This window comes from Sphingobium yanoikuyae (assembly GCF_013001025.1).
Taxonomy (GTDB): Bacteria; Pseudomonadota; Alphaproteobacteria; order Sphingomonadales; family Sphingomonadaceae; genus Sphingobium; species Sphingobium yanoikuyae_A.
This window is the reverse complement of sequence record NZ_CP053021.1, coordinates 1,290,644-1,403,819: the sequence shown is the minus strand read 5'-3', so window position 1 is coordinate 1,403,819 and position 113,176 is coordinate 1,290,644. Positions and strand designations below refer to the sequence as shown.

109 protein-coding genes and 2 tRNA genes (2 of these 111 cut by a window edge) are annotated in these 113,176 nt (G+C 64.0%); 73 read left to right on the top strand and 38 right to left on the bottom strand.

What is annotated here, in order from left to right:
• Positions 1-612: the 5' portion of a cytochrome-c peroxidase gene (locus HH800_RS07265; RefSeq protein WP_069338386.1), read on the bottom strand. Its footprint begins 375 nt before the window's first position; the window shows 612 of its 987 coding nt (coding positions 1-612); the start codon lies at positions 610-612; the stop codon falls past the left edge of the window.
• Positions 609-1,136 (bottom strand): hypothetical protein, encoded by a 528-nt coding sequence (locus tag HH800_RS07260; protein ID WP_069338385.1) that lies wholly within the window; start codon positions 1,134-1,136, stop codon positions 609-611. Before HH800_RS07260 ends, HH800_RS07265 begins: the two co-directional genes overlap by 4 nt.
• Positions 1,137-1,211: 75 nt before the next feature.
• Here HH800_RS07260 and HH800_RS07255 point away from each other — a divergent pair, with 75 nt between their 5' ends.
• From HH800_RS07255 to HH800_RS07170, 18 genes are all read left to right on the top strand, one after another.
• Positions 1,212-3,359 carry a TonB-dependent receptor plug domain-containing protein gene (locus HH800_RS07255; RefSeq protein ID WP_169860650.1) on the top strand — a complete coding sequence of 716 codons (2,148 nt, stop codon included), beginning with the start codon at positions 1,212-1,214 and terminating at the stop codon, positions 3,357-3,359.
• A gap of 55 nt (positions 3,360-3,414) precedes the next feature.
• Complete coding sequence (locus HH800_RS07250; RefSeq protein WP_235682040.1) at positions 3,415-3,687, top strand: hypothetical protein; 273 nt, start codon at positions 3,415-3,417, stop codon at positions 3,685-3,687.
• Positions 3,688-3,973: 286 nt separating this feature from the next.
• Positions 3,974-5,365, top strand: a complete 1,392-nt coding sequence (locus HH800_RS07245; RefSeq protein ID WP_004212431.1) for a sugar transferase — start codon at positions 3,974-3,976, stop codon at positions 5,363-5,365.
• 168 nt (positions 5,366-5,533) lie between these two features.
• Positions 5,534-5,743 carry a hypothetical protein gene (locus HH800_RS07240; protein ID WP_069338383.1) on the top strand — a complete coding sequence of 70 codons (210 nt, stop codon included), beginning with the start codon at positions 5,534-5,536 and terminating at the stop codon, positions 5,741-5,743.
• Positions 5,744-6,004: 261 nt separating this feature from the next.
• On the top strand, positions 6,005-7,162 hold the full coding sequence (locus tag HH800_RS07235; RefSeq protein WP_169860649.1) for a hypothetical protein: 1,158 nt from the start codon (positions 6,005-6,007) through the stop codon (positions 7,160-7,162).
• Positions 7,163-7,181: 19 nt separating this feature from the next.
• Positions 7,182-8,030, top strand: a complete 849-nt coding sequence (locus HH800_RS07230) for a polysaccharide biosynthesis/export family protein (protein WP_169860648.1) — start codon at positions 7,182-7,184, stop codon at positions 8,028-8,030.
• 5 nt (positions 8,031-8,035) lie between these two features.
• Positions 8,036-9,448 (top strand): AAA family ATPase, encoded by a 1,413-nt coding sequence (locus HH800_RS07225; protein ID WP_169863264.1) that lies wholly within the window; start codon positions 8,036-8,038, stop codon positions 9,446-9,448.
• Complete coding sequence (locus HH800_RS07220) at positions 9,445-10,800, top strand: GNVR domain-containing protein (protein WP_017499212.1); 1,356 nt, start codon at positions 9,445-9,447, stop codon at positions 10,798-10,800. Before HH800_RS07225 ends, HH800_RS07220 begins: the two co-directional genes overlap by 4 nt.
• Positions 10,797-11,702: a hypothetical protein gene (locus HH800_RS07215; protein ID WP_004212423.1), complete on the top strand. Its 906-nt coding sequence runs from the start codon at positions 10,797-10,799 to the stop codon at positions 11,700-11,702. Before HH800_RS07220 ends, HH800_RS07215 begins: the two co-directional genes overlap by 4 nt.
• Complete coding sequence (locus HH800_RS07210) at positions 11,699-12,505, top strand: WecB/TagA/CpsF family glycosyltransferase (RefSeq protein WP_037506998.1); 807 nt, start codon at positions 11,699-11,701, stop codon at positions 12,503-12,505. Before HH800_RS07215 ends, HH800_RS07210 begins: the two co-directional genes overlap by 4 nt.
• Positions 12,498-13,772, top strand: a complete 1,275-nt coding sequence (locus HH800_RS07205) for a polysaccharide biosynthesis protein (protein ID WP_169860647.1) — start codon at positions 12,498-12,500, stop codon at positions 13,770-13,772. The genes HH800_RS07210 and HH800_RS07205 overlap by 8 nt, the downstream gene beginning before the upstream one ends.
• 3 nt (positions 13,773-13,775) lie before the next feature.
• On the top strand, positions 13,776-15,158 hold the full coding sequence (locus HH800_RS07200; protein ID WP_097382949.1) for an O-antigen ligase family protein: 1,383 nt from the start codon (positions 13,776-13,778) through the stop codon (positions 15,156-15,158).
• Positions 15,151-16,080: a glycosyltransferase family 2 protein gene (locus HH800_RS07195; protein WP_048936567.1), complete on the top strand. Its 930-nt coding sequence runs from the start codon at positions 15,151-15,153 to the stop codon at positions 16,078-16,080. The genes HH800_RS07200 and HH800_RS07195 overlap by 8 nt, the downstream gene beginning before the upstream one ends.
• Entirely contained in the window at positions 16,077-17,018 is a 942-nt protein-coding gene (locus tag HH800_RS07190; RefSeq protein ID WP_037507003.1) for a glycosyltransferase family 2 protein, read from the top strand. The genes HH800_RS07195 and HH800_RS07190 overlap by 4 nt, the downstream gene beginning before the upstream one ends.
• Positions 17,018-17,983 (top strand): glycosyltransferase family 2 protein, encoded by a 966-nt coding sequence (locus HH800_RS07185; RefSeq protein WP_169860646.1) that lies wholly within the window; start codon positions 17,018-17,020, stop codon positions 17,981-17,983. The genes HH800_RS07190 and HH800_RS07185 overlap by 1 nt, the downstream gene beginning before the upstream one ends.
• Positions 17,980-19,101 (top strand): endo-1,4-beta-xylanase, encoded by a 1,122-nt coding sequence (locus HH800_RS07180; RefSeq protein WP_169860645.1) that lies wholly within the window; start codon positions 17,980-17,982, stop codon positions 19,099-19,101. The genes HH800_RS07185 and HH800_RS07180 overlap by 4 nt, the downstream gene beginning before the upstream one ends.
• The gene (locus HH800_RS07175; protein WP_169860644.1) at positions 19,098-20,183 is read left to right on the top strand and encodes an acyltransferase family protein; all 1,086 of its coding nucleotides are present in this window, start codon (positions 19,098-19,100) and stop codon (positions 20,181-20,183) included. Before HH800_RS07180 ends, HH800_RS07175 begins: the two co-directional genes overlap by 4 nt.
• Positions 20,183-21,118, top strand: coding sequence for a glycosyltransferase family 2 protein (locus tag HH800_RS07170; RefSeq protein ID WP_010339069.1), 936 nt, complete (start codon positions 20,183-20,185; stop codon positions 21,116-21,118). Before HH800_RS07175 ends, HH800_RS07170 begins: the two co-directional genes overlap by 1 nt.
• Here the strand turns inward: HH800_RS07170 and HH800_RS07165 are convergent.
• From HH800_RS07165 to epsC, 4 genes are all read right to left on the bottom strand, one after another.
• A complete protein-coding gene (locus tag HH800_RS07165) occupies positions 21,103-22,497 on the bottom strand; it encodes a family 16 glycosylhydrolase (RefSeq protein ID WP_374550818.1) in 1,395 nt (464 codons plus the stop codon). The genes HH800_RS07170 and HH800_RS07165 overlap by 16 nt on opposite strands.
• Positions 22,498-22,611: 114 nt before the next feature.
• A complete protein-coding gene (locus HH800_RS07160) occupies positions 22,612-23,955 on the bottom strand; it encodes a UDP-glucose dehydrogenase family protein (protein WP_004212408.1) in 1,344 nt (447 codons plus the stop codon).
• 321 nt (positions 23,956-24,276) lie between these two features.
• The gene (locus tag HH800_RS07155; RefSeq protein WP_004212406.1) at positions 24,277-24,624 is read right to left on the bottom strand and encodes a DUF2794 domain-containing protein; all 348 of its coding nucleotides are present in this window, start codon (positions 24,622-24,624) and stop codon (positions 24,277-24,279) included.
• A complete protein-coding gene (epsC, locus tag HH800_RS07150) occupies positions 24,624-25,340 on the bottom strand; it encodes a serine O-acetyltransferase EpsC (RefSeq protein ID WP_004212405.1) in 717 nt (238 codons plus the stop codon). The genes HH800_RS07155 and epsC overlap by 1 nt, the downstream gene beginning before the upstream one ends.
• A 188-nt stretch (positions 25,341-25,528) precedes the next feature.
• Here epsC and HH800_RS07145 point away from each other — a divergent pair, with 188 nt between their 5' ends.
• Together HH800_RS07145 and HH800_RS07140 are read left to right on the top strand one after the other, a co-directional pair.
• Complete coding sequence (locus tag HH800_RS07145; RefSeq protein ID WP_004212403.1) at positions 25,529-26,302, top strand: sulfite exporter TauE/SafE family protein; 774 nt, start codon at positions 25,529-25,531, stop codon at positions 26,300-26,302.
• A 39-nt stretch (positions 26,303-26,341) separates the two neighbouring features.
• A complete protein-coding gene (locus HH800_RS07140; protein ID WP_004212401.1) occupies positions 26,342-27,271 on the top strand; it encodes a hydrogen peroxide-inducible genes activator in 930 nt (309 codons plus the stop codon).
• A gap of 4 nt (positions 27,272-27,275) precedes the next feature.
• Here HH800_RS07140 and HH800_RS07135 read toward each other — a convergent pair whose 3' ends face one another.
• From HH800_RS07135 to pgsA, 3 genes are read right to left on the bottom strand one after another with little or no spacing between them, the layout of a single operon-like run.
• Positions 27,276-27,719, bottom strand: coding sequence for a molybdenum cofactor biosynthesis protein MoaE (locus HH800_RS07135; protein ID WP_004212400.1), 444 nt, complete (start codon positions 27,717-27,719; stop codon positions 27,276-27,278).
• On the bottom strand, positions 27,716-27,976 hold the full coding sequence (gene moaD, locus HH800_RS07130; protein WP_169860643.1) for a molybdopterin converting factor subunit 1: 261 nt from the start codon (positions 27,974-27,976) through the stop codon (positions 27,716-27,718). Before moaD ends, HH800_RS07135 begins: the two co-directional genes overlap by 4 nt.
• 5 nt (positions 27,977-27,981) lie before the next feature.
• Positions 27,982-28,545: a CDP-diacylglycerol--glycerol-3-phosphate 3-phosphatidyltransferase gene (gene pgsA, locus HH800_RS07125; protein WP_004212395.1), complete on the bottom strand. Its 564-nt coding sequence runs from the start codon at positions 28,543-28,545 to the stop codon at positions 27,982-27,984.
• A 131-nt stretch (positions 28,546-28,676) separates the two neighbouring features.
• On the opposite strand from pgsA, the gene HH800_RS07120 reads away from it, so the two are divergent.
• Positions 28,677-29,996 (top strand): MFS transporter, encoded by a 1,320-nt coding sequence (locus tag HH800_RS07120; protein ID WP_097382938.1) that lies wholly within the window; start codon positions 28,677-28,679, stop codon positions 29,994-29,996.
• Here HH800_RS07120 and HH800_RS07115 read toward each other — a convergent pair.
• A complete protein-coding gene (locus HH800_RS07115) occupies positions 29,993-30,202 on the bottom strand; it encodes a hypothetical protein (protein ID WP_004212393.1) in 210 nt (69 codons plus the stop codon). The two genes, HH800_RS07120 and HH800_RS07115, sit on opposite strands and share 4 nt — an antisense overlap.
• Before the next feature lie 107 nt (positions 30,203-30,309).
• On the opposite strand from HH800_RS07115, the gene HH800_RS07110 reads away from it, so the two are divergent.
• Positions 30,310-32,385, top strand: a complete 2,076-nt coding sequence (locus tag HH800_RS07110; protein ID WP_169860642.1) for a transglycosylase domain-containing protein — start codon at positions 30,310-30,312, stop codon at positions 32,383-32,385.
• A 170-nt stretch (positions 32,386-32,555) separates the two neighbouring features.
• Positions 32,556-34,274 carry an ATP-binding protein gene (locus HH800_RS07105; protein WP_169860641.1) on the top strand — a complete coding sequence of 573 codons (1,719 nt, stop codon included), beginning with the start codon at positions 32,556-32,558 and terminating at the stop codon, positions 34,272-34,274.
• On the opposite strand, the gene HH800_RS07100 is transcribed toward HH800_RS07105, so the two are convergent.
• From HH800_RS07100 to HH800_RS07090, 3 genes are all read right to left on the bottom strand, one after another.
• The gene (locus HH800_RS07100; RefSeq protein ID WP_169860640.1) at positions 34,271-35,443 is read right to left on the bottom strand and encodes an NAD(P)/FAD-dependent oxidoreductase; all 1,173 of its coding nucleotides are present in this window, start codon (positions 35,441-35,443) and stop codon (positions 34,271-34,273) included. The genes HH800_RS07105 and HH800_RS07100 overlap by 4 nt on opposite strands.
• Positions 35,443-35,898 (bottom strand): YaiI/YqxD family protein, encoded by a 456-nt coding sequence (locus tag HH800_RS07095; protein ID WP_169860639.1) that lies wholly within the window; start codon positions 35,896-35,898, stop codon positions 35,443-35,445. Before HH800_RS07095 ends, HH800_RS07100 begins: the two co-directional genes overlap by 1 nt.
• Before the next feature lie 98 nt (positions 35,899-35,996).
• Positions 35,997-36,983, bottom strand: a complete 987-nt coding sequence (locus HH800_RS07090) for an aldo/keto reductase (RefSeq protein WP_169860638.1) — start codon at positions 36,981-36,983, stop codon at positions 35,997-35,999.
• A gap of 99 nt (positions 36,984-37,082) precedes the next feature.
• Here HH800_RS07090 and HH800_RS07085 point away from each other — a divergent pair, with 99 nt between their 5' ends.
• From HH800_RS07085 to HH800_RS07035, 11 genes are all read left to right on the top strand, one after another.
• Positions 37,083-37,979, top strand: a complete 897-nt coding sequence (locus tag HH800_RS07085) for a LysR family transcriptional regulator (protein WP_169860637.1) — start codon at positions 37,083-37,085, stop codon at positions 37,977-37,979.
• Positions 37,980-38,030: 51 nt separating this feature from the next.
• A complete protein-coding gene (locus tag HH800_RS07080; protein ID WP_125987815.1) occupies positions 38,031-38,453 on the top strand; it encodes an iron-sulfur cluster assembly scaffold protein in 423 nt (140 codons plus the stop codon).
• Positions 38,453-40,255: a cation:proton antiporter gene (locus HH800_RS07075; RefSeq protein WP_004212381.1), complete on the top strand. Its 1,803-nt coding sequence runs from the start codon at positions 38,453-38,455 to the stop codon at positions 40,253-40,255. Before HH800_RS07080 ends, HH800_RS07075 begins: the two co-directional genes overlap by 1 nt.
• Positions 40,252-40,581, top strand: a complete 330-nt coding sequence (locus HH800_RS07070) for a DUF423 domain-containing protein (RefSeq protein WP_125987811.1) — start codon at positions 40,252-40,254, stop codon at positions 40,579-40,581. Before HH800_RS07075 ends, HH800_RS07070 begins: the two co-directional genes overlap by 4 nt.
• 44 nt (positions 40,582-40,625) lie before the next feature.
• Positions 40,626-41,093 (top strand): Fur family transcriptional regulator, encoded by a 468-nt coding sequence (locus tag HH800_RS07065; protein ID WP_017499240.1) that lies wholly within the window; start codon positions 40,626-40,628, stop codon positions 41,091-41,093.
• Positions 41,094-41,103: 10 nt separating this feature from the next.
• A complete protein-coding gene (gene pnuC, locus HH800_RS07060) occupies positions 41,104-41,673 on the top strand; it encodes a nicotinamide riboside transporter PnuC (RefSeq protein ID WP_169860636.1) in 570 nt (189 codons plus the stop codon).
• Complete coding sequence (locus tag HH800_RS07055; protein ID WP_169860635.1) at positions 41,670-42,692, top strand: AAA family ATPase; 1,023 nt, start codon at positions 41,670-41,672, stop codon at positions 42,690-42,692. Before pnuC ends, HH800_RS07055 begins: the two co-directional genes overlap by 4 nt.
• Positions 42,693-42,702: 10 nt before the next feature.
• Positions 42,703-44,622 (top strand): 1-deoxy-D-xylulose-5-phosphate synthase, encoded by a 1,920-nt coding sequence (gene dxs / locus HH800_RS07050; protein ID WP_169860634.1) that lies wholly within the window; start codon positions 42,703-42,705, stop codon positions 44,620-44,622.
• Between the two features lie 72 nt (positions 44,623-44,694).
• Positions 44,695-46,182, top strand: a complete 1,488-nt coding sequence (locus HH800_RS07045) for a DUF4403 family protein (RefSeq protein WP_206379198.1) — start codon at positions 44,695-44,697, stop codon at positions 46,180-46,182.
• 64 nt (positions 46,183-46,246) lie between these two features.
• Positions 46,247-46,702 (top strand): SRPBCC family protein, encoded by a 456-nt coding sequence (locus HH800_RS07040; protein WP_169860633.1) that lies wholly within the window; start codon positions 46,247-46,249, stop codon positions 46,700-46,702.
• A complete protein-coding gene (locus HH800_RS07035; RefSeq protein ID WP_169860632.1) occupies positions 46,689-47,021 on the top strand; it encodes an ArsR/SmtB family transcription factor in 333 nt (110 codons plus the stop codon). Before HH800_RS07040 ends, HH800_RS07035 begins: the two co-directional genes overlap by 14 nt.
• A 1-nt stretch (position 47,022) precedes the next feature.
• On the opposite strand, the gene HH800_RS07030 is transcribed toward HH800_RS07035, so the two are convergent.
• The 8 genes from HH800_RS07030 to gpmA form a co-directional block, all read right to left on the bottom strand.
• Positions 47,023-47,457, bottom strand: coding sequence for a DUF3035 domain-containing protein (locus HH800_RS07030; RefSeq protein WP_004212371.1), 435 nt, complete (start codon positions 47,455-47,457; stop codon positions 47,023-47,025).
• Positions 47,457-47,969 (bottom strand): signal peptidase II, encoded by a 513-nt coding sequence (lspA, locus tag HH800_RS07025; protein WP_004212370.1) that lies wholly within the window; start codon positions 47,967-47,969, stop codon positions 47,457-47,459. The genes HH800_RS07030 and lspA overlap by 1 nt, the downstream gene beginning before the upstream one ends.
• Complete coding sequence (ileS, locus tag HH800_RS07020) at positions 47,966-50,848, bottom strand: isoleucine--tRNA ligase (RefSeq protein ID WP_169860631.1); 2,883 nt, start codon at positions 50,846-50,848, stop codon at positions 47,966-47,968. The genes lspA and ileS overlap by 4 nt, the downstream gene beginning before the upstream one ends.
• A 151-nt stretch (positions 50,849-50,999) precedes the next feature.
• Positions 51,000-51,926 (bottom strand): bifunctional riboflavin kinase/FAD synthetase, encoded by a 927-nt coding sequence (locus HH800_RS07015; RefSeq protein WP_169860630.1) that lies wholly within the window; start codon positions 51,924-51,926, stop codon positions 51,000-51,002.
• Positions 51,927-52,063: 137 nt separating this feature from the next.
• Positions 52,064-52,558 carry a dihydrofolate reductase gene (locus HH800_RS07010; protein ID WP_169860629.1) on the bottom strand — a complete coding sequence of 165 codons (495 nt, stop codon included), beginning with the start codon at positions 52,556-52,558 and terminating at the stop codon, positions 52,064-52,066.
• A gap of 127 nt (positions 52,559-52,685) precedes the next feature.
• On the bottom strand, positions 52,686-53,756 hold the full coding sequence (locus HH800_RS07005) for a 5-(carboxyamino)imidazole ribonucleotide synthase (RefSeq protein ID WP_037507035.1): 1,071 nt from the start codon (positions 53,754-53,756) through the stop codon (positions 52,686-52,688).
• Positions 53,757-53,764: 8 nt separating this feature from the next.
• Positions 53,765-54,253 (bottom strand): 5-(carboxyamino)imidazole ribonucleotide mutase, encoded by a 489-nt coding sequence (purE, locus tag HH800_RS07000; protein WP_169860628.1) that lies wholly within the window; start codon positions 54,251-54,253, stop codon positions 53,765-53,767.
• A gap of 201 nt (positions 54,254-54,454) precedes the next feature.
• Complete coding sequence (gene gpmA, locus HH800_RS06995) at positions 54,455-55,141, bottom strand: 2,3-diphosphoglycerate-dependent phosphoglycerate mutase (protein WP_017499252.1); 687 nt, start codon at positions 55,139-55,141, stop codon at positions 54,455-54,457.
• Positions 55,142-55,295: 154 nt separating this feature from the next.
• Between gpmA and sppA the strand changes: the two genes are divergently transcribed.
• Together sppA and HH800_RS06985 are read left to right on the top strand one after the other, a co-directional pair.
• Positions 55,296-57,179, top strand: coding sequence for a signal peptide peptidase SppA (gene sppA, locus HH800_RS06990; protein ID WP_169860627.1), 1,884 nt, complete (start codon positions 55,296-55,298; stop codon positions 57,177-57,179).
• Positions 57,180-57,306: 127 nt separating this feature from the next.
• Complete coding sequence (locus tag HH800_RS06985) at positions 57,307-57,699, top strand: hypothetical protein (protein WP_169860626.1); 393 nt, start codon at positions 57,307-57,309, stop codon at positions 57,697-57,699.
• Positions 57,700-57,816: 117 nt separating this feature from the next.
• Here the strand turns inward: HH800_RS06985 and HH800_RS06980 are convergent, their stop codons facing one another.
• Both HH800_RS06980 and HH800_RS06975 read right to left on the bottom strand, forming a co-directional pair.
• On the bottom strand, positions 57,817-58,116 hold the full coding sequence (locus HH800_RS06980) for a hypothetical protein (protein WP_169860625.1): 300 nt from the start codon (positions 58,114-58,116) through the stop codon (positions 57,817-57,819).
• 28 nt (positions 58,117-58,144) lie between these two features.
• A complete protein-coding gene (locus tag HH800_RS06975; protein ID WP_169863262.1) occupies positions 58,145-58,543 on the bottom strand; it encodes a lysozyme in 399 nt (132 codons plus the stop codon).
• A gap of 97 nt (positions 58,544-58,640) precedes the next feature.
• On the opposite strand from HH800_RS06975, the gene HH800_RS29470 reads away from it, so the two are divergent.
• Together HH800_RS29470 and HH800_RS06965 are read left to right on the top strand one after the other, a co-directional pair.
• Positions 58,641-59,024, top strand: a complete 384-nt coding sequence (locus HH800_RS29470; protein WP_318276686.1) for an excalibur calcium-binding domain-containing protein — start codon at positions 58,641-58,643, stop codon at positions 59,022-59,024.
• Between the two features lie 223 nt (positions 59,025-59,247).
• Entirely contained in the window at positions 59,248-60,273 is a 1,026-nt protein-coding gene (locus HH800_RS06965) for a hypothetical protein (RefSeq protein ID WP_169860624.1), read from the top strand.
• A 76-nt stretch (positions 60,274-60,349) separates the two neighbouring features.
• On the opposite strand, the gene HH800_RS06960 is transcribed toward HH800_RS06965, so the two are convergent.
• Genes HH800_RS06960 through HH800_RS06945 form a run of 4 tightly spaced genes read right to left on the bottom strand, consistent with a single transcriptional unit; the run spans position 60,350 to position 67,019 of the window.
• Positions 60,350-60,535, bottom strand: a complete 186-nt coding sequence (locus HH800_RS06960; RefSeq protein ID WP_125987771.1) for a hypothetical protein — start codon at positions 60,533-60,535, stop codon at positions 60,350-60,352.
• Positions 60,532-60,690, bottom strand: a complete 159-nt coding sequence (locus tag HH800_RS06955; RefSeq protein WP_159366393.1) for a hypothetical protein — start codon at positions 60,688-60,690, stop codon at positions 60,532-60,534. The genes HH800_RS06960 and HH800_RS06955 overlap by 4 nt, the downstream gene beginning before the upstream one ends.
• A 33-nt stretch (positions 60,691-60,723) precedes the next feature.
• On the bottom strand, positions 60,724-64,536 hold the full coding sequence (locus HH800_RS06950) for a hypothetical protein (protein WP_169860623.1): 3,813 nt from the start codon (positions 64,534-64,536) through the stop codon (positions 60,724-60,726).
• A gap of 14 nt (positions 64,537-64,550) precedes the next feature.
• On the bottom strand, positions 64,551-67,019 hold the full coding sequence (locus HH800_RS06945) for a gp53-like domain-containing protein (protein ID WP_169860622.1): 2,469 nt from the start codon (positions 67,017-67,019) through the stop codon (positions 64,551-64,553).
• Between the two features lie 207 nt (positions 67,020-67,226).
• Between HH800_RS06945 and HH800_RS06940 the strand changes: the two genes are divergently transcribed.
• Positions 67,227-67,937 (top strand): hypothetical protein, encoded by a 711-nt coding sequence (locus HH800_RS06940; RefSeq protein WP_169860621.1) that lies wholly within the window; start codon positions 67,227-67,229, stop codon positions 67,935-67,937.
• On the opposite strand, the gene HH800_RS06935 is transcribed toward HH800_RS06940, so the two are convergent.
• From HH800_RS06935 to HH800_RS06920, 4 genes are all read right to left on the bottom strand, one after another.
• Positions 67,938-68,708 carry a hypothetical protein gene (locus HH800_RS06935; RefSeq protein WP_169860620.1) on the bottom strand — a complete coding sequence of 257 codons (771 nt, stop codon included), beginning with the start codon at positions 68,706-68,708 and terminating at the stop codon, positions 67,938-67,940.
• Complete coding sequence (locus tag HH800_RS06930) at positions 68,705-69,058, bottom strand: hypothetical protein (RefSeq protein WP_169860619.1); 354 nt, start codon at positions 69,056-69,058, stop codon at positions 68,705-68,707. Before HH800_RS06930 ends, HH800_RS06935 begins: the two co-directional genes overlap by 4 nt.
• 8 nt (positions 69,059-69,066) lie before the next feature.
• Positions 69,067-71,301 (bottom strand): hypothetical protein, encoded by a 2,235-nt coding sequence (locus tag HH800_RS06925; protein ID WP_169860618.1) that lies wholly within the window; start codon positions 71,299-71,301, stop codon positions 69,067-69,069.
• 104 nt (positions 71,302-71,405) lie between these two features.
• Positions 71,406-72,296, bottom strand: a complete 891-nt coding sequence (locus HH800_RS06920) for a DNA N-6-adenine-methyltransferase (RefSeq protein WP_169860617.1) — start codon at positions 72,294-72,296, stop codon at positions 71,406-71,408.
• A 359-nt stretch (positions 72,297-72,655) separates the two neighbouring features.
• Between HH800_RS06920 and HH800_RS06915 the strand changes: the two genes are divergently transcribed.
• From HH800_RS06915 to HH800_RS06855, 13 genes are all read left to right on the top strand, one after another.
• Complete coding sequence (locus HH800_RS06915) at positions 72,656-72,844, top strand: hypothetical protein (RefSeq protein WP_169860616.1); 189 nt, start codon at positions 72,656-72,658, stop codon at positions 72,842-72,844.
• 596 nt (positions 72,845-73,440) lie between these two features.
• The gene (locus HH800_RS06910; protein WP_169860615.1) at positions 73,441-74,493 is read left to right on the top strand and encodes a bifunctional DNA primase/polymerase; all 1,053 of its coding nucleotides are present in this window, start codon (positions 73,441-73,443) and stop codon (positions 74,491-74,493) included.
• Complete coding sequence (locus tag HH800_RS06905; protein WP_169860614.1) at positions 74,490-76,067, top strand: primase-helicase family protein; 1,578 nt, start codon at positions 74,490-74,492, stop codon at positions 76,065-76,067. Before HH800_RS06910 ends, HH800_RS06905 begins: the two co-directional genes overlap by 4 nt.
• Before the next feature lie 93 nt (positions 76,068-76,160).
• The gene (locus HH800_RS06900; protein ID WP_169860613.1) at positions 76,161-76,583 is read left to right on the top strand and encodes a hypothetical protein; all 423 of its coding nucleotides are present in this window, start codon (positions 76,161-76,163) and stop codon (positions 76,581-76,583) included.
• 227 nt (positions 76,584-76,810) lie between these two features.
• Positions 76,811-76,957: a hypothetical protein gene (locus HH800_RS06895; protein ID WP_169860612.1), complete on the top strand. Its 147-nt coding sequence runs from the start codon at positions 76,811-76,813 to the stop codon at positions 76,955-76,957.
• Between the two features lie 80 nt (positions 76,958-77,037).
• On the top strand, positions 77,038-77,340 hold the full coding sequence (locus HH800_RS06890) for a hypothetical protein (protein ID WP_169860611.1): 303 nt from the start codon (positions 77,038-77,040) through the stop codon (positions 77,338-77,340).
• Positions 77,337-78,014 (top strand): hypothetical protein, encoded by a 678-nt coding sequence (locus HH800_RS06885; protein WP_169860610.1) that lies wholly within the window; start codon positions 77,337-77,339, stop codon positions 78,012-78,014. Before HH800_RS06890 ends, HH800_RS06885 begins: the two co-directional genes overlap by 4 nt.
• Positions 78,011-78,481 carry a hypothetical protein gene (locus HH800_RS06880; protein WP_169860609.1) on the top strand — a complete coding sequence of 157 codons (471 nt, stop codon included), beginning with the start codon at positions 78,011-78,013 and terminating at the stop codon, positions 78,479-78,481. The genes HH800_RS06885 and HH800_RS06880 overlap by 4 nt, the downstream gene beginning before the upstream one ends.
• 32 nt (positions 78,482-78,513) lie before the next feature.
• A complete protein-coding gene (locus HH800_RS06875; RefSeq protein WP_169860608.1) occupies positions 78,514-78,882 on the top strand; it encodes a hypothetical protein in 369 nt (122 codons plus the stop codon).
• Positions 78,879-79,106 carry a hypothetical protein gene (locus tag HH800_RS06870; RefSeq protein ID WP_169860607.1) on the top strand — a complete coding sequence of 76 codons (228 nt, stop codon included), beginning with the start codon at positions 78,879-78,881 and terminating at the stop codon, positions 79,104-79,106. Before HH800_RS06875 ends, HH800_RS06870 begins: the two co-directional genes overlap by 4 nt.
• 369 nt (positions 79,107-79,475) lie before the next feature.
• Positions 79,476-79,880: a hypothetical protein gene (locus HH800_RS06865; protein ID WP_169860606.1), complete on the top strand. Its 405-nt coding sequence runs from the start codon at positions 79,476-79,478 to the stop codon at positions 79,878-79,880.
• Complete coding sequence (locus HH800_RS06860; RefSeq protein ID WP_169860605.1) at positions 79,877-80,284, top strand: hypothetical protein; 408 nt, start codon at positions 79,877-79,879, stop codon at positions 80,282-80,284. Before HH800_RS06865 ends, HH800_RS06860 begins: the two co-directional genes overlap by 4 nt.
• Positions 80,285-80,392: 108 nt before the next feature.
• Positions 80,393-80,911: a hypothetical protein gene (locus tag HH800_RS06855; RefSeq protein WP_169860604.1), complete on the top strand. Its 519-nt coding sequence runs from the start codon at positions 80,393-80,395 to the stop codon at positions 80,909-80,911.
• A gap of 44 nt (positions 80,912-80,955) precedes the next feature.
• Here HH800_RS06855 and HH800_RS06850 read toward each other — a convergent pair whose 3' ends face one another.
• Positions 80,956-82,659, bottom strand: a complete 1,704-nt coding sequence (locus tag HH800_RS06850; RefSeq protein WP_169860603.1) for a recombinase family protein — start codon at positions 82,657-82,659, stop codon at positions 80,956-80,958.
• 11 nt (positions 82,660-82,670) lie between these two features.
• Positions 82,671-84,485 carry a DNA mismatch repair endonuclease MutL gene (gene mutL / locus HH800_RS06845; RefSeq protein ID WP_169860602.1) on the bottom strand — a complete coding sequence of 605 codons (1,815 nt, stop codon included), beginning with the start codon at positions 84,483-84,485 and terminating at the stop codon, positions 82,671-82,673.
• 134 nt (positions 84,486-84,619) lie between these two features.
• On the opposite strand from mutL, the gene HH800_RS06840 reads away from it, so the two are divergent.
• The 7 genes from HH800_RS06840 (at position 84,620) to HH800_RS06810 (ending at position 90,668) form a co-directional block, all read left to right on the top strand.
• Positions 84,620-85,666 (top strand): rod shape-determining protein, encoded by a 1,047-nt coding sequence (locus HH800_RS06840; RefSeq protein ID WP_169860601.1) that lies wholly within the window; start codon positions 84,620-84,622, stop codon positions 85,664-85,666.
• Positions 85,667-85,683: 17 nt separating this feature from the next.
• Positions 85,684-86,604 (top strand): rod shape-determining protein MreC, encoded by a 921-nt coding sequence (gene mreC / locus HH800_RS06835; RefSeq protein ID WP_004212358.1) that lies wholly within the window; start codon positions 85,684-85,686, stop codon positions 86,602-86,604.
• Positions 86,601-87,128, top strand: a complete 528-nt coding sequence (gene mreD / locus HH800_RS06830; protein WP_169860600.1) for a rod shape-determining protein MreD — start codon at positions 86,601-86,603, stop codon at positions 87,126-87,128. Before mreC ends, mreD begins: the two co-directional genes overlap by 4 nt.
• Positions 87,125-89,224: a penicillin-binding protein 2 gene (gene mrdA, locus HH800_RS06825; protein WP_169860599.1), complete on the top strand. Its 2,100-nt coding sequence runs from the start codon at positions 87,125-87,127 to the stop codon at positions 89,222-89,224. Before mreD ends, mrdA begins: the two co-directional genes overlap by 4 nt.
• Positions 89,224-90,336, top strand: a complete 1,113-nt coding sequence (gene rodA / locus HH800_RS06820) for a rod shape-determining protein RodA (protein ID WP_017499258.1) — start codon at positions 89,224-89,226, stop codon at positions 90,334-90,336. The genes mrdA and rodA overlap by 1 nt, the downstream gene beginning before the upstream one ends.
• A 121-nt stretch (positions 90,337-90,457) precedes the next feature.
• A tRNA-Lys gene (locus HH800_RS06815) sits at positions 90,458-90,533 on the top strand.
• A 59-nt stretch (positions 90,534-90,592) separates the two neighbouring features.
• Positions 90,593-90,668, top strand: a tRNA-Lys gene (locus HH800_RS06810).
• A gap of 178 nt (positions 90,669-90,846) precedes the next feature.
• Here HH800_RS06810 and HH800_RS06805 read toward each other — a convergent pair.
• Positions 90,847-93,852 carry a TonB-dependent receptor domain-containing protein gene (locus HH800_RS06805; RefSeq protein WP_169860598.1) on the bottom strand — a complete coding sequence of 1,002 codons (3,006 nt, stop codon included), beginning with the start codon at positions 93,850-93,852 and terminating at the stop codon, positions 90,847-90,849.
• A 364-nt stretch (positions 93,853-94,216) separates the two neighbouring features.
• Between HH800_RS06805 and HH800_RS06800 the strand changes: the two genes are divergently transcribed.
• Together HH800_RS06800 and HH800_RS06795 are read left to right on the top strand one after the other, a co-directional pair.
• A complete protein-coding gene (locus HH800_RS06800; RefSeq protein WP_235682038.1) occupies positions 94,217-95,599 on the top strand; it encodes an MFS transporter in 1,383 nt (460 codons plus the stop codon).
• A gap of 26 nt (positions 95,600-95,625) precedes the next feature.
• The gene (locus HH800_RS06795; RefSeq protein WP_169860597.1) at positions 95,626-97,101 is read left to right on the top strand and encodes an aldehyde dehydrogenase family protein; all 1,476 of its coding nucleotides are present in this window, start codon (positions 95,626-95,628) and stop codon (positions 97,099-97,101) included.
• A 22-nt stretch (positions 97,102-97,123) separates the two neighbouring features.
• Here HH800_RS06795 and HH800_RS06790 read toward each other — a convergent pair whose 3' ends face one another.
• From HH800_RS06790 to HH800_RS06780, 3 genes are read right to left on the bottom strand one after another with little or no spacing between them, the layout of a single operon-like run.
• Positions 97,124-98,530, bottom strand: coding sequence for a M20/M25/M40 family metallo-hydrolase (locus HH800_RS06790; RefSeq protein ID WP_169860596.1), 1,407 nt, complete (start codon positions 98,528-98,530; stop codon positions 97,124-97,126).
• Positions 98,527-98,718, bottom strand: coding sequence for a ferredoxin (locus HH800_RS06785; protein WP_097382918.1), 192 nt, complete (start codon positions 98,716-98,718; stop codon positions 98,527-98,529). The genes HH800_RS06790 and HH800_RS06785 overlap by 4 nt, the downstream gene beginning before the upstream one ends.
• Positions 98,715-99,956 carry a cytochrome P450 gene (locus HH800_RS06780; RefSeq protein ID WP_048936597.1) on the bottom strand — a complete coding sequence of 414 codons (1,242 nt, stop codon included), beginning with the start codon at positions 99,954-99,956 and terminating at the stop codon, positions 98,715-98,717. Before HH800_RS06780 ends, HH800_RS06785 begins: the two co-directional genes overlap by 4 nt.
• Positions 99,957-100,326: 370 nt before the next feature.
• On the opposite strand from HH800_RS06780, the gene HH800_RS06775 reads away from it, so the two are divergent.
• From HH800_RS06775 to HH800_RS06745, 7 genes are read left to right on the top strand one after another with little or no spacing between them, the layout of a single operon-like run.
• Entirely contained in the window at positions 100,327-101,508 is a 1,182-nt protein-coding gene (locus tag HH800_RS06775) for an acyl-CoA dehydrogenase family protein (RefSeq protein ID WP_169860595.1), read from the top strand.
• A gap of 46 nt (positions 101,509-101,554) precedes the next feature.
• Entirely contained in the window at positions 101,555-102,706 is a 1,152-nt protein-coding gene (locus HH800_RS06770; protein WP_169860594.1) for an acyl-CoA dehydrogenase family protein, read from the top strand.
• Positions 102,707-102,713: 7 nt separating this feature from the next.
• The gene (locus HH800_RS06765; protein ID WP_169860593.1) at positions 102,714-103,733 is read left to right on the top strand and encodes an NADP-dependent oxidoreductase; all 1,020 of its coding nucleotides are present in this window, start codon (positions 102,714-102,716) and stop codon (positions 103,731-103,733) included.
• A gap of 10 nt (positions 103,734-103,743) precedes the next feature.
• Positions 103,744-104,952 carry a CoA transferase gene (locus HH800_RS06760; RefSeq protein ID WP_169860592.1) on the top strand — a complete coding sequence of 403 codons (1,209 nt, stop codon included), beginning with the start codon at positions 103,744-103,746 and terminating at the stop codon, positions 104,950-104,952.
• Positions 104,949-105,773: an FAS1-like dehydratase domain-containing protein gene (locus HH800_RS06755; protein ID WP_169860591.1), complete on the top strand. Its 825-nt coding sequence runs from the start codon at positions 104,949-104,951 to the stop codon at positions 105,771-105,773. Before HH800_RS06760 ends, HH800_RS06755 begins: the two co-directional genes overlap by 4 nt.
• A gap of 13 nt (positions 105,774-105,786) precedes the next feature.
• Positions 105,787-106,941, top strand: coding sequence for an acyl-CoA dehydrogenase family protein (locus HH800_RS06750; RefSeq protein ID WP_169860590.1), 1,155 nt, complete (start codon positions 105,787-105,789; stop codon positions 106,939-106,941).
• Between the two features lie 28 nt (positions 106,942-106,969).
• The gene (locus HH800_RS06745; protein ID WP_169860589.1) at positions 106,970-108,169 is read left to right on the top strand and encodes an acetyl-CoA C-acetyltransferase; all 1,200 of its coding nucleotides are present in this window, start codon (positions 106,970-106,972) and stop codon (positions 108,167-108,169) included.
• A gap of 66 nt (positions 108,170-108,235) precedes the next feature.
• On the opposite strand, the gene HH800_RS06740 is transcribed toward HH800_RS06745, so the two are convergent.
• A complete protein-coding gene (locus HH800_RS06740) occupies positions 108,236-109,132 on the bottom strand; it encodes a DMT family transporter (RefSeq protein ID WP_169860588.1) in 897 nt (298 codons plus the stop codon).
• A gap of 107 nt (positions 109,133-109,239) precedes the next feature.
• On the opposite strand from HH800_RS06740, the gene HH800_RS06735 reads away from it, so the two are divergent.
• From HH800_RS06735 to HH800_RS06715, 5 genes are all read left to right on the top strand, one after another.
• The gene (locus HH800_RS06735) at positions 109,240-109,626 is read left to right on the top strand and encodes a c-type cytochrome (protein WP_169860587.1); all 387 of its coding nucleotides are present in this window, start codon (positions 109,240-109,242) and stop codon (positions 109,624-109,626) included.
• 132 nt (positions 109,627-109,758) lie between these two features.
• A complete protein-coding gene (locus HH800_RS06730) occupies positions 109,759-111,012 on the top strand; it encodes a CaiB/BaiF CoA transferase family protein (RefSeq protein WP_169860586.1) in 1,254 nt (417 codons plus the stop codon).
• Positions 111,009-111,791, top strand: coding sequence for an SDR family NAD(P)-dependent oxidoreductase (locus HH800_RS06725; protein ID WP_004212325.1), 783 nt, complete (start codon positions 111,009-111,011; stop codon positions 111,789-111,791). The genes HH800_RS06730 and HH800_RS06725 overlap by 4 nt, the downstream gene beginning before the upstream one ends.
• 12 nt (positions 111,792-111,803) lie before the next feature.
• Complete coding sequence (locus HH800_RS06720) at positions 111,804-112,670, top strand: enoyl-CoA hydratase (protein ID WP_007707227.1); 867 nt, start codon at positions 111,804-111,806, stop codon at positions 112,668-112,670.
• Positions 112,667-113,176, top strand: partial view of an acyl-CoA dehydrogenase family protein gene (locus HH800_RS06715; protein ID WP_169860585.1) — the start only. It continues 1,173 nt past the right edge of the window; 510 of the gene's 1,683 nt are visible here — the first part of the coding sequence; its start codon is at positions 112,667-112,669; the stop codon falls past the right edge of the window. Before HH800_RS06720 ends, HH800_RS06715 begins: the two co-directional genes overlap by 4 nt.

The following is a 113,176-nucleotide window of genomic DNA, read 5'->3' as shown; positions in this document are numbered from 1 at the left end:
CGACATCGACAGGGCATCAGCCTGCCCCCGTCGATCGCGATCATAAGGGCTGTCACGCGAAATCAGCGTGCGTTCGAACGCCGCCAGCGCCGCCGACACCGTCGCGATGTCTATCCGGCCGCGACGGTCCGGGAAAGCGCGCGCGAACATCCGGCGATAGCAGGCATCGGCGCCCAGCCGACGCGGGAGTTCCGCCTCCAGCCCCTTCATCCCCATTTCGACGGGATGCTCGCCAAGTAGCGGCACGGCGACCTGCGCCTCCAGGCTGGTGATCGCCGGATCGGCCATGGTGAGGCGCGGCAACCAGGCGACATTGGCCAGGCCCGGCACATTGCGCAGCCCCGGATCGCCATGGACGCCAGGCCGCGTGCGATTGCCGTCGGCAAAGCCGCGATGCTGTTCATGGCACCCGGCACAGCTCAACGTGCCATTGGCCGACAGGTCGGCGTCATAGAAAAGACGGCGGCCAAGCTCGACCTTCGCCGCACTCATTGCGTTACCGACCGGGCTTGGGGGCGGTGCTTCGCCCAAGGGCAAGTTCCAATGCCATGGCCGCCCTGCCCCGATCAGCAGCAGCGTCGCGAGCAATAGCAACCAGCGCGCCGGCTTCACGGCAGGCGGGTCACCAGCACCGTCATCTGCGGATCGCCATTGGCCGCGAGTTGCAGGATATAGTCGCCTGGTTCCAGGCTGTAATCGACCATCTTGCGGATGCCGGTGCAATCGGGGCCATGGCCATGCGCGGTCGAGGTCGCGGCGGTGCCGTCCTTCACCACATCGACCCAGGCGCCACTGCTCAGCGCCACTCGCCAGGTGCCGGGCTGATCGACGGTGAAATGGACGATGCCACCGAAGCTGACACTGCCGCCCGGCTTGGCCGGGCGAAGCGGATAGCTGATCCTGGACGTCGGCAGCAGGGTCAGCGCCACGGCCTGCCCGGCTTTCAGCTTGACCTTGCTGGCTCCCTTGGCATCCGCCGCCGCCTGCATCGGCTGCGGCGCGCGCCACGATGCCATCTCCGCCGGCGGATCGGCCGGGGCAGCGCAGGCCGGCATGCCCGACATTTGCGCGAAGGCCGATGCCGGCACCAAAGCCGCGCACAGGGCCGGAAACAGCAGGAACAGGGGCTGACGCACGGGCTTCCCTCCCGAAGGCAAAACTATATACCGCGGGATATAGCGAGTCGAACGACCAAGAATAGGGGGATTTTCATGCGACAGACCATGATGCGCATTTTGCTGGCCAGCGCCTGCTGCTGGACCGCGACGGCAGCGGCGCAGGGCGCGCCCGACGCGACCGGCGACAGCGATCGCTTCTCGCTCGGCCAGATCATCGTCACCGCCCCCCGCACCAGCGGGATCGAGATTGACGGCAGCACCCTGTCCTCCGACGCCATCTACAGCTTCAACCGCACCTCGCTCGACGATGCGGTCAACCTCATGCCCGGCGTGTCCGCCGGGAACAGCGGCGGCACCCGCAACGAGCGACTGGTTTTCGTGCGTGGCTTCGACCGGTTCCAGGTGCCACTCTCGATCGATGGCATCCGTGTCTATCTGCCCGCCGACAACCGGCTCGATTATGGCCGCTTCCTGACCACCGACATTGCCGAGGTCCAGGTGGCCAAGGGCTATGCCTCCGTGCTGGACGGACCCGGCGCCATGGGCGGCGCGATCAACCTGGTGACCAGCAAGCCGACCAAGGCGCTCGACATCGACCTGCGCGGGCAGGTCAGCTTCGACAATGACATGGACTATGCCGGCTATACCACATCGGCCAAGGTCGGCACCCGGCACGACCTCTGGTATGCACAGGCCAGCTATGCCCGCAGCTTTACCGATCATTGGGATCTGCCCAATGGTTTCACGCCGCGCGTGCCCACGCTGGAAGATGGCGGCGCGCGGGACTTTTCGCGGGCGGAGGACTGGCGGGTCAATGCTAAGGTCGGCTTCACTCCCAATGCCACCGACGAATATGCGCTGAGCTATACCCATCAGGAAGGATCGAAGGGCGCGCCGCTGCATATCAGCGACACGGTCACCACGGCCCGTTTCTGGGACTGGCCGTCCTGGGACATCACCAGCGTCTATTTCCTGTCGACCACGGCGCTGGGCGACCGCGCGACGCTCAAGACCCGCGCCTATTATAACCAGTTCGATTCGATGCTCCGTTCCTTCAACGACCGGACGCAGACCACGCAGAGTCGCCCCTACGCCTTTGACAGCCCCTATGAGGACAAGGCGTGGGGCGGATCGGCCCAGCTCGATTTCACCGCGACCGATGCGGACACACTCCGCCTCGCCTTCCATTATCGCCATGATGAGCATGTCGAGTTCCAGACCAGCTTTTCGACGGCCGGCGTCGCCACCACGGAGCCGAAACAGACCCAGAGCGAGGCCACCTATTCCATCGCGCTGGAAAATGAGCTGGCGCTGAGCCCCACGCTCCGTTTCACCCTGGGTGGCAGCTATGACTGGCGCAACCTGGAACGGGCCGAGGAATATGGCGCCCCGCTCGGCACGTCGGGCACGCCATCGGTCATCTACAATTATCCGCGCAGGGACGCCGACACCTGGAACGCGCAAGGCCGGTTCGACTGGCAGGCGAGCGATGCGCTGTCGCTCCACGCCAGCCTGTCATCGCGTGCCCGCTTCCCGACCATCTTTGAACGGTTCAGCCAGCGCTTCAACACCGCCATCCCCAACCCCGACCTGAAGGCGGAACGGGCGACCAATGCGGAGATCGGCGGCAGCTGGAGCCAGGGATCCATCCGCCTGGAAGGCGCGCTCTTCTACAGTTGGGTGCGGGACGCGATCTTCAGCGTGCCGACGCCGGCCTATCCCTGCACCGCATCGACCACGCCGCCCGCCGTGCCGACCACGGGCTGCGCCCTCACCAACCTCAGCCAGAGCCGCAATGTCGGCAAGGGCGAATATTATGGCATCGAACTGTCGGCGTCGGCGACGCTGCTGCCGGGGCTGGACGCGGGCATCAACTATACCGGCATCAAGCGCGACCTGACCGATCCGTCCAACGCGCGCTTTCGTCCGACCGGCGTGCCCACGCACAAGGGCTTTGCCTATCTCGACTGGGCGCCGGTCGAAAGGTTGCACATCGTTCCGAGCGTCGATCTGGCGTCGAACCGCTGGACCCTGTTCACCGCAACCCCGGCGTCGCAGCCAGCCCGCTATTACCGCACCGGCGCCTATGTGAATGCCAGCCTGCGCGTCGATCTGGCGCTGACCGAGCAGATTGACCTCAGCATTGGCGGGCGCAATCTGTTCGATGACTATTACACGCTGACGGATGGTTTTCCCGAACCGGGACGCACCGTCTATGCATCGGCGCGTTTCCGCTATTGAACCGAACGCGGCCGGGCAGGGATAATGGTTTATCTTTGCCCGGCCGCAGGTTATCGTGATCCGCGGTCGCTATTCTCGCATCGCATCGGGAATGATGATGGTCGATCTGTTTCCGCCACCACAGGATCGCAATGCCGGACACGAGAGCGCCCGGTCGGCGCCACGGCATGATCCCGTCCCGCAGCATGGCGAGGATGCGGATGGCCCCAAAATCTGGCCTTTCCCCCATCATCTGGCCGAAACCGGCGTGCAGTTCCTGTCACGCTGGGCCGGCCCCGTGGCCCTCGTCGGCGCGCTGCTTCTGATCGGCTGGTGGCTGTTTCGCTGAGCGATTTGATTCGACGTCGTTTCCATCAGGCCGACAAGGCCTCTCACCGCGCCTGATCGATTTTCCCTGCGACAGAACGAAGGGGCGGCAGGATGAAAAATGCGCGCTCAACGGATCGTCGGAAATGTGCGTCCGAATATCCCTCCCCCAATTGTAACAACCGAGCAACTATGTCCTGCTGCTACGCAACATAAATCAAAGGCAGCGGATGTCCTGGGGAAAGATCGCCACCGTCTGACGACGGGCGGGCGGACCATGACGTCACGACGCATTTAAAGGGTTGCCGATGTCCAAAATAGATCTGGCGATTGCAGGAACCCCCAGTCGCCAGCCCGCCACCGCCGCTTTCCAGCGGAACGCGCGCCTGTGGCTGAGCCTGGTTCTGCTGCTTGCAGACATGATGGCCCTGGCCGCAGGGTTCGTCATCGGCCTGCGCGTGGCGGGTATTCCAATCCTGTCGATGGAGGTCTGGCAACCGCTCGCCGGCGGGATATTGGTCTATGGCACCATCGCCTTTCACAACCAGGCCTACAACCCGCGCTGCCTGACCAGCATGACGGCGTCATGCCGCAGTGCAGTAATGGCCTTCGCCGGAACCCTGCTGATCTTCCTGCTGGTCGTCTTCTCGCTGAAGGTCACCGACAATTTCTCGCGCCTGGGCATCAGCACTGGCCTGTTCTTCAGCGGCGCGCTGATCGTGATGCAGCGGGTGCTGGTCGTCCGCGCCGTTCGTCGCCATTTCGCCGAAGGCCTGTTCGCCCAGCTGCTGATCATCGACGACGGCCTGATCCCCGACGATGTGAACGGCATGACGATCGTGGACGCACCGACGCTCGGCCTGCGCGCCGATCTGGACGATCCCTATATGCTGCATCGCCTTGGCATGCTGCTGCGCGATTTCGATCGCGTGGTCATTTCCTGCCCGCTGGAGCGCAAGGCCGACTGGGCGCAGATGCTCAAGGGCGGCAATATCCTGGGCGAGATCATCGTGCCGGAACTCGACCCGATGGCGCCGCTCGCGGTGCAGAGCCATCGCGGCGTGTCGACGCTGGTGGTCGCCCGCGGTCCGCTCAACCTTGCCAATCGCGCCAAGAAGCGGCTGCTCGACATCATCCTGACCGTGCCGGTGCTGATCGCGCTGGCGCCGCTGATGATCGCGGTGGCCGTCGCCATCCGGCTGGACTCGCCGGGCCCGGTCTTCTTCCGCCAGGAACGGATCGGCCGCGGCAACCGCCTGTTCCACATCCTCAAGTTCCGCAGCATGCGGGTGGAACAGTGCGACACCGCCGGCGCCACCTCGACCCAGCGCGACGATAACCGCATCACCCGCGTCGGCCGCTTCATCCGCAGCACCAGCATCGACGAGCTGCCCCAGCTGCTCAACGTGCTGCTCGGCGAGATGAGCCTGGTCGGCCCGCGCCCCCATGCGCTGGGCTCGACCGCCGAAGACCAGCTGTTCTGGCAGGTCGACCGTCAATATTGGCATCGCCATGCGCTCAAGCCCGGCATCACCGGCCTGGCCCAGATCCGCGGCTTCCGCGGCGCGACCGAAACCCGGCGCGACATTCTGAACCGGGTCGAGGCGGATCTGGAATATCTGCACGGCTGGAGCCTGATGCGCGACATCGGCATCCTGGTCGGCACGGCCCGCGTGTTGGTTCACCGCAACGCCTATTGATCCCGCCTGCTGGTGAAGCTCCAATGTTTACAGGGGCTTTGACCAGGATTGAGGATTTTCCGCATCAGAAGCCGGCTTTTGCGATGAGCTGAGCCGGCTTTCATGCCGATGTAAACTATTTGTGAACCCTAAAATCCTATATTAACGACCGTTCATAAAGTTCCCAGGATGACGGTCGTGGCTGATGAATTGGCGGCAGTTGCCGCAACAAAAACCTCCTTTTCCGATGCGGGCATCGCCGTCCGCGATCTCCCCGATAACGGCCATGCGCTGTCGATCGCCGACCGCGCGGAAGGTCCGATTCAGTTTGTTTCGCGCTGGGCGGGCATCCTCGCCTTCTGCGCGGCAATCGGCGCGATCGCTTATCTGATCTTCTGATCGGGGCCAGTTTCCTTGCCCTCAGATTAACAGCCGGGATCGGCTGTTAACGGCTCCTTTCGTCGATGAAACGAGCCGTTGTTTTGGCGCGACAAGTCGCGTCCGGACCCGTGTGCATTACGTAAAAATACGATTAGCATGCCCCTTGTTGCTGCAATGCAATAAGGATTCATGCGTTTGGATAATGCCCATAACCCGTGTTTGCGGGCGCGCCTCTGTGCGCCCGCAGCAAATGATTTTGCATGGCCGCATGCGGCCGCCATGGCCGCTCTTGGCGGCGCAATGCTGTTCGCCGGCCTGCCCTCCACGGCGCAGGCCCAAGATGATGACAAGCGCATAGATACGCTCGGCCTGCACCTGACGGCCGGGCTCGATCTTCTCTATGATGACAATGTCTATCGCGTCGACGACCGGGTCGAAGACCCCACCGGCGACCTGATCGTTACACCCTCGATCGAGGCGACCTATGCCCATCCGATCGGGCGACACGACATCCAGATCCGGGCCAAGGCCGGCTATGACCAGTTCGTGTCGGAGACCCAGCGCAGCAAGCTGCGACTCGATGCGGAGGCCAGGGCGACGATTCGATTCGGAGCGACCTGCGGCATCACGCCGCGCGCCAGCTATCGCCAGCAGCGCGCCGATTATGGCGACATCAACGCCGCGACCGAAAATCTCCAGCGCTTCTCCACGCTGGGGGCCGACCTGTCGTGCGAGCGGCCAGGCTTCTTCCCGGTCGCCGGTTACCAGCATGACACGACGCGCAATGCCGACGATTTCGACTATGCCGACCAGGACAGCGACAGCTTCAAGGTCGGCCTGGGCTATAACAAGCCTAGCTTCGGCACGCTCACCACTTATTATGAGCGGACGGTCAGCGACCGGCGCACGCTGGGCATCAAGAACCGCATCAACGCCTATGGCCTGCGCTTCCAGCGGTCGGTGACGCCGATCACCCAGGTCGACGCCGACCTGCAATGGCTGGATGTCAGCAGCGATTCCGCTGCCGTCGGCAACTATAATGGCATGGGCTGGGATGTGCGGCTGTCGACCAGCATCATCCCGCGCGTGAAGCTGACCGCCTCCACCGCCCGCGACATCATGAATGACAGCCTGATCGCTAGCGGCTTCGCGATCCGTTCCAGTTATCGGATCGAGGGGGAGTTCGCGATCAGCGAGCTGACTTCGGCCGGCCTTTATGCCGACTGGCAGAGGCGCAAGTTCCGGCAGGATGCGGCGCTACGCCCCTTCTCGATCGAGGCGGACCGTAATCGCCAGTTCGGCGCGACGCTCAAGCGCAAGCTGACCGATCGCTTCGACCTCAGCCTCGACGCCCAGCATTACCGCCGCCGTACCGACACCGATGTCTCCAACTATAGCGGCACGCAGGTGACGCTCTCAGCCCTGCTGCGCTTTTGACCCGAAGGGAGCCTGACCCATGAGAATAGCGACACGCTTCCATATCCTTGCCGCCCTCCCCCTGCTGGCGGTGCCGACCTCATTGTCGGCCCAAACCCAAACGGCACAGGCGCCTGCCGGTGCCGCCGCAGCCGCGGCGGTTGCCGCCACGCCCGCGCGGCCGGCGGCGTCTGCCCCCGCCGGCTATCTGCTCGGTCCGGACGATCAGCTGAAGATCTCGATCTTCGGCCAGCCCGACCTGTCGACCGAAACCCGGATCAAGGCCGATGGCACGGTGCTGCTCGCGCTGGTCGGGCCGGTGGACGCGAAGGGCAAGACCACGTCCCAGCTCGCGTCCGACATCGCGGCGAGCTATGCCGGTGGCGGCTATCTGACCAAACCCTCGGTCAGCGTCGAGGTCAGCGACTATGTCAGTCGCTCGGTCACGGTGCTGGGCAATGTGCCCCAGGCCGGCAATTATCCGCTCGACCGCAACTATACCGTGGCGTCGATGCTGGCCAAGGCTGGCGGCGCGACCACGGCCGGCGCCAATGCCGTCATCCTGACCCCCGCCGATGGCAGCGGCGCCGTGCGCATCTCGCTCACCGACATGAGCGCGGGCGCCGGACGGCCGCTCCAGGCCGGCGACATCCTGTTCGTGCCGCCGGCCGAGAAGGTCTATGTCTATGGCCAGGTCCAGCAACCCGGCGCCTTCTCCTATGTCGCGGGCCAGACCTTCCGCCAGGCGCTTGCCCTGGCCGGTGGTCCGACCCTCGCCGGTTCGACCCGCAGCATCAAGGTGAAGCGCGGCGGCCAGGAGGTCCAGGCCAAGCTGGATGATCCGGTGAAGCCCGAAGACGTCCTCATCATCCGGGAGAAGCTGTTTTGACCGCGATGGAACATGATTTCGGCGCCCGCTCGGCGGGCACGCTCGACTGGCTCTGGTCCCTGCCGCGCCGACTGGCCGGCGGGTCCAGCCCCTCCGCCCGTGTCATCCCCGATCAGGCTCCGTTGCTGCTGGAGGAACCGGTCGCACCGAGCTTCCACCGGACGGCAGAGCCCGAACCGGCGCCCGACGACACCCCGCGACCGCTGGCGATGGGCGCGATGGCAACGCCGCTCAAGCCCATCAGCCTGCGCCGGGATTCGATCTACAGCGCGTTCAACACCGCCATGCCGGTGACCGACCGCCATGGCCTGGCAGGCCGCAACAACGAGTTGGAAAAGCTGGTCGAGGCGATCGTGGTCCAGCGCAAGCATGCGATCATCTTCGGCACGCGCGGATCGGGCAAGACCTCGCTTGCGCGCGTCTTCGGCGATCTGGCAGACGAGGCGGGCTGCGTTGCTCTCTATGGGTCGGCGAGCGGCGAGGCCGATTTCGACTCATTGTTCCGCCCCTTCCTGACCGAACTGCCGATGAGCGGCGCGGGCCAGGAACGGGCCCGCAAGCTCGCCACCGGTCCGCTGGACGTGAATGGCCTTGCCACCCTGCTGGTCGAGGAGGTGCGCCAGCGCTCCATCCTGATCCTCGACGAATATGACCGGGTCCGCTCCGACACCGCCAAGCAGGATGTCGCAACGCTGCTCAAGCTACTGACCGATATCCATTCGCCGGTGCAGGTGGTGCTGGTCGGCATCGCCGGCGATGTCGACGGCCTGATCGCCGCCCATCCCTCGCTTCGCCGCCATATCGCGCCCCAGCGGGTCAGCCCGATCGCCCGCCCCGAACTGGAACTGCTGCTGGCAAGCTGCGGCGAGAAGGCCGGACTGTCGATCACGCCGGAAGCCGTCGAGGCGCTGGCCGGCGCAGCAATGGGATCGCCCTATCATGCCCGGCTGTTCGGCATGCAGGCGGCGCTTGTGACCGAGGCCGGCGGCCGCGAGCAGGTGACCGCCAGCGATGTCGAACAGGGGCTGGCCAGCGCGCTGGACGACTGGGCGGAAATGAGCAGCGCCAGCCATGGCCTGTTCACCCGCGCCCTGCGTGACAGCGCATCCGGGCGCCGGATGATCGCGCTGGCCGGCATCGTCGCATCGCAGATGTCGGCAATTTCGCTGGAGCGGCTGCTGCGCGTCGGCAGCGACATATTGGGCGAATATCCGGGCATGGAGGCCGATGCCAGCGATGCGCTGGCCCGGTTGCAGCCAGCCCTTACGCCCACGCCGGGCGGTGAATTGTGGATGTTTGAAGATACGCTGGCGCCGCAATTCCTGCTGCTGATGGCCAAGCAGCCCGCGCCGCGCACGGTCGCGCCGACGCCGGCCGAGGAAATGCGCGCCATGCTCCGAGGAGTGGACGGACTATGACGATGAACCCCCTGGACCTTGCCGCCGCCGTCAAGGCGCGCTGGCGGGTCGCCGCGATGATCGGCGGCGCCCTGTTCCTGCTGATCGCGGTCGCGGCCTTCATGCAGTCGCGCCAATATATGGCGACGACCTCGCTGATGCTGGACCTGTCACAGACCGATCCGACCGACACGACCCAGAATCAGGGCCGGGTCGAGGTGGACTCGATCCTGGGCACCCAGACCGACATCATCCGCAGTGCCAAGGTGATCAATGCGGTCGCCAAGGAAGCGGGCTTCATCGACGCGCTGCCCGCGGACATGCCAGCCGATGCCCGCCTGCAACAGGCCGCCGCGCGCGTGCGCGCCGGGCTGCTGGTCACAACCGGCCGCCAGAGCAACGTGCTGCAAATCCAGTATCTCGATCCCGATCCGCAGGTCGCCGCCCGCGTCGCCAACCTCGCCGCACAGATCTACATGCGCGAGCAGGTGGAACTGCGCGCCTCGCCGGCACGCACCTCGGCCAAATGGTTCAACGAACAGACCGCCGACGTGCGCCGCCGCTATGAGGATGCGCAGAAGCGCCTGTCCGACTTCCAGCGCGCCCATGACATCATCGGCATCAACCGCATGGATCTTGAGGCCGAGAAGCTGAAGAACATGTCCTATCAGCTGACCCAAGCCCAGGCCGAAGCCGCCGCCGCGCGCGGCAAGGCCGGCGCCGGTTCGGTATCGGACATCGAAGGGTCGCTGATCGTCCAGAATTTGCAGGAACAGGTCGCTGCCCAATCGGCCAAGGTGCAGGAACTGGGCAAGACGCTTGGTCCGAACCATCCGACCATGGCCGCCGCCTCGGCGCAATTGTCCGAACTCCAGACCAAGCTTGGCGCCGCCCGCGCCAGCCAGGCCGGTGCCGTCAGCGCCAACAGCGTCGCCGCCAGCCGCCGCGAGGGCGACCTCAAGTCGAACATGGCCTCGCAGGAAGACCGCATGATCCGCATGTCCGACGTGCAGGACCAGCTGATGGTCATGCAGCGCGACGTCGATGCGGCCCGCCAGACCTATGACACGGTGCGCCAGCGCTTCAACGAAGCGGCGCTCAAGAGCCAGATCTCGCAGCCCAATGCCAGCCTGCTCGACGAGGCGACCGTGCCGCTGCTACCCGCCAAGCCGAACCTGCTGCTCTGGCTGGTGGGCGGCATCGCCCTTGGCCTGGTCGGCGGCATTGCGGCGGTCGTCCTGATCGAAATCGCCCAGCCCCGCGTCCGCTCCGCCGCCGGCGTGGCCCGAGCGACCGAGGTCGAAGTCATCACCGAATTGCTGCCTGCCCCCGCACGGGGCGGCTGGCTCCCCAAGCGACAGGAGGCCGCATGAGACTGCGTTCCACGGCTAGTGCCCATCCCCATCTGACCGCCGGCGCCACGACCGGCCTCAAACCCCGCGCCCGCGACACCAAGGATTTCGCGCAGCTCGCGGTCGAACATGGCTTCCTCGCCGAAACCGACATCGGCCGGATCGAAGCCCATGGCCATGCCGCCGGCCAGCCCTTCCAGCAGGCGGCGATCGACCTTGGCCTGCTCGATCCCGAAACGGCGGGCATCATCCTCGCCATGCAGGGCGGCTTCCCGCTGCTGGCGGCCGGCGACCAGCGCGTCGATCCGCTTGTGGTCAGCGCCTTCGACCCCGCGGATGCCTATGCCGCCAAGGTCCGCACCATCCGCGCCAAGATGCGCGCGGCGGCAAAGGACAGCGACGGCGCAGCCCTGCGCCTTGCCATCCTGTCGATCGACGCGGGTGACGAGGCAGCGATCCTTGCCGCCAATCTGGCCGTCGTGATGGCACAGATGGACGGGCAGACGATGCTGGTCGATGTCGATATCGACCGTCCCTCGCTCGATCGGCTGTTCCGCGTCGCCAACAAGGCGGGCCTGGCCGAACAATTGCTTGGCAGCGCCGCGCTGCTGCCCGCCGCGCGCACGGCGGTCGATGGCCTGTGGCTGATGACCGCCGGCCGGGCATCGGGCAGCGCATCCAGCCTGGTGACCAAGGGACCGCTGGCGGACACCGCCGCCGGCTGGGGCCTGCACGACACGTCGATGCTCTTCTACCTCGCCCAGCGGCGCGGCGAGCAGACGCCATTCGGCTCCATCCTCGCGGGCTTCGATGCCGTCACCATTGTCGCCCGGCGTGGCGAGACCGCGATCGCCGACATGCGCCGCGTGATCGACGATCTGGACCGTCATAATATCAGCATCGCAGGGAGCGTGATCGCATGAGCCTGGAGCAGGCCATTCCCCGTCAGCCGCTGCAACAGCCCGTGTCCACGCCGGAGGAGATCGCCCTGGTCGGCGGCATTCCGGTGTCGACCCTGTCGCTCGACGCGCTGATCGACCGGATGCTGGGCGAGGCGCCGCTGCGCCGCGCGCTCGACCAGCGCCCGCTGCTGATCTTCGACTGCAATGGTCAGGGCCTGTCGATGAACGCCACGGACAAGGGGTTTCGCGACAATCTGGCCCAGGCGGACCTGATCCATGCCGATGGCCAGATCGTCGTCGCCGCGTCGCGCTGGGTCGGCCAGCCGCCGATCGCCGATCGGTCGAGCACCACCGACATGTTCATCGACAGCCTGGTGCCCGCAGCGAAGGCGGGGGTCAGCTACTATCTGCTCGGCGGCGAGGAAAAGGTGAACGCCGCCTGCGCCGATCGGATCGTCGAGATGGCACCGGGCCTCACCGTCGCGGGGCGCCGCAACGGCTTCTGGAAGCCCGAGGAAGAGGATGCGGTGATCGACGCGATCAATGCGGCCGCGCCCGACGTCCTGTGGGTCGGCACCGGCAAGCCGCGCGAGCAGGCCTTTTGCGTGCGCAATCGCGACCGGATCAAGGCCGGCTGGATCGTCACCTGCGGCGGCCTGTTCAACTATATCACCGGCGATTATCCGCGCGCGCCGATGTGGATGCAGCGCAATGGCCTGGAATGGCTGCACCGCATGGGTACCCGGCCCAAGGAACTGGCCTGGCGCTATATCACCACCAATCCCCATGCCCTGTGGCTGATCTGGAAGCACCGCCATGGCTGAGGCGCAGGCGGCTTCCGGCCGTACCCAGCGCCTGGGCACCATCTTCGGCCGCTTCGGCCTCGCCAGCTTCTCCTCGGCGATCGTCTCGGTCAGCCATCTGCTGGTCCAGCTCTTCTCGATCCACCATCTCGCCACCACCGGCATCGGCGTGCTCGCCTTCCTGCTGGTCATCATCCAGTTCGGCTACAGCCTGTCCAACGCGCTGGTGTCGACACCCTATACGATCGCCGTCAATCAGGGCGAGGATGTCGATCGCGCGGCGCATGGCTTCTTCTTCCCGGTCAACCTGCTGCTGTCACTCAGCCAGGGGATGATCTGCGCCGCCATCGCCTGGACCACCGCCTCGCCGCAGGCCGCCCTGGTCTTCGGCCTCGCTGGCACATTGTCGCTGATCCGCTGGTTCGGCCGGTCCAACGCCTATGCCCATCATGCGCCGATGCAGGCGGCCCGATCCGACATCGCCTATGCCGCGACCATCCTCATCGGCCTGCTGGTCGCGATGCGCACCGGCGCGGACCTGACCGGCATCGGCACCATGCTCGTCGCCGCGAGCCTCGCTGGCCTGCTGCCCTTCGGCAGTCCCTATCTGCGCCGCCATGTCGCCATGTCGCCGCTGGCCGCCCTGCGCGCCTATCGCCCGGTGTGGAAGGAACAGTCGGCCTGGACCCTGGTCGGCGTGCTGTCGACCGAGGCGACGTCGAACGCGCACAGCTATGCCGTGACCCTGCTCGCGGGGCCGACCGCCTTCGCGCCGATCGCCGTTGGCATGCTGTTTTTCCGCCCGGTCAATGTCTGCATCACCGCCCTCACTCAGCTGGAACGCCCGCGCATGACCCGTGCCGTCGCGCGCGGCGATCATCAGGCCGCGATCCAGTCGGAACGCATCTTCATGGGCGCCCTTGTCTTCCTGTGGCTCGGCACCTGCGTCGTCGCGGCCGGCGCGCTCTATTTCTTCCCCGGCCTGATCCTCAAGCCCACGCTCGACCATCAGCTGGTGATCACTGCCGTGGCGCTCTGCGCCCTGCTCTCGCTGGTCCAGTGCGTGCAGACGCCGATGAGCGTCATGACCCAGGCACGCAAGGCCTTCCGTCCGCTCGCAGCCCAGAGCCTGCGCAGCTGCGGCGTCGGCATTGCCGCCGTTACGCTGCTCACCCTGCTGGTCGCGCCCGTCTTCTCGATCGCCGGCGTCGTGCTGTCGCAGCTCGTCATGATGCTCGGCATCTGGCAGCTCGACCGCAGCTGGCGCCGCATCCAAGCGGAGGGTTGAGCGATGGCAAGCACCCCCTGGCATCGTGACATTCCCGCGCCGGTCCTGACCCGGCCGGGCGTCGCCGCCATCAAGAAGACCGAAAGCGCCCGGCTAACCCTTGTCGCCCAGATCTTCTATTTCACCTTCCTGATGCTGGTCTTCATCGGCCAGCAGCCTTTCGCCTCGCGCACCCAGGATGAACTGGTCGCCATGGCGCAGGAAAATAACGGATCGGACCTGTTCAAGCAGGCGCTGTTCATCGGCTTTGCGATGCTGCTGACCGGCGTGCAGCTGATCCGCCGCTATCCGCCACGCTATCGCTTCACGCTCTGGCCGTTGGCCGTCATGCTTGCCTGGTTCTTCATCACCTGCAGTTGGGGCGTCGATCCGTTCGTATCGTTCAAGCGGGCGATGCAGCAGCTGATCGTGATCTACATCACCTTCAGCGCGCTCAGCCTGATCGGGCCCGAAAGGCTGCTCCAGGCACTGCGCTACGCCCTGATCCTGTCCCTCATCATCTGCTGGGTCTCGCTGCCCTTGACCTCGGCGGCGGTCCATCCGCCGACCGAGAGCGACAAGGCGCTGATCGGCGCCTGGCGCGGCTTCTTCTTCCACAAGAATATTGCCGGCGCGGTTATGGCGTTGACCTTCATGGTCGCGGCCAATGCCTGGGTCGATACCAAGAAATGGTATTATGCCCTCTTCTCGGTAATGGCCTTCGTTTTCGTGATCGGGACCAAGAGCAAGACCTCGCTCGCCTTGTCCTTCGCCATCCTGGGCGTCTGCGCCGTCTATCGGGCATTGAGCGATTCCACCCAGAAACGGGCGGTACTGCTGATCATGGTCGCGCTCGGCATGGTCGGGGTGCTGTGGCTCTATGTCGCTTTCCAGCCGGTGGTGGAGCGGATCTTCGCCGACCCCACCTCCTTCACCGGCCGCGTGTCCATCTGGGAAGTCGACCTTGCCTATCTCAAGGATCACCCCTTCCTGGGTGCGGGTTTCGGCGGCTTCTGGCAGGTCGGCGATCGCAGCCCCTCGCTCGATTATCTCAACCAGGCGTTTCAGACCCTGACCGCCCATTCGCATAATGGCTATCTGGAAATCCTGGTGACCACCGGACCGCTGGGCCTCATCATGTTGCTGCTCACCTTCCTGGCGCTGCCTGCCATCTGGTTCCTGACTGGGGCGACGCCGCAGAACCGGCCGATCATGGTGCCCTGCTTCGCGATCTGGGTCTTCGTTCTTTACCAGAATCTGCTGGAAACCTCGTTCTTCGACAAGGATCGGCAGGTCTGGGTGATCTTCCTGGCGGCCATCGCCGCCGCCCACGCCACCTACAAGGCGCGCCCGCTTCCGCAGTGGCGCCGCCGTTTTCTCGCCCGCCCGGAGGCTACCCATGGCTAATGTCGTCATCTGCATCGCGACCTGCAATCGCCCCCAGGGGCTGCGGCGCACGCTTGCCTCGCTCGCCGCGCTCGAAACCCGGCACCGGATCGATGTGCTGGTCGCCGACAATGACGCCAGGGAGCAGCAGGGGCTGGCCGTGGTGGAGGCGCTGGCGACGTCGGGCTATCGCTGGCCGATCGAGGCGCTGCTGGTGCGCGAACGTGGCATTCCCCTGGTCCGCAATGCGCTGGTCGAGGCGGCGCTTGCCCGGCCCGGCGTCACCCATGTGGCGATGATGGACGATGACGAGGCCGCCTGCCCCGGATGGATCGACGCGCTGGTGACGGCCGCCGATCGCTGGGACGCCGATGTCGTCGGCGGCGCGGTGCTGCGCGAGATGGACAGCCCGCTGCCCGCCTGGGCCTCGCGTCATCCGCTGCTCCAGCCCAAGCGGCGCGACAAGTCCGGCCCGGTCTCGCTGGTCGACAGCACCGCCAACGTGCTGATGTCCGCCAACGCATTGCGCCGCATCGGCGCCCGCCCGTTCGACGAGCGCATGGCGCTCACCGGCGGGTCGGACAAGCAGCTCTTCACCCGGATGCAGCGCGCCGGTTTCCGCTTCGCCTGGTCGGAGGAAGCGCTGGTCACTGAACTCATCCCGGCCAGCCGGGTTACCGCCAAATGGCTGCTGATGCGCGGCTATCGCGTCGGCATGACCGACATGATCGTCGCCCGCACCCATGGCGGCGCCCTTCGTGCGGCGCTCAGCGAAAGCCCCCGCATCGCGGTCGGCTTCCTGGTCGGCGCGGTCGGCCCCCTCACCACATTGGACCGCGGCAAGCGGGTGGAGCGCCTCGGCAAGCTCTATCGCGCCGCGGGCAAAATCGCCGGCCTCACCGGCGTCCATTATGAAGAGTATCGAAAGGTCCATGGCGCATGACCAACATCCCCTTCTTCTCCGTCGTCATCCCGCTCTACAACCGCGCCGACGTGGTCACCGACACGATCCGGTCGGTGCTGGCGCAGGACTGGACCGATTTCGAGATCGTCGTCGTCGATGATGGCTCGCATGACAATCCCGGCCCGGTGATCGAAGCGATCGGCGACCCGCGCCTGCGCTACATCCGCCAGGACAATGCCGGCGGTGGCGCGGCGCGCAATCGGGGCATCCTCGCCGCCGAGGGGCGCTATATCGCCTTCCTCGATTCCGACGACCTGTTCCTGCCCGGCAAGCTGTCGACCATGGCGGAAGCGCTGGCGGGCGACGGCGGCCGCACGGTTCTCTATTCGCGGATGAAAGTCGATCGAGGCGTCGATCGCTACTGGATCCGCCCCGACCGCGGCATTCGAGAAGACGAGGATGTCGGCGAATATCTCTTCTGCGCCAACCAGTTCATGCAGACCTCAACGATGGTCGTACCAACCCGGATGGCCCAGCAGGTGCTGTTCGACCCCGCGCTCAAGAAGGGGCAGGATCTCGACTTCTGCGTCCGACTTCAGGGCGCCGGTGCGCGCTTCCGGATGATCGAGCGCCCGCTCACCATCTGGCTGGACGCGACCGAGGTCGGCCGCACCTCCTATGTGCGCGGCTATGAAACCTCGCTCGACTGGCTCGATCGCTGCGGCCATATGCTGACCAACCGGGCGCGGCGCGGCTATCGTGCCACCGTGCTCGCCTATCATATGGCGCCGATCCGCCCGGTCGCGGCGATCCGCGACCTCGCCATCGGCCTGACCGCGGGCGGCGTGCCGCCACGGGTGATCGCGCGCCAGCTGCTGCGTTCCTACATGCCAAAGTCGCTCTATCGCTCGCTCGTCAACGGCTTCGTCCTGCGCTTCGGCAAGGCCGATGCCCTCAGTAGCGGCGCCCGTTCGTGATGGCGGCCTGGCAACCTCCGTCCGCGCTGCAGGAACAGGCCGCCTCGCCGCTCTTTTCCGTGGTCATCCCGACCTATCAGCGCCGCGACAAGGTGGTCGACGCGGTCCTGTCCGCGCTCGACCAGACGATCGCGCTGATCGAGGTGATCGTCGTGATCGACGGGTCGACCGACGACACCGAACAGGTGCTGGCCGGGATCGCAGACCCGCGCCTGCGTGTCATCGTCCAGCCCAATCGCGGCGCATCGGCCGCGCGCAACACCGGGATCGCGCAGGCGCGCGGGCGCTATATCGCCTTTCTCGACTGCGATGACCGCTTCCTGCCCCATCATCTCGCCGACCTGCTGCCCCTGCTGCAACAGCACGAGAATGTGGTCGCCTATGGCCAGGTGCTGGTCGATCGCGGCCAGGGCCGCAATTTCCTGAAGCCCCCGCGCGCGATCGCGACCGGCGAGACGATCGACCGCTATCTCATGTGCGATCGCGGCTTCATCCAGACCAGCAGCCTGGCGCTCAGTCGCGGCCTCGCCAACAAGGTCCGCTATCGCGAGGATGTGAAGTTCGGTGACGATACCGACTTTGCCGTTCGCCTGGCGCTGGCCGGCGGCCAGTTCCAGATGACCGCGCGGCCCGGCACGATCTGGGCCGACCGCGATGCCGAACATCGGCTGTCGGCGGTGCGCGGCAGCGTCGGCAGCCTCATCTGGCTGCGCGACCTGCGCCCCCATATCTCAGCCCGTGCCTTTTCCGCCTATATGGGCTGGCATGCGGCCAAGAGCATCTGGCCGACCAGCCGGTTTCAGGCGATGCGCTATTATGTCGGCGCCGTTCTGCGCGGCGCCTTCGGTCCTCGACTGGCCGCCACCGTGCTGATGCAGATCATCCTACCCGACCCGGTCTATCGCCGGATTTCCGACCGATGGATCGACATGGCCCAGATGGTGGGCGGGAGGCCGCGCCTGTGAAGCGTCGCGAATTTCTGGCCGGTGGCATGGCGCTGGCGGCGACGCTGCCTGCTGGCGTTGCGGCGGCCGCCATGCCGCCCGGCCTCGCCACCCATGCCCGTGCCAAGGGCCGCTATTTCGGCGCGGCGGTCAAGTCGCGCCAGTTGCGCGAGGATGCCGGCTTCACCCAGGCGGTGGCGCAAGAATGCAATATCCTGGTGCAGGAATATGAACTGAAGCGCGGCACGACCGAGCCCAAGCCGGGCCAATATGATTTCAGCGGTGCCGACCAGATCATCGATTTCGCCCAGAAGCATGACATGCGCGCACGCGGCCATGCGCTGGTCTGGTATGCCGCCCAGCCCAAATGGCTGGAGCCCGCGCTGAAGGCCGCCAGCGACCGCCAGCGCCAGACCCTGATGACGAGCTATATCACCACCGCCATGCCACGCTATGCCGGGCGCATCCAGGAATGGGACGTGGTGAACGAGGCGCTGGAACCCAATGACGGCCGCGCCGACGGGATGCGCGCCGACAGCATGTGGATGCAGGCGCTCGGCGAACATTATATCGACATCGCGTTCCACACCGCGCGCGAGACCGATCCCAGGGCGACCCTGTTCCTGACCGATTATGGCATCGAACATGACTCGCCCCGCTGCGAGCGCCGCCGGACCGCGATGCTGAAGCTGCTCGACCGGCTTAAAGCGCGCGATGTGCCGATCGACGCGATCGGCATCCAGGGTCATCTCAAACCCTATAAGGAGGGGTTCGACGAGCGCCGCTTCGCCGATTTCCTCGACCAGTTGCGCGGCTATGGCCTGAAGCTGGAGATTACCGAGTTCGACATTGCCGACATTGGCGGCCCACCCAACCCGGCCAAACGTGACAGCGAAGTTGCCAGTGTCGGCCGGGCCTTCATCGATGTCGCGCTGGACAATCCGGCAATGCAGGCCGTGCTCTGCTGGGGCCTGTCGGACCGCTATTCCTGGCTGTCCAACTACAAGGATTATAAATGGCCCGACGGCCAGCTGTCGCGCGGATTGCCGCTGGACGGTTCCCTGCGCCGCAAGCCGCTGTGGGACGCCATCGCCGCCGCCTTCGACGACGCGCCGCCGGCCGGGAGACATGCCGCATGAGAATTTCCTCGCTCACGGGCCTGCGCGGCATCGCCGCCGTTTCGGTCCTGCTCTACCATATTCCCCATGCGCCAGCCTTTCAGGCTTTCGCGATCCCGCTTTTCTCGCGCGCCTATCTGGCGGTCGATCTTTTCTTCATTCTCAGCGGCTTCGTCATTTCCTACGGCTATTATGACCGGCTGATGCACAATCTGGGGCGGTCCAGTTACATGGACTTCCTGATCAACCGCACCGCCCGCGTCTGGCCGCTGCACCTGATCGTGACGCTGGTGTTCATGGCCCGCATCCTGGTCAATGTGTCGGGGACACAGGCGATCCCGCTCGACCTGCCCAATATCCTCACCAACCTGCTGATGATCCAGAGCTGGGGATGGGGCACCCAGCCGATCGCCGGCAACAGCTGGTCGGTCAGCACGGAGGTCGCCGCCTATCTCCTCTACCCGCTGATCGCGATCATGGCCTTTTCCCGCTGGGCCTGGGCGCAACTGGCGCTGTGCGTCGGCATTCTGGTGCTGGTCGCCAGTTCCGGACGCGGCGCCAGCGGTCCGCTGGACGTCAACGATTATGACACAGTGCTGACGCTGCTGCGCTGCCTTGCCGGCTTTGCCCTGGGCGTCCTGACCTATCGCATCCGCGACATGGCGCTGACCCGCAACCTTCTCGCCGGCCCCGGCCGATTTGCCGCCATATGTGTCATCATCGCTGTCGCCCTGATGCTGCCCCGAGCCGCCGATGTGCTGGTCGTGTGCCTGATGCCCGCGCTGGTCCTCACCTGCTATTATGATGGCGCCGCCGCCCGCGCGGTGATGGCCAACCCGGTCAGCTATCATCTGGGCCTGATCAGCTACTCCATCTATCTGTGGCATCCGCTGGTGCGCGACATCATGGCCCGCGTCATGGGGATCGCCCATCGCCATGGCTTTGTCGGCCATGACTGGGTCTTCATCGCCGCCATGCTGATCGCGACCTGGCTGCTCTGCTGGGCCAGCTATCGCCTGATCGAGCTGCCGGGCCACAAGATCATCAAATGGCTGCAACGCGGCGGACGCGCCCGCCCGACCCCGGTCAAGGTTGCTGCCTGATGCCCGCCGCCCCGACCATCTGGATCGCCATCCCGACGTTCCGCCGGCCGGGCCAGTTGCGCCACCTGCTCGAAAGCCTGGCCGCCGTCGTGCCGCATGACGATGTCCAGTTGCTGGTCGCCGACAACGACCCCGTCGGGCAGGAAGGCGCGATGGTCGCGCACGAGATGCAGGATGATCCCGATTATCCTTTGCCGATCCGCATCCTGCATGTGCCAGAGCCCGGCCTTTGCTCGGTCCGCAACGCGATCGTCGCCACCGCACTGGCAGCTCCGGCAATGCAGTATCTGGCGATGATCGATGATGATGAATGGCCGCAGCCCGGCTGGCTCGACGCACTCCTCGCAGTTCGAGAGATGTGCGGCGCCGATGTGATCGGTGGTCCGGTCGACGCCCATTTCCTGCGCCCCCCGCCGCACTGGGCGCGCGAAGCGCTGGTATTCCGGGCCGAGGATCGGCCCTCGGGTGCAACCGACATGCTATGGGCCAGCAACAATCTGCTGCTCAGCCGCAAGGCGCTAGAGGCGCTGCCCGCCCCCTGGTTCGATCCGCGCTTCAATCGCAGCGGCGGCGAGGATCTGGATTACCTCACCCGCCTGCGCGATGCCGGCATCGGTTTCGGCTGGGCTGCAGATGCGCGCGTCAGCGAATGGGTGCCGCCCGAACGGGTCCGGCTCGGCTGGATACTGTCCCGCATGTGGCGGATCGGCTTTACCGAGACGCTGACCCGCCGGAAGCATCGGCCCGGCATCGTCGGCACCCTCACCCTGTTCGGGCGGACGTTGGCGGTGTTCGCGATGCGCACCGCCGGCCTCCTCGCCCTGTTACTGCCCGGCGCGCGACGGGTCGACATCGCCGGGCAGTGGATCAAATGCTGGGGCCGCCTCTATGCCCTGACGGGCCGGGGCAGCCGGGCTTATTATGGCGCGGAATAGACCTTGAAGCTGCGGATGGTCATGTCGCCGCTGCCATCGTCATAGGCACCCGTCGTCTTCACCGCGACATTCATCAGCGGATAGAAGCGGAAGCCCTTGAACGGGTTGACCGACTGGTAGGTTTCCTTGCCATCGACGAACCAGGTGATGTAGTCACGCTGGATATCGACCGCGAACTTGTGGAAGTCCTGCGAATAGCCCGACAGGCCATAGGCCTGTTCGGTCTGGATGACGATGCCACGCTGGTCATAGCGGGTGCTGTTGGCGCCGACATGGATCGTCTGGCCGACATGGCGATCGAAATCCCAATAGCTCTGATAGCCAAAGCCTTCATAGACATCGATTTCCGGCGGCCAGCCGCTGGTCGAGATCAGCCAGAAAGCGGGCCAGGAACCACGCCGATTGGGCATCTTCGCTTCCCACTCATATTGGCCATAGCCGATCTGCGAGGCGAGGAAGTTGCGGCCATCCAGGATCGACGCGCCATAATTATAGGTCACGCCCTGATAGCTGATCGGCGTCTTGAGCACCTGGCTGTGCAGCACCAGGCCCTTGTTGCTCCAGTAGACCGGCCCTTCGATCCCCGGATAGGTGGTGGTGTCGACATAGAGGCCGGTCTCGCCATTGCCGGTCTGCGCCCGGCCATGCGACAGGGTCGTGGCCCAACGGTCCCAGCCGCCATCGACAGACCGCTTGTGCGTGTCCTTGAGCAGTTCGAACTGCAGCGTGCCCGAGGCCGCGAAGGTCCGCGCTTCGCGGAAGGTGCCGGTCGCCTTCTCGGTCGCCGCGACATAGGCCTTGGCCGTGACGGTTGCCGTCGACTGCCCCTGCAATGCGCCCCAGGGCGCCTCGCGCAGCTTCACGCTGAACTGCTGGCCTTCGGTCGCGCTGATGACCGGCACTTCCACCGTCTGTTCCAGCGGATCGCCCGGCCGGAAGATGACGACGGTATCGACCGTCTTGTAGTTGGTGCCGGACGTGGCCTTCAGCGTGCCGGTGCCGTTCACCGTGGTGATCCGCGCGATCACCGTGTTGGGCGTCGCCCGATCGAGATAGACCGGGACATAGGCGGTGCTGCTGCCCGGCTTGTAGGTGGCGTTGCCGATCCAGAGCGTCGCCTTGCCCGGCAACACCGTGCCGTTGGCGAAGTCGAAGTCGGCAAAGCTGTTGCTGGTGCTGCTGGTCGTCGCCGTGCTGGTCGTCGTCGCACTGCTCGCACTGCTACTGGAGATGGTGACCGTGCCGCTATCGGCCGTGCTGGTCGATGAGCTGCTGGTCGTACTGGTTCCGCCCGACAGGATCGTGGCGGCGCCTGCCGCGAAGACAGACGTAATGATTGCTCCGGCTCCGATCATGGAGCCGGCCGATTTGCTGCGCATAATGCAACCCCCGTTTTGGTGTCCCTAAAGGGTCCGCCACGAGGGTTAACAATTGCTTCCAGACAAGCTCGCCTCGTCGCAAATCAGCCATTTTTGCGACGAGGCGAGGAACTTTTACTCGGCAGCTTCAACCAGCATTTCAGGCTCCGGCGCCATGCCACGGCCAACGCTGTCATAGATAAATCCAGCCGCTTCAGCGACTTCGGGCCGATAGATGTTGCGCAGGTCGACCAGGCCATTGCCGGCCATCACGCCGCGCAGGCGCGACAGGTCGAGCGCGCGCAGCGCGTCCCATTCGGTGACCAGCACGACGGCCGATGCCCCCTGCGCTGCGGCATAGGGATCGTGGAAGAAATCGACATTCTGCAGCAGCGGCTGGGCCGCCTCGATCCCTTCGGGGTCGAAGGCGCGGATCTGCGCGCCACCATCCTGCAGTGCCTGGATGATCGACAGCGACGGCGCATCACGCATATCGTCGGTATTGGGCTTGAAGGTCAGGCCCAGCACCGCAATCGTCTTGCCCCGCACCGATCCGTTGCACACGCCGATCACCTTGCGCGCCATGGCGCGCTTGCGGCTTTCGTTGATCGCGACGGTGGTTTCGATCAGGCGAATGGGCGCGCCGGAATCTTCCGCCGTCTTGACCAGTGCCAGCGTGTCCTTGGGGAAGCAGGAGCCACCATAGCCGGGGCCAGCATGAAGAAATTTTGAACCGATCCGGTTATCAAGGCCGATCCCACGCGCTACCTGTTGCACATCCGCGCCGACCCGTTCGCACAATTCGGCCATCTCGTTGATATAGGTGATCTTCATCGCCAGGAAGGCGTTGGCGGCGTATTTGATCAGTTCGCTGGTGCGACGACCGGTAAACAGCAGTGGCGCCTGGTTGAGATAGAGCGGGCGATAGACCTCTTCCATCACCGGGCGTGCGCGCTCGTCCTCGATGCCGACGACGATGCGATCCGGGCGCTTGAAATCCTCGATCGCGGCGCCCTCGCGCAGGAATTCGGGATTGGAGGCGACCGCGAATTGGGCGTCGGGATTGGTTTCGCGAATGATCCGTTCGACTTCGTCGCCGGTGCCGACCGGCACGGTCGACTTCGTAACCACAACGGTAAAGCCCTTGAGCGCCCCGGCAATCTCGCGCGCGGCATCATAGACATAGCTGAGGTCGGCATGGCCATCGCCCCGACGCGCCGGCGTACCGACCGCAATGAAGACGACATCGGCGTCTGCCACGGACGTTGCCAGATCGGTCGTGAAGCTCAACCGGCCCGCCTTGACGTTGCGCGCGATGAGATCGGCCAGGCCCGGCTCATAGATCGGCACGCCGCCTTCGCGCAACTTGGCGATCTTGCGCTCATCCTTGTCGACGCAGATGATTTCGTGGCCGAAATCCGCGAGGCAGGCGCCCGATACCAGACCAACATAACCAGATCCGGTCATCACGATCCGCATGACAATTCTCCTTGTCCAATGTGCAAGCTAATCGACAATATGCCCGCAACCGATCGCCCCGACCCGGACAGGACGCGACAGAGCGCTCCGGAAAATCCGGATGCGCGCACCTCTCGCCCTGACAAAGATCGAAGCCCCCGGCCTGTTCGGTCAGTTGCCGCGTCAGTGGAACCAGCCACCTGTTGACGCGATGCAGCATAAGTCGGGTCATGACGCTGTTGCAACGCGACTTGGCGCTACGCGGGCACATGTGGACGTGGGGCGAATGGAAAATGCGCCGAACTGCCGCAGCGCGCGGGCGCAATTAACCGGATCGGCGGATCAGTCCTCGACGATGCGCATCAATTTGCGTTCGACAGGCGCCAATATCCCCTGCAACTCCTGCCCGCGCTTGAGCACATGACCCGCTTCACCCACCAGCGCCCACATGCCCTGGCGGTTGCGCAACGCCGGCCGCTTCTCGATCCGATATTCAGGACGCTCGGCAGAACGCCGGAAAGCGGAGAAAATTGCCGCCTCACGCCCCAGGTCCATGGCATAGTCGCGCCAGTGTCCGGCAGCGACCATGCGGCCATAGAGATCCATGATCCGCTGCAATTCCAGGCGATCGAACCCGACCTGCCCCTGTTGCTGGCCGTTGGGTGCTGGGAACGGCGTCACATTGGACATCAGGCCCGGCCACGCTCCTTGAACAGGGCGACGTCATCGGCAGGCAGTTCGGGCGCCTGCTTCTGCGCCAGCAACTCGGCCAACCGCTTCTGCAACTGCTCCACTTCGCACTGCAGCAATTCCAGCTTCTGCTTTTCCGGATCGAAGCAATCGGAGCAGGGCGTGCCATAGGGCAGGAAGTCGCGCTGATAGGCGGTGACATCGACCAGCATCGCGCGCGCGGGAATGCCGACCATGGTCGCGGCCTCCGCCACATCCTTGGTCACCACCGCATTGGCGCCGACACGGGCACGGGCGCCGACACGGACCGGCCCCAGCACCTGCGCACCCGACCCCACGATCACGCCATTCTCCAGCGTCGGATGGCGCTTTCCGGCAATCCCGTTGGCGGGATCGGTCCCGCCCAGCGTCACATTCTGATAGAGGGTGACATCATCGCCAATCTCCGCCGTCTCGCCGATCACGGTGAAGCCATGATCGATGAAGAAGCGCTTGCCGATCTTCGCGCCGGGATGAATGTCATTGCCGGTCAGGAAGCGCGACAGATGATTGACCGCCCGCGCCAGGAAATAGAGCCGCGCGCGATAGAGACGATGCGCCACGCGATGGAAGGCCAGCGACCAGATACCGGGATAAAGCAGGATTTCCGCCCGCGATCGCGGCGCAGGGTCGCGCGACTTGACCGAATCCAGATAGGCGATGAGATTACGCAGCATCGAAACGTCCCTGAACGGACCCGCCCTGCTGGCGCGCCCCTTTTACCCTGTTGCCAGCAACATAGAGATTAAGCGGCAATTTTTCCAGAGCGCGCCCTAATTCGCCTTCCCGGCCCAAAACAGAAACTTGCTTGGCGCCTCAAGATATACCAATCATTGAGGTAGACAATTAGAACGAAGGTGATTGGATGATCGACACATTTATCGCCCATTTTGGCGAAATACTGCCCTTCATCCTGATCGGCTTCGGCGCGCAGATTATCGATGGCGCCCTCGGCATGGCCTATGGCGTGATTTCCAGCACCCTGTTGCTGGCCATGGGCGTGCCGCCCAGCCGTGCGTCCGCCAGCGTCCATGCCGCCGAAACCTTCACCACCGGCGTGTCCGCGATCAGCCATATCCTGCACCGCAATGTCGACTGGGGCCTGTTCGCCCGGCTCGTCATTCCCGGCGTGATCGGCGGCGTGGCCGGCGCCTACCTGCTCTCCAACATCGACGGCGCGATCATCAAGCCCTTCGTCCAGTTCTACCTGGCAGCGATCGGCATCTACCTGATCTGGCGCGGCTTCCATTTCCCCCCGCACAGCAAGAGCCCGAAATGGGTCGCGCCGCTGGGCCTGGTCGGCGGATTCATGGACGCGTCGGGCGGCGGCGGCTGGGGTCCGGTCGTGACATCCAACCTGCTGATCCAGGGATCGAGCCCGCGCCACACCATCGGCACGGTCAACAGCGTCGAATTCATTCTGACCCTGTCGATCAGCCTCACCTTCCTGTTCCATCTGGGCTGGGAAAGCTTCACCACCTACACGATCGGCCTGCTGATCGGCGGCGTGGTGGCAGCCCCCTTTGGCGCCATGCTGGCCCGCCATGTCGCGCCTAAAGTGCTGTTCGTGGCCGTCGGCATCATCCTGACCCTGACGTCGGCCTTCGGCATCGCCAAATATCTTGGTTATATCGGATAATTCGCTTATATTCGGATTTCTAATTCAGGAATCCGATAAATGTCGAACTACATGCCCACGCTCAAACAGCTGCAATATTTGGTTGCGCTGAAGGAACATGGCCATTTCGGCAAGGCAGCCGACAGCTGCTATGTGACCCAGTCCACCCTGTCTGCCGGCATCCGCGAACTGGAATCCCTGATCGGCGTCACGCTGGTCGAGCGAACGCGCCGCGTCGTGCGCTTCACGGCGCTGGGCGATCGCATCGTCGAAAAGGCGCACCGCGTCCTGCGCGAGGCGGAGGAGCTTGCCGCGATCGCCGAGGCGTCAGGCAAGCCGCTGACCGGCGAATTGCGGATGAGCGTCATCCCGACGATTGCGCCCTTCCTGCTACCCCGTCTGCTTCCCCGCCTGCGCGCCGACCGGCCGGAACTGAAACTCTATCTGCGCGAGGAAACGACCCAGGCGGCGATCGATTCGCTGCGCCATGGCAATGTCGACTGCGTGCTGATGGCCCTGCCCTATCCGACCGGCGAACTGGATAGCGAGATATTGTTCCAGGATCCGCTCTATGTCGCCTTCCCGCGCGACGATCCGACCAATCCGCCGGACTGGATCAAGCCGGACATGATCGACGAGAACAAGCTGCTGCTGCTGGAGGACGGGCATTGCCTGAAGGACCATGCGCTGGCCGCCTGCAATCGCCCCGACCTGCGCGCCAGCGCGACGATGATGGGCACCTCGCTCCACACGCTGATCCAGATGGTCGACAATGGCCTGGGCGTCACGATGCTGCCGGAAATGGCGCTGGCCGGCGGCATATTGGAACATACCAATATCACCGCACGCCCGCTGCAGTCCGATCATGCCTGGCGCGACATTGCCCTGGTCTGGCGCAAGAACAGCCCGCGCGAAAAGGAATTCCATCTGCTCGCCGAGATATTGCGCGACGCGGCGGACCATCCAGCAATCCGCGCCAACGCCGCCTGATCGATCAGCGATCCCAATCCTGCGCCTTGGCCTCATCCTCGGCGCGGGGCGCGACCCAGGCGCCTGCGCCATCGGCATAATGCGCCTTTTTCCAGAAGGGCGCGCGCGATTTCAGCCAGTCGATCAGGAAGGCGCAGCTTTCCAGCGCCGCCGCGCGATGCCGTGATGCCGTGCCGACGAACACGATCCGCTCGCCCGGCAGCAGCCGGCCATGGCGATGAATGATGGACAGTCCCAGCAGCGGCCAGCGCGCCATCGCCTCCTCCGCGATCCGTTCGGCCTGGCGCTGCGTCATCGCCGGATAATGTTCCAGTTCCAGCGCCACCAGCCCCTCTTCGCCGCGGACGATACCGGTGAAACTGGCCACCCCGCCGCCGCCCAGCGCTTCGAGCGCGGCAAGCTCGGCCGAAATATCGAAATCATCCGCCTGGATGGCGACCCGTTTCATCCACCCGTGACCGGCGGGAACAGCGCCAATTCCCGCGCCGTGCCGATTGCCTGATCGAAACCGACAAACTGCTGGTCCAGCGCCGCGCGCAACCGATCCGGATCGGCCAGCGCTTCGGCATAGCCACCGCCCTGCGCCGCCAGTCGCGCCACCAGTTCCGCTACAGTCTCATCCGGCGAAGCCAGTTCGACCCGCTCCTCATCGCGGCCAATGGCTTCGCGCACCCAGGCAAAATAGACGAGGGTCACAGTCGCCATGCCGGTCAATCCATATGCTTGATGCCAACGCGCAGATAATCCCAGCCGGTAATCAGCGTCAGGATCGCGGCGGCCCACAGGGTCAGGATGCCAACGCTCTGCACGAAGGGGAATTGCGGCACGGCGCCGGCCAGGATCAAGGCGCCCAGCGCGATCAACTGGAACGTCGTCTTCCACTTGGCGAGGCGCGACACCGGGACCGACACCTGAAGGCCGGCCAGAAATTCCCGCAGCCCCGACACGGCAATCTCGCGCAGCAGGATGATCATCGCGGCCGCGATATGGATGCCGGCGATGTCGCGCGTCGCGGCGAGCATCAGGATGACCGCGCCGACCATGATCTTGTCCGCGATCGGATCAAGGAACACGCCGAGCTTCGACACCGCACCCTGCGCACGGGCGAGGTAGCCGTCGAAATAGTCGGTGATGCCCATCAGGCAGTAGAGACCGAAGGCAAGGCCATAGCCCGTGGTCCAGCGCGCGCCCATCTCGCCGGGCCACAACAGGGCCACCAGCAAGGGCACGGTGATGATGCGCGAAAGCGTCAGCAAATTGGGCAGCGTCAGCATCAGGGCGACCTGCCACAGTCCCGCATCGGGCACAAGCGAAGGCAGCAAGAAGTGAACAGGAAATTGGACAGGCCCGCCTGCAGCGGCTAGACCGCCCCCCGGTCGTCCACAGCGAAAAGCCAAACGCACTCATGCAAGCCTCACTCAGGCTCCTCAAAAAGCGCCGTTTTCTGCCGCTTTTCATCACCCAGCTTCTCGGCGCCTTCAACGATAACCTGTTCAAGAACGCCATGGTGCTGTTCGTGGTGTATCAGGTCTATAATGACGAGCGGTCCGAAACCTGGTTCAGTGCGCTGGCCACCGGCATCTTCATCATTCCCTTCTTCCTGCTGTCCGCCCTGTCGGGCCAATTGGCCGATCAGCGCGACAAGGCCGTCATCATCCGCTGGGTGAAGGCAGCCGAAATCATCATCATGACGGTCGGCGCGACCGGCCTGGCGCTGATCTGGAGCGGCATTGCCGTCCATATCCTGGCGATCCCACTGCTGCTCGCCGCGCTGTTCGCGATGGGCATCCACTCCACCTTCTTCGGCCCGATCAAATATGCGATCCTGCCCCAACATCTGCACGATGACGAGGTTCTGGGCGGCACCGGGCTGGTGGAAGCCGGCACCTATATCGCGATCCTGGCCGGCACCATCCTCGCCGGCATCATCCCGATCGAGGCCGCGGCCATCGGCGTGGTGGTGACCGCCTTCATTGGCTATTTTGCCAGCCGGGCCGTGCCCCCTGCCCCATCGCTGCTCGCCAAGCAGCCGATCGACTTCCACGTCATCCGATCCTCGGTCGCGCTGGTGCGCGGCACGATGCATATTCCGCGCCTCTATCTGGCGATCATGTCGATCAGCTTCTTCTGGGCCGTGGGATCGGTGCTGTTCATCCAGTTCCCGCCGCTGGTGAAGAATGTCCTGACCGCGGACAAGTCGGTCGCCAGCCTGTTCCTGGCGATCTTCTCGATCGGCATCGCGATCGGATCGATCGCGATCAACCGGCTGCTCGCCGGCCATGTCTCGGCCAAATATGCACCCGCGTCGGTGATCGGCATGGGCTGCTGCATCATCGCCTTCCATGTGGTGTGTGACCTGTGGACGCCGGCGCCGGGCGGCCAGATGCTGCCGCTCGCCGGCTTCCTCGCCCATCCGATGGCGATCCCGCTGTCGCTCTGCCTGCTCGGCGTGGCGACCTTTGGCGGCATGTTCGTGGTGCCGCTCTACGCCTTCCTCACGACCACGGTCGAGAAGTGCGAAGCGGCGCGCACCGTGGCGGCCAATAATATCGTCAATTCCGGCGCCATGGTGGTCGGATCACTGATCGCGATCGGCCTGACCCTAGCCGGCCTGGAGGTGGTCTATCAGCTGCTGCTGGTGGCGGCGATGTGCCTGCCCTGCGCCTGGCTGGCCTGGCGGCTGCACAAGGCCTGTGACGGCCCGGCCTGCAGCGGCGAGCTTTAGAAGATGAAGCTGTAGAAAGCTGTGAAGAAGGCCGAGAAGCTCAGCACGAACAGCTTCCAGTCATTGTCGTCGGAGACGGCCACATCGCGGCGGCGACGCGCCTGCGACGACGCATCGTCCGTCAGCTGGAAAATGTGACGGGGCAGCCGCTGCCGAAAGGGGTGCCGGGCGGCTTCGTTGGTGAGGACGAGGACTCGGTTTCTCATAAGGATTGGTTAACGCGATATTTACCATTAGTTCCATGGCAAATTTCGTAAAATCCGGGATGTCCCGTCGCGGGACAGACTTGACCGTATCAACAACATAATACAGCATGGCCGTGCCGATGACCGAATTGCCCAACCCCGCCCCTACCGGCACGCCCGCCCCGGCTGCTGACGAAGCGCGCCCGTTCGGCGCCGGCCCGCCCAGCGCCTTTGCCCCGCCCACCCCGTGGAAGCGGCGGCTGCAGATTTTCGGCTGGATCGTGGCGGTGGGGCTGGCCCTGTTGATGCTGATCATCGCCTGGCTGGCGGTGACGGCGCCGATGTCGCGTTCGCTCCAGCCCATTGCCCCGCCCAGCATCAGCCTGATGTCGGCCGACGGCCATCTGGTCGCGCGGCGCGGCGCCATCATCGACAAGCCGGTGGAGGTGGCCAAGCTGCCCGCCCATGTCCCCCAGGCCTTCATGGCGATCGAGGATCGCCGCTTCTATGACCATTGGGGTGTCGATCCGCGCGGCATCGCCCGCGCCATGTGGCACAATATCTGGTCCGATGGATCATCGCAGGGCGGCAGCACCATCACCCAGCAGCTGGCCAAGGGCGTATTCCTGTCGAGCGATCGGACCATGGGCCGCAAGGCGCGCGAAGCGCTGATCGCCTTCTGGCTGGAGGCCTGGCTGACCAAGGACCAGATCCTCGAACGCTACCTCTCGAACGTCTATTTCGGCGACAATGTCTATGGCCTGCGCGCCGCCTCGCTCCATTATTTCGATCGTCAGCCCGAACGGCTGACCATATCCCAGGCCGCGATGCTGGCCGGCCTGCTGAAGGCGCCCTCGCGCCTTGCACCGACCAGCAACCTGAAGGGCGCGCGCGCCCGCGCCGCGCTGGTGACGCAGGCGATGGTCGAGGCCGGCTATATCAGCAAGGCCCAGCGCGATCAGCTCGCCCCGGCCCGCCTTGATGTGCGCGAGTCCCCGGATGCCACCAGCGGCACCTATTTTGCCGACTGGGTGCTGCCCGAAGCGCGCGACCGGGCGGGCGCCGTCTATGGCGCGCAGGAGGTGAAGACGACGCTCGACTGGCGCATCCAGCGCCTCGCCGAAGCCGCGATCCGGCGCGCGCCGCTGGGCGGGGCACAGGTGGCGCTGGTGGCGATGAAGCCCGACGGCAGCGTCGTCGCCATGATCGGCGGCAAGAATTACGAGAAGAGCAGCTTCAACCGCGCCGTGCAGGCGAAGCGCCAGCCCGGCTCCACCTTCAAGCTGTTCGTCTATCTCGCCGCGTTCCGCGCCGGCATGACGCCCGACGACATGATCGAGGATACGCCGATCACCACCGGCACCTATCGCCCGGCCAATCATGGCGGCAAATATCGCGGCCGCATCACGTTGCGCCAGGCCTTTGCCGCGTCGAGCAATGTGGCAGCCGTGCGCCTGACCCAGAAGGTCGGCGTCGACAATGTCATCAAGGTTGCCCGCGATCTGGGCGTTACCGCGCCGCTGACCGAGGATCTCAGCCTCGCGCTCGGCACGTCGGAAATCCCGCTGGTGGAACTGGCCGAGGCCTATGCGTCGGTGGCGGCCGGCGCCTATCCGGTGCTCGCCCATGGCCTGCCCCCCGAGGAACAGGGCTGGTTCGATCGCCTGATGAAGCGCCAGCGTCATTTCAGCGACGACCAGCTCGAAATGATCCGCGACCTCCTGTCGTCCGCCGCCAATCGCGGCACTGGCAGCGCCGCCGCGCTGCGCACCAGCACCTTTGGCAAGACCGGCACGACCCAGGATAGTCGCGACGCGATTTTCGTCGGCTATGCCGGCGGCCTGGTGACGGCAGTGTGGATCGGCAATGACGACAATGCCCCGCTGCCCGGCGGCGCGGCCGGCGGCGGTGTGCCAGCACGTATTTGGCGCAATTTCATGGCCGGCGCCATCAACGAGCCAGTCGAGAAGGTGCCCGAGGAAGAGCAAGATCCCGACCTGGTAAACGCCATCGCCAATGTCAGCGTCGAAACCGGCATCGGCAATGTCGGCGTCGGCATGGATCAGGGCGGAATGACCGTCACGATCGATGGCAACCAGCTTCGCATTCCGTCCGACCAGCCTTTGCCGCTGCCGCCGCAGGGCGTGCCCCCACCGCGGATCGCGCCGACCCAGCCCCAGGAAAATGAACCGCCGCAGCCATGACGGCGATTTCGACCCCCCGCATTTCATGGCTTCGCGCCCGCACGAACAAGCCGTAAAATTGCGTATATTATGTAATCATACCTAGTCTTAACCTACTGACAAATCTCCATTTCCCCTGCCCGTCTGATCGATGATATAGTGCGATTCCCTTCCACTTCAGAGGTCACACGATGAATGGAGCATATGGCCGGGAAGACCATTCGACTCAGAAGGCGCTCGCGGCCCGCTGGACCATAGCGGCCGAGGCCATGGAAGCCCTGGCCGGCGCGCGGTCCCTGGATGCGGTGGTCGCCGTCCTGCGCGCCTTCGCCCGCCGCGCCGTCGGCGCAGACGGTATCGCGGTCGTGCTGCGCGACGGCGACAAATGCCATTATATCGCCGAGGACGCCAAGGCGCCTTTATGGGCCGGGCAACGATTCCCGGCGGAAACCTGTGTGTCCGGCTGGGCGATGCTGAACCAGGAAACCGCGGTCATCGCCGACATATTCGACGATGTCCGGGTGCCGGTCGATGCCTATAGCCAGACCTTCGTCCGCAGCATGATCATGGTGCCGATCGGCCGGGTCGACCCGATCGCCGCCGTGGGCGCCTATTGGTCCGAACCGGCGATGCCGACCGACAATGAGATTTCGCTGCTCGAAGCGCTGGCACGGGCCGCGTCCACCGCACTCGAAAATGGCCGACTCTTCAGCGCACTCGAATCCCTGAACGATCATCTAGACCAGCGCGTGCGCGAACGCACGAGCGAACTGGAAAGCGCGCAGGACAAGCTGCGGCAAATCCAGAAGATGGACGTGCTGGGCCAGTTGACCGGGCATGTCGCGCATGACTTCAACAATCTGCTGACGCCGATCATCGGCGGGCTGGACCAGATCATCGCCGGTGGTCGATCCCCCGAAGCGGTCGCCCGTACCGCCAATATCGCGATGCAGGCGGCGGAAACCGCGCAGACGCTGGTCAAGCGGCTGCTGGCCTTCGGCCGTCGCCAGCCGTTGCAACCGACATCGGTCAATCTTTCCGAGACGCTGGAGAATATGCAGACCTTGCTGGTCAGCACGGTCGGCCCGCAGATCATTCTCCATGTCGATGCCGCGCCGGATGTGCCGCCGGTACGCGCCGATCGACATCAGCTGGAACTGGCCATCCTCAACCTGGTGGTCAACGCGCGCGACGCCATGCCGAACGGCGGCCAGGTCATCATTTCCGCCGAACGGTGCAAGAGCCGCCTCCCCGTGCCACTGATCCCCGGCCAATTTGTCTGCCTGCGCATCACCGACACCGGCATCGGCATGACCCCGGCGGTCCAGGCATCTGCAACCGAGCCCTTCTTCACGACCAAGCCGGTCGGTCATGGCACCGGGCTTGGCCTGTCCATGGCGCATGGCCTGGCCGGCCAGTTGGGCGGTGCGCTCGAAATCGTCAGCGAAGTGGGCCAGGGCACGGAAGTCCAGCTCTGGCTGCCGATCGAGAAGCAGAAGCCGGTGGCCGTGGTGGCGGATGGTGATGGCGGCGAGATCACAGCAACGCAAGGCAAGGTGCTGCTGATCGACGACAATGCCCTGGTCCGCCATGGCACGCGGGAAATGCTGACCGACCTTGGCTATGACGTGGTCGACATCGACAATGCCGAACTGGGACTCAGCATGATCGCCGCCGATTTCCGGCCCGACATCGTCGTCACCGACCATATCATGCCCGGCATGACCGGCGCCGAACTGGCGCTGCGGTTGCGCGTCGACCATCCCGAGATCGCGCTGCTCATCATATCGGGCTATGAAGGCGTCGACCTGATCGCCCCGGATATTCCGCGCCTTTCCAAGCCCTTCCGCCGCCAGCATCTTCAGGCCAGCATCGCGGCCGCGCAGGCGCAGACCGTGGGGCGTGCCTAGAGCGCCTGCCCCGCCGCCCAGCCGCTGGCCCAGGCCCATTGGAAATTATAGCCGCCGAGCCAGCCGGTGACGTCGACCGCCTCGCCAATGGCGTAGAGGCCCGGCACCTTGGCGGCTTCCATCGTCCGCGACGACAGGCCAGCGGTGGCGATGCCGCCGACCGTGACCTCCGCCTTGGCATAGCCTTCGGTGCCGGACGGTATGAAGGACCAGCCCGCCAGCCGCTCGCCAATCTGGCGCAGGGTCTTGTCGGGCAGATTGCCAAGGTCGCCCTGCGCCCCGATCCGTTCGAGCAGGGCGTCCGCCATGCGCTCGGGAAAATGCTCGGCCAGCATACGCCGCAAGCCGGTGCGTGGACGGTTGCGCTTTTCGGCCAGCAACCAGTCCACGCCGAGGTCGGGCAGGAAATTGACGTGGATCGGCGTGCGATGTTCCCAATAGGAGGAAATCTGCAGCATCGCCGGGCCGGAGAGGCCGCGATGGGTGAACAGCGCCGCCTCGCGAAACCGGGTCTTGTTCCAGCGCACCTCCACCTCGGCCGATACACCGGAGAGCGACTGGAACAGGGCGTCGTCCGGCCCCAGGGTGAAGGGCACCAGTGCCGGCCGGGGCTGCACCACCTTGAGATCGAACTGGCGCGCGACCTCATAGGCGATGCCCGTCGCGCCCAATTTCGGGATGGACGGGCCACCGGTCGCCAGCACCAAAGACGGCGCCGACACGATGCGATCGCCCAGCTTGACGCGAAACAGGCCATCGCCATGGCTGATATCCGTCACCGGCTGGCCCAGCGCCATGGTCACGCCGCCGGCCGCGCATTCCTCTTCCAGCATCGCCACGACCTGTTTCGCCGATCCGTCGCAGAACAGCTGCCCCAGCGTCTTTTCATGCCAGGCAATGCCATAGCGGCCGATCAGGGTAAGGAAATCCTGCGGCGTGTAGCGGCCCAGCGCCGATTTGGCGAAATGCGGATTGGCCGACAGATAGCGGTCGGCAGCGGTATGGGTATTGGTGAAATTGCAGCGCCCACCGCCGGAGATAAGGATCTTCTTGCCCGGTGCATCGGCATGGTCGGCCAGCAGCACCCGGCGGCCGCGCTGGCCGGCAGTCGCGGCGCACATCATACCCGCGGCGCCGGCACCCAGGATTATCGCATCATAATCGCCCATCACCGCCCCCGCTTGATCCGCACGATGGCCTCGTCCAGCGCGGACAGGAAGCGCGAACGATCCGTCTTGGAGAAAGGCGGCGGCCCGCCGATTGGATCGCCCACGGCGCCGGCGCGCAGGTCCGCCATGATCGCCCGCACAGCAATCGCGCTACCGATCGAGGCGCTGGTGAAGGGCTTGCCGTTGGGGGAGATCACCCCGGCACCGGCCTTGAGGCAACGGTCGGCGAGCAGGATGTCGGCGGTGATGCAGAGCGCATCGGCACCGGCGCGTTCGGCGATCCAGTCATCGGCGGCGTCGAACCCGTCGCTCACCACCACGCGGTCGATCAACTCATGCGCCGGAATGCGGATCGGGCTGTTGCTGACGATGGTGACCGGCACGCCATGGCGGAAGGCAACCTTGTAGATTTCCTCCTTCACCGGGCAGGCGTCGGCATCGACCAATATGTGCATCGCCGCGCTATCCTTTTCGTTCCGGCCGTTCGCGGCGGCGATAGGCGGACAGGGACAAACGCGCAATGGGCCGGGGAAACACCCCGGCCCACAGTTCGTCAACGCCCGACGATTTCGAGCAGGTGCGGCGGGTAGCGCTCGCCCTCGACCGGGATGGCGTCGGCCGCCTCCCGAATGCGGGTCAGGTCGGCATCACTCAGTTCGACCTTGGCCGCGCCCAGATTTTCCTCCAGCCGGTGCAGCTTGGTGGTGCCGGGGATCGGCACGATCCAGGGCTTCTGCGCCAGCAGCCAGGCGATCGCGATCTGTGCAGGGGTCGCCCCCTTCTCGGCCGCGATGCCCTTGAGGAGATCGACCAGCGCCAGGTTCTTCTCCCGCGCCTCGGCGGCGAAGCGCGGCAGGCTGTTGCGGAAATCGCCCTCGGCCAGCGCAGTATCCTTGCCGATCGCGCCGGTCAGGAAGCCCTTGCCGAGCGGGCTGTAGGGCACGAAGCCGATGCCCAGTTCCTCGCAGGCTTCAAGGATGCCGTTGGTTTCCGGGCCGCGGGTCCAGAGCGAATATTCATTCTGGAGCGCGGCGACCGACTGCACCGCATGGGCGCGGCGGACCGTTGCAGCTGACGGCTCGGACAGGCCGAAATGCCTGACCTTGCCCTCGGCGATCAGATCCCTGACCGCCCCTGCCACATCCTCGATGGGCACGGCCGGATCGACGCGATGCTGGTAGAAGAGATCGATCACCTCGACGCCCAGCCGCTTGAGCGAGGCGTCCGCCACCGCGCGGATATTGTCCGGCCGGCTGTTGAGCGCGCCAAGACCGGCGCCGATGTCGAAGCCGAACTTGGTGGCGATCACCACCTGGTCGCGCACCGGCGCCAGCGCGGCGCCGACCATTTCCTCGTTGGTATAGGGGCCATAGACCTCCGCCGTGTCGAAGAAGGTGACACCGAAGTCGACAGCTGCACGGATCAATCTGATCCCTTCATCCTGGCTGACGGCGGTGCCATAGCCGAAATTGAGGCCCATGCAGCCCAAGCCAATGGCCGAAACCTCCAGCCCGCTCTTGCCCAAAAGTCGCTTTTCCATAGCGGTCACTCCGATTTGATGTCCGAACGGAAGATAGGCTGTCGCCAAGCGGCGGATTAGATCATAAAAGCGGCAAGACTTTATATCCGGAGTTCATAAATGCGGCGCGAAGAGCTGGTCGACCTCAACGCCTTCCTGATGGTCGCCGACACCGGCAATTTCACCCGAGCGGCCGCGCTGCTCGGCACGTCGCAGTCCGCGCTCAGCCATACCATCAGGCGGCTGGAAACGCGCCTGGGCGTGCGCCTACTGACCCGCACCACCCGCAGCGTGTCCCTGACCGAGGCCGGCGATCGCCTGTCCGCCACGCTGCGCCCGGCGCTCGACAGCATCGCGACCGAACTGGCTTCGCTCGGCGACCTGCGCGAAAGGCCGGCCGGCACCATCCGCATCACCGCTGCCGAACATGCCAGCAACACGGTCGTCTGGCCAGCATTGCAACGGCTGTTGCCGCGCTATCCCGACATCCATGTCGAATTGAGCATCGATTCCGGCTTTGTCGACATCGTCAAGGAACGCTTCGATGCTGGCGTGCGGCTGGGCGAGGCGATCGCCAAGGATATGGTCGCCGTGCGCATCGGCCCGGACCTGCGCATGATCGTGGTCGGCGCGCCCGCCTATTTCGCCAGCCGCCCGGTGCCGCGCACGCCGCAGGATCTGGCCGCTCATGACTGCATCAATCTGCGCCTGCGCAGCGCCGGCGGCCTTTACGCCTGGGAACTGGAAAAGGACGACCATGAAATCCGGGTGCGGGTGGAGGGGCAACTGGCGTTCAACAGCATCGAGATGATCCGCCGCGCCGCCCTCGCCGGCTTCGGCCTCGCCTTCGTGATGGAGGATCAGGTGCGCGCGGATATCGACGAAGGCCGGCTGATCCCGGTGCTGGAGGACTGGTGCCCGCCCTTTGCCGGCTATCATCTCTATTATCCCAGCCGCCGCCAGCCGGCCGCTGCGTTCAGCATATTGGTGGACGCGCTGCGCTATCGCGGCCCCTAGGCCATTTTGCCGCCTTCTCCCGCAGGCATAACTGTCCTACATGGAGGGATAATGAGCGCATCCCTCTACAATAACGACATTCTTCGCCTCGCGGCGAGCATCCCGCACCACCAGCGGCTGGCCGATCCGCAAGCCAGCGTGGAGAAGCGGTCGCCGACCTGCGGCTCGCGCATCACGGCCGATGTCCGCATGGCCGACGGCAAGCTCGCCGAAATGGGCCTGGACGTGAAGGCCTGCGCGCTGGGCCAGGCCTCCGCCGCGCTGATGGCGGCCCAGGCGATCGGCCTCACTGCTGACGAACTGGCAGAGGCGCGCGACAAGCTGGCCGCCTATCTGTCGGGCGAGAGCGAAGATCTGGATTTCTGGCCCGGCCTTGCCGTGCTGGCGCCGGCCCGCGGCTATCCTGCGCGCCATCCCTCGATCCGGCTCGGTTTCGAAGCGATTGCCGAAGCCGCACGGATGGCGGACGCCTGATGCCGGTCGCCGAAACCGCCATGTCGGCCACCGACGTTCTCCTGTCCGAAGGCGTGATCCTGCTCGGCGTCGCCGTGGCCTTCGTCCTGCTGTTCCGCCGCTTCGGCCTGGGCGCGGTGCTGGGCTATCTCGTCGCCGGCGCGCTGGTCGGCCCGCAAGGGCTGGGTCTCGTCGGCGGCGCGGAATCGAAGCTGGCCATTGCCGAAATCGGCATCGTCCTGCTGCTCTTTCTCGTCGGGCTCGAACTCCATCCCGCGCGCCTGTGGCGACTGAAGCGCGACATCTTCGCGCTTGGCCTGGCGCAGGTCGTGCTGTGCGGCCTCGCCCTCATCGCCATCATCTTCTACTCGACCGGCTTCACCTGGGGCGCCGCGATCGCGCTTGGCCTGCCGCTCGCCCTCTCCTCGACCGCGCAGGTGCTGCCCAGCCTCAAGAGCAGCGGCCGCATCAACTCGCCCTTTGGCGAGAAGGTCTTCTCGATCCTGCTGTTCCAGGATCTCTCAATCGTTCCGCTGATTACCATCGTCGCGGCTCTTTCCCGCAATCCGGCAGATGCCGGCGGCCCGCCCGGATGGGTGCTGGCCGGCTATACCGTCGCCGCGATCGCCGGGCTGGTGCTGGCCGGCCGCTTCATCCTGCGACCGTTGCTCAATCTGGTCGGTCGGCAGGGCGAGCGCGAACTGTTCGTTGCAGTCGGCCTGTTCACCGTGCTGGCCGCCGCATCGGTGATGCACAGCCTGCATCTCTCGACCGCGCTTGGCGCCTTCGTCGCGGGCGTGATGCTGGCCGACTCGCCCTATCGCCACGAAATCGAATCCGACGTCGAGCCGTTCCGCTCCATCCTGCTCGGCCTCTTCTTCCTGGCCGTCGGCATGGTGCTGGACCTGCGCGCCGTCGCCGCCAATCCCCTGTTCGTCATCGGCATGGCGGCGATGCTGGTGGCCGCCAAGACCGCGATCATCGCCCTGCTCGCCCGGCTGTTCGGCATGGCCTGGCAACAGGCGCTGAGCGCCGGCCTGCTGCTCTCCCAAGGCGGTGAATTCGGCTTCGTCCTCTTCGCCCAGGCGCAGAATGCCTATCTGATCGCACCGCAGGCGGCGAGCCTGTTCAGCGCGATCGTCACCTTCTCGATGGCGACGACGCCCTTCCTGATGCTGTTCGCCCGCCGGTTCGAATTCGCCCAGCCCAAGGATCGCGACGACCTGCCGGGGCCGGAGGATGCGCCGCGCGGCAGCGCCATCATCGTGGGCTATGGCCGGTTCGGCCAGACCGTGGCCCAGATGCTGATGGGCCATGGCTTCGGCGTCGTGCTGATCGACAAGAAGCCCGCCCAGATCGAGGTGTCGAGCCGCTTCGACATGAAGGTCTATTATGGCGATGGCACGCGGATCGACCTGCTCCGCCGCGCCGGTGCCGACGAAGCCCGGCTGATCGCCTTCTGCATCGACGATCCTTCGCTGGATGGCCGTGTGCTGCAGCCCATTGCCGAAGCCTTCCCCCAGGCCGCGCTGATGGCGCGCGTGTTCGATCGTCGCCAGATCCTGGCGATGCAGGATATCGAACTGGCCGGCGTGGTGCGGGAAGTGTTCGAATCGGCCATCTGCATGGGCGTCCAGGCGATGCAGACGCTGGGTGTGCCGCCCGAAGAGGTCGAGGAAGTCGAGCGCCAGTATCGCGAGAATGACGGCCAGCGGCTCGCCCTGCAGATCGAGCATGGCAATCTGCTGGCGGCCAAGGATCTGATGTACCGCCCCGGCCGGGGCATGCGCCTGCGCGCGCGCGGAGATGGAGAAGAAGCATGATCGCCATTCTGGCCGCCCTGTCGGCAGCGCTTGCCATTGCTGCCGGTGCCTTTGGTGCCCATGGCGCCGCCAGCCCGCAGGCAGCGGAGTGGCTGCGCACCGGCGGCCTCTATCAGCTCATCCATGCCGTCGCCGTCCTGACGATCATGGGCATTACGCGCGGCGGCGCCCTGTTGCTGCTGATCGGCGCGGCGATCTTTGCCGTCAGCCTCTATGCCATGGCGCTGGGCTGCCCGCGCTGGCTGGGCGCAGTGACGCCGATCGGCGGCGCGATGATGATCGGCGGCTGGCTCTGGGCGGCCATTGCCTATTGGCAGCGCGGCTGAGCCAGCCACTTGCCGCCGCAGTTGGACACGCCTAGATAATCGCCATGGCAGATCATTCGCACCATCATCATCAGGAACCCACCGGCAAGAAGCTGGCCGACGCGGCGCAGGCTACGCTGGAGGCGAAGGATGAGCAGTGGACGCCGATGCGCGCCGCCATCTTCGACGCACTGGCGGCCGAAGAAAAGCCGGCATCGGCCTATGATATCGCCGACACTGTGTCCAAGGCGCGCGGCAAGCGGGTCGCGCCCAACAGCGTCTACCGCATCCTCGACCTGTTCGTGGCGAACAATATCGCGATGCGGGTGGAAAGCGCGAACGCCTATATCGCCAACGCCCATCCCGGTTGCCATCATGACTGTATCTTCCTGGTCTGCGACAGCTGCGGCCAGGTGACGCATATCGACAATGATCCCATCACCGGATCGCTGCGGTCGGTGGCGGAAAAGGCCGGATTCGCGCCGGTGCGTCCAGTGATCGAGGTGCGCGGCACCTGTAGCGCCTGCCACTGACGGGCGGTTCATGACCATCATCGAATGGGTCGCAGCGGCGCTCGGCCTGGTCAATGTCGCGCTGGTGGCGCGCCGTTCGCTGTGGAACTATCCGTTCGGCATCGCCATGGTCGCGCTCTATTTCTTCGTCTTCTTCGAGGCGAAGCTCTACAGCGACGCGCTGCTGCAAATCTTCTTCCTGGTGATCAACGCCTATGGCTGGTGGAACTGGGTGCATAGCGAGAAGGTCGCCGACGGCGGCATAGCGGTGGCCCGCCTTAGCGTTCCGGCCCGCCTCGCCTGGATCGCGGGCACTGCGCTCGCCAGCCTGGCCTGGGGCCTGGGCATGGCGCGCTTCACCGACGCCGCCGCGCCCTTCGCCGACGCCATGATCGCCGGCATGAGCGTCGCCGCGCAGATATTGCAGTCGCAGCGCAAGGTCGAAAGCTGGGTTCTGTGGGTGGCGGTCGATGCCCTTGCCACCGGCCTGTTCTGGAGCCGCGGCCTGACCGCGACGTCGATCCTCTACGCCATCTTCTTCTTCATCGCGCTATGGGGCCTGATCGCCTGGCGCCGCACGATGGACCGGGCGCCGGCATGACCCGCGGCTTCCTGCTCGGCAAGTTCATGCCGCCCCATGCCGGCCATCAGATGCTGATCGACAGTGCGCGGGCGATGGTGGACGAACTCACCATCCTGGTCTGCTGGTTGCCGGGCGATCCGATCCCCGGTCCACTGCGGCTGCAATGGATGCGCGAACTGGCGCCGGGGTGCCGGGTCATCGGCCATGATGCGGTCGTGCCGCAGGCGCCTGAAGACTCCGCCGACTTCTGGCCGATCTGGCGGGCCATCGTGGCGCAGGCCCATCCCGAGCCGATCGACCTGCTGTTCGCCGGCGAAGCCTATGGGCTGCGGCTGGCGCAGGAAGTCGGCGGCCGCTTCGTGCCGCTGGGTGCCCGCATCCTGGGCGCGGACCAGGACGGACTGGGCGGCCTGTCCGCCAGCGCCGTGCGTGCCGATCCCTGGAGCCAGTGGCGCTGGATCGCGCCGCCGGTCCGCGCGCATTTCACCCGGACGATCGTGCTGCATGGCGTCGAAAGCACCGGCAAGTCGATACTGGCCGAACGGCTCGCCCGGCATTTCGACACGATCTGGGTGCCCGAATATGGCCGCGCCCAGGCCGAAGTTCACAGTGTCGATATGGACGAGGCCGACCTGCTGCTGATCGGCGCGGCCCAGTTCGCGACGATCACCGCCGGCCAGCGGCTGGCGAACCGTCGCCTGTTCGCCGACACCGACGCGCTGATGACGGCGGCCTGGGCCGAGATGATGATCGGCCATGCGCCCGACGCGCTGCTCGCTTACCCGAAGGCCGACCTCTATCTGCTGCTGGAACCCGATGTCGCCTGGATCGACGATGGCACACGTATCTATGGCGACGATCCGGTGCGGGCGCGATTTGCCGATATCAGCCGGAACGTGCTGATCAACAGCGGCGTTAACTGGGCTTCGGTCGGCGGGGATTGGGACAGCCGTTTCACCCGCGCCGTTTCCCTGATTGAAGATTTGGCGCCCCCCTACATGACGTCAGGGTTCGACTTGGCGCAGGAAAGCGAGTAGGCAGTTCCCCATGTCCAATCCGTCCACGCCGTTGCTCGACACCGTCAAGATCCCCGCCGACCTGCGCAAGCTGCAGCCCGACCAGCTCCGCCAGCTAGCCGATGAGCTGCGCACCGAAACCATCGCCGCCGTCGGCGTGACCGGGGGCCATCTGGGGTCGGGCCTGGGTGTCGTGGAACTGACCACCGCCATCCATTATGTGTTCGACACGCCCAACGACAAGCTGGTCTGGGACGTGGGCCATCAATGCTATCCGCACAAGATATTGACCGGCCGGCGCGATCGCATCCGCACCCTGCGTCAGGGCGGCGGCCTCAGTGGCTTCACCAAGCGTGCCGAATCCGAATATGACCCGTTCGGCGCGGCGCACAGCTCGACCTCGATCAGCGCGGCGCTCGGCTTTGCCGTCGCCAACAAGATGCAGGACAAGCCCGGCAAGGGCATCGCCGTGATCGGCGACGGCGCCATGTCGGCCGGCATGGCCTATGAGGCGATGAACAACGCACGCGAGGCCGGCAACCGTCTGGTCGTCATCCTCAACGACAATGACATGTCGATCGCGCCCCCGGTCGGTGGCCTGTCCGCCTATCTCGCCCGGCTCGTGTCGAGCCGCGAGTTTCTGGGCCTGCGCGACATGGCCAAGAAGCTGGCGCGCAAGCTGCCCCGCCCGCTGCACAAGGCGGCCAAGAAGACCGACGAGTTTGCCCGCGGCATGGCGACCGGCGGCACTCTGTTCGAGGAACTGGGCTTCTATTATGTCGGCCCGATCGACGGCCATAATCTCGAACATCTGATCCCGGTGCTGGAAAATGTCCGCGATGCGGCCGAAGGACCGTGCCTGATCCATGTCGTGACCCAGAAGGGCAAGGGCTATGGCCCGGCCGAGGCCGCCGCCGACAAATATCATGGCGTGCAGAAGTTCGACGTCATCACCGGCACCCAGGCCAAGGCCCCTCCGGGGCCGCCCAGCTACACCAATGTCTTCGCCCAGGCGCTGATCGCCGAGGCCGAGCGCGATCCGCGCGTGTGCGCGATAACCGCCGCCATGCCGTCGGGCACGGGCCTCGACAAGTTCGAACTGGCCTTCCCCGACCGCATCTTCGACGTCGGCATCGCCGAACAGCATGCCGTGACCTTCGCGGCGGGCCTCGCGGCAGAGGGAATGCGCCCCTTCTGCGCCATTTACTCCACCTTCCTGCAGCGCGCCTATGACCAGGTGGTGCATGATGTCGCGATCCAGAACCTGCCCGTGCGCTTCGCCATCGACCGCGCCGGTCTGGTCGGCGCCGACGGCTCCACCCATGCCGGCAGCTTCGACGTCACCTATCTCGCCAGCCTGCCTAATTTCGTCGTGATGGCCGCGGCCGACGAGGCGGAACTGACGCACATGGTCCATACTTGCGCCGTGCATGACAGCGGGCCGATCGCGGTCCGCTACCCGCGCGGCAACGGCACCGGCGTCGCCATGCCGGAGGTTCCCGAAGCGCTGGAGATCGGCAAGGGCCGCGTCGTGCGCGAAGGGCGCCAGGTCGCCATCCTGTCGCTCGGCACCCGGCTGGAAGAAGCGATGAAGGCCGCCGACACGCTGGAGGCCAAGGGCCTGTCCGCCTCTGTCGTCGACCTGCGCTTCGCCAAGCCGCTGGACGAGGCGTTGATCCGCCGGATGCTGACCACCCATGAGGTGGCGGTGACGATCGAGGAAGGCTCGATCGGCGGTCTGGGCGCCCATGTCCTCACGCTGGCGAGCGACCTTGGCCTGACCGACAACGGCCTCAAGATCCGCACCATGCGCCTGCCTGACATCTTCCAGGATCAGGACAAGCCCGAACAGCAATATGCCGATGCGCGGCTGGATGCAGATGCAATCGTCGACACCGTGCTGACGGCGCTGCGCCACAACAGCGCCGGCGTGGAGGAAGCGCGGGCCTGAAGGTCCACGCTGGACCTCCCCACCCAACTGCCCTAGCCTGCCTTTCGCTGGACCATGTCCGGGAGAAGGCGGTTGGGCAGAGTATTGCCGGGTCGACATCATCGCTGGCTGCTGCTCCTGCCGCTGCTCGCCGCCTGTTCGCAGAAACAGGCGGTGGAGCCGCCTCCGCGCGCCAATGATCCCGTGCCGGCGACCAGCGCATCCTCCATCATCAGCGTCCCGGTGGAGATCGACCGCGCCCTGATTGCCCTGGCGATCGAGCGGGCCATGCCGCGACAGCTCTGGCGGATCGACCGGCCAGGCACGCGCTGCGTCCAGCCCAGGCGGGTCAAATTGCTCGGCAAGCAGATCAGGGTGACGCCGCCGATCGACTGCCACATCATCGGCGAAGTCACGCGCGGGCCGATCCGCCTGCGCGGCAATGGGCGCGACCTGATCGCTGACATCCCGATCCATGCGCAGGTCAGCGCGCGTGACATTGCAGGCCTGCTGAAAGGTGAGACCGCCACCGGCGACGCCATGGCCCATGCCCGTATCCAGTTGTCGCTCGACACCCAGTGGCGCCCCCATGGCACGCTGAGGCTCAGCTATGACTGGACCCAGACGCCCGGCATCGACTTCCTCGGCCAGCGCATCACCTTCGCCGACAAGGTGGATCGCAAGATCGCGCCGGTCATCCGCGACCTCGAACGGCAATTGCCGCGCGAACTGGCCAAGGTCGACCTGCGCAGCAAGATCGAGCGGCTGTGGCGCGCGGCCTTCACCAGCCTCTCGCTCAACGACCATGATCCGCCGGTATGGATGCGCGTCACGCCCCAACGCTTCCTGTTCGACGGCTATGGCAACAGCGGCGCGCAACTGCGCTTCCGACTGGGAATAGAGGCACTGACCGAAACCGTGGTCGGCGACCGTCCGGTCGATCCGCAGCCGACCGGACTGCCACCGCCCGCGCGTGCGCCGATCGATGACGCGCTGCATTTCTTCCTGCCGGTGCGGGCCGATTATGCGCAGTTGGAGCCGGTCATCCTGCGTGCCCTGCACAAGCGCGCCGCGCGCCCGTTCGAATTGCCAAAGCTAGGCCCTATCATCGCGCGCTTCGACAAGCTGACCGCCTATGGCACGACGGGCAACCGCATCGCCGTGGGCGTTACGCTCGCGGCGCGTCCGGCGGACAGCAAGCTCGGCGATACCCATGGCACCGTCTGGCTGACCGCCCGCCCGGTCAACCAGCCCAATTCGGCGCTGGTCCATTTCGAGGATCTGCAGGTGACCGGCACCAGCGACGGGATCGGCGGCGACATCCTGATCGCGCTGGCCGGAAGCCCCGCCTTTTCCAGCGTCATCGCCGACGCCCTCAGCCAGAATTTCACCCATGACCTGGAGGAGTTGAAAGGCAAGATCCGGCGCGCCATCGGCGAGCGCAAAACCCCACATTTCCGTATCCGCACCAATTTGGACAGCACGGAAATCGGCCAGATTAATGCCCACGGTCAGGGCCTGTATCTGCCGGTGCGGGCAACCGGACGGGCCTCGATCCGCTACGCCGGCGGGCCGTTATAGAGCAACCATATAGTTGCATATCCCCGTCTTGAGGCGCATATAGGCAATCAGGAGGTTGCCTATCATGACCGACAGCATCATCAAGACGATCGACATCGCCGCACCAGTGGAGCGGGTATGGGACGCCCTGACCGACCATGCGCAATTCGGCACCTGGTTCCGCGTCGCGCTCGACCAGCCCTTCGCCATCGGCCAGCCCTCGACCGGACACATGACCTATCCGGGCTATGAGGCATATCGCTGGGAGGCGCGGGTCGTGGCGATCGAGCCGATGACCCGTTTTGCCTATGAGTGGCCCGCGACCGGCGGCGACAAGGCGCTGATGGAGAGCGGCGTGCCGGTGCCCGAATGGACGCTGGTGGAGTTCGTGCTGGAGCCGATCGACGGCGGCACGCGCCTGACCGTCACCGAAAGCGGGTTCGATGCGGTGCCCGAACCACGCCGGACCAATGTCATGCGCGACAATGACGGCGGCTGGGCGGAACAGGTGAAGAATATCCGCGACCATGTCACCGGCTGAGATTTTCGCGGCACTGGGTGATCCCACGCGCCTCAGCCTCATCGCGCGGCTGGGCGACGGCAATGGGCGATCGATCGTGCAACTGGGCGAAGGCCTGCCGATCAGCCGTCAGGCGGTGGCCAAACATCTGGAGGTACTGCACGGCGCCGGGCTGGTGCGCAGGCGCAAGCAAGGGCGGGAAGTGCATTTCGCGCTACGCCGGGAGGCGGTTGCGGCGGCGCAGGACTGGCTCGGCCGGGTCGGCGCGCAATGGGATGGCACGCTCGCCCGGCTCAAGGCCTTTGCGGAAGGGGACGTTAAGACGCCCCCTGCCCCATAGATTATTGCTGCGGCGGGGTCGTCTGCGTGCCGGTGGCGGCGCGGGCGTCCTGGCCGTCGCCTTCGGGCGCAGCGATGATGTCGCGGGTGGTGGCGCCCTTGTCGACCACTTCGGTGCCCGGATCACCCGCCTGCGAGCGGATGCCGGCGGCGGCGGTGCCACGGCCGGCCGAGTTCAGCGCCGCGCTTTCCGATGCGCTGCGCGGGGCCGGACCGCCGAACAGCGCTTCCTGCGCGGCGCGGCTCGAATCGACCGTGGCAGCAGCCGGGGTGCCCGGCGCGGGCGGAACCAGCGCGAAATCGGGCGGCACGACCAGCGGCGCCTGGCGCGTCACAGCGAACTCGTCGGGACGGCCACGATTGAGCAAGCCGTTACCACCGCCGCCGCACGCCGACAGGGTTGCAACAAGGCCGGCGGCGAGGATCAGTTTACGCATTACTTCAGGGTCTCCGTCTTTGCGCCCTTCTCGCGCAGCAGCAGCGCCCGCGCAAGCAGGATCAGCACGCCGAACGTGATGGCCGCGTCGGCCAGGTTGAAAATCAGGAAGGGCCGCCACTCGCCGAAATGCAGGTCGGCATAGTCGACGACATAGCCCAGCCGCATCCGGTCGACGATATTGCCGATCGCGCCGCCCAGCACCAGGCCGAGCGCCGCGACGTCCGACCGCGCCTTTTCGCGCCACATCCACACGCCCACGAAGCCGGCGATCAACATGGTCATGCCAACCAGCATCCAGCGCATCGTGTCATTGTCGGCATGGAAGAAGCCCATCGAGACGCCGCGATTTTCCAGCCAGCGCAGGCGGAAGAAGGGCAATATCTCGATCCCCGCATCCGCCCGGCTCTGCAACGCGAGCGGATAGGTGACGGTATATTTGACCAGCTGGTCGAGCGCGAGGGTGACGATCGCGACCGTCAGCCCCAGCGGGCGATGGTTGATGGCACTCATGCCTTCAACACCTCATCACAGCGATTGCACAGCGTGCCATCTTCCTCGACCTCGGGCAGCAGGCGCCAGCAGCGGCCGCACTTGTGCCACTCGCTGGGCTTGACGATGATGCCGTCGCCCACGCCCATCTCGATCCGGGCGACGATGGCGATTTCGGCGAAGTTCACACCGTCGCTGGGCAGCATTTCGCCCATGGTGACATCGGCCTCCAGACTGGAGCGGATCACTTTTTCGCGGCGGAAAGGCTCGATCGCCTCGTTGACCTGCTCGCGCTGGTCGCGCAGCTCCGCCCATTTGTCGTTCAGATGATTGTCGATCCAGCGATGGTCGACTTCCGGCCATTCCAGGAAATGGACGCTATCCTCGTCACTTGGGAAGCGGCTCTGCCATACCTCCTCAGCAGTGAAGGGGATGATCGGCGCGACATAGCGGACCAGCGCGTGGAACAAAGTATCGAGCAAGGTGCGATAGGCGCGACGCTTGGGGTCCGACTTCGCATCGCAATAGAGACAGTCCTTGCGGATATCGAAGAAGAAGGCGCTGAGGTCGCTGTTCGCGAAATCGAAGATCGCGCGGGTATAACGGCTGAATTCCAGCCAGTTCTCGCTTTTCGCCGCCTTGTCGACCACCGCGCGCAGTTCCGCGTCGAGTTGGGCCAGGCGGTGAAGCATGTAGCGCTCCAACTCCGGCATCTCGGCGTAGGACACCGCCTCGCTCTCATCATAATCGGACAGGGCGCCGAGCATGTAGCGGAAGGTGTTGCGCAGCTTGCGATAAGCGTCGGACGAGCCGGCCAGCACTTCCTTGCCGATGCGGACGTCATCGAAATAGTCGGTGCTGGCGACCCAGACGCGCAGGATGTCGGCGCCGCTTTCGGCCATGATCTTGAGCGGATCGACGACATTGCCAAGGCTCTTGGACATTTTCTTGCCCGAGCCGTCGAGCGCGAAGCCATGGGTCAGCACTGCCTTGTAGGGTGCCTGACCACGGGTGCCGCAGCTTTCCAGCAGCGACGACTGGAACCAGCCGCGATGCTGGTCGGAGCCTTCGATATAGAGGTCGGCGCGGGTGCCCTCGCCATAACGGCCCTCGACCACGAAGCTGTGGGTCGAGCCGCTGTCGAACCAGACGTCGAGAATGTCGTTCACGACTTCATAGTCGGCCAAGTCATAATCGGGACCGAGCAGCGCCTGATGATCGGCACCGAACCAGGCGTCCGCACCGGCGCCCTTGAACGCTTCGATGATGCGGGCATTGACTGCCGGATCAACAAGATAGTCGCCAGTCTTGCGATGAACATAGAGCGCGATCGGCACGCCCCAGGCGCGCTGGCGGCTGATCACCCAGTCGGGGCGCCCCTCCACCATCGAACGGATGCGGTTGGTCGAACGCTCGGGCACCCAGCGGGTATGCTCGATCGCGTCGAGCGCGATTTCGCGCAGGGTCGGACCGTTGCCGGTGACGATCGGGGTCGGCATCACGCCGCCATCGACATCGGCCACCACGCCTTCCTGCGGCTTGTCCATCGGGATGAACCATTGCGGGGTGCAGCGGAAGATGATCTTCGCCTTGGAGCGCCAGCTATGCGGATAGCTGTGCTTGAAATCGTCCGATGCGGCGAGCAGCGCGCCCGCTTCGCGCAGGTCCGAACAGATCGGGCCATCCTTGCCGACGAACTTGGGGTTGATGACCGAGCCCTGCCCGCCCAGCCACAGCCAGTCGGCGCGATATTTGCCGTCGCCCTCGACCGCGAAGACGGGGTTCAGGCCGTTCGCCTTGCACAGCGCGAAGTCGTCCTCGCCATGGTCGGGCGCCATATGGACGAGGCCGGTGCCCGCGTCGGTCGTGACGAAATCGCCTGCAAGGAATGGACGCGGCTTGGCGAAGAAGCCGCCAAGCGCGTGCATCGGGTGACGCGCGACGGCGCCGGCAAGGTCGGCCCCTTTCAGAACACGATCATATTCAACAGAGACGCCGTTTTCATCGGCTCCTGCCCCGATCGGCGGAAGCCCCAGACGCTTCGCAACGCTATCATAAAGCGCCGAAGCAACGATCAACGACTGCTGAGTGCCCGACAAACCAACGATGTTGAGATGCACATACTCAACCTCCGGCCCATAAGCCAAAGCCTGATTGACCGGGATCGTCCAGGGCGTGGTGGTCCAGATCACCGCATGGGCGCCGACCAGTTCGGGCGCGTTCGGCGCTTCGACGATCTCGAACGCCACGTCGATCTGGGTCGAGGTGATGTCCTCATATTCCACTTCCGCCTCGGCCAGCGCGGTCTTTTCGACCGGCGACCACATGACGGGCTTGGCGCCGCGATAGAGCTGGCCGCTTTCCGCGAACTTCAGCAGTTCGCCGACGATCGTCGCTTCCGCGTCGAACTTCATGGTCAGATAGGGATCGGCCCAGTCGCCCATCACACCCAGGCGCTTGAACTGCTCCTTCTGCACGTCCACCCACTTGTCGGCATAGGCGCGGCACTGGGCGCGGAACTCGGACGCGGGCACCTCGTCCTTGTTCAGCTTCTTCTTGCGATATTCCTCCTCGATCTTCCATTCGATCGGAAGGCCGTGGCAGTCCCAGCCGGGCACGTAAGGCGCGTCCTTGCCGAGCAGCGACTGGCTGCGGACGATGATGTCCTTCAAGACCTTGTTCATCGCATGGCCCATATGGATGTCGCCATTGGCGTAGGGCGGGCCATCATGCAGGATGAAGCGTTCGCGGCCGGCGCGCTTCTCGCGCAGCTTGCCGTACAGGTCCATCGCCGCCCAGCGCGCGGCAATCGCCGGTTCCTTCTGCGCGAGGCCGGCCTTCATCGGGAAGTCGGTGACAGGAAGGAAGACGGTGCTTTTATAATCGGGCTGGTCGGTCATCGAATGTCCGTGCAAGTTTATGAATCCGTTCGCCCTGAGCGAAGTCGAAGGGCCGGCCCGAGGGAAGCGAGGGCTCAAACCGGGCCTCGGCTCCGCTCGGCCGCGTGTCTCGACTTCGCTCGACACGAACGGGAAAAGTGGAAGCGTCGCCCTACGCGAGGTAAGGCGTTCCCGCAAGGATTTGCCGTGCGTCGTCGCAGTCGCGTGCGATCTGCGCGATCAGCGGGTCGAGGCCGTCATATTTCGCCTCCGGCCGGAGATAGTGGATCAGCTGCACTTCGATGCTCTGATCGTAGAGGCTTTCGGCGAAATCGAAGAAATGCGGTTCCAGCAGCAGCTTGGGCGGATCGAAGGTCGGGCGGATGCCGAGATTGGCGGCGCCGTCCAGCACCCGGCCATCGGCCAGCAGCCCGCGCACGGCATAGATGCCGAAGGCCGGGCGCAGATAGGGGCCAAGGTCGATATTGGCGGTCGGGAAGCCGATGGTGCGGCCGAGCTTGTCGCCATGCTGGACCACGCCCTGGATCGTGAAGGGGCGCGTCAGCAGGCGGGTGGCAGTGGCGCAATCGCCGGCCTGCAATGCGGCGCGGATGCGGCTTGAACTGATCACGCCTTCGCCGTCCATGACCGGCGCGACCGCTTCGGCCGGCAGGCCCAGTTCGGCAAAGCTGGCGATCGTGCCGCTGCGGCCCTTGCCAAAGGTGAAATCCTCGCCCGTGACGACCGCGGCGACGCCCAGTTGCTCCATCAGCAAACGGACATAGCCGGCCGGGTCGAGCGCAGCGAGTTCGCGGGTAAAGTCGAACACCAGCATCGCGTCGGCGCCGGCGGCGGCGAACAGCGCCTGGCGCTGGTCCAGCGTGGTCAGGCGGAAGGGCAGCGTATCGGGCTGGAACAGGCGCATGGGATGCGGATCGAAGGTAGCGACGATCGCCGGCCGTCCTTCCGCCCGCGCACGCGCGATCGCGCGGCCGACCACCGCCTGATGGCCGGCATGAAAGCCGTCGAAATTGCCAAGCGCCATGACGCCGCCGCGCAGATGCGCAGGGATCGGGGCATTGCTGGTAAGCCGCTCCATGGCCGGGGCTATAGGGTGACACACAGGGCGTGGCAATTGGCGATCATGTCCACACATCCCTGTCGTCATTGCGAGCGTAGCGAAGCAATCCACCTACGCACATGGATTGCTTCGCTACGCTCGCAATGACGGAAGATTTACGGGCGACGGCCGAACGTCACGAAGCTGTAGGCCGGGCGCCCGTCCAGCGCGGGATGATCCGCGCGCGCTGTCTCGCGCCAGTCCACCGGATCGGGATAGGCGATATGGGTGTCACCTTCGGCGTCAACATGCACCTCGGTCAGCTCGATCCGGTCGGCCCGATCGAGGAACAGGCGATAGATTTCCGCGCCGCCGATCACCATCAGCACCGGTGCGTCGGCCAGCGCGATCGCCGCGTCGACATCATGGGTGACCTCCGCCCCCTCGCCCGCCCAGTCCCGGTCGCGGGTCAGCACGATATGGCGACGGCCGGGCAGCAGGCCGGGCAGGCTGTCGAACGTCTTGCGCCCCATCAGCATCGGATGGCCGGCGGTCAGCGCCTTGAAATGCCTGAGGTCGGCCGGCAGCCGCCAGGGCAGGTCGCCATCCCGGCCGATCACGCCATTATCGGCGCGGGCCAGGATCAGGACGATGTCGGGCTGCTCGCTCATGATCGCGCTTCCTCCGCCAAAAAATTTCGTCATTCCCGCGCAGGCGGGAATCCATCACCGAACCAAGCCGATGGGGCGAACGCGTGAGATGGATCCCCGCCTTCGCGGGGATGACGACGTGAATAGATTAAAGCGACAACCGCGTCACATGCCCCATCTTGCGGCCCGGACGCGCCTCATGCTTGCCATAGAGGTGGAGATGATTTTCCGGGTCGGACAGGATCGCCAGCCATTCCGCCGCATCGTCGCCGATCAGGTTGCGCATCTCGACCTGCCGGGCGGCGAGGCCCGTGTCGCCGAGCGGCAGGCCACAGATCGCGCGGACATGGTTCTCGAACTGGCTGGTGAGCGCGCCCTCGGTCGTCCAGTGGCCGCTATTATGGACACGCGGCGCCATTTCGTTGAACACCGGGCCGTCGGCGCTGGCAAAGAATTCCAGCGTCAGCACGCCGACATAGTCGAGCGCGTCGGCGACCTGCTTGGCCAGCGCGCGGGCGGCGGGCAACTGCCCTTCGATCAGCGATCCGGCCGGCACGGTCGACGTGGCGAGGATGCCGTCGACATGGACGTTGGCGGCCGAATCCCAGAAACGCACCGCGCCATCGGCGCCGCGCACCAGGATCACCGAATATTCCTGATCGAAGGTGACGAAGCCTTCGAGGATCGCGGGCTGGCGGCCAATCGCGTTCCAGGCGCCGACCGCGTCGCCGGGTTCGTTGATCCGGGCCTGGCCCTTGCCGTCATAGCCCATGCGGTTGGTCTTGAGGATCGCGCGGCTGCCGATCGTCTCGATCGCAGTTTCCAGATCGTCCAGGCTGTCGACCGGCGCGAACGGCGCGGTCAGGCCGCCCAGATCGGCGACGAAACGCTTTTCGGCCAGACGATCCTGCGCGATGCGCAACGCGCCGGCGCCGGGACGGACCAGCCCATGGCTCGCCAGCACCTCGACCGCCGACGGATCGATATTCTCGAACTCATAGGTGACGACGTCCACGCCCTCGGCAAAGGCGGCGAGCGCGGCGGCATCCTCATAGGCGCCCTGGGTCCAGCTCGGCGAGACATCGGCGGCGGGACCGCTTTCCTCGGGCGCGTAGATATGGGTGCGATAGCCAAGCTGGGCCGCGGCCATGGCGATCATACGGCCAAGCTGGCCGCCGCCAAGGATGCCGATGGTGGCGCCGGGAGCAATGGTCGTCATGATCGGGATCAGTCCTCGACGGTTTCGGCGACGGCGTCGGTCTGGCGCGCGCGCCAGGCATCCAGCCGCTGCGCCAGCGCATCGTCATGCGTCGCCAGGATCGACGCGGCGAGCAGGCCGGCGTTGATCGCGCCGGGCTTGCCGATGGCCAGCGTGCCGACCGGAATGCCACCGGGCATCTGAACGATGGAGAGCAGCGAATCCATGCCCTTCAATGCCTTGGACTCCACCGGCACGCCCAGCACCGGCAGACGGGTCATCGATGCGGCCATGCCGGGCAGATGGGCGGCGCCGCCGGCACCGGCGATGATAACCTTGAGGCCGCGGCCGGCTGCGCTGGTGGCATAATCATAGAGACGCTGCGGGGTGCGATGGGCGGACACGACCTTGCACTCATGGGCGACGCCCAGCGCTTCCAGCGTCTCGGCGGCATGACGCATCGTATCCCAGTCGGAGCGCGAGCCCATGATGATGCCGACTTCCACTGCCCCGCTCATAATTTGCTTCCCCTGATGGGGCGGCCCACCGGCCTGCCCGGAAAGCAAAGCCCCTTAGCGGCCGGGCCGCCAGGGGGCAATTGTTATGGACATTAAAATTCCGTTCGGGCTGAGCGAAGTCGAAGCCCGACACTGAACGAAGTGAAGTGGCTTCGCCAAGCTCAGCCAGTCCTTCGACTTCGCTCAGGACGAACGGCGCCCTTACCGTTCCGACAGATAATAGCGATCGGTCGCGGTCAGATCATCGGCCAGCTCATAGACGATCGGCTGGCCGGTCGGGATTTCCAGTTCGGTGATCTCGTCATCGGGGATGTTCGACAGATGCTTGACCAGCGCGCGCAGCGAATTGCCGTGGGCGGAGATGACGACGCGCTTGCCAGCCTTCAGGTCGGGCGCGATGACCGATTCCCAATAGGGCAGCACGCGGGCGATCGTGTCCTTCAGGCTTTCGGTCGACGGGATGGCGATGCCGTCATAGCGGCGGTCCTTCGACAGGTCGAACTCGCTGCCGGCTTCCAGTACCGGCGGCGGAACGTCGAAGCTGCGGCGCCAGATCTTCACCTGCGCATCGCCATGCTTGGCCGCGGTCTCGGCCTTGTTGAGGCCGGTCAGGCCGCCATAATGGCGTTCATTCAGGCGCCAGTCCTTCTCGACCGGCAGCCACAGCCGCCCCATTTCCTCCAGCACCAGGTTCAACGTCTTGATCGCGCGGCTCTGGACCGAGGTATAGCATTGGTCGAAATCCAGCCCCTTTTCCTTGAGCAGGCGACCGGCGGCGCGTGCTTCTTCCACGCCCTTTTCGGTCACGTCCACATCCCACCAGCCGGTGAAGCGGTTTTCCAGGTTCCAGGTCGACTGACCATGGCGGATGAGGACGAGCGTGGGCATCGGGCGTGTCTCCTGCACGATAGGGGCGAAAGATGCGCCTGCCATAGCGGGCAAAATTATGGGCGCAAGCTTGTCGCGGGTCAGGACAAGCCCACATTGCAGTCAAACCGGCGATGCGATAGCTCGGGACGACCAACGGAAAAGGAACGGCGATTTGGCATTTGTGAAGGGCGCGTGGCGCATTCTGGTCGCGATCAAGGACGGACTGGTGCTCCTGTTCCTCCTGCTCTTCTTCGGGCTGCTCTATGCCGCCCTGTCCTTCTCGCCCAAGCCGGCCAAGCCGATCGGCAGCGGCGCGCTGTTGCTGGACCTTGACGGCAGCATCGTCGAACAGCCGGCCGAGGTCAGCGCCACCGCCATCCTGTCGGGCTCGGGCGACCAGGCGAAGGAATATCGCCTGTCCGACATATTGACCGCGCTCGACGCCGCCCGCACCGACGACAAGGTGAAGGCGGTCGTGCTCGACCTCGACGATTTCACCGGCGGCGGCCAGGTCGCGATCGCCCGCGTCGGCAAGGCGCTGGACGCGGTGCGCGCCGCCAAGAAGCCGGTCTTCGCCTATGCCACCCTCTATAGCGACGACAGCTACCAGCTCGCCGCCCATGCCAGCGAAGCCTGGGTCGACCCGATGGGCGGCGTCGCCATCGCCGGGCGCGGCGGCTCCGGCCTCTACTACAAGGGGCTGATCGACAAGCTGGGCGTCAACACCCATGTCTATCGCGTCGGCACCTACAAGAGCTTCGTCGAACCCTATATCCGCGCCGACCAGTCGCCCGCGGCCAAGCAGGCCAATCAGGAACTGGCCGGCGCGCTGTGGCAGAACTGGCAGGACGACGTGACCAAGGCGCGCCCGAAGGCCAAGGTCGCGGCCTATGCCGCCGACCCGGCCGCCGCCGCCAGCGCTGCCGGCGGCGACATGGCCAAGGCTGCGCTGACCGCCGGGCTGGTCGATCATCTGGGCGATCAGGAAGCCTTTGAAGAGCGCGTCGCCAAGGTTGCAGGCGATCCGTCCGACAAGGACGAGACCGATTATGCCGCGATCGACTATGCCGCCTATGTGAAGGCCAGGAAGCCGGCCAATGACGGGCAGATCGGCGTCCTCACCGTGGCCGGCGACATTGTCGATGGAGAGGCCGGCCCCGGCACGGCGGCGGGCGACACGATTTCCGACCTGTTGCTCAAGGCGCTGGACGAGAAGGACTTGAAGGCCCTGGTCGTGCGCGTCGATTCGCCGGGCGGATCGGTGCAGGCGTCGGAAAAGATCCGCCGCGCCATCATGGAGGCCAAGTCCGGCGGCCTGCCGATCGTCGTGTCGATGGGCAATGTCGCGGCAAGCGGCGGCTATTGGGTCTCGACCCCGGCCGACATCGTCTTTGCCGAACCCGACACCATCACCGGGTCGATCGGCGTGTTCGGCATCATCCCGAGCTTCGAGGGCACGCTGGCCAAGATGGGCATCACCACCGACGGCGTGCGCACCACGCCTTTGTCGGGCCAGCCCGATATCGCCGGCGGCACTACCCCGCAATTCGACCAGATCATGCAGATGGGGGTCGAGGATATCTATCGCCGCTTCGTCGGCCTGGTTGCGCAGGCCCGGCACAAGACGCCGGCGCAGATCGACACCATCGCCCAGGGCCGCGTCTGGGACGGCGGCACCGCCCGCCAGATCGGCCTCATTGACCGGTTCGGCGACCTCAACGACGCGATCGCCGAAGCGGCGCGCCGCGCCAAGATCGATCCGGCCGAGGCCAAGCCCTACTGGATCGAGAAGCAGCCGGACAAGTTCGCCGAGTTCATCCAGTCGATCGCCGACCGCGAGAAGGACGATGCCGGCGCCCCGCGCGACCTGATCGGTCGCGAAGCGAAGCTGCAGCAGCGCTGGGCGCTGCAGGCCGTCGCCGATGTGCGCGGGCTGGTGAGCGGTGCGGGCGTGCGCGCCGACTGCCTGGAATGCCGCGGCTATGGCGCGCCCAAGCCTGTGAACCAGGCGGATGCGCGCGGATGGCTGGCGTTGCTGGGATCAGCCTGGCACTGACGCCAGGCCGTCACTTCCGCCCGAACAATTTCTCGATATCGCCATGGCCGAGCTTCACCAAGCTCGCCCCATGTGCGGATCAATAACGGCGGGCACATAGGGGGTCAAGTCGGCGGCTAAATACGTGATGCGCGACACCGACGAATCACCCTGCCCGCCCCTTCGCTCCGACATCATGGACCTGTTCGATCATCCACCCGAACCGTTGGACCATCTGAGCTTCCAGGTCGATTCGATGGGCATCCCCCTGCTCATCGCGACCGTCCATCCGGAGGATCGCGCCGACCTTGGCCTGGACCGCCCCCTCCCCATTTATCCGGAGCCGGACCCTTCGCCTGGTGCGGTCTTGGAAAGGGTTGCTCGGAGGATGTTGAAGTCGATGAACCTGCGCCGTCCTGCGGACGATCAACTGGACGATGCCGCGCGGGTCTTCCCAGATTTCGAACGGCCGGAAATTCTCCGGAGCGTGAACGATTTCAAAGCGGGGATGGAAGCCATCAGCGACACGCTCCCATTCTGAGACATAACCCGTTTGGGTGATGTTGCGTCGCGGCAAGAAGCGCTATCCGACTCGTGCGACCCGACGATTTGTCTTCACAATCGTCTACCTGGCCCCGTCCGAAATGGCGGGGCCATTTTAGTTGATCGATGGGCGCGAGACGCTGAAATCCGCCCTGCTAATAAGCATTCGAAATCTCTGCTCCACTTCGACCAACGCGCCTCGCGCTAACGCCTTTTCGGCAGCATCGGCGATCCATCCAATCATCCCGCCGTAGGCGACCAAGACTTCGTCATCCGCAGCTTCTGACGCCGCCAGCATCTCATGCTCTGGCAAAATCAGGGCACCCGTCAAATCGCCGAACGTCGCGGGGATCAGCATCTCGCCATTGACCACTTTACCAGCAGCCCAATCGATTTGGAGTGATGGGTTATCCATCGTCGGAGCATGACGGAAGCGCGACGCGTCAGCAAGACATATACAGCGCAGCTTCGGCCGCGCGCCGTTTCACCAGGCCAGGCAGCACCTTGCCGCCCCCACGGGTCCACCGGGCGAATTCCTTCCCGGCTCCGGCATAGTCACCGGCGAGATGCTTCTTCAGCAGGGTCGATGATTTCAGCGCCCCTTCGCCACAATTGAAAGCGAAGCTGACCATCGCATCGAACTGCCCCTGGCTCATCCGTCCACCGAGGCGATTGACAGCACGCTCGAACCGCAAAAGGTCGGCGGCCAGCAGCGCTTGGGATCGTTCGTGGGTGATCGTCAGGCCTGGTTTCACGTCAGGGCCAGTGTGACCCACGCCGATCGTGAGGATGCCTGCCGGACAGAGATAGGCTTGAAGGCGTTCGCCTTCGAATCGAGTGATAAGCGCCCGACCAGCGGGCGACGTTTTCAGGAGTTCATTCTAATATTTATGACGCAGGCGTAGCGATTGCTTTACCAGAGCGCGGTATGTCGTCGGGATGCGACACTCTCCTATGATCGTTGTCGGCGCGCTCGCTGCCGGATTGGTTGGCGGGACGATGCTCCCGCGCGTCGGCCAAGCCCCTGTCGAAGCGGAAGTGCCTGACGAAAGCTGGACGCCTCGCAACACTATCCCTCACGATAGCCCGATGACGGCGGATGAACTCGATCAGCAGCAACCGTCTTCGTCATCCGGTGGCGTCGCCCCTCCAACCAATCCCGCACCACCAGCCGAAACCGACGGTTCGACCTGGTCATATAGAAACTGCAAGGAAGCCCGCGCGGCAGGTGCTGCCCCGATCTATCGTGGCCAACCAGGATTTGGGGATCATATGGACGGAGACGGCGACGGCATCGCATGCGAGCCGTATCACCCGCGATAAGGCGATGGTTCGCTACCGACCAGATGCGCGCGCCTGGTCATCGTGATCGTGTTGATGCTGATTGACCCTATCGCTCGCTCCGCTAGGCTGCGGACGATCCCGGCCACAAACACCCCTGATATTCCCCCCGAATATGGTGGGCCGGGATCAACCCACTTGGGGACCAAATTCAGACGGTCTGTAAGCGACCATTTGCGGTCAGTCGGAGTCGGTGCGAATTTATGTGAAAGCTGACATAATTGTTGAGATCGAGCGGAGCGAATCAACGTCTCTTATCTGGAACGAGAGGTTTTGCGTGGAAAGCACCGGGCGGTTCAATGCAGACCTGCGAGCGCTTAGGTCGCGTAGTTATGACCGTTGCCAATCCTGCGAAGAGCAGTTGCCGCGCGATGTTGCGGCCTATGCTGGCTATGCTTTCGACGGAAGCGCCCGTTATGTCGGTGCCTGTTGCTTTTCCGAAATCCATGAACTGGCGACCCACGTCTATTGGTGGTGGGAGGCGGATAAGCGGGTCGCACCGGACACCGCGCTATGGCGATACATGGATTTGGCGAAATTCCTGTTGCTTTTGGAAGAGAAGACGCTGTTCTTCTCCCGCGCCGATAAGTTCGACGACCCTTTTGAGGGCGCATCTGGTCTCGCAAGCCGTGAAAAGGAGTGGGACGACTTTTACCTCGATCACTTCCGGGATGCCGTCAGAACTCCTCCACCTGGAGGCAGTCCGTTGCCCGATGAGGCTGTCGAGCAAAATGCCCAGCGCATCCTTGCCTCATTCCGCCAGATTGCTGCTCGGGATAGGCGCACGACATTTGTAAGTTGCTGGCACGCCAATTCAGGAGAATCGGAAGCTCTATGGCGCCTTTATTGCCCACCCGGATCAAGCGGAGTAGCAATTAAAACAACAGCTAACCGGCTACTACATGCGCTTGATCCATCCGCCCAAATCGAGATTGGTCGTGTCCAGTATGTCGATTTCCGAGAGTCTTTCGCAGGCTTTCATGACCGAATTTTTTGGAAACGCAAATCCCTCGCTCATGAATCCGAGGTCCGCGCTGTCTGCCGGGGTAACTTAAGCGACGACTGGGCAGGGCTACCGGTGTTGGTTGATCTGCCTACCCTGTTGGAACAAGTGGTGCCGTCTCCCTTTGCGCCTGCATGGTTTCAAAATTTGCTAGCATCGCTTGTTGACCGCTTCGGTCTTAAAGTGCCGATTGAAAATTCAGAGTTGCTGGCCCAGCCTTTTTTCTAATTCTCTGTATGAAATGGCGTCCGAAATTGGGGTGCCTCTTCTCGAATGGAGAACGTCGGCTCTCCACCCATCCCGGCTATTCGCGCGGGATGTCGTGGCCATATCGGAACAGATGGTAATAGCGGATGGAGAACCACCCGATCGCCATGGCTGTGCTGATGCAAGCTAGGATCGGCGCAATCTGCCCGGCATAGACGGCGAGCGTGGTAAAGATAGTGCCGACGCCCGCTGCTGCATCGACAGCAGTGCGACCATCGATCACAGCAGGAGGCCCATCACGCTGAAAATCGTCAGCGCAGCTTCCACCACGCCAGGATCAACAGCGCACCCGACCGCCAGCAGGAGGACAGAAGCCGCAGCCGCTAGCTTCTTTTTGTGCGCGCCGACGACCCCGGCAATTTTTCTAAGCGTTTCCATCGCCTATTTAGGCAATCAAGCGGCGATCCTCCTTCAAAGCGGTGGCTTGAAAGGAGGATTGTTGGTGGTCTGGTTATACTGGAACCAGGTCCGCCCTGCATCTTGCGCGCCCTTCGCCGTTTCAGAATCGATCTTGCTTTGGCGATATGCGAGTGCGGCAGTTTCAGCGGCCACCAGGTCAGATGCAGTCCTACCCATGTCGAGCAAAAGGGACGGCCCAGCCAGCAATTGGTCCATTGCCTGGCCGTCGCGCCCATAAACATTTGCGCCGTCCATCGACCGGAAACTATCCCAGGTAGGCGATTTCCCATCCCCTTGGGCCGTGACGATCTGACCGAATGACTGTGGCAAAGCCGATGCCACCCCTTGCGCGGTCTCGATCTGTTCAGGACGCCAAATCGGAGTCGTATAATCAAGATTGTCGAGCGCGTTGACCAACATGCCTTCGTTGATACGGCCCACAATCCGCTTCTGCTGCGCGGTGATCAGCCAGTTGACCACGGCTTCAGCCTTCGGCGACGCGGCACGGAGAGCATCGTTGAAACCCAGCTTCTCCGCGACGTGCAGGGCTGACATCCAATAGCCAGCCATAAAATCGTGCTGCCAGACGCCATAGGTGGCATCGTAAAGGCAGGGACCGAACCTCGCGGTCGCCGCGTAGATCGCATCGTTGGGGCCGTTCAATGTGGTGGGCGGGTTCAGATAACCCGGCGTCGAGGCGTAATAGTTGTCATAGAACGTCTCGAAATCGAAGACGACCCAATCCAGCACCTCTGCCCGCGAGTAGAGGCGTTGCGAATTCCGAGAGGCAGTTTTCCACATCAGCGCCGCATGGATGAACTTCCAGGCGGGACCACGCTGCGCAGGGTTGCCAGCCTCGCCCCAGGGCGACGCGAGGATATTGTTCATATACAACCGAATCTGGTCGCTGAACTTGTGGCCGAGCATCGCGAATTCGGGCGACTGAAACAGCAGCGAACCCCAGTGCGGAAACTGATGGCCGTGTGCGTCATCGATCATGTTCGTCCCAAAGACCGGCTTGGACGACGACACACCTCCAAACGGAACCTGGACCCGCAGCGGGTTGTGGCCGCTGGCCCATTCATACAATCGGCCACCCTGCACATAATATGCTTGATCTGCGGGCGTGCTTCCTTCGCCCCCGCCATAATAGTGGTTGCGCATCGTGATGTTGCGGCGCGCGTTGCCTTTGAACAGCGGCGTCAATCGCCCTTTCTCGAAGCAATGATAAGGATCGCTCGCGTATCCGGTGAGATAGTCGAGCGCGATTTCCTTCATGCCCCGATTGTCATGCGGGCGCTTCACGGTGACATCGCGAGCGTATCGGGCGACTGGTTCGGCCATGGCCTGGCGATCGTCACGCGTGCCGCCTGGGCCGGTGATAGGCGAACGCCCCATCTGATTGAACGGCGTGTATTTCAGCCACACGCCCGCGTTCGGGGTGATCGAAATTTGATCGGTGCCGACCTTCCAGGGATTGAGTGAATTCGCACCCGCCTGGATCATTTCGTTGTAGGTGCTGCTCTCCCACGGCATCCAGCGATAGTTCGCGAAGCCGTTCGACTGCCCATCGTTGCCCGCCGACCCTTCGTAAACGCGGAGATCGAAGCCGTTGACGCTGTAGCCGGTCTGGGACGCGAATGGCACCGCAAGATCAAAGGTCGGAACATTGCGCCAAACGAACTCCTGCGAATAAGCCACGGGATCATGCGAGCGCCAGATGACACCAGACCGCACGGTGCCTTTCGGATACCAACGGTTATCAGCCGTAATCATCGCCACGCCGCGACCGTCATACTGCCCTTCCCAAATCGCAGGCGTGGCAGTCGTGTTAAGAGGCTGGCCGTTGGGCTGCTCGATCCGGGCCAACAAAGTGCCCGCCGAATCGTAGATCATCCATTTGTGCGGGATCATGTAGCTGTCTTTGCTCGTCGGATCGCCGAACGGGTTCGCGGGCATGGTTGCGCTGTCCCAATCGTAGCCGAACTGGAACTGGACATAGTTGCCCATCCGAATGCCTTCACAATAATAGCTGATGCCGCCGATGGTCGGCACCGCCCCCTGGGGAAGGACTTCCATCCAGGAAGATTGTGATCCGAACAGTGTCGCATCTTCAAACCGGCAATTCTGCGCGGCTGGCTTGGTCATGATCAATTCGTTCGGATGCGCGACGCCAACGCCGCTGGACCAATCTTCCAGGACCGCCTTGTAGGCACGACCAGCGGGAATTTGCATCGGCCCCACGACCACGGTCAGATCGGTGGTCTGCGGACCACTAGCCGTATTAGCAGTATAGGTCACATGCCGTTCGGGCACAGCAGCGGTGTAACTAGACGCGTCAACAACCAGCGCCTCAAGATCGGAGGCTTGGATCGGACCGGAAACCACGGCTTCATAAGTCGAAGCGACACCAGGACGGTCAAAGTCGATCGTCACATACTCAACTTCCAAACCATCGACCGAATCGTTGGTATTGCTCGCTGTGGCGTTGACCTCGAACGGCACGGTGTTCGAAATGCGCGGCTTAACATTGGCGGGTTTCGACGCGCCAACCTGAACCCCATCGAGATAGAATTTGACCGTCCCGCCAACGCCGCCAACATTGTCGATATACTCGACTTCATAAAGCTGCATGATCCCATCCCCGCGATGGCGACGCGGGTCTTCGTCGCTAATGATATATTCTTCCGAGCCGCCGCGCCCGAGGGTCACGACCATGTTCTGACCCGACCAGTGCGGACGAAGCTGGATTTGCCCGAAGCCATACTGGTAGAGGGCGGCCAAAATCGGATAATTGTCGCCGGTGATCGCTGCTTTGATACCGATCTTGATACGCGGCGGCGTTTCGCTAGTCGCTTCATCAGCAACCTGACCAAACTCCAACCCGAGCGGCTGCGATTGCAGATAGGCATGACGATTGAGGACCAGGTGTCCATTTTGGAAATCGGTCGTCCCGTCACCATAAATTTTTTTGTCCAGCACCGCACTGGATGACACGGCGTTACCCGCAACCGGATATGGCGAACCGGTCGCCCCCGTCAGCCATTGCGACGCCACGGGGGTCGAGGTTTCCGCCTTGCGCTCAATCTTCACGGGAAAATCATTCGGGATGCCGATCGTGAATTCAGCCGTTGAGCCGCCGAGATAGATGCCGAGTGGGAAAATCGTTCCTGGGGCGCCGTAAATGGTGCCCGATCCACTGAGATCGATCGGTTCGGTCGGCACTTCGGGCTGGGGCGCTGGGGCGTTCGTTGCCCCAAGGATCAGCGACAGACCTGTCAGGGAGGTCGTCGCATACAAGGCGACGCGCGCGTTGGAATTCGCGAAGGGAATAGTGACCGACGCTTGCTGCGTCAGTTCAACACCAGGATCATTGGTGACGACGGGCACCATGACGTAGACACCCGTTTGGCCTGCCAACTGCCCCGCAGCTTCGCTGAGATTGACGATCTCAAGATGTCCCACGCCTTCGGGGCCGACCGGCCCCGCAGGGCCTGCCGGACCAGGAGGGCCAGCGGGGCCGGTCGATGCATCCACGAGTGGCTGGACCAAATCGAGGACGTTGTTGACCTGGCGGGAAAGCTGGTAGTTCTCGGGCTGGACAGGGATCAACGCGTAAGGAAGATCGGTCGCGGTTTCACCGGGATAAGGATCGACGAGCGTCATAGCCATTGCCCCGTCGATGGATGCGACGGGATAGTTGAGGCCTGCGATGTTGAGCAAAACACCGGCGTATCCAGTGGCCCAACTCGTTCCGGCCCCCGCTACTGCTTTCGATCCGTGGGTGACGCTGATTGAACCACCCTGTTCATAAGAGAATTCCATCTCCTATTTATCGATCAGTAGCCGAAGGCCATCCAATCGAAGCCGTCCAATCTCTGCTGATTGCCGGTGGCGGCCTGACAATAGAAGCTCGCCCCGGTGAGCGACCGCGTTGCAGTTGTCTGAATCCAAAGGTCGCGGTAATTGTTTGCCGTCGCGATATAGGGCGTCGCGGTCAGGCTCATCAGCGCCGTCGTGAAGGGTGTCGGGAACGTCACCGGAATAATCTGCTCGTCATTGATCGCCATACGAACCTGGCCCCACATGATGATCAAACCGCCAGGCAAAACCTGATATCCACCAGACGCATTCTGGAGCGACTGCCGGTTGATGAACTCGAAATCGATCGTGCCCGCCTTGAGCTTATCGACCTCAACGTTCGTCATTTTCACGCCATCGCCGTCGGCATAGAAAACCTGACGAGGTGCGACGCCTGGGGTGTAAATCCTGAAGGCGTCGGTCATGAATGCGGTGTCAACAACCCCGTTTTGGTTGGCCACACCAAACCCGCCTAACACTCTGGTTCCATCGGCAAGTGTGGATTGCACCTTGACTGTGTATTGAGCGTTTAGGTTGTCTAACGCGTCTGTGGCGGTGCTGGCCTCTATTTCAACCGCAGCTATGCGGTCCCCGTAGGTGGATTCGAGCGTCTGGATGGCGCTTGCTCGCGCTTCGGTCTCATCTGCAACAGCCTCTTCCACCGTGCGTATAGCGGCCGAACGATCAGCGATTTCATCGTCGATGCGAACCCCAAGCGCATCCACCCGTTCGGCCATCGCGCCATCTTTGTCGATGGTCAGTTGCCGCGAGTCCAATATCTCGCCCGACAAGTCTTCGGACAAAGTGGACACCCGCCCAGACATCTCGTCCAAATCTCTCGCAACCGCATCAACGGCGGTCGCGCGCGCGATCCTCTCTTCGTTGATCGACGCATTAACATCTTCACCGAAATTCGCGATCTGCGCGGTGATGCTCTCAGCCAGGGCTTCATCGGCGTCCGCTATGGTCCTGTTGATTTCCAGGAAACCGGATTCGATCCGATCTTCGCTGTTCTCGACGCGAGTGGTCAATTGGGTGACCTGCTCTGCTACCAGCGCGCCATCGTCCTCAATGCGTGTGGACAGCGATTGGATCGCGATCAGGTTCTGCTCGTGCAGTGCGACGGTCGCCTTCGCCTGCACCGCTGCGCCCTGGATATGGAGCGCTGACAGGCGCTCGATCGGCTCTTGCAGCAAGGGACGCACCAGTTCTGGCAGCTTGCGCCGCACGTTTTCGACATTGTCCGTTGCGCCATCCGCCTTGTCGTTTGCGGTGTCGGCTTTTTGCCCAGCGGCTTCGGCCTTCGCCGCAGCATCAGCGGCAGCAGCGCGCGCCTCTTCGTCAGTGATATCCAGGAGCAGCGGTGAAATCTGATCGTCGCTGTGGACGGTCCACGAGCGATCGTGACCGACTTTGATCCTGTAGGCAGGCGGTGCAGATGCGAGTTGGCTGTAGGTTCCCACGAGCGGTTCGGCGGTGCGGTCGCCCCGCAATTCTCCTGCGGGGCCCTCGCCATAAAAATCACCGGCGATCCATCGACCAGCCTGATCGGGCAGCAGATAGCCACCCGACTGGCGCATGGCTTCACGGACCTGGTCACCTACGCTGACCTGGCTATCGACATAGAGGGACCAGGCCTGTGTGAAGGGTGCGAAGGTCGAGGCATCGATCTCATCGGCATCAACGCGAGTGGACAACAGGTGGCGGACGATCTCGCCGACCGTCAGAAGAGACGATCCCCCAACCGTGGCGCCGATGACATCAGCGGTGATTAGGCCGCTGGGTTGACCACCGAGGCGATAGAGACCCTCCTGGGGGCAATGCGCCCACTGACCAGGCTGAAGGTCGAGGCCGATCAGCGCGCCATAGCTGTCCACCGTGGCGCTGGCGTTCGGCGCAACGGGCCAGGCGTTTTCATAGACACCCTGAACGCCGACCGTGGGACCATAGCCGTGATACTGATAGACCCAATAGGTTTCGTTGATCAGGACGCCCGAGATGTTCTTCGCCTCGCCAGAACACCACGGTTTCACGGCCCCTTTGATTTCGGGATCACCGTCGAGCGCTCCGGCGCCGCTGTAGGTCAGCGAGAGAAGGTCTTTGGCGATCTTGGCGTCGGGACCGGCCAGACCGATCGTGCATTCCAGGCCGTTCCGCGCCAACGCACCGCACGATCCGGCAAAGACCTGTTCGTATTCGGAGAAATCGGCGCCATCTTCGCCGATCCACATCTCCACAGGTCGGCCATCGAAAGAAAGCGATGCCCAGGCCGTGTTGTCGAAATCCGGGCTGACCAGGAAGACGACATCGCCGTGACTGACGGTCGCGGGCTGGAGTTCACCCGACGAAAAAATGGAGATGGAGCGTTCCCCCCAATCCTTCAGGCAGGGGGTCCAGGCATGACCGTCCAGCACGGTTCCGGCCGCCGAGGCGCCGAGCGAGGACATACGGAGAATTTGAGTGGCGCCGTTCGGGGCGCGGGCTTCGACTTTCAGTAGGAGGTTACGCACCCCATATTTAGCCCGCGCTGCTAATCGCCCGTGCCGCGCCGTGCTAGAAACACGTTAGCAACAAACGTTGAGCAACTTTTGCTGGACACGCGATCAAATTTAGCGGAGGCCAAAGATACACCAGCAGAACGGAGCCTGTGCAAGATGAACGCGATTGCGAATCTGATCGATTTCTGGCGTCAACTCGACATCGACAATGGAGTTCGTATTCACCCAAGTGATCGGGCTGCGATGCAGGGTGAAAATGCTTTTGACACGACTGCAATGCCCTACCCCTACGTGGGCGATATTCATGGTGCGGATGTGTGGGTGCTTATGTTGAATTCCGGTATTGGACCGGACGACGCGAAGCATGAAGCGCAGGACTATTTCTCCGAGCGCCTGCGCCGGAACCTTGTCCAGGATTTCGAGGGCGAGGAATTTCCGATGCTGTCGGTCGATCCCCGTCTCACCCACACCGGGACATACGCGTATTACAACGGCCGCAACCGCGTCGAGAAGCTGATCAACCAGCTTGCCGCCAACCGTGGCGTCAAAGAAGTCGAAGCCAGGAAGGAAATTTCGCGTCGCGTCGCAGTGGTTCAGCTTTTTCCATATCGGTCAAAGGATGGTGTTCCGGGCCGCCTGCTGAACAGCTCGGTCAAGAGCGTCGCGCTCGCAAAGGCAGCGGTCAAAGAGGCCATGCAATCGAAGCTGATTGTTGTCCCACGGGCGGCCACAAGCTGGGGCTTCCAATATGGTGTCCAGCGCGACAATCTGTTCACCTTCCGTGGAGATCAGGCACGGTCTGCCTCGCTTATGCCGGGCGGATCATGCGGCGGCGGTGACGCGATCTTGCGGCGCTTGGCTGCATAATCACGGTGCCAGGGCACGCACAGTCAATTCGAGATTGTGCGTGTTCCAGGCCGGATGACGAACGGGGATGGACTGCTGCACATGACCGAACAATGCGGTGGTCTGATGGCGCCCGACATCCTCGACGAACGGCACGAACAGGACCGGCGTGGTTATCCCGACGCGGGATAAGAATGGCGCCCATTCTGCATGGTAGGCGTCCGACGACACCCATGACATCGCAGCTTTGGTCTGCTGCACGGTCGGATAAGCGTCAAATGCGCTCCAGTTCGGGCCGGTGTAGCTGGGCGAGGAATCCACCCAGGTCGTCTCCGCATCACGGTCGATCGCATCGTGCGCGACAGCCTTTCCGATCACCAACCGCTGGGCTTCGATAAAGCCATCCAGGTGGCCAGGGGCGCCAATGTCGATCCGGACATAGCGGCTGACCATCGTCGAGGGTGCGCGGATGATCGTCTTGGCCCCTGCTCCATCAATCTTGGTGCCCGACCATGCTTGAACGGCGCTGGAATCCCATGATGGAGCGGAAACCGTGGCGGCGGCGGTGGCGGCGACGCGGACGCGGATGGTGTCGAAACTCCGGAGATTACTGCCGATCAGTGCGATGGTGTCGAACATGGCATCGACCTGCACCACAAACGAGGCGGTTTCACCACCAACGCGCCACACCAGGCCGGGAGGATTCTTCGAGAGGTTCGAAACAGGACGGTTCGCCGCAGCGTCACCGGACACCACAGTGAAGGGCAGCGGGGCGACAAGGATCGCGGTCATCCGCGCACCACCAGGGTCGAGCGACCAGCCAGGCGGGTCACCCGCGCTTCGATCACCCGAAAAACGCGGTCGGCGACATCATAGCCAGGCAACGCCACGCGAAACAGCGGCGGGTGACCGGCGAAATCGTTCAGGTCGATCACACCTTCGATCGAGACTTCGAACCCCTGGGTTGTCCGCCCCGCATCCGCGAGAATTTTCGCGGCCAGCGCCTGGGCCGCAGGCTCGCCCAGGTTCGTTTCGACGATGATCTCCCGCGCCGATGGCTCCAGCGCCTGGAGCGGGAGGTCTTCCTTGATTTCATATCTATATGCGTTGCGAACGAACGATCCGCGATTGCTGATTTCCATGGTCGTATTTAGACCGTCCGGGTCGTCGCCTGGCCGTTGACGTAGCTGGAGCCGGTGGCGTTCACGAAGGCATTGCCGAGACCACCGCGTGCTACGAGTTCGGCCATGTAGGCTTTGATCGCGGCAAGCTCCATGGTCTGCTGATCACGCTGCTGCGCGGCGGCTGCGCTCTGCTCGACGAGCTTCTGCTGGGCGGCTGCGGCAGCGTCCTGGGATGCCATCACGCGATCTTCGGTCGCGCTGATCGCGGCTGCATTGTCGCTCTTCAGCATCGACAGGATCGACTGGAACTGGCCGGTCGAGCTACCATACGCGCTGCCCGCGAGGCCAAAGATTTCGTTCGCAAGCGACGCAAAAGCGTCATTGTCGATCGACTTACCGGAAGCGAGATCGGCCTGGTATCCGGCATACTCGTCCAGGCTCGAATTCAGGCGCTGGAGAACTGTCCGACCCGAACCTTCACCGTTCAGCGTCTTCTGCAAATCGCGCAGAGACGATGTCTGATCCGCGATGATCTTGTCGAGTTGGACTTGCCTGTAGCGCTCCACATTCGCGAGATCGGTCGCCGTGGCGCCGTATCCCTTCATCTGACTGATCAGTTTGTCCAAGCCGCTGTTGACGTTGTCGATGCTCGCGCCGAGCGGATCGTCGAAAGCGGCAAGCTCCTTCAACATGCTTTCATATTGCGTCGCGACGGACAGCACGGTCTCGAAGCTGTCGTCGGACGAATTGCGAAGCGCGCGGTCGGCGAAGTCAGACAAACCAGACAGAACACCCTGCCTGATGGCCAACATGGCCGCATATGCGACGGCGCTTTCTGCATCGTCGCCGAAATCCGTCACGTCGCTATACTTGCCTTTGAGCTTCCCTGTTCTCCCCGTCGAACTGACACGCCAATCGCCCTTGTATTGGCCGATCGAGACATTCGGGTTTCCGGAGATCACCGCGCCGAGCGCATCAGCGATTTCTTGGACGCTGGAGCCGACCGCGCCGCCTGCCGTGCTGGCATTGTCGCGGAAAGACGATTTATTGCCAGCCACCGAGCCGGTTGCGAGCGATCCATCGACCAGGTCGATCTGGCCGGTCGCCCAACGAGTCTTCTTCAATAGTCCACCCGCGATCCCACCGATCAGGCCGCCGATGGCACTGCCAATCGGACCCGCGAAGCTGCCCAAGGCGCCGCCGATCATCGATCCAGTGGCACTGGTTTTGATGCCAGCCACCGACGCGAGATTCCCGGCGATCGAACCAACTTGTGCGCCAGCCCCCATCTGCCCCAGCGTCTTGCCGAGCGTTTTGGAAAAGTCGCCGTTCATGCCGAACATTTTGCCGAGGTCGTCGCCGAAATCTTTGAACAGACCCTTCGCGCCGTCTTTGAAGCTGTCGGCGACATCGCCGCCCAGCATCTTCGCGACCGATCCGAACGGACCCGCATTATTGAGATCGCCGGAAGTGGCGGCGGCAATACGATCCATCGCGCGGCCCATCTTCGAGATCGCCTTTCCAAAGGCACCACCGAATTCATCCGCGAGTGCATGGATACCGTCCGAGAATTCATAGATGGCTTCGGCCTTCACCGCGTCGATAGCGTTGCCCATCCCGGTCAGAACAGATTTCTGGACGCCCTTGCTGATCCCTGCGGCATCGGCTGATTTCAGAAATTCGGCGCGATCCTTCTCGATGTTGGCGATCCGCTGCGCGCGGTCATATACAGGCGAATATCCGGCCGCGATGTCCTTCGCTTTCGCGATAGCAGCCGCCTGCCCTTCCAACGCGGCCTGGGTGCGGAGGGCGGTTTCCAGCCGCTTTTCTTCCGTCTTCCAGGTGTCGCTGGCGAGATCAGCCAGAGTGGCGCCGGAGTTCAGCGCGTCGATCCGGAACTTTGCCAGGCTGTCCTGGATATCCTGCTCTTGCTGGCTGAGACCGACCTTCTTACCAGCGTTGATCAGGTTGGCGTTTTCGATTTGCCGAGCCTGATCGGCCATCGACGTGATCGATTTACCAAGGGCGATCTCGCGCAGCTTCGTGTCGATCTTCCCCTGTGCGGCGGCAAGCGCGGCCTTATCCTGCGCGGACAGCTTGTCGCCATATAGCTTCTGAAGCTCCAAAAATTTTGAATGCTTCTCAGCCTCCAATGGCAGCATCTTCGAAAGCGTCACGCTGTTGTCGAGCGTCTGCCAATATTCCTGGATACGCTTCTGCCGCTCTGCTTCGGCCTTCGCAGCGTCGGCCGCCGCCTTCACCGCATCCTTATGCTGCTACCCGCATCTCGCGACCCGCCCTGGAGACGTTCCAGGAGCATTATGGCCTCGATCTTCTCAGCGGTTGAAGATCGAGGCCATTTTCATCAGGCGGCCTCTTTCGTCCTGGTCAGCCACTGCCCCTCGACCAATTCAGCCAGACGTTCGATCTGACCAGGCCGAGCACCAAAGACCACCAGCATCAGCGGGAAAGGCGCACCAGGTAAAGGCCCCTCCTTTGTCAGAAAGCGAATGCGACCACGGATCAACAGGATGTCGCTGACCTTGGTCAACCGGTCATGAAAATAGGCACTCTCGGACCGAGCAGGGACCAGGCAGACGATCGTCTTCGCCCTGCCCGCCAACCATTCTTCCTCTGCCTTCCGCAACCATTTGAGCATCGCGCTGAAGGGTGGGTTCATCCACACCAGGGCCGCACACCATGGCTCTGCCAGGCCATCGCCGCCTTCCTGAAGACAGATGCGCCGGTCGGTGATCACGGGACTGTCAGGGTGACCGCAGGGGTCGAGATCGATCGATCCGAAGGCGTCATAGATATGAGCCATTAGCGATGGTGGCGTGAACCGCGCATCCTTGTCCTGGGCCTGCGCGATGTTCCAGTGGATACGTTCAGGCTCCCGCGCGCGGGCGTTCTGGCCGATGACGGACCAATACTTCATCAGCGCCGCCACGGACGCTTCGCCCCGCTCGATCGACGCCAGGGTCGTCCGAGAGATCGCCGCGCGTTCGGCGGCCTGCACCATCGTCCAGCCCAAATTCTTACGTCGAGCGATAAGCTGCTCGACGAAGGATCGTCCGGCCGCCAGGCCAGCTACACGATACTGCAATGCATCCATGACGCGGATCAGGAGCGGCATCGTCCCGACACCGTTTTCTAACCTGGCAATGGCCTTCACGCTGGTGTTCAAACCTTCAGCCAGGTCGCGCTGTGTCAGCCCCTTCGACCGGCGCGCTTTCTTGATCTCTTCCAACAACATGGCGCGCGCCAATGGCCAATCGAAGGAGGTATATCAACCCGATTTCGAGCGTGATCAGATTATGGGGTGTTGGGAGGACATTTTCTGGACAATGACGCTCCAGGCGAGCGATTGATCAGAATGTGGGCAGTCAGGAGGACACATTCTGATCATCGACGGGGGTGACTGGGCGTTGTCCAGAATATGGGGTGCCAGGCGGACACATTCTGATCATTCGGGAAAATGGCACCGGGATCATCTACCGGCGCCCGCTGTCCAGGCATCGTATCACCCCACCCTTGAAATCGACGATATTAAAGATTTATGGATTTTCAATAGGTTGCGACCTATCTGGGCGATCCACTATCAAGAGGACCAACATGACCGACACTGAACTGACCAAGATTTTCGACGCGATCCAGAAGAATGGCCAGCCACTCGAACTGGACGACGTAAGCTGGGGTGGCGAGAAATATTCCGACATCCACACTATCGCCCGCCAGGACGGGGCAGTCTGGGCGCGCAAGGTTGCCAATGGCACGCCCGGCAAGTGGACCCTGCTGGCCTAATTTGCGCCTCCAGGGGGCCGACATAGACGCCCCTGGGCAAGAGTTAGCCCTTCGGGCAAGAGTTGGGCAAGAGTTTGAACCAACTCTTGCCCGAATAATCCCTTGATTTTATTATGTTTTTTACCATTTGGGCAAGAGTTTAAGAGTTTTTATAAAATGGTATATAGAAATAATAAAATATTTTGAAGAAAAAGAGATATTTCCACTTATAGCTTTTCTGCAAAACTCTTAAACTCTTGCCCAAGAGGGGTCTTCTGTAGCTGTAAACCGCAGAAATCCGCCATTTTTTAAGGGCAAAAGTCGGGCAAGAGTTTAAACCAACTCTTGCCCAAACCATGATTTCTTGCCCGATTGAGCAGAACTCTTGCCCGAACCAGGCGGAACTTTTGCCCGATCATGGAAATTGTCGAATTTTGAGATTAAATATCGACATAATAAATCGATCGTTGGTATAAATAAGAATGTCCCGTGTCGCAGCGTGGCGTCAACATTTTCGCCATGTCGTTACACGGATACTCCGCCGACGATAAAGAATATTTGACCGTCCAGAGACTGCGACCTCTGGACGGTCATTCTTTATCTGGAGTATCTCGACTATGAACATGAATACCGTGGCGGTGCGGCCCACCGTCTCTTCTAACGACGATCTGTTCGCTTCACTGCACAATCGCGAGGCCATGCTGGACGCTGGCTTCTCCATCCTCCCCCTGGCAGACACCCGCAAAAACCCTGCCGGAAAGTGGATGCACTGGCAGAACCGCCGCCCCACTATGGACGATGTCATCGAGTGGATGGCTGGCGATGACTGCCCGCTTTCCGTCTTCAACACCGGTATCGTGACCGGCGCCATTTCCGGGATTGTCGTCCTCGACCTGGACAACCCGCGCGCGATCCGTTTCGCCGAGAGGATGGGCCTCCCCCGCACTCCGCTGGCCTCGACCCCGCGCGGTCGCCACGTCTTCTTCCGCCACCCTGGTCAGCACACCCCCAACGCCGTCGATATCTTCTCGAACCGCCGCGAAGCTCGTCGCTTCGCCCCTGAAGGGTTCGACCTCCGTGGCGATGGCGGTTTCGTCGTCGGCGCTGGCAGCTACTATATCCCTACGCAAGATGAACTCGATGACGGCAAGGTCGAAGGACCGTATCAGTGGATCGTCCGCCCTGAAGATGCGCCGCTCGCCGACCTCCCCGCCTGGGTGCTGGCGGTCTATAACTACCGCCATGTCGATCCGGACGCACCGATCATGAAGCCGATGATCGCCGCGAAGCCGAAGGAAAACCTTTCCCCTGCCGACGAGAAGCGCAACGCAGCCTACGTCGCTGCGATCGTGAAGCGCGTGGAAGACGAGATCATCTTCGCCCTGGATGGCACTCAGAACGACACGATCCTGACGTGCGCGAAGTCGCTGGGCCGCCTGGTAGGCGGCGACCTTATGACCCGCTGGGAAGCAGAAGCCATCCTGGACGCCGCCGCGTCGATCGGCGGTCATCCGCGTCACCGTGCCAAGCCGACCATCAAGAATGGCCTCGACTATGGCCTGCGTGATCCTCTCTATGGCCCTCCCGACGATCCGGATAAGCCGGTGAAGCGCCGCATCAACCTTGCCGCAGCCATGAAGGCCGCCAAGAAGGGAGGCGCGCGCAAGTGAGCAACATTACCCCCATCACCGCCGCACAGACCGGCCAGTCGGAAGCCGACCGCCTCCAGGCCAGCCTCGATCTCATCAACGCGAAGATTGCCGACCTCGCGGCTGACGTTTCTTCTGAAGCGCTCGACATGGAAAAGGTGCTGCTCGCCCGCGCCGAGCATGTCCGCAAAGCATTGAAGGACGCCCGCCGCCGCGAACGAGATGACATCGATGATATCGACGCCGATGATGCCAATGCCGCGATCGAAGAGGTAAAGGCCCAGATGCGCGCTTGGATTCAGGAGTATGACGCCCACTTCGTCGCTGCCCAAAATCATTACGCCCTTTTCAACGCTCGGACGCAGACTTGGGAGCATATCACCCCTGCCGCCCTGCCCGCCTACTTTCCGCTCTTGAAGGAGCGTCATGCACCGACCCTCTTCGCCGAGGTCATGCAGGAGGACGGCCGGAATTTCCTCTCGGAAACCTATAGCTTCCGGAAGGTCGATCCCACCGTGCTGAACAAGCTCCGGTTCCAGTTCCTCCAGCCGCAATCGGGCCAGCACCACTGGATTTTCGACACGCTGATCCGCAGTCTGTGCGGCGGAAAACAGGAAAACATCGCCCACCTGGAGCGCCTGATCCTCGCCAAGTATCATCGGCCGGAACAGACCAACCTCCCCGCCGTGGTTTTCATGGATCGTGAAGGGGGAACGGGAAAAGGCCTGCTCGGTATGGTGCTGGCGAAGGTTTTCGGCGACGGCCTGGTGCGCGCCAACGTGCCGATGAGCGAGGTGACGGGCAACTTCACGTCGTTCATCACCGGCAGCGCCGTCGTGATGATCAATGAAGCCCTCGCTGAGAAAACGGATTTCGACAAGCTGAAAGCGATCATCGGGTCGGCCCGGATCGTCAGCAATGCGAAATTCAAGGCGCCGTATGAAGTCGATAACACCCCCCTTTATATCATCAGCGGCAACAGCGGCACGCGCGTGGTCAACATCACCGGCACCGCGCAGGATCGTCGCTGGTCGGTGATCCGGGCGACGCTCGAATTCACGTCATGGCTCGCCCTCGACCTGGAAACCCATATGGGCCTGCGGATGACCGTGAAGGAAGCCGACCTCTGGGCGCGCGATAATCTCGATGCCATCCTTCATGACGCAGATGAAATCGCGAAATGGCTTGGTTCGCTGATCGCCCGCCATGGTCGGGTCAGCACGGTCGCGCCGTTGCGTGGGGAGGATTACCAGCACGTCCTGGCCAACACGCGCCCGCCGCACGAGCGCGTTTTCGCGAAGGTGTTTGGCGAGGATTTCCAGGCGATCAAGAAATCGACCCTCCATGCATTCTACCTTCACGCTGCCACGTCAGAAAACCACATCCGGAAGCTGGGCCGGACTGGCTTCTATGACGAGGCCGCGACGTGGGTTCGTAAAAACCGCCCTGACATCGAAGAGGCGACCGTGAAGGTTGGCGGATCGACCATGGCCGTGTTCCGCGTCCAGGGCCACCAGGGCGGCCCGGATGAAGACCAGTATGTCATCCACGACTTCACCACAAAGCGCCCGACCTGGATGATCGAACTCGACTGATCGGATTGGCGCGCCCATCGCAGGGCGCGCCAATCACTTCACTGAAATAACCACCCTGGCGGCGATACGCCGTCACAAAATCTGAGAAAGGACATGACTGACAAAGCAAAAGCACTTCAGGCCGCACTGCTGGCCGCCCGACAAAAAGCGCACGGCGACATTAACGCCCCCGCTCGACCCAGCCTTCGCATCGAATTATCCGCCAACCGCGCCGACGATGACGAACCTTGGCGCTTGGCGCGGGTCGGCGAGGCATTTGGCATGATGGTCGCCCGTTGGGCCGCCATCCGTGAAATTACGATGCGTGATGCGCGCGAAGAACTGGTCGAACACTTTAGCGAGTGGCGTGACCATAAGGGTCAGTTGCACGTCTATATGCGCAAAGCCGTCCCTGGCTTCATGTCACTGATGATCCGGCAGGCCTGGGAAGGCTGCTGCGAGACGATCATCATCTATCATCGCGGTGAACGTGACACGCCCGGATGTGCCGAACTGCCCCGCGCGAGCGCCTTCTAAGAAAAAACGCTCCAGGGAATGTCGAACCCTGGAGCGTTTAATAGTATGAACACCCTAACTGGGCGCGATGCGAGCAAAATAGAGAAACACAAGCCTCGCGTCCCAACAATATTTATCATATCATCGCCAGGATGATGCGCCTATAAAAAACGCGAAAAATTGGCCCTATTCGGCATATTTTCGAACGATCGGGTAAATAGCTGTGAGAAACACACCTTGGAGCTATTATGTCCGACTATGAGATGCGCATTTTTCTGCGCCGCCACTATCCCGACCTCGACGCCGAGACTTCTCGCGAGCTTCAACGCCTTCGCTGGATCATCCTGGGCGCCGATGAAGCCGCCGCGATCCAGATGGAAGAAGCCTTCCTCTAAAAATATCGCCAGAAATCTCAATCTACAGTAATATCATGATGGGGACGGCCATGATGGCGAACCCCACAAAATGGAGAGCCATGAAAGCCTACGACCTTAATGCACACTACAGTTGCACTACTATTCTGACCGACGAAGACCTTCTCGACTTCCAGGATGGCGCCCGCACCATCGACAGTTTCTTCGGCGCCAATTTGACTTTCCACCTGGAAGACGGTGGCGCGATCGTCCAGCACAACCGCCCTTGGGTAAACGCCCTGATTGGTAGCTGGGATGATCTCCGCGACGCTGAAGACGCCTACGCCCTCGCCGCCGCAGAATATGCGCAGCACCGCGCCGTCCAGGATGTCGCTGATGCTTATGCGGGAGGTGCCGCAGCATGATCACCATGATCGTCCCCGCCGCCATCCTTCGCAAGGATCGCATCATCCAGGCGCACGGCTCCGTCGAACCGTTCGGCTCAGACCATCTGATCTGTCGCTTCGCCAGTAAGGCTGATGCCGATCAGTTTCGCGGATCGTATGTGAATGAGAGCGAATGCAAGGCCAGCACCACCAGCGTTGCTGCTGCCAGCACCGCCAGCGTTGCTGCAACCAGCGCGGCCACCTCTCGCGCCAGCTACAGCGCCGACGCAAGCATCAGCGCCACTGCCACGCGAGCGGGGAGCGCAACCGATGCCGCGCGCCCTGACCTGCGTTCAAGTTCGTGCGGGACCAGCTACGCCACTGCCACCAGCGCCACCAGCCGCAGCGACGACGGCTTCATGGCCCATCTCACCCTCGACGGAGCCCGGCTGACCGGCACGCTGACCGGCGATTTCGTGCTGGGTCAGCGCCGCTTCATGATTGGAGACGAATGGCACGCTCTCCCCGTCGCGGAAAGCTATTCGATCACGATCCCGGCGAGCCACGCGCCCTTCGCGCTGATCCGGACGATCGCGATCCTCGCGAAAGTGAAATTCTCCAGCGGACCCCGCCTGGTCGAGGACGACAAACTGTTCTGCGTGATCCGCGATCCCGAAGAGGTGATCCGCTTTTTGACGCTGGTGTCGGCATGATCCGCGACCTCCTTCTCGCCATCGCTCCCGCCATGATTGAGGAAGTCCACGTTCCGAGCGGCCCTTTCGGATTGGGCAAAAACAAAGAGCGCCGCCTTCCCACCGCAATCCATGACTGGCTGCTCGACAATCCCGAGGGCGTTGAGATCGTCATCCAGGACGGCTGGCCTTACATCAAATTCCGCGATGATGCCGCCGCCGCGCTGTTCTGGTTCCGATGGTCCGATGAAATCACGGCCGGTCGCCGCGCCGCCTGGCAGGAAACCCAGCACTCGATCGACAATGCGGAACTTGAGATCGCCAAAATTGATCGCGATCTGGAAAGAATGCAGGATTGGCCTGACGCAGAACCCGACCCGGCCGAAGCCGCCCGCATCAGGGTGAATCTGCAAGAGATGGAAAACACGCGGTCGGTCTGGATGGCCCGAAAAGCGTCGTGGACGGCTGACCTGGAGCGCTGGTCATGATCTTCGATCTCCGTCTCCCCGTCCCAGCCAGCATGATCGACGAATATGCGATCAACCCATTTCCTGGCCAATTCGCGCTGGCCGAATATCGCCTTCCCGGCCGCATCCATGCTTGGCTGCTGGATCATCTGGACAGCGTCACCTGGGATCGTGACGCGAAACAGCCGACACTGGCGTTTGCCGATGATGCCATTGCCGCGATTTTCTGGCTGAATTTCGCCGACGATGTCTTCAGCGCACGTCGCGTCGATCAAGAAAAGCGTGACTGCGACGCAGCGTATCAACGCCATTTGGCAGCGAATCAACGGCTATTGGCAGAAATCGCCCAACTGAATGATGCGCTCAGGAAGAAAGTCGATGAGAAGCTCGCCGCGCGCCAGGAGGCTGGAGACGAGCCATGACCGTCATCGACCTCCCTCTCTACCGCGCCACGGCCAGGCCCTCCCACACTGGATGGGTCTGGTTCGATCGCAATCCCACCGTCGATTTCCACTCTATGGTCGAATGGCTCCAGGAAAACGTCCTGGGCGGCGGTGAAGCGGAGATCGTGCGATCGGAAAAAGTGGCGCGCTTCAGCTTCCAGGACGATGCGGACGCGGCGCTCTTCCGCTTACGGTGGTGCTGACGATGGATGACGACCACTGCGCTGATTAGCACCGAGAAAAAAAATCGACACGTCCAACGCATTGATAAAATGCGATTTTCTTCCCTCGTATACCTCTTTCGATTTTATGTGTTGACGCTGGAATTGAAAGAGGTATACACACATCGAAGATAGCAAACTTGCGTCTACTTCTTATTTTTGTTGCGCGACCGATTCGGAACAGCTAGATGCGGTTTCGACAGCGCGATTGTGCGCTTCCAGATTTGAGAAAGCGCCCCCGATGATCAGCAGACCTTCCGGCTAGCCAACCGCCCAGCCCCTACCATCTTTAAAAAATGCCTGCGCGCCAGGCCACGGGCGAACTTTGCCCGACAAATTTGAAGGACCATCATGACTTTTAATGTTTCCGATCGTAGCGCCGCCATCCTCGATCTTGTTTCACCCGCCGAATGGCCCTGGAATGAAAGCGGCTCCGGCACCTTCACCCTGAATGGCGTAAAGATCGAATGGGATCAGACCGCCACCAACACTCTCGACCCGGATGATTTCACCGACGATGAAGACCCCGCCGAATGGTTCAGGGTTGACTATCTCCGTATCAGCACCGCCACCGGCCCCGACTTCAAGGTCAAGGTGTTCACCGACGAAGGTATGGAGAGGCCTTGTCGCGAGCGCGAGCATCACAACGCGCATTTCATCGGCGGCCCGGTGAACATCGAGTATGACGGCGACTGCGAAGCGGCGCAGAAATGGCTGCTCGAATGCGGCGTCGAAGCCGAGGAAGACGACCAATGAACAACGGCACGCTTTGGCGCGACATCTTGGACGACATCAACCTTCCATACGACGATGGTGCTACAGAGGCTCAGGGCTTTTGCGACTTCGACAAAATTGTCGCGATGGACGACATCTATTGCAGTCACGTCTGGATCGTCACGGAAGATTTTGCAGCTTCTGTTTCGCTTCCGCACGGCAGCGACAAGTTCGAGGGGGACATGGCTCGCGAGTGCGTGTCAGGCGACGAAGCTGCGTATAACAAATGGCTGGTCGGGCGCCCCAATCTTCGCGTCGGCAGAATTTACGACGACGAGGATTTTGACGCTGCTATGGCTATCTTGGACCATGAAGGGCTTGTCGATACCGTTTGGGCGTTTGAAGTTCTTGAAGCAAATCGCGCGGCGATCGCCGACGCAGAATAACCGAACATAAAGGCCGCCTTGGGGTCGCACCCACAATCATCACAACATCGTCGAAATCCACATGCCGGGGCGCGCGGGGCGTTCCGGCCAGCGGGGGAACTATATCTGATGCATACCGATCTCGTGACCTATAACGACGTTCTCGATATCACCGTCCACCTGGGCCAGTTGAAGGCCTTGGTCACCGACAGCGTCATCAATGGCGCGAGGGTCATCGCGACGACCGAATATACGCTGATCCATCATCGCTGTTTCATCATCAGCGCGCACCGAGAAGACGACGGCCTGTCGATTTCTGGCGACATGATGGCTCTCGCCGCCTGGACGATGTTGCTCCCGGACGAAGTGCGCCCCGACCACCTGGTCCCGGACGAATGGGAGGCCGCAATTCCCTTCCCTACCGGCTTCCTGGCACTGCGGCCAACTACCATTACGTCCCGTCATGTCCCGGCGCCGAATTTCCATCATGTCTTCCGTGGAGAGGCCGTTAGCAGCGCGGTAAATTGGTTGCTGGGTGACGACCGCTTTGCGCACGGTCGCGACTACCTTTTGGCCGACGATATGACCTGGATCGGGCTGACCGACGATTGCGCAGACCTGTTGTGGTCGCCGGAAGAAACCGCATGATCGATAAAGCCCCACGATCTGCGCATGATCGTGGGGCTTTATCGTTACTCCGCTTCGAGCTTCATGCGGCCAATCAGCGCCTGCACCTTCGGATCATCAGAATGATCGTCACCAGGCTTCGCAAGGTTGACATCAAAGCTGTAGGCAGGCCGCCGCCCACGGCCCGGATAGATGATCGACACGCGGGCACCGCGCTTATATCGGACGAATACGCGCCTATCTTCCTGGCATTCGATCTTCTCAATCACGGAATTCAACCCGGCTGCGACCTTCAACCGTGCCACCCGGCGCACATCGAGATCGTCATCATAAAGCTGTTCGCGGATTTCATTCAGCCGCGAGAGATGTTCAGCCGCCGACGCCTGCCCCGAAGCCCGATCCTTCTGAACCTGAAGCTCGTCGATTTCCGCCTGGACCGATTTTGCGTTTTTCTCCGCTTCGAGCGCCATCTTCATACCCATCTCGCTCGCATTCTCCGCGAAAGCATTGAACAGCGTTTCAGCGCGGGAAACCGCAGCAGCATGATCCCGGCGTTTGTCTGCAATAAGGACGGTCAGGCGCCCGACCTCGTCCACCCTGGAGAACGAAGCATCGTCCAGGGCGAGATGCAGCGCGCTATCGAGCAACGCCCTTTCGAAGCCCACATAGGCGATCGACGTTCTGTTGGCGCAGTCGCCGCGCCGATTGGCGACACGGCAATATAGATATCCCTGATCCTGCTTGAGCGGCGCAGTCTCCTTGCCGTCGCGAATTACCGTCGCGCCCTTCAAGCGGCTCCGCACATACTCCATCGCACCGCCACACACGCCGCATCGCGTCAACGCGGATGCCAAGTTGGCGACCGCCACTGACCGCCCACCACCCTTCATGATTTTGCGATCGTCGGCGCTGAGATTGACCCGCTCGAAGACATCCGGCGCGATGATGCGCGGGAAGTATCCCCGGATCGGTTCACCAGCGGGCACGGGCTTTCCGTCGCTGTCCTCCATCATCATCTGATAGTCGCCGATGACTGCCAGGTTCGCCATGATACGAGACACCTGCTTCCGCTCCCAACATCGCGGCGTTCGGTTGGCGTAACGCGCCCACGGCTGCACCTTGGCCTCGTTCAAGCGCCGAGAAATCCGGAGTGATCCGTCGCCCTGGTCAGCCCATTCGAAAATCTGCCGGACCACCTGTGCGCGATCCTCAATCACGACCCATTTCCGGTTCGCATCCAACTGAAGCCAGGCAGGTCCATTCGACGTGGCAACCTTCCCGGACGCTGCATCTGCGCGCCGCCTAGCCCACTTATCCTTGCCGAAATCTGATTTGGTCTGACTTTCCTCGTTCGCCGTTTTGGCTTTGACGAGAAGTTCGATCACCGAGACGAATTCAATCGACTCATTGGCCTTATATATACGGCCGCCATCCCAACACGCGACCGTCACCCCGTTTTTTGTCAGGGCGCGCATGAGATCATATGTCTCGTTATAGTCGAGCCGCGACAGGCGGCTGAGCCTTTCAATTACCAAAATGGCGCCTGCGTGAAGACCATGCCTAGCGGCCACCTCAAAATCACCGAAAGCCGCCCCGGCATCCCGATGCTTTCCCGCAAATGCACTCTTGCCTTCATCAACCAGGATGGTCTCGACATCCCAACCGTTCGCCTCGCACATTTCCAGGCAGCGTTCTTTCTGACGGTCAAGCGAGACACCTTCGCGCTGTTCGAGCGTCGAGAATCGAATGTAGATAATAGCCTTCTGCATATGGTCGCCCTTTAGTGGCGGCCAAACAGCTTGGCCACCGCACTTAGGTCGAGCTTCACCCAGGTGGGCCGGCCATGGTTGCATTGGCCCGATCGCGGGGTCACTTCCATTTCGCGCAGCAGGGCGTTCATTTCCGCGACGCTCAGGATACGGCCAGCACGGACCGAGCCGTGGCAGGCCATGGTCGCGGCGACCAGATCGAGCCGCTCCTTGAGTGAGAGCGCGCTGTCATAGGCGGCAAGATCATCGGCAAGGTCGGAGACCAGCCCCTGCACATCGCCCTGCCCCAGCATCGCCGGGGTTGCCCGCACCAGCATGGCCGAGGGACCGAAGCGCTCCAGTTCCAGGCCGAATTCCTTGAGTTCGGCGACCCGCGCCTCCAGTCGGTCGCAGGCTGGCTCGTCCAGTTCCACCACCTCGGGCAGCAGCAGTGCCTGGGACGCGACGCCTTGCCCCTCCATCGCGCGGCGCATCCGTTCCAGGGTCAGCCGCTCGTGCGCGGCATGCTGGTCGACGATGACCAGACCATCCTCGGCCTCGGCGACGATATAGGTGCGGGTGACCTGACCGCGCGCGACGCCCAGCGGGAAGCTGTGCCCTTCGGGTGCGGGCGCGGCGGCGGGTTCCGCGCGCGCCTGGGGCGGCGGGGTTAGGAAATTCGGCCGCCGATCCCCTACCCCCTGATAGCCGGCGGGCGAGGATGGCGCGAACTGGCTGTAGCTCGGCGGCGCATAGGGCGTGGCCGCTGCCTCAAAGATCGGCATGGCGCCGATCGGCGTGGGCGACAGCGGCTCGGGCCTCCAGGCGTTGAGCGCGGCGGGATCGGCATGCTGGACCGCGCGAAAGCCCTCTGCGTCAAGGGCGCGGCGCAGGCCCGAGACGATCATGCCGCGAATCAGCGCCGGGTCGCGGAAACGCACCTCGGTCTTGGCGGGGTGGACATTGACGTCCACCTCCAGCGGCGGGACGTCGAGGAACAGGGCGACCACCGGATGGCGATCGCGCGCCAGCATGTCGGCATAGGCGCCGCGCAGCGCGCCGATCAGCAGCCGGTCGCGGACCGGGCGGCCGTTGACGAACAGATATTGATGATCGCCCACGCCGCGATTGTAGGTCGGCAGCGAGGCAACGCCGGAGAGTTGCACCCCGTCCCGCTCCAGGCTGACGATCACATGATTGTCGGCCAGTTGCCGGTCGGTGAGCGCGGCGACCCGCTCCTCCCGCGCCTCGCCCGCCTGCACGCCCAGCACGCGGCGACCATCATGCTCGACCGAGAAGGCGACCGACGGATGGGCCATGGCCAGGCGACGCATGACGTCGAGGCAGGCGGCATATTCCGACTTGGCCGAGCGCAGGAATTTGCGCCGCGCGGGCACCCTGGCGAAGAGCTGGTCAACGGTGACGCGGGTGCCGGGCGGCAGCGCGGCCGGCCCTTCGGCCACCAGCACGCCATTGTCGACGGTGCGGTTCCAGCCATCGGCGCCGCGCGGCCGGCTGTCGATCGACAGGCGCGCGACCGACGCGATCGAGGGCAGCGCCTCGCCCCGGAACCCCAGCGTCGCGACATTCTCGATCGCGTCGTCAGGCATCTTGGATGTGGCATGGCGCTCCAGCGCCAGGGCCATGTCCTGCGAATCCATGCCGCAGCCGTCATCGCTGACCTCGATCCGGTCGAGCCCGCCGCTCGACAGGCGCACGGCGATGCGCGTCGCGCCGGCATCCAGCGCGTTTTCGACGATTTCCTTGAGCGCGCTGGCGGGTCTTTCGACCACTTCGCCTGCGGCAATGCGATTGACCAGATGTTCGGGCAGACGGCGTATTGACATTGATTAGTGACTAGCCCAAGCGAGCGCTTTCCGCGAGCCGCGACCCCAAAAATATTCCAGCATAGATTTGGGCGGGACGGAGCGCGGACACGAACACTGCCGTCCCGGCGCAACCGGGCGAAACAGGATGAAGCATGTCGATCTTCTCGCGCCTCTTCAAATTTTCCTCCCAGGACATGGCCATCGACCTGGGCACCGCCAACACCGTGGTCTATGTCCGTGGCCGCGGCATCGTCCTCAATGAACCTTCCGTGGTCGCGGTCGAGACGCTGAACGGCGTCAAGCGCGTCAAGGCTGTCGGCGACGATGCCAAGCTGATGATGGGCAAGACCCCGGATTCGATCGAGGCGATCCGCCCGCTGCGCGACGGCGTCATCGCCGACATCGACGTGGCCGAGCAGATGATCAAGCATTTCATCAACAAGGTGCATGGCGGCAAGCACAGCCCCTGGCGCGCACCCGAGATCGTGATCTGCGTGCCATCGGGTTCGACCAGCGTCGAGCGCCGCGCCATCCGCGACGCCGCCAGCAATGCCGGTGCCAGCCAGGTGTTCCTGATCGAGGAACCGATGGCCGCCGCGATCGGCGCCGACATGCCGGTGACCGAACCGATCGGCTCGATGGTTGTCGATATCGGCGGCGGCACCACCGAAGTCGCCGTGCTGTCGCTGCGCGGCCTCGCCTACACCACCTCGGTCCGCGTCGGCGGCGACAAGATGGACGAGGCGATCGTCAGCTTCGTGCGTCGCCACCATAATCTGCTGATCGGCGAAGCCACCGCAGAACGCATCAAGAAGCAGTTCGGCGTCGCCCAGCCGCCCGAAGACGGCGTCGGCGAGACGATCCACATCAAGGGTCGCGACCTCGTCAACGGCGTGCCCAAGGAAATCAGCATCAACCAGGGCCAGATCGCCGACGCACTGGCCGAGCCGATCAGCACGATCGTCGAAGGCGTCCGCATCGCCCTGGAAAACACCGCGCCCGAACTGGCGGCCGACATTGTCGATCAGGGCATCGTCCTGACCGGTGGCGGCGCGCTGCTCAACGGCTTGGACGATGAACTGCGCGACGAGACCGGCCTGCCGGTCACCATCGCGGAAGATCCGCTGACCTGCGTCGCGATCGGCACCGGCCGCGCGATGGAGGATCCGATCTTCCGGGGCGTGTTGCAGACTGCCTGATCCGGGGGACATAGACGATGGCGCGGCCACCCAGCCGACGCCCCGGTCATAACCGGAAGGCGCAATATAGCCTCTTCGCCAGCTATGTGGTGGCAATGGCCGGGGCAGCGATCGCGCTGCTGCTGATCGTTGTCGCCATCTTCGATCCGACCGGCTTTGCCGCGATCCGGACAGGGACGGCGGAAATCACCCGCCCCCTGTCCACCGGCATGAAGCGGACGGTGAGCGGCGTCAGCTCGATCGACGAGGTTCTGGCCGCCTATTGGCGCGCCGGTTCCCAGAATGTCGGCCTGCGCCGTCAGGTCGAGGCCGATCGCAACCGGATCATCGAGGCAAAGGGCATCGCGCAGGAAAATGCGCGGCTCAAGAAGCTGTTGAAGCTGGTCGATGTCGACAGCAGCGCGCTGCTGTCGGCGCGCCTCATCAGTTCGTCCGCCAGCAGCGCGCGTCGCTTCGCCCGGCTCAACGCCGGCAGCTGGCAGGGCGTGCGTCCGGGCATGCCGGTCCGCGCAGCCGAGGGGCTGATCGGCCGCGTCCATACCACCACGCCCAACACCGCCGAAGTGCTGCTGCTGACCGACACGAGCAATATCGTGCCGGTGCGCCGCGCCAACGACAATGTCCCGGCCATTTCCACCGGCGGCGGCGACGGATCGCTGGAGATCCGCGCACTGGCGGCCGGTCGCAATCCGTTCAAGCCGGGCGATCTGCTGGTGACGTCGGGCATTGGCGGCATCTTCCAGCCCAATATCCCGGTCGCGGTGGTCGTCCGCGTCCAGGGCGAGATCGCCTATGGCGTGCCGCTCGCCAACCCGACCAAGGTCGATGCCGTGGTGGTCGAGCGCGCCTTCGAGCAGATCGTGACCCGCCCCGATCCGGGCGTGGCCGCGACCAGCGACCCCAATGGCCTGGCCGCCGGGAACGCCGCGACGCCATGATCGATCGCAATCTGCCGCCGGTTCCCCGCCTGGGCCGCCATCCGTCGCGCTGGCGCCTGGCGGGAACGCCGGTGGTGACCGTGATGCTGGGGTCGATGATGACGATCCTGCCCGTCATCGCCCAGTCGCCGGCGATGCCGCCCTTCGGCCTGCTGATCCTGCTGGCCTGGCGACTGCTGCGCCCGGAATTGTGGCGCGCCTGGGTCGGCCTGCCGCTCGGCCTGTTCGACGACATGATGAGCGGCCAGCCGATCGGCTCGGCGATGTTCCTGTGGACCGTGATGCTGATCGGCATCGACGCGATCGAGCATCGGCTCGTCTGGCGCAGCTATCGTCAGGACTGGTTAATCGCGACCATGGCGATTATCTTCTGCCTGGCCGGCGGCGTCTTCTTCGCGCGGATTACCGGCGGAGGTCCTGTGAAACTGTTGCTGGTCGCGCCCCAAATGCTCTGGACGATATTGCTCTTTCCCTTCGTCGTCCGGCAATGCGCCCGGATCGACCGCTGGCGCGTGATGGCATGAAATTCCCGACGCCCAAGCGCAAGATCGTCACCGAAGCCACCCAGAGTTTCACCTTCAGCCGCCGGGCCATGGTGGTCGGCGGGCTGCAGGGCGCAATCGGCGCATTGCTGGTCGGCCGCATGGGCTGGATCAGCATTGCCGAGAACGAGAAATATCAGCTCCTGTCGGAAAGCAATCGCGTCAACCTGACGCTGATCCCGCCCCGGCGCGGCTGGATCGTTGATCGCAACGGCCGTCCGCTGGCCAATAACCGCACCGATTTCCGCGTCGACCTGATCCCGCAGCGGATCGTCGATGCCGAGGCGACGGTGGGCCATCTGGCGCAACTCCTCTCGCTCCAGCCCGACGATGTCGAGCGGATCAAGGAGGAACTGGACAAGTCGGCCGGCTTCCGCCCGGTCCAGGTCGCCGACAAGCTGACCTATGACCAGTTCGCCGCCGTTTCCGTCCGCCTGACCGACCTGCCCGGCGTCGCGCCGAGCCAGGGCTTTTCGCGCCATTATCCGGCCGGTGCCACGGTCGGCCATCTGCTCGGCTATGTCGGCGCGGCGACCGCGGAAGACTATAAGAAGCGCAAGGATCCACTGCTCATCACGCCGGGCTTCAAGGTCGGCAAGGACGGGCTGGAGCGCGCCTATGACGAGCATCTGACCGGCAAGCCCGGCGCCAAGCGGGTGGAAGTCACTGCGCGTGGCAAGATCGTGCGCGAACTGACCACCCGCCCCGATACGCCGGGCAACCCGATCAAGCTGACGATCGACGCGGGCCTGCAGGAATATGCCGGCCGGCGCCTCGCCACCCAGAGCGGCGCGGTTGTGGTGATCGACTGCCATAATGGCGATGTGCTGGCCTGCGCATCTATGCCCAGCTTCGACCCCAACAGCTTTTCCGACGGCATCAGCCATCTGGAATGGGAAATGCTGTCGAAGGACGACCATGTCCCGCTGCGCAACAAGGTGCTACAGGGCCTCTATCCGCCCGGATCGACGGTCAAGCCGATGGTGGCGCTGGCGCTGCTGGAGGCGGGCGTGTCGCCAGCCGAAACGGTCAGTTGCGGCGGCGCAATCCGCGTCGGCAACACATTGTTCCACTGCCACAAGAAGCGCGGCCATGGCCCGCTCAACATGCGCGGCGCGATCGCCCAGAGCTGCGACATCTATTTCTACCAGATGGCCCAGCGGATCGGCATGGACCGCATCGCCAGCATGGCCCGGCGCGTCGGCATGGGCCAGCGTTTCGACCTGCCCTTCCCCAGCCAGAGCTATGGCACGGTCCCAGACCCGGCGTGGAAGCTCAAGAAATATAACCAGAAATGGCAGGTGTACGACACCGTCAACGCGACCATCGGCCAGGGCTATATGCTGATCAATCCGCTACAGATGGCGGTGATGGCAGCGCGGCTGGCGACCGGACGGCAGTTGATGCCCAATTTCCTGCATGGCGCGGCCCGACCCGAGCCGGCACTGGTCGGCGTGCCCGAGGAGCATCTGGTGACGATCCGCGACGCGATGAGCGCGGTGGTCAATGGCGGCGGCACCGGCGGCGCGGCGCGCATGAGCATCCCTAATGTGCTGATCGCCGGCAAGACCGGCACCGCGCAGGTGCGTCGCATCACCATGGCGGAGCGCGCTGGCGGGGTGCGCGGCAATGCCGGCCTGCCTTTCAAGCTGCGCGACCATGCCCTGTTCCAGGGCTTCGCGCCGTTCGACAATCCTCGCTATGCCATCGCCTGCATCATCGAACATGGCGGCCACACCATCCGCAACGAGGATGCGCCGATGATCGCCAGCGACACCATGTCCTATCTGTTCGATCCGCAAAAGGCGATGGAGAAGCTGGTCACGCTGGAAAAGGGCTGGGGCGGCACCCCGGCCGAACGCCAGGCCCGGCAGATGGCCGCGTTCCGCCTGGCCAAGGCGATCGAGAAGGGACAGGCGCCGCCGCCGGCCGCCGCCGCCAATGGCAGCGAGGCCGCCAATGCGACCGCGCCAACCGCCAGCACGCCCGCCGCCAGCCCGCCACCACCGGCCCCGTCATCGGCTGAGCCCGATGATGGCGACGACCTGCCCGCGCCCCCCGGCCCTGGAAACCCGTAATGAGCATCATACCCCAGTCCGTCACCGAATTTCCCTGGCGCGTGCTGGGCCTGCTTGCCGCCATCGCCCTGTTCGGCACGCTGGTGCTCTACAGCGCCGCAGGCGGCAGCATCACCCCCTGGGCAATCAACCAGGGGGTGCGCTTCGTCATCTTCGCCGTCATGGCGCTGGTGCTGAGCCGCATACCGCTGGAGCTGTTCGCCCGCTTTGCCTTCCCCGCCTATGGCGCGGTGCTGGTGTCGCTGGTGCTGGTGGAACTGATCGGCGGCGTCGCCGGCGGCAGCCAGCGCTGGATCAACCTGGGCTTCATGCAGTTGCAGCCGTCGGAATTCATGAAGCCGATCATCGTGCTGGCGGTCGCCCGCTTCTATGCGATGCTGCCAGTGGGGGAAATCCGCCGCTGGAACGCCATCTGGCCCGCGCTGGTGCTAATCGGCGTTCCCTGGGCGCTGGTGCTGGTACAGCCGGATCTGGGCACTGCCACGATGATCCTGGCGGGCGGCATCACCGTCATGTTCCTGGCCGGCCTGCCGCTGCGCCTGTTCATCGGTTCCGGCCTCACCGTCGCCGCGATCATCCCGATCGCCTTCAGCTTCCTGCACGACTATCAGAAGAAGCGCGTCCTGATCTTCATGGACCCGGAAAGCGATCCGCTGGGCGCAGGCTATCATATCAGCCAGTCGAAGATCGCGATCGGCTCCGGCGGCATCTGGGGCAAGGGCTTCCTCCAGGGCACGCAGAGCCATCTCCAATATCTGCCCGAAGGCCATACCGACTTCGTCTTCGCCACCATGGCGGAAGAATGGGGCATGGCCGGCGGCGTGTTCCTGATCGGCGCCTTCATGCTGCTGTTCCGCTGGGGCATCCGCGTGTCGCTGCGCACGCCCGACAAGTTCGCGCGCCTGGTCGCGGCGGGCCTCACCACCACCATCTTCTTCTACATGGCGATCAACCTGATGATGGTCATGGGCCTTGCCCCTGTGGTCGGCATCCCCCTGCCCTTCATGTCCTATGGCGGTTCGTCGATGCTGACGGTCATGCTGTGCGTGGGCATCATCATGTCGATCGACCGCTCGACCAAGCGCACCACGCGCATCGGCAACTGGGCCTGAGCGGGCCTCTCGCGAAAAAATTGTGCGATAACGCAATTTACTGTTTGCAGAATCAAATGTGCCTGCTAACAGCCCGCCCACACCGAAGCGATCAGCCACCAAGACTGACCGGCAACGGGATGGACGCATAGCTCAGTTGGTAGAGCAGCTGACTCTTAATCAGCGGGTCCTTGGTTCGAGCCCAAGTGCGTCCACCAAATCCTGCATCGGCCTGATGCAGGTTCGATCCCCCAGCGGATCGCTTATAGGCCAGTGTGGACGCATAGCTCAGTTGGTAGAGCAGCTGACTCTTAATCAGCGGGTCCTTGGTTCGAGCCCAAGTGCGTCCACCACCCCTTCCCATCACCAGAGGCGATAGCCAACCGCAGATCCCACATCGGGCGTTTTTAGCGGCTGTTAGCGCCAGTCCCTCTAGGTCGGCGCGCTACACCGCCCCGACACGAAAAAAGCCGCTGAAAACCGGATGATCCGGCCTCCAGCGGCTTGCCCCGAATGGCTCTTCGGCCTTTATCAGAATTTGAAGCGGACGCCCGCCGTGAAGGCACGGCCGATAAAGTCGTAGACCGCGATATTGGTCGGCAGGTTCACCCCCGGCACGGTGCCCGGAATGATCGGCGGCTGCTTGTCGAACAGATTGTTGACGTTGGCGAACAGCTCGAAATTGCCATTCCCCTGGGGCACGGTGAAGCGCATGGCCAGGTCGGTATACCAGACCGCCTTCACCTTATCGTCGACGAACTCGATCGGCACCGGCCCACCGGGAATATCCAGCCGCATCTTGTGAATATATTGTTCGGACAGGGTGATGCCGAACGGCCCGTTGCTGTAGTCGATCGAGAAATTGCCGCGCCAGCGCGGGAAGCCGGCCGGGTTGCTACCGACCACGCTGACGCCCGCATAATGGGCGATCGGCGCGCCCGCATATTGCTGGGCATCGAACTTGTCGAGATAGTTCATGTAGAGCCGCAGGCTGAGCGCCCCGTCGCCCAGCGCGGTGCGATAGCTGGCGTCGAAATCGATGCCGGCGGTCTTCAGGAAGGCGATGTTGGCCGGCACGATATGCACCAGCGAGGGCAGGCTGGTCGGCGTCGCCCGATCGATCAGGCCGCATTCGGCCACGCCCGATCCGCCCGCATTATAGCAGTTGGTGATGATCTGCTGTGACGAGAGCGTATCGATCAGGCCAGTGACCTTGATCTTGTAATAGTCGACCGACAGCGAGAAGCCGGGGAAGAAGGACGGCGTCAGCACGCCCCCGATCGTCAGCGTCTTGGCCTTTTCCGGCTTCAGATTGGCGTTGCCGCTGGTGACCGTGTTCACATTCTGGTTGAGGCCGCTGCCATAGCTGCCGTCGGCCGTCTGCAGATCGTTGACGATGCCGATGCCGCTCTGCGCGCCCGAATAGAGTTCGAACAGGTTGGGCGCACGGATGTCGCGCGACAGGGTGGCACGCAGCAGCAGGTCATCGACCGGCTTCCAGGTTGCGCCAACCTTCCAGGTCTCGACCGTACCCGACGTCGAATAGTCGGTGATGCGGCCCGCGCCGTTGATGCTCAGTTCCCGGAAGAAGGGCTTGTCCTTCAGGATCGGCACCGCCAGTTCGGCATAGGCTTCCTTGACGTTCAGGCTGCCATGGGCCGTGCCGACATTGGTCAGCCAGTAGAAGTTGGTGGTGGCCGGCACCCCGCGCAGTCCGGCGAAATAGGCGCTGCGCTCGGCCGCCGTGTCGAGCAGCGAGGGATCGGCATTGCTGGTGAGGTTCAGCGTCTGCTTGCGATATTCCGCGCCGACCGCGAAGTCGACCGGCCCTGCCGGCAAGTCGAACAGGCTGCCACTCAGGTTCACCGCAAAGCTGTCCTGACGGATGCTCGCGCGGTAACGCGACGTGCCGGTCGCATAGGCATAGCCTTCGGGCGTCGACTTGGACGGATCGCCATGCAGCACGTCGATCGGCTTGCAGCCCGCATATTGGCTGGCATAGGTCGGATCGAGCAGCACGCGGCAGGTGATCTGGCCAGTGCTCGGATCGACCACGGCGTCGGCCGCCGCATAGAGCTTCTTGCTGTCATAAAGGCCGGAATTGGCTAGGATGTGCTTGGAGTCGCCATGCGAGTAGGTGGCGCTCCAGTCGAGCCCGCCCAGCTTGCCGGTGAAGCCGGCATTGACCATCCAGTAGTCGGTCCGTTCCTTGGCGATGGCGGTCGGCTGGCCGGCATCATATTGGCCGACCGTGTAGCTGTCCGTCGCGGACGTCAGCGCCGAATTCAGCGCGGAGGACAGATAGGGATTGCCCTTGTAGATGGTGACACCCTGCGACGCCGGGACGAGCGCATTCACCTGGGTCGAATATTCCAGGTCCGAGCGCGACCAGCTGCCCTGGACGAAGGCGTTGATGTCGTCGGTCACGTCATAGCTCAGCCGTCCGAAGGCCTGATAGGTGGTCAGCGGGATGACCGCCGCGCCAGTATCCGGGATCTGATAGCCGTCGCCGCCCGACTGGAAACCGGTCGTGCCGACCGCCGTGCCGGTGTTGAACGGCCGCGTCGTGCCGTCATTGTTGATGACCTGCCCGACATAGGGATTGCCGGCCACGCTGGAGGCGGTGATGCGGCCATTGGGCGCCAGCGCCGAAATCAGGATGTTCGACCCGATCGTATAGGGATTGCGCGCACCGCCAGGCGCGCAGACCGACGCCGGCTCGCTCGCCAGCTTGGTGCAACCCACGACGCTGCCGACATAGCTATAGCCCTTGGTCGCATAGTCGCGATCGCTGCGCAGCATGCCTTCATTATTGGAATATTCGCCGCTCAGCAGGATATGGCCGCGTCCGCCGGCAAAATCCTGGCCGACCGCCAGGCCGAGGCGCTGGTTGGCATTGTCGCCCTCATCCGAAATACCCGCCTGGGCGACGCCCTTGATGCCGGTGAATTTCTTGTCGAGCACGAAGTTGACGACACCCGCGACCGCGTCAGACCCCCATTGGGCCGAGGCGCCGCCGGTCACCACGTCGACCCGCTGCATCAGCAGCTGCGGCAGCACATTGGTGTCGATCGTGCCGATATATTCGGTCGGCGACACACGCATGCCGTCGAACAGGATCAGCGTGCGCAGCGGCCCCTTGGGATTGGCGCTGGGCGTGCCCAGACCGCGCAGGTTGAGCACATTGCCGTGGATCGGCGCGTTCGAGAAATTCGACGCCGACTTGGAGGGGCTGAGCGAATTGGAGAATTGCGGCAGCTTGTTGAGCGCGTCGGGAATGCTCGACGGCGTCGTGCGCGACAGTTCCTCTGTCGTCGCCACCGTCACCGGCGTCGGCGCGGTATAGCCGTCGCGCACAATGCGCGACCCGGTAACGACGATGTCGGATGTGCTGACCGGCGCGGTACTACCCTGCTCGGCGGCCTGCTCCGGTGCCGGTGCGGGCGGCGCCGCATCCTGCGCCAAGGCGCTGCCCGTCATCGCGACGATGCTGGCGCCGATCGCCAGCGACGACGCAAAAATCTTGTGCTTGGACATTGGTCTTTCCTCTCCCTGGACGCAATGTGTCGGCTCGTTGGCCCACACCTGTCATTATTATCCCGGTGTGCATTTTTATTTCTATCGCTCCAGCGGTGGATGTCAACTAATTTTGCACCAGTGGTAAATGTTTGATCGAAAAGAATTTGCCCCCTTGCCGCAACGGAAATCCGGCCTTCTTATTAGGGACAGGGGATAAAGCCGCGAAAAGCGGCGCATCATATATTGACCTACGGTGCAAAAATGTGCGTTATGCCGGCAACAGATCGTGCCGCTCCGCGGACCAGGCACGGCGATCAGGATGGAGAAGGTCGGTGTCGAGCCTGCACAACAGAGAATCGGTAATAATCAGGGCGTTCCACCGATGAGCGAACCTGCCTTGTCCCTGTCAGCTTCGCCGTCATCCTCAGCGCCGATCGACAGCCCCGCGCCGCCGCCCCCTGCCCCGGCCACCGCCGAATATCCCAGCCCCTTCATGGGCTGGCTGACGGTCGCGATCCTGTTCCTGCTCTATATCCTGTCGCTGACCGACCGGAACATCATGGCGCTGATGGTCGGCCCGATCAAACAGGATCTGGGTCTCTCCGACCTCCAGATCAGCCTGCTTCAGGGGCCGGCCTTCGCCGTCCTCTTTTGCCTGTGCGCCATCCCGCTCGGCATGGCGCTCGACCGGTTCAGCCGCCGCATCGTCCTCTATCTATCGGTCACGGTCTGGAGCATCGCCGCCGCCTCCTGCGGCCTTGCCGGCAGCTTCATCGGCCTTGCCATGGCGCGGGCCGGGGTGGGCGCGGGCGAGTCGGGCTTTGGCACCGGCAGCTATTCGGTCGTCGGCGACAGCTTCCCCCCGCACCGCGTCTCGCTCGCCATGTCGGTCTTCATCATGGGCGGCGTCATGGGCGCGGGCATCGTCTTCCTGCTGGGCGGCCCGATCGTCGGCGCGGCGATGAAGGCCGGCCCTGCCACCTGGCCGCTCTTCGGCACGCTCCAACCCTGGCAGCAGGTGTTCATCATGACCGGCGCGCCCGGCATCCTGCTCGCCTTCCTCGTCTTCCTGTTCCGCGAGCCGCCCCGGCGCAAGGCCGTGAGCGCGGGCGCGGGCTATGGCGAGGCATGGGCCTATATCCGCCGGCACAAGCCGCTCTACACCGCCGCCTTTGTCGGCTTCGGCTTCGCCTATGCCGCCACCATCGGCTTCCAGCTCTGGACGCCAGTCTATCTCGCTCGCGTCCATGGCTGGCAGCCGGCACAGATCGGCCCGGTGATCGGCATCGCCCAAATCGCTGCCGCGGCGCTGATCCCGCTCCATGGCTGGACCGTCGATCGCCTCTATCGCCGGGGGCGCAAGGACGCGCATCTCTTCTGGTGCCTGATGACCGTGCTGGCCGCCGCCCCCTTCGGCATCGCCGCCTTCCTGGTCGCCAGCCCCTGGGCCACGGTCGCCTGCTACTGGTGCTTCATGGCGCTGATCCTCTCGACCGCCAGCATGGGGCCGGCCACCGTCCAGGTCGTCACTCCGGCCTATCTGCGCGGCCGCGTCTCGGCCCTCTATGTGCTGGCATCGGGCCTCATCGCCATGGCCGGCGGCCCGGCCTTCATCGGCCTCGTCACCGACAAGCTGTGGAGCGACGAGATGAAGGTGGGCCTCTCGCTCATTACCAGCGTCTTCTGCGTGCTGCTGCCCGCCGCCCTTCTCTTCGCCCTCGGCCGCGCCTCGATGCGCCGCGCCCATGAAGGCGAGCCGGTCTGACCGGCTGTTCCCGAAAGGACATAAAGATGATCGAAACCCGCCGCCCCGCTTTCATCGACGGCAAGCCCAAGCAGTTGCTGATCGACGGCCAGCATGTCGACGCCCTGTCGGGCAAGCGCTTCCAGAGCTTCAGCGCGTCCACCGGCGAACTGGTCGCCGAACTGGCGCTGGCCGGCGCCGAGGATGTCGACCGCGCCGTGCGCGCCGCGCGCGCCGCCTTCGAAGGGCCATGGAGCCGGTTCAAGCCGGCCGAGCGCCAGGCGGTGCTGCTGCGCCTCGCCGACCTGGTCGATGCCGAGTTCCAGGATCTCGCCCTGCTCGACGTGATCGAGATGGGCCGGCCGATCACCGCCGCCATGGGGCTGCGCGGCATGTTGCAGCGATCGCTGCGCCATTTCGCCGGCGCCGCCACCGCCATCCATGGCGAGACTTTGTCCAACAGCTTTCCGGTCGATCTCCTGTCCTACACGCTCAAGGAGCCGGTCGGCGTCGTCGGCGCGATCATCCCCTGGAACGGGCCGCTGTTCAGCGCCGCCTGGAAGATCGGCCCGGTACTGGCCACCGGCTGCACCATCGTCCTGAAGCCGGCCGAGGATGCCTCGCTCAGCCCGCTGCGCTTTGCCGAACTCTGCCTGGAGGCGGGCGTGCCGCCCGGCGTCGTCAATGTCGTCACCGGCGCGGGCGAGACCGGCGCGGCCCTTTCCGCCCATCCCGACGTCGACAAGATCGCCTTCACCGGCTCGTGCGAGACCGGCCAGCGGATCATCGCCGCCTCGGCCGGATCGGTGAAGAAGGTGACGATGGAACTGGGCGGCAAGTCGCCCAACATCATCTGCGCCGATGCCGATCTCGACGCCGCCACCCCGGCCGCCGCGATGGGCGTGTTCAACAATTCGGGTCAGGTCTGCGCCGCCGGCACCCGCCTGTTCGTCGAACGGCCGGTCTATGAGGAAATGGTGCAGCGCATCGCCGCCTTCGCCGCCAATCTCAAGATCGGCCCCAGCCTCGATCCCGAAACCGTGATCGGCCCGCTGGTATCGGCCAAGCAGTTCGCCCGCGTCTCCTCCTATCTCGACATCGGCCCGCAGGAGGGCGCCCGGCTCGTCACCGGCGGCCATCGCGTCACCGGCGGCGCGCTCGACAAGGGCCATTGGGTCGCCCCGACCATCTTCGCCGATGTGACCGACGAAATGCGGATCGCCCGCGAGGAAATTTTCGGGCCCGTCTCCTGCATCCTGCCCTTCGACAGCCTGGACGAGGTGATCGGCCGCGCCAACGCCACCCGCTTCGGCCTCGCCGGCGGGGTATGGACCCGCGACATCGGCAAGGCCATGACCGCGGTCAAGCGCATCCGCGCCGGCTCCATCTGGGTGAACCATTATTTCGCCATGGACCCGTCGGTCCCGTTCGGCGGCTACAAGATGAGCGGCTATGGGCGGGAGGGCGGCGCCGAGCATATCGACGCCTATCTCCAGACCAAGGGCGTGTGGATCCGCACCTGAGCGCCGCTGACCGAGGGGCCGGTCAGCGCCCCTCGGCATAGGCGCGGATCAGCGCATAGAGATAGTCGCGCCCATCATAGACGCTCTTCACCCGGATGCGCTCGTCCACCCCATGCGCGCCATTGCCGTCGGGATCGAGGAAGATGCCCGGCACGCCATAGGTCGGGATACCCGCCGCGCTGAGATAGCGGCCATCGGTGCCGGCGGTCAGCAGGTTGGGCACCACCGGAATGCCGGGGAAATGCCGCTGCGCCAGTTTTTCGGCCGGTCCCATGATCCGGGGATCGAGCGGCGGCGGCACGGCCGGCGCCCCCTTGTCGCCCTTGCGCGTCAGGGCAATGCCGGACGGCAGCGCCGCGCGCAGCCGCGCCTCGACATCCTCCACCCTGTCGCCGGGAAATAGACGGCACTGGATCGTCGCCTGCGCCCGCTGCGGCAGCGCGTTTTCGGCATGGCCCGCCTCCACCTGCGTCGCGACACAGGTGGTGCGCAGCATCGCATTATAGGTGACGTCGCCCGTCACCGTCGCGACCGTTGCGGCATCGTCCAGCCCCTGGCCCAGCCGCTCCATCGTCTGCCCCATCACGCCGCCGACGATCGGCCCCATGCGGGTGAAATAGCCGCGATTGGTCGGGTTGAGCCGGATCGGGAATGACAGCCGACGGACCGCCTCCAGCGCATCGGCCAGGTCATAGATCGCATTGTCGGGACGCGGCCGGCTGCTATGGCCACCGCTGTTGCGCGCCTCGATCGTGAAGCTCTGCGCATATTTCTCGCCCACCGCCAGATAGAGGGCGATCGGCCGGCCATCCTTGTCGCTGATGCCATAGCCACCCTCGTTCAGGGCAAAGCCCGCCTGCACCGCATCGCGCCGGTTGCGTAGCAGCCAGTCGACGCCGTTCACCGCATCGCTGCTTTCCTCGCCACAGGTCAGCGCAACTTTGATCGTGCGCCGGGGACGAAAGCCCGCCGCCTGCATCCGGATCAGGCTGTCGATCCAGATCGCCGACAGCGCCTTGTCGTCGATCACCCCGCGCCCGATGAAATAGCCCTTCTCCTCGGTCAGGCGGAACGGATCGCGCGGCCAATCCTCGCGCCGGGCGGCGACCACATCGATATGATCGACCAGCAGCATCGGCGCGGCGCGCGGATCGCTCCCCTCGATCCGGGCGATCAGGCCGCCATCCTTCTCATGCCCCTCCGGCACGAAGACCTCGGCGCGGTCCGGCCCGAACCCGGCCTTGCGCAGCCGATCGAGAATCCGGCCTGCCGCGACGGTGCAACTGCCGGTCGGGGCGCTGGTGTCGGTCTCCACCAGTTCGCGATAGATATCGCGAAAGGCGATCTGGTCGGGGCGCAGTTCCGCCGCCATAGCCGGGCCGGATGCCAGCGCGACAAGGCCACCAAGGGCCAGCAGGGAGCTTCTCATTTCTGGATGTCGAGCGCGCGTTCGGGGCAGGATTTGGCGCCCATCCAGGCCAGCCTTTCCTGCTCTTCCGACACATCGATGTCGCCGGGCATGATATAGCCCTCGTCATCCAGCTCGAAGATGTCGGGCGCCATCGCCCAGCAGCGGGCATGGCCCTGGCATTTCTCGCGATGCACGATGATCTTCATGCCGCATCCTCCTGCGACCAGTCGAGGATCAGGTTTTCGATCCCGAACACATGGCCGCCATAGGTGACCGGCGCGGTGCCGGACTTGATGCGGAAGGTCGGGATGCGTTTCAGCCATTCCTCCAGCCCCACGACGATCTCGCGCCGCGCCAGATGCGACCCCAGGCAGCGATGCGGCCCATAGGCAAAGGCGGTATGGCGATTATCCTCGCGCGCCAGGTCGATGCGTGCGGGATCGGCAAATTCCAGCGGATCGCGATTGGCGATCATCGTCGCGCAGGACACATAGTCGCCCTTGCGGATCGGCGCGCCCTCGAAATCCACGTCCTTCGTCGCGACCCGGATCATCTGCACCGTCGGATAGGCGCGCAGCAATTCCTCCGCCGCCAGCACGATCCGCTTGGGGTCGTCGCGCAGCCATTGCTGGTCCGCCTGATGCCGCGCCAGATAGTTGAGATCAAAGCCGATCGCGGCCGCCACCGTGTCCAGCCCGGCGATGAACAGCAGCACGCCCGTGCCCCTGATCTCCATGTCGGTCAGCGGCCGGTCGTCGATCCGCGACTGCACCAGGAAGGACATGAAATCATCGACCGGCTGCCGACGCCGGTCGGCCGACAATTCGTCGATGAAGGCAACGATCGTGCGCGCTGCCGCCGGCCGCTTCACATTGTCGCCATGCAACAGGTCATTGGCCCAACCGACAAATTCGTCCAGCCTATCGTCCGACAGGCCCAGGAAGCGCAGGAAGATATTAACCGCGAAGGGGAAAGCAAAATCGGTCATCACGTCGCAGCTGGTGCCCGACGCCGCGATCCGGTCGATCAGCACGCTCGCCCTTTCGCGCACCGCCGTCTCCAGCGCCATTACCCGCTTGGGCGACAGCAGCGGGTTGAGCAGCGAGCGGAACTTGCCATGTTCGGGCGGGTCCAGCTCCAGCGGGATCATTGGCCAGCTTTCGCCCAGTGCCGAGGCGAAGATGCTGCGGTGGCTGGAGAAGGTTTCGGGATCCTGCAGCACCCGTCGCTGGTCCTGCGCGCGCGTGATGACCCATGTGCCCTTGCCGTCGCGGGTATTGACCGGCGAATAGAAGATGCGCGGTCCATCATGCACCACCGCGCTCGCCGCCTGCGGGTCGCCATTGGGCGTCGGCTCCAGCCCCGGCGAACTGAACAGGCTGAAATTGCCGATCATGTCGGGCGGCACGTGCGCCGGGATCGGACGGGCGGCCATGGTTTCCATAATGCGCTCTCCTGCAGCGGTGGCCGGTTCTCGCATCCTGTCGGACCGGCCTTATCAATTTTGCATTATGGTATAGTTTATGAGCACGCCGCTGGCTGTCAATCGGGCAATCGTCGTTACGATATTTTCCCGCGCGCGGAGCACGGGCACCACCGCATTTCCAAGCTTTTCCGTCACATTGCGCAAAATTCGCGATTTCCGTTGCGGATGAAAATTACCCTTGAGTGCAAAATATAACTAGCCACCTGTGCAATATTGACCTAAGGAATCGGTCATGGATCGCAAGCGGCCATCCGAAAGCCGCGAGCAGCCCGACGGGTAACACCGGGACGGCGCGCTCGCCTTTCGAGCAGAACAGGGATGTGAGTGGATGGCGGAAATGGAGCCCATCGATAGAGAAGAATTCCGGCAGGAGGCGCGCGCCTGGCTGAAGGCGAATTTTCCGCCGGCGCTGACCAATGTGCCCGGCCTCCTCTTCCAGGGCGACGCCCATGCCGCCGCCGCCAATGCCGACTACCAGCTCTGGCGTGAGCGGATGACCGACAAGGGCTGGGGCGTGCCGACCTGGGCGCCGCGCTATGGTGGCGCCGGCCTCACCGAAGCCCATGGCAAGATCATCGGCGAGGAACTGGCCGCGATCGGCGGTTTCAACCCGATCCGCAGCTATGGCACGATGATGCTTGGCCCGACCTTGCTGGAATATGGCGACGAAGCACAGAAGCTGGAACATCTGCCTTTCATCGCCAGCCATGAACGGCGCTGGTGCCAGGGCTTTTCCGAACCCGGCGCGGGATCGGACCTGGCCGCGCTCCAGACCAAATGCATCGACATGGGCGACCACTGGCTGGTCAGCGGGCAGAAGATCTGGACATCGGGCGCCGACCAGGCCGACTGGTGTTTCGTCCTCGTCCGCACCGACACCGAGCGCAAGCAGGGCGGCATCAGCTTCCTGCTGGTCGACATGCAATCCGAAGGGATCGAGGCGCGACCGATCGTCCTCATCAGCGGATCGACCCATTTTTGCGAGGTTTTCTTCAACGATGTGAAGGTGCCCAAGGGCAATCTGGTGGGCGAGGTCAACCAGGGCTGGACCATCGCCAAGCGGCTGCTGCAATTCGAACGCAACAGCCTGTCGGAGGTGAAGGCCGACATCACCCCTCTCGCCCCGCTGGCCCACGATTATCTGGGCACGGATGCGCTCGGGCGGATCGACAGCCCGGACCTGCGCGCCCGGCTGGTGCGCAATGCGATGCGGCATGAAGCCTATATGGCGACGGTCCGCCGGCTCGCCGCCGAAGCCAAGAATGGCGGCCCCAGCCATGGCGTGTCCGCACTCAAGAATTTGTGGTCCGGCATCATCCAGGAACGGGCCGAGCTGCTGGTCGAGATCATGGGCGCCGACGGCCTGGGCTGGGCCGGCGATCCCTATAGCGCGGCCGAGAAGGAGGCGACGCGCGCCTGGCTGCACAGCAAGGCCTTCTCCATCTACGGCGGCAGCTACGAGGTGCAGAACAATATCACCGCCAAGCGCACGCTGGGCCTGCCGGGCTGAGCATGGGCGAGGACGAGAGAAGAGACAGGATGCGGGAGGACGCGCCGTGGCGGTGCTGAACGAAGAACAGACGATGCTGAAGGACATGGCGTCGGAATGGGTGCGCGACCGCCTGCCCGTGACCGCGCTGCGCGGCCTGTACGATCATGGCGGCGGCGGCGGCAGCGGATCGGACGGCTATGATGCCGACGCCTGGGCCGAAATGGCGCAGATGGGCTGGTGCGGCATCATCGTGCCGGAAGCCCATGGCGGCGCCGATTTCGGTTATCTCAGCCTTGGCCTGGTGATCGAGGAACTGGGCCGCACCCTGGCCGCCTCACCGCTCATCAGCTCCGCGCTGGTCGCTGCGTCTGCGCTGCGCCTCGCCGGCACGCAGAATCAGCAGGCCCGCTGGCTGCCGGGCATCGCTGATGGATCGCTGATCGGCACGCTGGCGCTCGACGAAGGGCCGCATCATGCGCCAGAGCGCACCGCGCTGGCCGCCACAGCATCGGGCGATGGCTGGGCGCTGTCCGGCACCAAGCGCCCGGTGCAGGACGGCATGATCGCCAATCTCGCCATCGTCGCCACGCGCACCAGCGGCGCGCCGGGCGATCGCGACGGCCTGACCCTGTTCCTGATGCCGACCGACAGCGCCGGGCTGGAGCGGCAGGCTCTCGACCAGATCGATGCCCGCCGCCCGGCCCTTTACCGCTTCGATAGTGTCAACATCGCTGTCAACGATGTGCTGGGCGAAGTCGGCAAGGCCGCCGACCTGATCGACGCGATCCGCGACCGGGCCGCGATCGGCATGGCGGCCGAAATGCTGGGCAGCGCGACCCAGGCCTTCGACATCACGCTCGATTATCTCAAGACCCGCGTCCAGTTCGGCGCGATCATCGGCTCCTTCCAGGCGCTCCAGCATCGCGCGGCCGAACTGTTCGGCGAATTGCAGCTGACGCGATCGGCGGTCGAAACCGCGCTGGCGGCGATCGATGCCGATGATCCTGCACTTCCCGCCCTCGCCTCGCTCGCCAAGGCAACCGCCGGCGAGACGCTGCACCGCATCTCCTCGCAGATGGTCCAGCTGCATGGCGGCATCGGCATGACCCATGAGCATGATGCCGGCCTTTACTTGAAGCGCGCCCGCGTCGCGGAGCAATGCCATGGCAGCACCGCCTGGCATCGCGAGCGCTGGGCACGCCTCAATGGCTATTGAGGGGCCGATGACCATGAAATCGCGCGAAATACAGTTGAAGCGCCGCCCGGTCGGCGCCCCGGTGGCGGAGGATTTCGCCACCGTCGAGCAGGCCGTGCCAGCGCCCGGCCCCGGCGAGGTTCAGGTCCGCAATCTCTGGATGGCGGTCGACCCGGCGATGCGCGGGCGGATGAGCGACGCCAAAAGCTATGTCCCGCCCTTCGCGATCGATGCGGCGATGGAAGGACCGGCGATCGGCGAAGTGATCGCCTCCAACGATCCGGCCTTCGCCCCCGGCGACCTGGTCTTTTCCCGGCTCGGCTGGCGTGAGGCGTTCAACGCTCCCGGCAGCGCGCTCCAGCATCGCGATCGCCAGGCACTGCCACCCCAGGCCTATCTCTGCTTCGCCGGCATGACTGGCCTCACCGCCTATGCCGGCCTCATCCGCATTGCGGAGTTGCAGCCGGGCGATACCGTCTTCGTGTCGGCCGCGTCCGGCGCGGTCGGATCGATCGCCTGCCAGATCGCCCGCAACATGGGATGCAAGGTGATCGGATCGGCCGGCGGCCCGGACAAGACCGCCTTCCTGCGCGATGTGCTCAAGGTCGAAGCCGCGATCGACTACAAGGCGGAGCCGAACCTGACCAAGGCCCTCGCCCGCGAAGTCAAGGCGATCGGCACCAGCGGCATCGACGTCTATTTCGACAATGTCGGCGGCGATCATCTGCAGGCCGCGCTGTCGCTCGCCAATGATTTCGCGCGCTTCGCCATCTGCGGCATGATCTCGCAATATAATGTCACCGACGCGCCGACCGTGCCGCGCAACCTCACCATGCTGATGACCAAGCGGATCCGCATGCAGGGCTATATCGCGCTCGACCATATGGATCTGGAGGCGGAGATGCTGGAACGCATGACCGCCTGGAACCAGGCCGGCCAGATGGCCTCGGCCGAAACCGTCTATGATGGCATCGACAAGGCACTCGACGCCTTCTGGGGCCTGTTCTCGGGCGCCAATATCGGCCGCACCATGGTCAGGCTGGGCTAGGGGAAATTCCATGTACGACATGCTCAAGGGCCTGCGCGTGGTCGAGGGTGCCGCCTTCATCGCCGGCCCGTCCTGCGGCCTGCATCTGGCCCAGATGGGGGCAGAGGTGATCCGCTTCGATGCTATCGGTGGCGGCCCGGACTATCGCCGCTGGCCGGTCGCGCCGTCCGGCGCCAGCCTTTATTGGGAAGGCCTCAACAAGGGCAAGAAGTCGATCGCGATCGACCTTGGCCGGCCCGAAGGGCGCGAACTGGCGGTTGCCATCGCCACCGCGCCGGGCGACAATGCCGGCCTGTTCCTCACCAATTATCCGGTCAAGGGCTTCCTCAGCCATGACACGCTGGCCGCGCGCCGTGCCGACATTATCAGCGTCCGCGTGATGGGCTGGGCCGATGGATCACCAGCGGTCGATTATACCATCAACGCCGCCGCCGGCGTGCCGATGATGACCGGCCCGGCCGACGATGACCGCCCGGTCAACCATGTCCTGCCGGCCTGGGATCTGCTCGGCGGCGCCTATGCCGCCTTTGCCATGACGTCCGCCCTGCTGCGCCGGCGCGCGACCGGCCAGGGCGCGGAAATCCGCGTTCCGCTGTCAGACCTCGCTGCATCCACCCTGTCGCATCTCGGCTCCGTGGCGGAAGTCCTGTCGGCCGGCGACCGACCGCGCATGGGCAATGACCTGTTCGGCGCCTTCGGCCGGGATTTCCTGACCGCCGACGGCAAAAGGCTGATCGTCGTCGCCATCACCCCGCGCCAATGGACCGGCCTGCTCAAGACGCTGGACCTTGGCGAAGCGATCGCCGCGATCGAAAGCCAAACGGGTGCCAACTTCGCCAGGGATGAGGGCGCCCGCTTCACCCATCGCGCCCGGCTCTTCCCGCTGTTCGAAGCCGCCTTCGCCGCGCGCAGCAGCGACACGCTGAAACCCGCCTTCGACGCGGGCGGCGTCACCTGGGGCGAATATCAGTCGCTGCATCAGGCGGTGACACAGGACGAACGGCTGTTCACCGCCAATCCCCTGTTCGAGACGATCGCCCATCCCAGCGGCCTCACCTACCCCACATCCGGCCCGGCGGGCACGCTGGCCGGCGAGGCGCGCGGTGCCGTCGGTACGGCCCCACGCCTTGGCGAGCATAGCGACCAGATATTGAGCGAGCTGCTGGGGCTCGACAGCGGCGCGATCGGCCGCCTCCATGACGAAGGACTGGTCGCATGACACTTTCCCCATCCGATATCGCCCATTGGCAGACATGGGCCGGCAGGACCGAGAGCCGGACCGAAATGCTCGACCGGGAAGCGCTGCGCCGCTTCGCCGCCGCGATCGGCGAGCCGCTCGATGTCGAGGCAGTCCAGCCCTCGCTGGCCCATTGGGCCTTCTTCCTGCCGGTTGCCGCCGCCGACCAGATCGGCCCGGACGGCCATCCCAAACGCGGCGGCTTCCTGCCGCCGATCAGCCTGCCGCGCCGCATGTTCGCCGCCGCCGAGATGCAGTTCCACGCGCCCTTGATGCTCGACTGGGAAGCGACCCGCACCTCGACCGTGCTGGACATCGCCCACAAGAGCGGCCGCAGCGGCGAGCTTGTCCTCGTGAAGGTCGGCCACAGCATCGTCCAGGCCGATCGCGAACGGGTGAGCGAGGTGCAGACCATCGTCTATCGCGACACCGGCGCACCGACGCCCGCGATCGTCCCCGCCGCTTTTGATGTCAGCCCCGATGATGTGAACTGGGCGCCAAACAGCGTCGACCTGTTCCGCTTCTCGGCCGTCACCTTCAACAGCCATCGCATCCATTACGACCTGCCCTATGCGACCGGCGAGGAGGGCTATCCCGGCCTGCTGATCCACGGCCCCTTCACCGCCGCCAGATTGTTCGGTCACGCCCGGCGCGGCGGCCGCAGCCCGACCCGCTTCGCCTTCCGCGCGGTCGCGCCGATCTTCGCCGGCCAGCCCGTATTGCTGCGCGAGGATGAAGCCGGCCGCTGCCGCGCGATCCGCTGCGACGGCAGCGACGCGATGGTCGCCGACATCGGATATTGAGAGGAGATTTTTCATGGACGCCGAGACGTTCGACCTGTTCCGCACCACTGTCCGCCGCTTCGTCAGCGAAAAGCTGATCCCGGCCGAGGACGCCGTCGAGGAAGCGGATGCGGTTCCCGAAACCATCATCCAGCAGATGCGCGACATGGGCCTGTTCGGCCTGTCGGTGCCGGAGGAGTTTGGCGGCATCGGCTGCACCATGGCGGAGGAAGCGGCGATCATCCGCGAAATCACCCGCGCGTCGGTCGTGTTCCGCTCCGTGATCGGCACCACGGTCGGCATCGGCAGCCAGGGCATCGTCATGGACGGGACCGAGGAACAGAAGCGCGAATGGCTGCCCAAATTCGCCACCGGTGAAGCGATCGCCAGCTTCGGCCTGACCGAGCCGGAGGCCGGGTCCGACGCCGGTTCGCTGCGCACCGTCGCCATCCGCGACGGCGACACCTACCGCATCACCGGCACCAAGCGCTTCATCACCAACGCGCCGCGCGCCAGCGTCTTCACCCTGATGGCCCGGACCGAACCGGACGTGAAGGGCGCGGCCGGCATCTCTGCCTTCATCCTGCCCGCCGGCACGCCCGGCATCAGCTTCGGGAAGCCCGACAAGAAAATGGGGCAGAAGGGGTCGATCACCACCGACGTGATCCTGGACGATGTCGTCGTGCCGGCCGCCAACATCATTGGTGGCGTACCCGGTCGCGGTTTCAAGACCGCGATGAAGGTGCTGGATCGCGGCCGCATCCATATCGCCGCGGTCGCGCTCGGCATGTGCCAGCGGCTGATCGACATGGCCCTGCAATATGCGATGGAGCGCAAGCAGTTCGGCCAGCGCATCGCCGATTTCCAGCTGGTCCAGGCGATGCTTGCCGACATGAAGGTCGACATGCTGACGACCGAGGCGCTGATGCAGTCGGTCGCCGCCAAGTTCGACGCGGGCGAGCCGGTCAGCCTGGAGTGCGCCGCGCTCAAATATTACGCCTCCGAAGCCGTTGGCCGGATCGCCGACCGCGCCGTCCAGATATACGGCGGCGCCGGTTATATGGCCGAGTATAAGGTCGAGCGCTTCTATCGCGATGTCCGGCTGCTGCGCATCTATGAGGGCACCAGCCAGATCCAGCAGACCATCATCGCCAAGCAGATGATCCGCCAGGCCGAAGCGGCCGCCTGATCCTCCCCATTCCCGCAAAGGACATCGCATGCGCAGAGCCGCCATCGTCGCCCCCATCCGCACCGCCGTCGGCAAATATGGCGGTTCTCTGAAATCCTTCAGCGCCGGCGATCTGGGCGCGGTCATCATCAAGGCGCTGATGGAGCGGACCAAAATCGATCCCGAACGGATCGACGATGTCGTCTTCTCCCAGGGCTATGGCAATGGCGAGGCGCCCTGCATCGGCCGCTGGTCGGCGCTGGCGGCGGGTCTGCCTGAAAGCATTCCCGGCGTCCAGCTCGACCGGCGCTGCGGTTCGGGGCTTCAGGCGGTGATCGACGCGGCCATGCGTATCCAGACCGGCGCCGCCGACATCGTCGTCGCCGGCGGGGTCGAGAGCATGTCCAATGTCGAATATTATTCGATGGACCATCGCTGGGGTGCCCGTTCCGGATCGACCCAGTTCCATGACCGCCTGACCCGCGGCCGCGTCATGTCGCAGCCGATCGCCCGCTATGGTATCATCAGCGGCATGATCGAGACGGCGAACAATCTCGCCAAGGATTATGACATCAGCCGCGAGGCCTGCGACGAATATGCCGCGATGAGCCATCAGCGCGCCGCAGCCGCCTGGGCCGCCGGCAAGTTCGACGACGAACTGGTCCCGGTCGCCGTGCCGCAGCGCAGGGGCGATCCGCTGATCTTCGCCATGGATGAGGGCATTCGTGCCGACGCCACGCCGGAATCGCTCGCCCTGTTGAAGCCGATCGAGAAGGATGGCGTGGTCACCGCCGGCAATGCCAGCCAGCAGAATGATGCCGCCGCCGCCTGTCTGGTGGTCGCGGAGGACAAGCTGGAGGAACTGGGCCTTGAACCCATGGCCTGGCTGCACAGCTGGGCGGCGGCCGGCTGCGATCCCTCGCGCATGGGCATCGGCCCGGTGCCGGCAGTCGAAAAGCTGTTCGCCCGCAATGGCCTTGGCTGGAACGACATCGATCTGGTCGAACTCAACGAAGCCTTCGCGCCGCAGGTTCTGGCCTGCCTCAAGGGCTGGAACTGGGACGATCGCGACAAGCTCAACGTCAATGGATCGGGCATTTCGCTCGGCCATCCGATCGGCGCGACCGGCGGACGCATCCTCGCCAATCTGCTGCGCGAACTGCAGCGGCGCGACGGCCGCTATGGCCTGGAAACCATGTGCATTGGCGGCGGTCAGGGCCTGGCCGCCATCTTCGAACGGGCGGTCTGACCACCGCCTTTCGGAAGCCCCCTGGGCCGGCGTCGAGGCATGCGACGCCGGCCCATTTTTTGATTGTCAATCAACAGGCCGGCGATCGGGCGAGAAGGCGATGATCGTCACGCCCAGCAGAGCAACGGTCCCGCCCGCAATCATGCCGATGGTGATCGGCGTGCCGAAATAGAGCGAGGCAAAGACGGTCGACATGACCGGCGATGCCAGCATCAGCGGCATGATGGTCGAGATCGGATAGCGTTGCAGCAGCCAGGCGAGCGTCCCCTGGCCCAGCACCGTCGCGCCCAGGCAGGAAAAGGCGAACCAGCCGGTCGGCACCCAGCCGACATGGGCCAGCCCCGCAATCGCGGGCCGCTCGAAAATCAGGGCAAAGGGCGCCAGCACCGCCGCGCCCATCAGCCCGTTCCACGCCTGGCCGTTCATCACGCTCACCCCGGTCAGCTTGCGCTGCACCAGGGTCGCGCCGCCCCACACCATCGCCGCGCTGGCCATCACCAATACGGCGGGCACCTCCGCCAATATATGCGGGTCGAACACCAGCGCCACGACCCCGGCAAAGGCCATCAGCACGCCGACAATCTTGCGCCGGTTGAGCCGCTCGCCCAGCAGCAGAGCGCCCAGCAGCAGCGAGAAGGGCACGCTCAATTGCCCCGCGATCGCCAGTGCCCCGACATTGGTCGCCATGAACAAAGCCAGGTTCAGCAGCAGCAGGAACAGCCCGCCATTGAGGAAGCCATAGAGCATCAGCCAGCCCGTCCGGCCCGGCAGCCGACGCAGCGCCGGCGCACAGATCAGGAAGACCGTCCCCATCCGCAGCGCCACCGACAATAGCGGCGCGGTCGCATCCACAACCACCTTCATCGCGATCACGTTGAGCGCGAACATGATGTTCACCAGCAACGCCAGCGCCATCCCGCCCGGCCCGAACCGATGGTTCGCCATGGGTCCGCCCTCGGCCATTTCCGCATCCTTCCCGCTTCAACCGCCGTTCAGACTCAGACGGCTATTGGCTTATTTATGCACACTGGTATAGATTTTGACCAGAGAAGAAGGGAAGAGGAATCAGGATGTCGATGAAGCTTGTTTCGCGCGTGACGATGTTCGCTATGGCAGTCGCGGCTACCGGCCCGGCGCTTGCCCAGACGGGCGACGCGACCAAGGGCAAAGCGGTCTTCGCCCGCTGCGCCGTCTGCCATTCGGTCGATCCGGGCGTGAAGAAGCTCGGCCCCTCGCTCTCGGGCGTGTTCGGGCGCACGTCGGGCACCGTCCCCGGTTTCACCTATTCCCCGGCGATGCAAAAGGCCAAGATCCGCTGGGATGCCAAGTCGCTCGACGGCTTCCTCGCCAAGCCCAGCGCCTCCGTCCCCGGCAGCCGCATGGTCTTTGCCGGCCTGCCCAACCCGGCCGATCGCGCCAACCTGCTCGCCTATCTCGCCGGCGCTACCAAGAAATAGCGCCAAAAGTATCCCATAGTGCAATAATTCTTGCCCTCCATTCCTGCACCCGCTATCAGAATCATCAACCGATGCAGCAGATAGACGGGGACAGGAGCGGATGGCGATGACAGCGGTCAAGGCGGGCAGCCGATGAGCGGCCACGCGCTTGAAGGGATCAAGGTTCTCGACCTGTCGCGCGTGCTCGCGGGGCCATGGTCGACCCAGATACTCGCCGACTTCGGTGCCGACGTCATCAAGATCGAACTGCCCGGCCATGGCGACGATACCCGCGCCTGGGGCCCGCCCTTCCTGACCGGCGCCGATGGCGAGCCGGAAATCGGCACCAGTGCCTATTATCTGTCCTGCAATCGCAACAAGCGCTCCGCCGCGATCAACCTGGCGACGCCGCAAGGTGCCGAGCTGATCCGTCGGCTGGCCGCGGAAGCCGACATATTGGTCGAGAATTTCAAGGTCGGGGGCCTCAGCAAATACGGCCTCGACTATGCCAGCCTGAAGGCGATCAACCCGCGCCTCGTCTATTGCTCGATCACCGGCTTCGGCCAGACCGGCCCCTATGCCGACCGGGGCGGCTATGATTTCGTTGCCCAGGGCATGGGCGGCTTCATGAGCATCACCGGCGAAGAGGATGGTGGCCCGCTGCGCGCCGGCGTTGCCATGGCCGACCTGTCGACCGGCATGTTCGCCACCGTCTCCATCCTCGCCGCCCTGCGCCATGCCGAACGCACAGGCGAGGGGCAACAGATCGACGTGTCGCTGCTCGACACCCAGATCGCGATGCTCGCCAATCAGGGGATGAACTGGCTGGTCGGCGGCATCGTGCCCGGACGCCTGGGCAATCGCCATCCCACCGTCGTCCCCTACAAGACATTCGAGGTCGCCGACGGCATGATGATCATCGCGATCGGCAATGATCGCCAGTTCCGCGCCTTCTGCACGGAAATGGGCCATGCGGAACTGGGCACCGATCCGCTCTACGCCACCAGCGCCCAGCGTCTCATCAACCGTGACGCGATCGAGGCGAAGGTACAGGAGATCGTCCGCCCCTTCGCCCGCGACGACCTGATGGCGCGCTTCGTCGCCGCCGGCGTCCCCGCCGGCCCGGTCAACAGCATCCAGGATGTGTTCGAGGATCCCTTCATCGACGCCCGCCAGACCGTCCATCGCTATCGCCGGGAAGAGGATGGGGTCGAGATACCGACCGTCGCCTATCCCGGCAAACTGTCGGCGACGCCGGCCGATTATCGTCACTGCCCGCCGCGCGTGGGCGAACATAGCCGCGAAATATTGGGGGAATGGCTCGGCCTCGACGACGGCGCGCTCGACGCGCTGACGAGCGACGGCGCGATCGCCCAACGCCCCGTGAAGGAGAGGACACAGGCATGAAGATCGACCAGGGGGTAGCCGCCATCGTCACCGGCGGGGCATCGGGTCTGGGCGAGGCGACGGCCCGCGCCATCGCGGCGCAGGGCGCCAAGGTGGCGCTGTTCGATTTCAACGAGGAAACCGGGACGAAGGTCGCGGCGGACATCGGTGGCACCTTCTGCAAGGTCGATGTCACCGACGAGGCCTCGGTCGATGCCGGCTTTGCCAAGGCGCGCGCCGCCCATGGCCAGGAACGTATCCTGGTCAATTGCGCGGGCACCGGCAATGTCATCAAGACCGCCAGCCGCGACCGCGAGACCGGCGAGATCAAGGCCTTCCCGACCGACCAGTTCGAACGGATCATCCAGATCAACCTGATCGGCACCTTCCGCTGCTGTGCCAAGTCGGCCGCCGGCATGCTCAGCCTCGACCCGCTGGAGGACAAGGCGCGCGGCGTCATCATCAACACCTCCAGCGCGGCGGCGGTCGACGGCCAGATCGGCCAGGCGGCCTATTCCGCGTCGAAGGGCGGCATCGTAAGCCTGACCCTGCCGATGGCGCGCGACCTGATGGGCGAAGGCATCCGCGTCAATGCGATCCTGCCCGGCATTTTCGACACGCCGCTGATGGCACGGGCCAGCGACAAGGTGCGCGATGCGCTGTCGGCCACCGTTCCCTTCCCCAAGCGTTTTGGCAAGCCCGAGGAGTTTGCCGCAATGGCGCTGGCGATGATCGAGAATGACTATTGGAACGGCGAATATGTGCGGCTCGACGGTGGCCTGCGCATGCCGCCGCGCTGAGGGAGAGGGACGATGTCCGAAGAAGCGCAGCCCGAATTCGTGACCTACAATGTGGTGGACGGCGTCGCCTGGGTGATGCTGAACCGCCCCCAATATGGCAATGCCCAGAATTACCGGCTGCTCGGCCAGCTTGACGACGCCTTCAAGCGCGCGGTCGAGGATGACGGGGTCAAGGTGATCGTGCTCGGTGGTGAGGGCAAGCATTTCTCCGCCGGCCATGACATCGGCACCCCGGACAAGGACAGCCACATGCCGCGCACGCGCACCAGCATGTGGTGGGACCATCTGAACAAGGGCGGCGCCGAACGCCAATATGTGCTGGAACAGGACGGCTATCTGGGCCTGTGCCGGCGCTGGGCCGACATCCCCAAGCCGATGATCGCCATGGTGCAGGGCGCCTGCATCGCCGGCGGGCTGATGCTGGCCTGGGTCTGCGACCTCATCATCGCGTCGGAAGATGCCTTCTTCCAGGATCCGGTGCAGCGCATGGCCCAGCCGGGGGTCGAATATTTCGCCCATGCCTTCGAACTGCCGACCCGCGTCGCGCGCGAACTGCTGCTGCTCGGCCGCCGCATGCCGGCCCAGCGCGCCTATAATTTCGGCATGGTGAACGAGATTTTCCCGCGCGAGACGCTGCGCGAGGAAGTGGCCAAGATCGCCGCGGAGATCGCCCAGCATGAACGGTTCGGCCTGGCCCTGACCAAGCAGGCGTTCAACTTCGTCGAGGATGCGCGCGGCAAGCGGCAGGTGATGGATAGCGTGTTCCACATGCACCATCTCGCCCATGCCCATAATCAGCTGATGACCGGCAATCTGGTCGGCGGACTGGATGCCAAGGCAATGGCATCGGCGAACAAGAAGCAGGCGGGGGAAGGATGAGCGCGACCATGGAGATGGACAAGAATATCCTGGTCCTGCCCGATCTGCCGGCCTTGCTGTCGGGCGCAGCCGATGCCGCGCACGCCTTCGTCGCCGCCGCCCGCCCGCATGTGAAGGCCCGAATCTGCAGCGAGGGCGGCAAGGTCGATCGCGTCCTCGCCGATGTCGAGCAGCATGTCGTCCACGGCTTTGGCTGGTTCGCCGCCTATGCCGAAATGCTGCGCGAAGTCGCCAGCTGGGCGGCCAGTCTCGACGCCCAGGGCAGCTTCGGCGAGATCGAGGCACTGCTCGCCCAATTGCTCTTCGCCGAATATGGCGCGCAGATGCTGGGCGGCATCCCGATGAATCAGGGCGAGGTGATCCGCCCCACCGACCTGACCGACGATCTGTCCGCGCTCGACGCCCCGGCCCTGCGCACCCTCATTCGCAGCGGCGGCGGCCAGGCAGTGAAGAGCGCCATTGCCGGCCATCTGGTCGATGCGCGCGGCCGGGCGACGCTGGAAAAT

What these genes read in the sequence shown, in the direction of transcription:
- HH800_RS07135 (WP_004212400.1), bottom strand. Translation starts at nt 27,719, where the DNA reads ATGAAACGGGTCGCCATCCAGGCGGATGATTTCGATATTTCGGCCGAG.
- HH800_RS07160 (WP_004212408.1), bottom strand. Translation starts at nt 23,955, where the DNA reads ATGCGGATCGTGATGACCGGATCTGGTTATGTTGGTCTGGTATCGGGC.
- HH800_RS06885 (WP_169860610.1), top strand. Translation starts at nt 77,337, where the DNA reads ATGATCACCATGATCGTCCCCGCCGCCATCCTTCGCAAGGATCGCATC.
- HH800_RS06920 (WP_169860617.1), bottom strand. Translation starts at nt 72,296, where the DNA reads ATGTTGTTGGAAGAGATCAAGAAAGCGCGCCGGTCGAAGGGGCTGACA.
- HH800_RS06840 (WP_169860601.1), top strand. Translation starts at nt 84,620, where the DNA reads ATGTCGATCTTCTCGCGCCTCTTCAAATTTTCCTCCCAGGACATGGCC.
- HH800_RS07105 (WP_169860641.1), top strand. Translation starts at nt 32,556, where the DNA reads ATGAATGGAGCATATGGCCGGGAAGACCATTCGACTCAGAAGGCGCTC.
- HH800_RS07080 (WP_125987815.1), top strand. Translation starts at nt 38,031, where the DNA reads ATGAGCGCATCCCTCTACAATAACGACATTCTTCGCCTCGCGGCGAGC.
- HH800_RS06725 (WP_004212325.1), top strand. Translation starts at nt 111,009, where the DNA reads ATGAAGATCGACCAGGGGGTAGCCGCCATCGTCACCGGCGGGGCATCG.
- HH800_RS07095 (WP_169860639.1), bottom strand. Translation starts at nt 35,898, where the DNA reads ATGCACATATTGGTCGATGCCGACGCCTGCCCGGTGAAGGAGGAAATC.
- HH800_RS06780 (WP_048936597.1), bottom strand. Translation starts at nt 99,956, where the DNA reads ATGGAAACCATGGCCGCCCGTCCGATCCCGGCGCACGTGCCGCCCGAC.
- lspA (WP_004212370.1), bottom strand. Translation starts at nt 47,969, where the DNA reads ATGAGTGCCATCAACCATCGCCCGCTGGGGCTGACGGTCGCGATCGTC.
- mreC (WP_004212358.1), top strand. Translation starts at nt 85,684, where the DNA reads ATGGCGCGGCCACCCAGCCGACGCCCCGGTCATAACCGGAAGGCGCAA.
- HH800_RS07005 (WP_037507035.1), bottom strand. Translation starts at nt 53,756, where the DNA reads ATGACGACCATTGCTCCCGGCGCCACCATCGGCATCCTTGGCGGCGGC.
- HH800_RS07075 (WP_004212381.1), top strand. Translation starts at nt 38,453, where the DNA reads ATGCCGGTCGCCGAAACCGCCATGTCGGCCACCGACGTTCTCCTGTCC.
- mutL (WP_169860602.1), bottom strand. Translation starts at nt 84,485, where the DNA reads ATGTCAATACGCCGTCTGCCCGAACATCTGGTCAATCGCATTGCCGCA.
- HH800_RS07225 (WP_169863264.1), top strand. Translation starts at nt 8,036, where the DNA reads ATGGAACATGATTTCGGCGCCCGCTCGGCGGGCACGCTCGACTGGCTC.
- HH800_RS06900 (WP_169860613.1), top strand. Translation starts at nt 76,161, where the DNA reads ATGACTGACAAAGCAAAAGCACTTCAGGCCGCACTGCTGGCCGCCCGA.
- HH800_RS07235 (WP_169860649.1), top strand. Translation starts at nt 6,005, where the DNA reads ATGGCCGCTCTTGGCGGCGCAATGCTGTTCGCCGGCCTGCCCTCCACG.
- HH800_RS07200 (WP_097382949.1), top strand. Translation starts at nt 13,776, where the DNA reads ATGGCAAGCACCCCCTGGCATCGTGACATTCCCGCGCCGGTCCTGACC.
- HH800_RS07190 (WP_037507003.1), top strand. Translation starts at nt 16,077, where the DNA reads ATGACCAACATCCCCTTCTTCTCCGTCGTCATCCCGCTCTACAACCGC.
- purE (WP_169860628.1), bottom strand. Translation starts at nt 54,253, where the DNA reads ATGAGCGGGGCAGTGGAAGTCGGCATCATCATGGGCTCGCGCTCCGAC.
- mreD (WP_169860600.1), top strand. Translation starts at nt 86,601, where the DNA reads ATGATCGATCGCAATCTGCCGCCGGTTCCCCGCCTGGGCCGCCATCCG.
- HH800_RS06735 (WP_169860587.1), top strand. Translation starts at nt 109,240, where the DNA reads ATGTCGATGAAGCTTGTTTCGCGCGTGACGATGTTCGCTATGGCAGTC.
- HH800_RS07015 (WP_169860630.1), bottom strand. Translation starts at nt 51,926, where the DNA reads ATGGAGCGGCTTACCAGCAATGCCCCGATCCCTGCGCATCTGCGCGGC.
- dxs (WP_169860634.1), top strand. Translation starts at nt 42,703, where the DNA reads ATGTCCAATCCGTCCACGCCGTTGCTCGACACCGTCAAGATCCCCGCC.
- HH800_RS07245 (WP_004212431.1), top strand. Translation starts at nt 3,974, where the DNA reads ATGTCCAAAATAGATCTGGCGATTGCAGGAACCCCCAGTCGCCAGCCC.
- HH800_RS06980 (WP_169860625.1), bottom strand. Translation starts at nt 58,116, where the DNA reads ATGGATAACCCATCACTCCAAATCGATTGGGCTGCTGGTAAAGTGGTC.
- HH800_RS06875 (WP_169860608.1), top strand. Translation starts at nt 78,514, where the DNA reads ATGATCGACGAATATGCGATCAACCCATTTCCTGGCCAATTCGCGCTG.
- pgsA (WP_004212395.1), bottom strand. Translation starts at nt 28,545, where the DNA reads ATGCTGACGCTGCCCAATTTGCTGACGCTTTCGCGCATCATCACCGTG.
- moaD (WP_169860643.1), bottom strand. Translation starts at nt 27,976, where the DNA reads ATGGCGACTGTGACCCTCGTCTATTTTGCCTGGGTGCGCGAAGCCATT.
- HH800_RS06720 (WP_007707227.1), top strand. Translation starts at nt 111,804, where the DNA reads ATGTCCGAAGAAGCGCAGCCCGAATTCGTGACCTACAATGTGGTGGAC.
- HH800_RS06855 (WP_169860604.1), top strand. Translation starts at nt 80,393, where the DNA reads ATGCATACCGATCTCGTGACCTATAACGACGTTCTCGATATCACCGTC.
- HH800_RS06730 (WP_169860586.1), top strand. Translation starts at nt 109,759, where the DNA reads ATGAGCGGCCACGCGCTTGAAGGGATCAAGGTTCTCGACCTGTCGCGC.
- HH800_RS06860 (WP_169860605.1), top strand. Translation starts at nt 79,877, where the DNA reads ATGAACAACGGCACGCTTTGGCGCGACATCTTGGACGACATCAACCTT.
- HH800_RS06940 (WP_169860621.1), top strand. Translation starts at nt 67,227, where the DNA reads ATGAACGCGATTGCGAATCTGATCGATTTCTGGCGTCAACTCGACATC.
- HH800_RS06895 (WP_169860612.1), top strand. Translation starts at nt 76,811, where the DNA reads ATGTCCGACTATGAGATGCGCATTTTTCTGCGCCGCCACTATCCCGAC.
- HH800_RS06910 (WP_169860615.1), top strand. Translation starts at nt 73,441, where the DNA reads ATGAACATGAATACCGTGGCGGTGCGGCCCACCGTCTCTTCTAACGAC.
- HH800_RS07055 (WP_169860635.1), top strand. Translation starts at nt 41,670, where the DNA reads ATGACCCGCGGCTTCCTGCTCGGCAAGTTCATGCCGCCCCATGCCGGC.
- HH800_RS07195 (WP_048936567.1), top strand. Translation starts at nt 15,151, where the DNA reads ATGGCTAATGTCGTCATCTGCATCGCGACCTGCAATCGCCCCCAGGGG.
- HH800_RS07240 (WP_069338383.1), top strand. Translation starts at nt 5,534, where the DNA reads ATGACGGTCGTGGCTGATGAATTGGCGGCAGTTGCCGCAACAAAAACC.
- HH800_RS07230 (WP_169860648.1), top strand. Translation starts at nt 7,182, where the DNA reads ATGAGAATAGCGACACGCTTCCATATCCTTGCCGCCCTCCCCCTGCTG.
- HH800_RS07205 (WP_169860647.1), top strand. Translation starts at nt 12,498, where the DNA reads ATGGCTGAGGCGCAGGCGGCTTCCGGCCGTACCCAGCGCCTGGGCACC.
- HH800_RS06955 (WP_159366393.1), bottom strand. Translation starts at nt 60,690, where the DNA reads ATGGAAACGCTTAGAAAAATTGCCGGGGTCGTCGGCGCGCACAAAAAG.
- HH800_RS07010 (WP_169860629.1), bottom strand. Translation starts at nt 52,558, where the DNA reads ATGAGCGAGCAGCCCGACATCGTCCTGATCCTGGCCCGCGCCGATAAT.
- HH800_RS06790 (WP_169860596.1), bottom strand. Translation starts at nt 98,530, where the DNA reads ATGAGAAGCTCCCTGCTGGCCCTTGGTGGCCTTGTCGCGCTGGCATCC.
- HH800_RS06740 (WP_169860588.1), bottom strand. Translation starts at nt 109,132, where the DNA reads ATGGCCGAGGGCGGACCCATGGCGAACCATCGGTTCGGGCCGGGCGGG.
- HH800_RS07065 (WP_017499240.1), top strand. Translation starts at nt 40,626, where the DNA reads ATGGCAGATCATTCGCACCATCATCATCAGGAACCCACCGGCAAGAAG.
- pnuC (WP_169860636.1), top strand. Translation starts at nt 41,104, where the DNA reads ATGACCATCATCGAATGGGTCGCAGCGGCGCTCGGCCTGGTCAATGTC.
- HH800_RS07210 (WP_037506998.1), top strand. Translation starts at nt 11,699, where the DNA reads ATGAGCCTGGAGCAGGCCATTCCCCGTCAGCCGCTGCAACAGCCCGTG.
- HH800_RS06785 (WP_097382918.1), bottom strand. Translation starts at nt 98,718, where the DNA reads ATGAAGATCATCGTGCATCGCGAGAAATGCCAGGGCCATGCCCGCTGC.
- gpmA (WP_017499252.1), bottom strand. Translation starts at nt 55,141, where the DNA reads ATGCCCACGCTCGTCCTCATCCGCCATGGTCAGTCGACCTGGAACCTG.
- HH800_RS07140 (WP_004212401.1), top strand. Translation starts at nt 26,342, where the DNA reads ATGTCGAACTACATGCCCACGCTCAAACAGCTGCAATATTTGGTTGCG.
- HH800_RS06880 (WP_169860609.1), top strand. Translation starts at nt 78,011, where the DNA reads ATGATCCGCGACCTCCTTCTCGCCATCGCTCCCGCCATGATTGAGGAA.
- HH800_RS07040 (WP_169860633.1), top strand. Translation starts at nt 46,247, where the DNA reads ATGACCGACAGCATCATCAAGACGATCGACATCGCCGCACCAGTGGAG.
- HH800_RS29470 (WP_318276686.1), top strand. Translation starts at nt 58,641, where the DNA reads ATGCGACACTCTCCTATGATCGTTGTCGGCGCGCTCGCTGCCGGATTG.
- HH800_RS06985 (WP_169860626.1), top strand. Translation starts at nt 57,307, where the DNA reads ATGCGCGACACCGACGAATCACCCTGCCCGCCCCTTCGCTCCGACATC.
- HH800_RS07070 (WP_125987811.1), top strand. Translation starts at nt 40,252, where the DNA reads ATGATCGCCATTCTGGCCGCCCTGTCGGCAGCGCTTGCCATTGCTGCC.
- HH800_RS07165 (WP_374550818.1), bottom strand. Translation starts at nt 22,497, where the DNA reads ATGCGCAGCAAATCGGCCGGCTCCATGATCGGAGCCGGAGCAATCATT.
- HH800_RS06870 (WP_169860607.1), top strand. Translation starts at nt 78,879, where the DNA reads ATGACCGTCATCGACCTCCCTCTCTACCGCGCCACGGCCAGGCCCTCC.
- HH800_RS06945 (WP_169860622.1), bottom strand. Translation starts at nt 67,019, where the DNA reads ATGTCCTCGCTCGGCGCCTCGGCGGCCGGAACCGTGCTGGACGGTCAT.
- ileS (WP_169860631.1), bottom strand. Translation starts at nt 50,848, where the DNA reads ATGACCGACCAGCCCGATTATAAAAGCACCGTCTTCCTTCCTGTCACC.
- HH800_RS07100 (WP_169860640.1), bottom strand. Translation starts at nt 35,443, where the DNA reads ATGGGCGATTATGATGCGATAATCCTGGGTGCCGGCGCCGCGGGTATG.
- mrdA (WP_169860599.1), top strand. Translation starts at nt 87,125, where the DNA reads ATGAAATTCCCGACGCCCAAGCGCAAGATCGTCACCGAAGCCACCCAG.
- HH800_RS07120 (WP_097382938.1), top strand. Translation starts at nt 28,677, where the DNA reads ATGCAAGCCTCACTCAGGCTCCTCAAAAAGCGCCGTTTTCTGCCGCTT.
- HH800_RS06775 (WP_169860595.1), top strand. Translation starts at nt 100,327, where the DNA reads ATGGCGGAAATGGAGCCCATCGATAGAGAAGAATTCCGGCAGGAGGCG.
- HH800_RS07220 (WP_017499212.1), top strand. Translation starts at nt 9,445, where the DNA reads ATGACGATGAACCCCCTGGACCTTGCCGCCGCCGTCAAGGCGCGCTGG.
- HH800_RS07030 (WP_004212371.1), bottom strand. Translation starts at nt 47,457, where the DNA reads ATGCGTAAACTGATCCTCGCCGCCGGCCTTGTTGCAACCCTGTCGGCG.
- HH800_RS07110 (WP_169860642.1), top strand. Translation starts at nt 30,310, where the DNA reads ATGGCCGTGCCGATGACCGAATTGCCCAACCCCGCCCCTACCGGCACG.
- HH800_RS06890 (WP_169860611.1), top strand. Translation starts at nt 77,038, where the DNA reads ATGAAAGCCTACGACCTTAATGCACACTACAGTTGCACTACTATTCTG.
- HH800_RS07155 (WP_004212406.1), bottom strand. Translation starts at nt 24,624, where the DNA reads ATGTCCAATGTGACGCCGTTCCCAGCACCCAACGGCCAGCAACAGGGG.
- HH800_RS07175 (WP_169860644.1), top strand. Translation starts at nt 19,098, where the DNA reads ATGAGAATTTCCTCGCTCACGGGCCTGCGCGGCATCGCCGCCGTTTCG.
- HH800_RS06750 (WP_169860590.1), top strand. Translation starts at nt 105,787, where the DNA reads ATGGACGCCGAGACGTTCGACCTGTTCCGCACCACTGTCCGCCGCTTC.
- HH800_RS07255 (WP_169860650.1), top strand. Translation starts at nt 1,212, where the DNA reads ATGCGACAGACCATGATGCGCATTTTGCTGGCCAGCGCCTGCTGCTGG.
- HH800_RS06865 (WP_169860606.1), top strand. Translation starts at nt 79,476, where the DNA reads ATGACTTTTAATGTTTCCGATCGTAGCGCCGCCATCCTCGATCTTGTT.
- HH800_RS07090 (WP_169860638.1), bottom strand. Translation starts at nt 36,983, where the DNA reads ATGGAAAAGCGACTTTTGGGCAAGAGCGGGCTGGAGGTTTCGGCCATT.
- HH800_RS06950 (WP_169860623.1), bottom strand. Translation starts at nt 64,536, where the DNA reads ATGGAATTCTCTTATGAACAGGGTGGTTCAATCAGCGTCACCCACGGA.
- HH800_RS07185 (WP_169860646.1), top strand. Translation starts at nt 17,018, where the DNA reads ATGGCGGCCTGGCAACCTCCGTCCGCGCTGCAGGAACAGGCCGCCTCG.
- HH800_RS06795 (WP_169860597.1), top strand. Translation starts at nt 95,626, where the DNA reads ATGATCGAAACCCGCCGCCCCGCTTTCATCGACGGCAAGCCCAAGCAG.
- HH800_RS07035 (WP_169860632.1), top strand. Translation starts at nt 46,689, where the DNA reads ATGTCACCGGCTGAGATTTTCGCGGCACTGGGTGATCCCACGCGCCTC.
- HH800_RS06745 (WP_169860589.1), top strand. Translation starts at nt 106,970, where the DNA reads ATGCGCAGAGCCGCCATCGTCGCCCCCATCCGCACCGCCGTCGGCAAA.
- HH800_RS06850 (WP_169860603.1), bottom strand. Translation starts at nt 82,659, where the DNA reads ATGCAGAAGGCTATTATCTACATTCGATTCTCGACGCTCGAACAGCGC.
- HH800_RS06915 (WP_169860616.1), top strand. Translation starts at nt 72,656, where the DNA reads ATGACCGACACTGAACTGACCAAGATTTTCGACGCGATCCAGAAGAAT.
- HH800_RS07115 (WP_004212393.1), bottom strand. Translation starts at nt 30,202, where the DNA reads ATGAGAAACCGAGTCCTCGTCCTCACCAACGAAGCCGCCCGGCACCCC.
- epsC (WP_004212405.1), bottom strand. Translation starts at nt 25,340, where the DNA reads ATGCTGCGTAATCTCATCGCCTATCTGGATTCGGTCAAGTCGCGCGAC.
- HH800_RS06760 (WP_169860592.1), top strand. Translation starts at nt 103,744, where the DNA reads ATGTACGACATGCTCAAGGGCCTGCGCGTGGTCGAGGGTGCCGCCTTC.
- HH800_RS06805 (WP_169860598.1), bottom strand. Translation starts at nt 93,852, where the DNA reads ATGTCCAAGCACAAGATTTTTGCGTCGTCGCTGGCGATCGGCGCCAGC.
- HH800_RS06930 (WP_169860619.1), bottom strand. Translation starts at nt 69,058, where the DNA reads ATGGAAATCAGCAATCGCGGATCGTTCGTTCGCAACGCATATAGATAT.
- HH800_RS07145 (WP_004212403.1), top strand. Translation starts at nt 25,529, where the DNA reads ATGATCGACACATTTATCGCCCATTTTGGCGAAATACTGCCCTTCATC.
- HH800_RS07215 (WP_004212423.1), top strand. Translation starts at nt 10,797, where the DNA reads ATGAGACTGCGTTCCACGGCTAGTGCCCATCCCCATCTGACCGCCGGC.
- HH800_RS06765 (WP_169860593.1), top strand. Translation starts at nt 102,714, where the DNA reads ATGACCATGAAATCGCGCGAAATACAGTTGAAGCGCCGCCCGGTCGGC.
- rodA (WP_017499258.1), top strand. Translation starts at nt 89,224, where the DNA reads ATGAGCATCATACCCCAGTCCGTCACCGAATTTCCCTGGCGCGTGCTG.
- HH800_RS06755 (WP_169860591.1), top strand. Translation starts at nt 104,949, where the DNA reads ATGACACTTTCCCCATCCGATATCGCCCATTGGCAGACATGGGCCGGC.
- HH800_RS06800 (WP_235682038.1), top strand. Translation starts at nt 94,217, where the DNA reads ATGAGCGAACCTGCCTTGTCCCTGTCAGCTTCGCCGTCATCCTCAGCG.
- HH800_RS06935 (WP_169860620.1), bottom strand. Translation starts at nt 68,708, where the DNA reads ATGACCGCGATCCTTGTCGCCCCGCTGCCCTTCACTGTGGTGTCCGGT.
- HH800_RS07085 (WP_169860637.1), top strand. Translation starts at nt 37,083, where the DNA reads ATGCGGCGCGAAGAGCTGGTCGACCTCAACGCCTTCCTGATGGTCGCC.
- HH800_RS07170 (WP_010339069.1), top strand. Translation starts at nt 20,183, where the DNA reads ATGCCCGCCGCCCCGACCATCTGGATCGCCATCCCGACGTTCCGCCGG.